Here is a 111,404-nt window from a genome sequence, read left to right as displayed (position 1 = left end):
CCGTCCGGGCCGTGGATGTCGCAGCGCTGGTTTGGCGCTGGGATGTCGTCGGCCAGCAGCACGACGTTGCCCACGCCGGCAAGGGCCATCGGCGGAACGAAGCGGGCGTTCATTGGGCACCGCCTTCCATGTTAGCGAGGAGGAGGCGCGCATCGGTCACCGATTCCTGAACCAACACCGCATTGCGGTAGGCCGCTTTTACCAATGCGTCCAGGCGCAGGATTACATGTGCCACTTTCAGATCGTTGCTCTCAACTGAATCCAGTTGCTCGAAGCAGATTTCGCCAAGCGTTTGCGCGGCCAGCGCCTGCGATTCGATGTCGCCAAGGTGGTGCTTGATTTGCGACAAGTGCAAGGTTGTGTTTACAACATTTACTTGCTCATTTTCGGGACTGGTGTTAACCTTCGTTTTCTGGTTCATATGTGTCTTTCGATAAGGTGTGTTGATCCACGCGGCCTTGGAGCTCTCACCCTCCATGGCAGTCGTTTCTGGTAGCGCCAGTACGGCACTGTTTGTATCGGAAGGCTGGCTCTCACCCCAGTCTTCCGATTAGTTTTCAGCAGAGCGGTAATTCAGCCCTGCGGAGATCTAGCTCAAACGTCTAAGCTTCCTTCACTTCATGCGACGCCTGCTCGCGTTTCATCGCTTCCCGCACAATCTCAACAAGCTCAGCGTTGGCCGTTCTGAAATTGCGTTTTGCCCGCTCTTTCACCCAGTCCATCATCGGCTTCGGGATGCGCATTTCACCGCGCCACATTTCGACATCGAGTCGTTTAGACATTCTTCAATCCTCTAATGATATGGCTAATAGCCACTATTAATATACGCCACCACAGTCCGACCGGCAAGGCGTTTATGGCTCATAGCCAGCATTTATGTTGCTGGCGAATGACGGTATGCTCCATCGCCATGACCACCGAAAAAAAACGCACTCCTCAAGACGCAGACAAATTCATCGTTCGTCTGCCGTCCGGTATGCGCGAACATATCGCTGATGCAGCTGCAAAAAGCCATCGAAGCATGAATGCGGAGGTGATCGCTCGCCTAGAGCGCACCTTTCGATGGGACGAAGTCGATCACCCGCACCCCGCCGAGTTGACGGCCGAGATCCAGTACTCGGCGGCACGTCTGCAGGATTTGATCCGCGAGTTCGCTATGCAGCAGGTAGATCCGGATCGAGGCGCCCGAGCACCAGTCGAGGGCATGGTCGATGACGACGATATCGAGCTCTGGCCGACGGCGATGCCTGAGCGCACCCACAAGCGCAAGGTGTAGCCCAACATCGGCTGTCAGCGGTGACAATGTGCGATATTTCAAGCAGTAAACATATCTATACTTTGTGGAATTGCCGATTCCCGGCTTCAACCTATCGGATTCCAGATGACCACCGACTTGAACCTCATTACCGCTTTTCGAAATGAAGCCGTTTCCGACCGCCAGATTGACGAGCTGATCGGCATCATCAAGGGTGTGCTTGCCGACGGCATGGTTTCGCAAGGGGAGGTCGAGTTTCTCATTTCGTGGATGGAGGCCAACCGTCGCGCCGCGAACCTCTGGCCGGCGAAAGTCCTGTACCCGCGTTTGCTTTCCGTGATGGCTGACGGGAAGCTGGACCTGCAGGAGGAATCGGAGATTCTTGAACTGCTGACCAAAACCGTCGGCGGCAACACCGCTCCCCAATATGGGAACGGTAGCGACAGCACGCGTCTCCCGTTCACTGAGCCTGCCCAACCAATTCAGTTCTCCGGCCAGCTTTTCTGTTTCACCGGAAAATTCAACTCCGGCCTCCGCACCTGGTGCGAGCAGCAGGTCACGGACCGTGGCGGCATTGCCTCGGGCACGATCACTAAAAAGCTGAACTATCTGGTGATCGGCGACATTGGTAACGACAACTGGCTGCATTCGACTCACGGTAGAAAGATTGAAAAAGCCATCGAGTACAACGCTGCCGGCGGCAACATCTTCATCGTTGGCGAGGAGCACTGGCACGGCCACCTATAGGCTCGAGGACTAGCTGCCGATCAGCTGCAACTGGCCGCCTGGTGGCCTCTGCGCCGCTGCGCGCACGACTTCGACGACCGATTCGTACCAGTCGATCTGGTCGCCCACGTGCTTGTTCTTTGCCTGGAACGGATGCACTTCGCCGTGCGCCATCCCGGCCTCGGTGAGCACGTAGCCGCTCTCGCTCTTCCGCTGCAAGCCGAGGTCGATCAGGATCTTGTTCACGCGGATCGGCGACAGCTTCGGCGCCAGGCGCTTGCCTATCTCGGTCGGGTTGAGCTTCACCGATTTGTCCAGCGCCTCGGAGGGCAGGGCAGTGCCGAACTGTGTCGCCGGAAGGCCGGTTTGTTCCTCGATCATGCGCAGCTTGATGGCGGCCACGACGTCGGCCCGCGTGCCCGGTACCTTCGCCACCATGTTGCCGATGAAGTCGATCGCACGGACGTCGGTGAGCGATGATGACAGTAATGGACGGATGCGCTTTGTCGGCGCTCCTGGCACCGAATAGGCGCCGGTGCGCCGGATCGACGGCAGCACGTTATGGGTTACCCAATGCTTAAACCGTTTCGCGACATCCTTGGTTGCTCCCATGGTCAGCGCGTAAAGTCCGGGCTCGTTGATATGGTTCGCCAGCTGCGTGCGGCCCATTGAATCGATGGCGTCCAATTTCTGGACGTCATCCTCTTCTACGTGGGTTTCGAGCGCTTGGCGGGAGTTTGCGAAGCCAAGTGCCGCGCAGACGTCGCCGGCATGGAACTGCAATTCGCCGCCAATTTCGACCACGCGAACTGAATGGCCTTCGAAGTCGAACGGGTTGGGGATTAGGTCACGTGCGCTCATTTTTTCCTCTGTGGTGAGTGTGGTTTTGCTTCGGTGCTACTAGTGCTAATTTTATTGCTCGGCCAGGTGGCTTTTCCAAAAGAGCGTTATTTGAGCTTATTCAGGCGGTATTTGACGGTATTCGACACTTAAGGCTCTCAAGTGCCCGTAACTCGAATTTCCCTGTCTAAAATCAAATACTTAGAAGTTCGGCGGATGCCATATCCGCCTTTGCTTCGTAGGCGTTCTCATCGGCGTTCTTGTCGTGGACTAGACCTTGCCACTCTTCGGTGTTGCCTCGTTTGTCCCGGCGTCTTCGATGCTGGAGTACACCTTGCAGTGGTCGTCGATCGCGGAACCATAGCCATCGGCGAAAATAAAGAAGTCGGCCAAGCTGGAGAAGTCCTTGGTGACCTTGCCGTTGGTGACCGCCAAGCCATACGAAGCAATCTGAATCGTCCAACCGTAGCGGTCTGCAATCTTCAGCGCCGCCATGAGGTTGGCTGCGCCATCTTTTGAGTCCGCCGTCAACAGCAGGTTCTTGTTGATGACGGCGCGCTTTCCTTCATCCTCCCCGTTGGAGTAGCCCCACAAATAAATGTGAATCATGTGCGCCGGCTTATTGTCAAAGATCACTTCGTGACCTTGAATCAAATCCAGATTGGCACTGTTCACACTGCTCTCGTGCACTTCCATGCCGAGCAGGGCGGCGTAGCGCCGGGCCTCGGCATGGTGATCGTTCGCGCGGGCGACCATTTCCTCATAGGTGGGCGGTGCGAATGCGGCGCTGGCGCCGGCCGCGATGTTGCTGGTGCTGGACATACTTTTCTCCTGGTGGTGGTTGGTGGACACGATGGTAGGCTGGGCGGCCAGGCGTGGTTGCAAAATTCCCGGCGCCGCTCACTGGTTCGGCGCGTTCGGGGCGACGCGAATCAACTCGAACATTGCTGCGTCGCCGCCGACTGCGGCGGTTACGTCGATGGCCATGCGCAGCGTGCGCGCGGAAATTCCGACTTGAGCCAGCAGGGTGGTGAACACGTCCGATTGGGCGAAGCCAGCGCGGGCGGCGCCGGCAAGGATCTCATCGGCGCGCTCGCGCAGGCCTGGCGTCGGGCTTTCCTTGGGGTCGTATGCATAGCCGGCCATCATCAAGAATGCGGCGGCAGCAGTCATGTCGTAATGACCGTCTCTTTTGGAGAAGTGCTGCTTGAGCAGTGCTTGGTCGGCGCGGCGGCCGGATGGAGTGTTGGTCGTGCTGCTGGTTGACATGTTTGCCTCAGTTCGGTTGGACTGAGACGGACTATAGCAATATGCTTTTGGATTATCAATAGCAAATTGCGCTAAATTTTGCTTTTTTAGGAAAAGCAAGGGAAAAAAAATCCCCGGAGCCGGGGACTTATGAGGATCAAATGTGGTTTGTTTCTCGTTTCACCACGCGCCCGATGATGATGCATTCACCATCGCGGCAGCCCTTCGGGCGATATTTCTGCTGGTCCCGGTTGTCGGACGTAAGCCACCATTCACCGCGATCGCGCGTCATGCGCTTGATGACGGCCTCACCCTCGTAATTCACCGCATACACGCCGCCGTCCTCGATCTTGGTGTCGCCCGTATTCACAATGACCTGGTCGCCTTCGTACAAGTTTGGCTCCATGCTTTCGCCTTTTACTGAAATTGCGAGGAGCTGGCCCGGCACGTAACGATTGCGGTCTACCCAGTTTTTGGCAACCATCAGGGTGCTGCCGTCGTGAATTTCGGGGATAGTCTGAAACCCGGTGATGCCAGCAGAGAGGCGCAGCTTTACCTTGGGGATCATGTAAAAGTCGGGGTCGTCTGCATCGACTATGCGTACTGGCACCGCGCCTGGGAAGAGGGCGTGTGCGCGCTCCGACGTCATCGGATCGTCCGGCGCGGATGCGTGCTCACGGTCCATCCAGCCCTCCTCTTTTCCGCATCCTGCTTCGAGCTTCCGCGCCAGCGCGTCGCCGACACCTCGTGGGGTGCCGGTGCTCGACTTGGCGCCGTTCAGTATCTGGCTCAGGTACATGGGCGCTGTGCCGGCGCGACGCGACACTTCATCCGCAGTTCTAAATTCGCGGACAAGTGAGCGGAGGTTTGCAATTCGGGTTTCTTTTACGGTAGCCATTCCGGCATTTAATAGCAGATTGCTTTGATTAGCAAGCAAAATTTGCTATTGCGCTTGTAAAAGCAAATTGCTATAGTCGTGGCCATGAAATTACACGACTACCTCACCCAGCAACGCGGTCGCACTGCCGACCTTGCCCGAGCAATCAAGGCCCACTATCCGGACGTTGCGCGTTGGGCGGCCGGTACGCGCGTCATTCCTATCCGGTTCGGCATTCCGATCGAGCGCGCCACCGGCGGCTTGGTCACACGCCAAGAGCTGTTCTCGGCGGATATCTGCCGGGACGTGTGGCCGGAACTGTCCACTACCCCCGCCGAGGAAACCCCATGACCCAATCCTATAAAGCTGCTGGCGACGAATATACTTTTCCGATGTACTCGGTTTCCGCTGGCGTCATCGCCTCGGCGGCTGGCCAAGAGAAGCTGGCCCAGCTGCTGCAGCGCGGCCACGCTGTAATCGGACACATTTTGCACAAGGATGGACAGTACGTGCTGCTCGACGGTTCGTGCCGCTGGCTCACCAAACCGCACTACCAGCGGCTGATGCACGAGCAGGATGGCTCTCTGTTCGGGGGCGCCGACGGCACTGCCGAGGACGCTGCGCAGCTGCGCGCCCGCATGCTCGAGCTTGCCGGCGAAGTGGCAAATGCGCGCGCGAAAGCTACGCGTGACGCTGCCGCCGCAGACCAGCGCCAGGAGGCGGAATTGGCGCTGCATGATCAACTGCACAAAGCCACCGCGCGCAACCGCGCGCTCGAGCATCAGGTGCTGGCATTGTTCGGCCCGGCCGCCACGCCCGCCGACCACGGCGCCAAGGTGCGCGCCGCCATTGCCGAAACCCGCACCGTGTTCGAAGGCGAGCCCATGGCCATCGAAGCGCTGAATTACATCGAGCGGGAGCTGGCCGCCGGCGCGCCGGTTCTCGCGCAAACGGGAATCGTCTCCGGCACCGCGAATGCAAGCATCGCGAAAGAAAGCCATATGCCGCTTGGCTCCGCGCCAGCGCCAGCGCTGGTTGCGGGCAGCGAGTGGCCGGCCTGGGCGCGTCAGCTCGACAAGGTGGCTGCCGAGGTGCGACAGATTGAAGGCGCTACCGGGAAGGTGTTCGGCCAGCTGGCGACCATCCTGGGCGCCGTCGGCGCCAATGTGTTCGACCAGGCCGCCACCGCGATGGCCGCCGAATCTGCCGAGAAGTTGGCCGATGCCGAGCGCAGTGTCGCCGCGCGCGCCAGCGCCCCGACCGTCAGCAAGCTGGTGGTGGATGTGGATACCACCCAGCTCGACGCCGCGCTGGCGAAGGCCGAGCGCCTGCGGGTGCTGCTGGCGGACTTGGCGCTAAAGGGCTGAGGCGCCGCCATGCTGAAACACGAAGCCACGGGGCCGGACGCCGCCGGTGAGTTCCAGGTCACCTACCAGACCCCCGGGTGTGGCGTTCCCACGGTTGCCTGCTGCGGCATGCGCACCCGTGGCGCCGCCGACACCGAGGCCAAGCGACGCAACGATGCGCAGCTGAATCGTGAGCGCGCCGTGCAGGCCGATGCCATTGCGCGCGGCCTGCGCACGATCCACCCGGATCTCGAACAGCAGTAACGATCACAAACGGGGCAGCGGATGCGCATCCGCGATCGGTGAATCCAGCCCGCCGGTCAAGCCCCGACCCTACACAGTATGGCTGGAGGAGGTTGGAAGATGGGCAGTACCAAGCAAATGGAAGTGGCAGGTCGCAAGTGAAGAGGCCGTCATTTCAGTTTTACCCCGCCGACTGGCGGAACAACTCCAAGCTGCGCCGCTGCTCCGAGGCCGCGCGTGGCGCCTGGGTGGACGTCATGTGCGTCCTGCACGATTCCGACGAATACGGCGTTTGCCGCTGGCCGTTGGAAGAGCTCGCGCGCGCCGCCGGAGTGTCGCTGAAACTGGCGCGCGAGCTGGTTGCCAAGGACGTATTGAAGGGCGCCGATAAGAACGCCGCCGATTACATCTTCACACCACGCCATGCTGGCAAAGCTGGTGAGCCTGTGGTGCTGGTCGTTGCAGGGGCGGGACCGTGCTGGTATTGCAGCCGCTTCGTGCGCGACGAATACGTGCGTCTACGTCGGGGCCAAAGCACTCGATTCAGCGAAAACAACCAACCACCCAAGGGTGGCGCGAGCGGTGGGCCCAACCCACAACCAAAGGATGGAGACACGGGGGAACCGAAATACCCACCAAACCAAGCACCGAAGCAGTCACCAAAGCCCCCCATTGGTGGGCGGCATGGTGACGGCCCTACATCTACATCTACATCTAAGAACATAAATACCCCCATACCCCCTGACGGGGGCTCGTCGTCTCGCAAGCGATCTGCGATCTCGTTCCCGGCGTTTGTCGCGGAGTGCAGGGCGGCCGGCGTGAAGCCGATCCCCGATGACGACGGGGTATTCCGCTATGCGGAGCAGGCCGGGATACCGCATGACTTCCTGCGCTTGCAGTGGCTCGAGTTCAAGGACCGCTACTCGCTCCCGGACGCCAAGCGCTACAAGGCTTGGGCGACCGTGTTCGGCAAGTCGGTGCGGGGCAACTGGTTCAAGCTCTGGTACGCCACGAACGAAGGCACGTATGCCTTGACCACCACCGGCATACAGGCCGAAAACGCGCACAAGGAAATCGCATGAACATGTCGGACCAGCAATACCTCGAAGACCACACAGCGGCCGTCCGCGCCGAGCAGGCCGTGCTGGGCGGGCTGCTGCTCGACAACGACGCGCTCGACCGCATCGACCTGGTGTCGGCGAACTTCTACCGCCCGGACCATCGCCTGATCTTCGAGGAGATCGTGCGTCAGGTGGCTAGCCGGCGCGCCGCCGACCCGATCACCGTTTTCGAAGCCCTGGGCAGCAAGGTCGAAGACTGCCTGCCGTACCTGACGAGGCTGCGCGCCTCGGCGGTCAGTTCCGTGAACATCGGGCGCCACGCCGAGATCGTGAGCGACAAGGCCCGCAAGCGGGCGCTGGGCGTGCTGGCCGTGGAAATGCAGGAACTGGCCCACTCGTTTCAGCCGGCGGCCGTGTGCGTGGATTTGGTGGCTTCCAAGCTCGAAGCGCTGGCCCAGCAGAAGACGGATGAGGAGCCGAAGTTGATGTCGGAGACCCTGGGCGAGTACCTGGGCGTGCTGCAAGCGCGGCTGAACGGCGAGATCAAGCCTGTGGCCACCGGCCACCGCGACCTCGACGACCGCCTCGACGGCGGCCTGGAGCGCGGCACGCTCACCGTGGTTGCTGGCCGGCCCGGCATGGGCAAAACCGCTTTCGGCCTTGGCATCGCTCGGAACATCGCCCGCGACGGCGGCGTCGCGCTGTTCCTGAGCATGGAAATGTCGCGCACGCAGGTCACCGACCGCAATGTTTCCGCCATCGCGCGTGTCCCGCTGGGCTGGCTGCGCAAGCCTGGGGAGGGGCGCCTCGACACCCCGCACTGGGATGCGGTTACGCACAGCGTCGCCGTAGCGCGCGACATGCGCCTGTTCATCGACGACAAGACCGGCTTAAACATGCTCGAGATCCGCGCCAAGGCGCGCAGCGTGAAGCGCAAGGCCGGCGGCCAGCTGGACGTGGTGGTGGTGGACCAGTTGAGCTTCATCACCGGCGGGAAGGCCGAAAGGGAATACATGGTGATCGGCGAATACACGCGCGCCCTGGTGGCGCTGTCCAAAGAGCTAGACACCGCGGTGATTTTGCTCTGCCAGCTGAACCGCGACTGTGAAAAGCGCCCGGACAAGCGCCCGCTGCCGTCGGACCTGGGCATGAGCGGCAGCATCGAGCAGGACGCCGCGAACATCATGCTGCTGTACCGGGACGAGGTGTACAACCCCGACTCGAACGATAAGGGAATCTGCGAAGTGAACTCGGCGAAGCAGCGGCAGGGCCAGCCCGGCACAGTCGCCTTGGCTTACATCGGCAGCCAGACGCGGTTCGAGGATTTGCAGTATCCATGGCGCAAGCACGTGCCTGAGGAAAAGCCGGCCCGCAAGAGGAAAGGCTTTGAATGATAACCACCAGAACCAGCACCAGCACCACCAGCACCACCAGCACCACCAGCACCACCAGCACCACCAAACCAAAGCCACAGGGAGCAGTAACAAATGGAACAGCAATCGAAGGATCTTCAGCGGCTGAGCAAGGAAGGCGCGAGCATGCCGTGCCGCGTGCGCGCGGCGCTGGCCGCCGCACCTAACCACCGACTTCAGGGCTACCGTCTGGCGGCAGCTGCAGGCATCAGCACGCGCGACTTCAACAAGCGCGCGGCCGAGATGGTGGCTCGCGAGTACATCAGCCGCGAGAAGGTCCGCGATGCTGGGCACGCGTACTACTGGTACAGCCTCGACGACGCCCAGCTCCACCGCGCGCGCTTGGTGGCCGCGCTGGCCAGCGCCGAAGCGACGGCCACCGGCGCGCTGGTGGTCGAGGAGGTCGATCTGTCCGGGCGCTTGAACTTCCTCCGCAAGCTGAACGAACAAACCGTGTTCAGCGGCCATGCCGTGCTGACTGCCATCATCGGAGATTACGAGCGTACCGCGCGGCTGCGCAAGGCAGCGGCGGCGGGTGCGCAAAAAGAGCGGGCGGCCCGGCGCGCCGGCGCCTGACGCAGCACCAACAACTGAAATACAGGGAAACCATGAGCAGCGTGATTCAGAAATACACCCGAGCGCTCGGCGCATCGAACCTGCGCGACGATGCGCAGCACCACCAGACCGAGGTGCTGGCGGCTGCCGCGCTGTGCCGCGACCTGGGCACGAAATTGTTCCGCGTGAAGTACGCCGGCGACGCCAGCAGCTACTCGGCGCTGCTCGACGCCTGGCGCGAGATCGTGAAGACCAAGGCAGCTCACCGGACGTGGCCGGCTGACGTGAGCCCAGCCAAGGTGGCGCGCCTGTCGCTCGATCACTGGCTGAACGACGTGTGCCCGGCCTGCACCGGGCGCGGCTATGAAGCGGTGCGTGGCCAGCCAACGGTGCTGTCGGACGTTGCATGTCGAGCCTGCGCTGGCGGCGGCACACGCGCTGTGCAGGCCCAGCACAAGCTGCAGCACCTGGTCGAGGATATGGTCGAGGCGCTGAACGCGATGTCGGCGCACGCCGCTGGCCAGACAATGAAGCGGCTAGCTAAGGAGGTTGAATTTTGAGAATTTAGGATCAGTAGGCATTGGGTTAAATTGCTGAGCGCTCACTAAACGCTCAGCGCGCTTCAATTTAATTGAGGCTTTCGCACAATGGTAAGTTCCGAACAAAAAAGCCACAGAAACTGGAGCTAGAGCGAACACGAATTGAATTGAAAGTTGTTTCCATGTCCATCCAAGCAGTGGAAGCACCGCAATAGCGTAGCTTAGGCCGAATCCAATCAGGTATAATTTTTGCAACCTATCTCGTCTGGATGGTTTGGCATACATAGGCCTAAAATCTATCTGATATTTACTATTGCCGGGTGTGTAGATGAGGAGGTCCCGAGCTATAACGTAATCACTGAGTACGCTCTCATGATTTTTGAAAGTTAATAGAAACTCAATTTCCTTATAGGGAATAGAAGTGGTCCCGGCTATAGCGTGGAAACCCTTCTGCCGAGCGTGCGGATGCATATCAGGAGTAGCATCAAGATCCTCAAAGAACGTTTTTGCGAACTTATACTCCTCGCGAAGGCTGTTGCGACTGCCGAAAAAAATTTCTTTGTTAGCCCGCCAAATCAGGACCAATCCACCCACAAAGGATGTTACTGCAGCAGCTATTTTTGCGATTTCATAAAAGTCCAATTTGTTATTCGCCTGAAATGTAGGGTTGCACTGTGTGTAAACACAGGTATATAATCGTTGCACTGCGCGCCTTGTGATTCATCCGGCCGCATAACTTAGCAGCGCGCACTTGCGCAAAGCGGGGCAGCGGCTAACCTTGAGCCGAGACCTTAATCGGGTCGTCACGCCTTGAGATTTTACGTTGCCCACTTCGCAGATAGCCCTGGGGCACATCGAAGCCCGCCCCGAAAGGATCGCGGGCTTCTGTCATTTCTGAGCTTGGATTAGACGAGCGAGACGTTGAGCGATTTGCCCAGCGCCTTCGCTGCCTGCTCGACGAATTCAATTTTTGACGAGTGATCCAGATCAAATAGGCGGTCTACCTGCGGAGTGTGCACGTCAAGCAGTCGCGCCAGGTCGGCCTTGCGCATTTTGCGTGCGTGCATCTCGTTCCACAACAAGACCTTCGCGGTTTCAAGCGCCGGCAAGGCGACGACGGCATCGCCGGCGCTCGCTGGCGATGGCAGCGGAACAGGGCGACGCTCATCGAAATAGATCGACAGTGCGGTTTCCAGCGCATCGACTGCCTGGATCATCGCGTCTTCTTTATCGTCGCCGACCGAGTTCGCTTCGGGGAAATCAGGAAAGCCGACCAGGAACGTGCCGTTCGTGTCGGGGGTAAGGGTAATTGGATAATTCAGCATTTTGATGCTCCTTGGGAGGGATTAAGTAGATAGTGCTACTTACTTAGGTAGTTATTTTATTTGCTTTATTTCAGGGACTCATACAGCAAGATAGAAAACCCCTTTCGGGGCTTTCTTACTTCAGACCAAGGTCTTTCTTAATCTTCTCAACCAGCCCCGTCCCTATCTCTTTCGCTCCATGGTCCGGGAAGACTGTTGATCTGCCATTAAGAAGTACCTTGTGATGGCTTCCTTTGCCCGGGGTGATTACCGCACCCTGTTTGAGCAGCCAACGCCGGAACTCGCTGTACTTCATACATCCCCTTATGTGTGTCAGTGGTTCGATAATACAACACAAGTGTTGTATTATCAAGGGTATTTGAAACATATTTGTTGTTATTTGAAGGCGCGCAATGACTGAGACTACCCGCCCGGCGAAGCAGACCATCCGCGAGTATCTTGAGCGCCGCACGCACGCACCGCTGGAGCCGTCGCCCACGCCCGACGAGATACGCCGGCTGCTCGGCTGACACCTGATACCTGCGCTGCGCCAGCCAGACCGCGACGACCGCGACTGACCTGGCCAGCACCACCGTTCCCTTGTTGGACCCTTTGCCACCGTCTGTGATTCCCGCTGAGCTATACGGCGGTGGCCTTTTTATTCAAGGTAGCTATGCCAAGTGTTGACCTTCGCGGCATCTTCATCCTGGGCGCATTGCTCGGTACCGCGTTCGCGGGCGTCATTGCCGGCGCCTTGGTGCTGGCCTGGCCGCATGTGTGGGGCTGGCTAAAGCCGCTTTTGCACGCGGCGACGACATGAAGCAGCACCACTACCGCGACCTGATCCGCCGCGCCGTGCTGTCCAACGACGGCAAGCAGCTCGATCTGCTGGCCGTGCAGCTTAACGATGCTCAGCGCGCCCGCGAGATTCTACGTGCCAAGGGCTACGGCAACACCGGCACGAGCGCCAGCGCCACAGCTGCGCAAGTGCCGAACGCGCCGCGCAGTTAATTTCAATTCGCAACACAAGCTGGCCGCCCTGAGCGGCCGTTTTTATTTGAGGTACACATGACCGTTCGCCTATTGAAGCCGTACGCCCAGCGCCCAGCCAACGCTATCGTCACCTTTGATGCTGGCGTGGAGGTTGGCCTCATCGCTGCCGGCAAGGCTACGGCCGATTTGACCGGGGGCGTGCGATATTTTATGCCGCGACCAGGTTTGGTCTTGCAGGCCAAGCAGGTTGCGGTGGGGGCGGTTGCCCTGCAAGCGGAGGAGCAGACAACGATCACACTGCCGGAGGGGCAGGTGCTGCTGATCAGCGCGGCTGCTTCGACTGCGGGAGCGGTGTCGCGCGCCGGTAGTTCCGATACCTGGTCGGTCGCTGCTGGCGCGCTGGCGCCGATCGGGCCGTACGCCGGCATGCAGCGCTTTTTGATTACCTGCACCACCGGTGCGATTGCTGCCACCGTCCGCGAAGCTGTGCTTGCCGCAACGGGTGCCGCTGTCGCGACCATTGCCGGTACAGGTGTTGTTGGCCAGCCGCTGACAGCGACGCTGCCAGCTGGCGTTGTCGGCACGCTGCAATTTACCAAAGCGCTCAAAGCATCGCCGTTCACGAAATCGAATATCTCCGGCGCCGTGGCCAACGCCGTCAACAGCTTGAGCTACACGGTCCAGGCGGCTGACGCGCTCTACAACATCGGGTGCGATGCATCGAGCACGGTGGCCTCGTCGAATGTAATTGCTGCGCTGGCCGGGGCTGCCACGGCCCCCGGCCAGCCGGCGAAACCAGTTCTGACTGCTATGGCTGGCGCCGTGAGCGTCGCGTGGACGCCTGGCGCCGCAGGCAGCACAGCTACCACCGGGAATATCTGGACCGACATCAACGGCAACGTCACGCAGCTGACGACGAATCCGCAGACGATCACCGCTCCGGCCGGCACGCCGTACACCGGCACGGTATCGACCGTGAATGCGCAGGGCGCGGGGCCGGCGTCAGCGCAGGCTGATGCCGTCACGCCCACTGCGGTGCCAAGCATCGTGCCGTTCGACAGCACGGCGGCATTTCCCGCTGGCCAGCAGGTCACGTATGCCGGCGGCCTGTACACGTTCACCGCCGCGCATCCTGCCGGGAACTGGACCGGTGCCGACGTGACGTACAACGGCCAGAGCGGCACCCGCGCGCTCAACACCGTGGGCATGAGCAAGCCACTCGGCGTGGTTAGCTCGTTCACGTCCGGCGGCATGGACACCACCACGACGACAGCCCCCAGCGGCTCGCGCGGCGGCAAGTGCCAGATGGAGGCGCCGTTCACGAAATTGCGCGTGATGCGCTACCAGCGCGAGGCGGCGCCTACCCGTGGGTTCGCGATTTCGGTCGCCTCGACCGAGACCGACAGCGCGTCGAGCATTTCGAATGCTGTTGATCCGATCGTCGGCGGCGTGCCGTACAGCGTTCCTCGCGCAAGCTCGCCGTACGGCTTTGCTCGCGCGACCTGGAACGGCCAACCCCGATCACCAGTGCAGCCGCCTGCCGGCGTCAGCTCGCCAGGGCAGGGCTACGTCACTCATATGAGCACGGCGATCTCCGACTGGGTGGACTGCGCCAGCGTGCCGCCGCTCAACAACAAACTGCCGATGGTCGTTTTCCGATACAACGGCTTGGCCAATGCCGGCGACGTGGGCTCAAACGCCAACCAAGGTACCCTGGGCGCCATGTACAACGCCTACATCAACGGCACCGCGACCGGACGCTTCCTCGTCGCGCCAAGCGTAGGCGCTGGCGACCACGTGGCCGATCCCACGCTCTCGCGCGCGGGCGCTACGATGTACGACCCGACGCAGTACAACACCGGCATCTGGCAGAATATCGCATTCTGCGCCGAGCACGGCATCCCTACCAGGGTGGTTGCAGGCTTCGGTGATTCGATCACTGAGGGCTATTCCTGGTGGCAGAACGCGGTCTACACGCTCAGCACGCAGAAAGCACCTTGCTATGTGGTTAATTTTGGCTGCAGCACGAACCGCGCAGCGCAGTACCTGGAGCTGCTGAAGACCCAGCTGCGGGAGGAAAACTACATCACCGACGTGCTGCTGCCATCGTTCTCGCCGAACGAAGTGCAAGCAATGACCAGCGCGCTGGCCGACGGCTTCATCGCCGGCCTGCAAGACGCCATCGAGCTGTGCAGGGTGTACAACAAGCGGTTGTACATCTGGACCAGCTACGCAGCCAAGACGACCCGCTACGCTGGCAACAGCACGGCCGTGAACGCGATCAAGAAGATCAACGACTGGGTGCGCACGGAGGCGGCCAAGCAGGGCGCGCAGTTCAACCTGATCGAGATCGAAAACGGCTGGGACAACGCCAGCATGATCGTCACCGCGAACAGCGACAACACGCACCCGAACGCCACGGCCGGCATCCCATACATGACCTCGCGCTGCCTGCCAGCCATCCAACTCGGAGCCTAAACCATGCCAATCGCAACTATCAGCATCCCGGCATTGGTCGGCAAGGCCACCAGCGTGGCTGGCTCGTTCACCACCGATGCCAACCCAGAGGTGGCGACCACCACCACGGCAGATGCCACCGCAAACCAGACAGCGCTGACGGTGGTCAGTACGGCCGGTTTCGAATCGGCTGCCGATTACCTGACACTGGCCGGCGCCGGCCTGAACGGAGCCGACGCCAACATCCAGGTAACTGCCCTGGGCGTGTCGGGCGTGAACGCTGCCACTCGGCTCACCATTCCCGGGTTCTCCATCAAGACCACTGCACCTTCGGGAGCAGCAGTTAGCAGATGGAACCGGATCGCCCTCACGGCGCGCCCGAAGCATGTGCGCATCACGCGCCGCGACAACGGCGACTGGATGGACTGGACCGATGGCATGGAGCCGTTCAGCGCGAACACCTCGTTCGGCGGCGTGGCCGCGCTGCTTGCGAAGGCGATGCTGTGTCAGCCAGGGGCCATTCACATTGCCCCGGGCATCCTGGTCGCCTCGCAGACATACGACATCGTGATCGACTACTGACCATGGCGCCAAATACTGGAGCGCAGACCCTGGCATGCACTCATTAAAGCTCAAGTCCCTCAAGCCGCAGGTGCAGCAGCTGCGCAGCGCGCTCCCGACTCTCCAGCCCACGTCGTGGCGCTCGGATAAGCAGAGCAGCACCGCGCGCGGCTATGGCTACAAATGGCAGCAAGCCCGTGCCGGCTATCTCGCGAAGCACCCGCTGTGCGTGTATTGCGAACGCGAAGGCCGCGTGACGGTCGCTACCGTAGTCGATCACCGTGTACCGCACCGAGGCGACATGAAACTGTTCTGGGATAGGGCGAACTGGCAGGGACTCTGCGCGGCCCACCACAGCGGCGACAAGCAGCGCGAAGAAGCAATGATGGGTGACGTGATCGATGGTCGCGAACTTGTGCGCGAAGTGCCGGAGCGCGGGCTGCTGCGCAATGATGATAATTAGCAACGTTGCATGATGGAATGGCCGGGGGGGGTAGAAGTTTGCCGCCCCTTGCCGTCTAGACCACTCGGTACCTCACGCGCAAAAAAATTCCCCTCAGGAGGTGGGGTGTTAATGGAATTAACAGGCAAGCACCGGCTGTTCGCGGACGCGGTTCTTGCCGGGATGTCGAACAAGGATGCTGCAATCGCGGCGGGCTACAGCGAGAAAACGGCCGGTCCTGCTGGTTCGCGCCTGGCAAAAAACTCGAACGTTGCAGCATTTATCAAGAAATACAAGAAGGTGGGGGCGCCGACGCCACCGCCGCCGCCGGCGCCAGCGCCGCGCGCGACGTTCGATGTGAAACAGGCGATTACGTTTTCCGACCCGCTGGACTTTTTGAGAGCTGCGATGAACGATCCGGCCGCCAGCGATAAACTGCGCGTCGAAGCCGCGAAAGCTCTGGCGCCGTTCGTTCACGCGCGCAAGGGCGAGTCCAGCAAGAGGGACGAGGCAAAAGATAGGGCGAAGACGGCCGCCAGCGGCAAGTACGTGGCTCGGCAGGGGCCTAAATTGGTATCGAGTCGATGACGCAGCTTGTGGAGTGGACCACCGCGTGCCTGGACTGGGAGCGGAGGATCGTAGCGCGCGAGTCTCTGATTGTGTCGCAGCCGCTTTTTCCTGAAGAGGCCGACGCCGCTTGGGACATTTGCGGCGGGTTTCAGATTGCCGACATTGGCGGTGCAACTGTCGAGGAAGCGTCGAGACCCTGGATCAAGGAATTGGTTCGCGCCATCTTCGGCGCTTACGATGCCGAGCAGAATCGCCGGCACATCAACGAATTCTTCTTGATGGTCAGCAAGAAGAACGCGAAGAGCACCATTGCTGCGGACATCATGCTGGGCGCGTTGATGCTGAACGGTCGCCAGTCGGCCGAATTGCTGATCCTATCGCCGACGAAGGAAATCGCCGACAACAGCTACAAGCCGATCGCGGACATGATCAAGGCGGACGAAGACCTGTCGGCGCTGTTGAAGGTGCAGGACTACTTCCGCCTGATCACGCACCTCGAAACAGGCGCCACGCTAAAAGTTGTGGCTGCCGACAGCGATACGGTCAGCGGCAAAAAGGCCAGCTACGTGTTCGTCGACGAGCTGCACGAGTTTGGTAAGCAGCCCAAGGCCAGCAACATGCTGCTCGAAGCCACCGGAGGCCTTGCATCGAGGCCCGAGGGCTTCGTGATCTACGCTACGACGCAGTCGGCGGAGCCGCCGGCAGGCGTGTTCAAAGCCAAGCTGGACTACGCCCGCAAGGTGCGCGACGGGAAGGTGGTGGACCGCAAGTTCCTGCCGCTGATTTATGAATTCCCCAAGGCTATGCTCGAGAGCGGCGAGTACCGCGATCTGAACAACGCCTACATCACGAATCCGAACTGGGGCGCGTCGGTCGATATCGAGCGCATCACGCAGCTGCACGCCCAGGCGCTCGAACAGGGGGAGAAGGAGTTCAAAGAATTCCTTGCGAAGCACCTGAACGTTGAGATTGGGCTCAATCTGCGGTCTGACCGCTGGGCTGGCGCCGACTTCTGGGAGAAGGCAGCTATCCCGGTGTTCACCCTGGACGAACTGATTTCGCGCTGCGAGGTCGCCACGGTTGGCATCGACGGTGGTGGCCTGGACGATCTGCTCGGCCTGTCGGTGACCGGGCGCGAGCGCGGCAGCGGCCGGTTGCTGGCATGGTTCCATGCGTGGGCACACGAGATCGCGCTGGAGCGTCGCAAGGAAATTGCACCGGCTCTACTCGATTTCGTAAAACAGGGCGATCTCACCATCGTGAAGGTACCGGGCGACGACGTCATCGAGGTTGCCGACTTCGTCTGCCAGGTGAACGACGCCGGCCTGCTGCCGGAAAAGGTCGGTATTGGTGTCGATGCCGCCGGCATCATCGATATCGTGACCGAGTTGGTAAGCGAAGAGCGTGGCATCACGATGGAGCAGATTATCTCCATCCGGCAGGGGTATTCGCTCAACGGCGCCATCAAAACAACTGAGCGCGGCGTGGCGGCGCGCACGCTGGTGCACGCCGGACGGCCGATGATGAATTGGTGCGTGAGCAACGCCCGCATCGAAGACAAAGGCAACGCCATCCTGGTGACGAAAGCTGCTTCCGGCAAAGCGAAGATCGATCCGCTGATGGCACTGTTCAACGCGGTATCGCTGATGGCGCTGAATCCCGCAGGGAAGGGGAACTCGGTCTACGAGACGCGCGGCATTCGAATGATTTAAGGAACTCATGGGTATTTTCGCTTTTTTCCGGGGCAGTTCGGAGCCGGAGGCTTTTGCTCACCCGTCCGAACCGCAACTGGCCCAATCGCCAGTGCCGCCGACCAGTGAAAGCCTGGCGCGCCCCAGCGCGGCGGCCGGCACACTGTTCTCAGGTTTGGACGACCCTGACCTGATGGCGTACATGCGCGCCGGCGCCGAGACCGCATCGGGCGCCTACATCAGCGCTTCGAAGGCGTTGCAAAATATGGCGCTGCTGCGTTGCGTGACGTTGATTTCCGAGTCAATCGGGATGCTGCCGCTCAATCTGCTCGAGCGAGGTGACGAGAAGGCGCACGCGACAGACCACCCGCTCTACAAGGTGCTCAAGCGCCGGCCGAACAGCTGGCAGACGCCATACGAATTCAAGTCGCTGCTCCAGGGGCATGTTCTGCAGCACGGGAACGCCTACGCGAGGATCATCCGGTCGCGCGGCGAGGTCACAGCGCTGATCCCCATGCATCCGACCCGCACGGCGCCGAAGCAGAATGATGACTGGAGCCTCACCTACACCTATACGCGTGAGAACGGCACAACGCTGGATCTTTCAGGCGCCGATGTGCTTCACCTTCGCGACCTGTCGGACGATGGAATTGTCGGCCTCTCCCGGGTCAAGCTGGCCAAGGAAGCACTGGGTATTGCGCAGCAGGCTGAGCGCGCTGCGGCGCGATTGTTTAAAAACGGCGTGATGGCCGGCGGCTCGCTGGCGTCGCCCAATTCGCTGAGCGATCAGGCCTACAAGCGCCTGCAGGATTCTCTCGAAGGCAAGAGCGGCGCAGATCAGGCGCATAAGTGGATGATCCTCGAGGAAGGGCTGAAAGCTGAGAAATGGGCCGCCTCTGCCTCCGATTCGCAGCACCTGGAAAACCGGAATCATCAAATCGAAGAGGTGGCGCGCGCGTTCGGCGTGCCGCGTCCCTTGCTGATGATGGACGACACCTCGTGGGGCAGTGGCATCGAGCAGCTGGCCATCTTCTTCGTCCAGTACGCCCTGCAACACTGGTTCACCGTCTGGGAGGAAGCGGCGGCGCGATCGCTGCTAACGTCGGCCGAGGCCAACACGTATTACGTGAAATTCAATGAGCGAGCGCTGCTACGGGGAACCTTGAAGGACCAGGCGGAGTACTTCGCCAAAGCGCTGGGTTCCGGCGGCCACGCCCCATGGATGGCGCAAAACGAGGTGCGAGATCTGCAGGACATGCCGCGCTCGAGCGACCCCGGCGTCGATACCGTCCGCCCACCAAACACATCAAGCACAAGGACTACCAATGAGCCTGCTAAACCTGCCTGAAATCAGCGCCTCAGCCAAGTTGGGCGCCGTTCAGTTTGACATGCGCCCGGATGCGCTGGAGCGCTGGGAGCCTTCGATTCGCGCCGCGAGCGAGGACGCCGCGTCGATCTCGATCTATGACCGCATCGGTGATTCGTACGACGGTGAGGGCGTCACGGCCAAGCGCATTGCCGCGGTGCTGCGCAACATCGGCGCGCGTGACGTCACCGTCAACGTGAATTCGCCTGGCGGCGACTTTTTCCAAGGCGTGGCGATCTATAACCTGCTCCGTGAGCACAAGGCAAAAGTGACGGTGAAGGTGATGGGCATCGCCGCCTCCGCCGCCTCGGTCATCGCCATGGCTGGCGACGAAATTCTGATGGGCGACGGTGCGTTCCTGATGATCCACAACGCCTGGGCCATGGCGGTCGGCAACAGGCACGACATGGCTGCCGCCGCCGAGAAGCTGGCGCCGTTCGATGCCGCCATGGCGCAGGTCTACGCGGCGCGCTCCGGCCAGTCGGTCGCCGCTGCTGCCGCGATGATGGATAAAGAGACCTGGATCGGCGCCGCGCAGGCCGTCAAGGACGGCTTCGCCAGCGGCGTAATCGATCGCAGCGAAGTGTCCGACGAACCGGGCGCCCACGCCAACGCGAAGTATCTCGCAATTGTTGAAGCATCGATGGCGCGCGCCGGACACTCCAGTACCGTACGCCGCGAGGCCATCCAATCCCTTTTTTCTGGCACGCCGGGCGCTGCCGAAAAAGGTGTCAAACCCAGCGTTGACACCGAAATCGCAGCTTCGCTGCAAACCCTGATCAACCAAATGAAAGGTAATGTATGAACAAAGCAATGATCGCCAGCGTCCTGATCGCGCATGCTGTGGCAGCCCACGCTGGCCATGCCCACCAAGCTGTGCCGCGAGGTATCGTGTCGGTGCAGGCGGAAGCCGGCAGCACCGAGGTCAAGGCCATGGTGGAGGCCGTCAATAAGGCCTTCGCTGACTTCAAGGCCGAACACAACAAGCAGCTCGACGAAGTGAAAAAAGGCCAGGCCGATGCGCTCCAGGCACTTAAGGTTGATCGCATCAATGCCGATATTGAGAAGCTGCAAGCTGCAGTAGACGATGCCAACCTGAAAATCGCAGCCGCGCAGATGAACGGCGGCGCGGCCGGCCTGAAAGACAAGGAATACTCCGAAGCTTTCAGCGCGCATTTCCGCAAGGGTGATGTCCAGGCCGCGTTGAACAAAGGCGCCGCGCAGGAAGGCGGCTACCTGGCGCCCGTGGAATGGGACCGCAGCATCACCGATCGTATGGTGGTGGTCTCGCCGATGCGCGCGCTGTGCGCTGTCCAGAACATCAGCACGAACGGCTTCAGCAAGCTGTTCAACAATCGCGGCACTACGTCGGGCTGGGTGGGCGAGACCGGCGCGCGTAACCAGACGGCTACGCCGACGTTCGGCAGCATGACCTACAACACGGGCGAGCTGTACGCGAATCCTGCTGCGACCCAGCAGATGCTCGACGACGCAGCCATCAATCTCGAGGCGTGGCTCGCCGGCGAAGTGGAAACCGAGTTCTCCCTGCAGGAGGGCGTCGCTTTCCTGACCGGCAACGGCGACAACAAGCCCAACGGCCTGCTGACCTACATCACCGGCGGCTCGAACGCCGCCGCCCACCCATGGGGCGACATCAAGACCGTGAAGAGCGGCGCCGCAGCTGCGCTGACCGCCGACGGCTTGATCGACCTGGTGCACGAATTGCCTGGCGAGTACACCGGCCAGGCGCGCGCGATCATGAACCGCAACACTCAAAAAGCGATCCGCAAACTGAAAGACGGCGAAGGCAACTACCTGTGGCAGCCATCCTTCCAGGCCGGCGCGCCGGCAACCTTGCTCGGTTACGGCATCTCCGAAGTGGCCGGCATGCCTGACGTCGCTGCGAATTCCAAGCCGATCGTCTTCGGCGATTTCAAACGCGGTTACCTGATCGTGGATCGGGTGGGTGTTCGCGTGCTGCGCGATCCGTTCACCAACAAGCCATACATCCACTTCTACACCACCAAGCGCGTCGGCGGCGGCCTGCTCAATCCTGACGTGCTCAAAGCGCTTACGGTGGCCGCATAACTTTTTTATCAATCATCCGCCCGGCCTCGCGCCGGGCTGTCAAGGAGCTATGACCATGGTCTTCGAAAAACCTTTCAAGGGCGTCCCAGACGGCGAAATTTACCCTGTCGATTATGCCCCGGGCGACGAGTGCCCCCCTGAATTGCTGGAAGCGGCCAAGGCGTGCGGAGTCGTCGCCGAAGACAAGCCGACCGAGAAAAAGGCCGCGCAGAAATGAGCCTTCTGTCGCTCGAAGTCGCAAAGGCGCACCTGCGTATCATCGGCGACGATGCCAATTCGGACCTCGAGTTGAAGCTGCAAGCTGCCGAGCAGGCAGCTGCTACTTACCTCAATCGCCGGCTGTACGCGTCACAGGCTGAACTCGACGCTGCCATTGCTGCTGTCCCCGGGCGAACGGCGGCCGCGCGATCCGCTCACACGGCGGCGATCGTCGCTGCGGCTGAGCTGGTCAATGCCGACGACCGGGCTCTGGCCACTGACGCCGCCGACGGCCGCTTGAGCTCGGCCAGCATCGACAGTATTCTCGTTTATCGAGGCATGGTCATCACGAGCGAAATCACCGCGGCAATTCTTCTGACCTTGGGTGATCTCTACGAAAACCGCGAGGATGCTGTTGTCGGTGTCTCGGTCGCGCCGCTCCCGCGCGGCGCGAAGGATCTGCTTCGCCCACACCGTGTGGGCGTGGGGCTGTAATGGGGGCGGGGCAGCGGCGATATCTCATCACCGTGCAAGCAGCGCCGGCGGGTAGCGATGAAAACGGGGATCTGATCAGGGAGTGGCGCGAGGTCTGCAAGGAGTACGCGGACATTCGCCTTCCGAGCGGCCTGGAAGCGATTCGTGCCGATGCGGTGGTGTCGTCGGTCCGGGCGTCTATACGCATTCCCTATCGTAGCGACCTCACAGCCGACATGCGGGTCGTACACGGCACCGCGTTTTACAACGTCAAAGCAGTGCTGCCCGACATGGCGCATCGGAAACACACGGACCTTATTTGCGAGCTGATCAAATGAGCATGATTAGAGTCGACCTTTCAGGCCTGCGTGCCAGGCTTGCTGGCCTGGAGGAGGCGGCCGAGGTGGCGGCGCGGCCTGCGGCCCAGGCAGCGGCCCAGGTCTATTACGACCGCATGGTGCGCAACGTCGAGCGCATCGGCCGCCAAACGGGCAACCTGCGGAGCGCTCTGTACCAAGTCTATTCGCAGGATCACAGCGGCCCCGGGCGCGCCATGTACCACATCAGCTGGAACCACCGCAAAGCGCCGCACGGTCACCTTGTCGAATTCGGCCACATTCAGCGCTACAAGGTTTACGTGGGCAGCGACGGCAATTGGTACACGGCAATTCGGCCAGAAATGCGCGGCAAGCGCGTTCCCAAGCGCGGCGCCAGCCAGGCCGTCAAGGACGCCTATTACGTGCCGCTTGCCACGCCCAAGCACGTAGCGGCACAACCGTTCGTGCGCAGCGCTGCTGCAGCCGCGCCGCTCGCCACTGCGGCAGCAGAGGCCCGGCTACGGGAGCTGATCCGATGACGCTGGAGGTCAAGCTCACGGCGATCCTCAAGGCGATCTCGCCGAGTACCTTCGCCGACTTCGCGCCGACCAGCACGCAGCGCCCCTACATCACCTATCAGCAGGTCGGGGGAGATGTGATTCCGACGCTTGCCGACATCGCCCCCGACAAGGAAAACGCCGAAATGCAAATCAGCGTCTGGGCGGATTCCAGGCGCGATGCAAAGGCTGTCATCACTGCAGTTGAAGCGGCGCTCATCGCTGCGCAGGATCTGTCAGCGCGTCCAATATCTGCGCCGGTGTCCGATTACGACGCGGACATGGAGCGCTACTGCTCCCGCCAAGATTTCAGCATCTGGGCGGACCGGTAAGCGCCCGCCTGAACCGGGCCATCAGGCCCACACAATTTTGCCCGCCAGGGCGCCACCAGCCGCTTTGAGCGGCTTTTTTACGTCCATAGAAAGGGCTACCATGGGTTACTCCCTCCCCGAAGGCTCCAGCCAGCAATATTCCAGCACCTTCGCTGCAGCCAAGGTGATCACCGCCATCAGTAATGCGGACGGCGCGGTCGCCACCTGCGCTGCGCACGGTTACTCGACCGGCGACGAAGTTCTGATCGTGATTGGCTGGGAAGATGCCACCGAAGCGATTTACCGCGTCACCTCGGTGACCGCCGACACGTTCCGCATCGAAGGCTTGGACAGCACCGACACGGATCTGTACCCGGTGGTTGGTGGCAAGGGTACCGCGCAAAAGGTGAGCGGCTGGCAAGCCATTCCCAAGATCGAGAACATCGATACCTCGGGCGGCGATCCGAAATACACGGAAGCCAACCCGCTGGCGCGCAAGCGCGGCATCAAGATCCCAGCTGGCTTCAACCCGATCAGCCTGACCGTCACCATGGGCTACGACCCGAGCGACGCGGTGTACCAGGACATGCTCAAGATCAGCCGTGCCAGCAAGAAGGTGGCCTTCAAGCAGGTCATCAAGGGCGCCGGCACCACGTTCGGCTACAGCTATCTGAGCGTGTCCGATTTCCCGAAGCTGAGCAAGGGCAACGTCAACACCGTTGATGCGTCCGTGTCGCTCATCGGCGGCGCCACCACCTACCCAACTTAAGCCGGCGCAAGCCGCAAACGAGCGCCGACTGGTCGCCGTCGCCTTCGCGGGCGCGGCGGCCGGCACGGGCATTACCTTACCCGCGAAAGAAAATCATGTCGAAAATCGTACTGGGCAGCACCCCGAAAAAAATCACGAAAGACCTGTCGTTCCCCTTGCTGGACGGCACCGTCGGCAAAATCGAGGTCGACTTCATCTACCGCACGCGCAAGGCCTTCGCCGAGTTCATCGACGATCACCTGGTGAAGATGCGTGCCGAGAGCACCGCAGCCATCGAAGCGTTGAAGGCCAAGGTTGCCGATGGCGACGACTCTGCGGCCAGCGTTGTGACCGAGGCTGAGCTGACGCTCACCACGCTGGACGGCCAAGCCGATTTCATCATGGCCTCGGTCAGCGGCTGGAACCTCGATGTGAAGTTTGATCGCGATGCGGTCGAGCAGCTGGTGGACGAAGTGCCTCAGGCGGCCACGGCCATCATCCAGTCGTATCGCGCAGCGATGACCGAGGGCCGGCTGGGAAACTGACCGAAGTGGCGGCGGCGTTCTACCAGCCGGCGCCCAAGCCCGAAGCGGGCAACCCATTCGGCATGCAGATGGCGGCCGCCGAGGAGGCGCGCGAAGTCGCCCTCTGGCCTGAGAATGCGCCCGTCTTCGTGCTCTTTCGCGAGCAGCAGACGCAGTGGCGGACCGGTCCAATGGGCGGCGTGACCGGCCTCGATTACACGTGCGCCCACCGCTCGCTTGATCGCATGGGCCTGACGCCTGAAGAACTCGACGAGTGGGAAAGTGACCTGCGGGTCATGGAGTACGCCGCGCTGCCGGTGCTGAACAAAGTGAAGGAATGAAATGAGCGAATCGCGCGGCGTCCAAATTGAAGCCGAGGTAAATACGACCGGCACGCGCGCTGGCTTCAATGAAATCGGCCAGCAGGCCGATGCAATGGCGCGCACCGTCACGCGCGCCAGCGGCGAGGCCGAGCGCGCGGTGGTCAACGTGGGCACCGGTTCTGGCCGATCGGCCCGCTCTGTCGCCGCGTCACAGCGCAGCATGATCGCTGAGATTCAGCGCACCACTGCGGCCATGGAGGCGGGCAGCCGCACCAGCGCTCAGTATTTCGAAGCGAGAGCGCGCCAGTTGAACGTCAATCCTGAGACGCTGGCGCCGTATCTGACGCAGTTGCGCGCTGTCGAGGGCGCGCAGCGCAACGTCGGCATGTCGGCCGCCGCCACGGCAGCGGCCATGCGCAATGTGCCCGCTCAGTTCACCGACATCGTCACGTCGCTGCAGGGCGGCATGCCGGTATTGACCGTTCTCACGCAGCAGGGCGGCCAGCTGCGCGATATGTTCGGCGGCGCCGGCGCCGCTGCGCGCGCATTGGGCGGCTATATGCTCAGCCTCGTCTCGCCGTTCACCGTGGCCGCTGCTGCTGCAGTCGCGCTGGGCGTGGCGTATTACCAGGGCAGTAAAGAAGCCGACGCCTACAGCCAGGCGATTGCGTCTACTGGCAATGCTGCTGGCGTGACGGCTGGCCAGCTCGGCGACATGGCAAAAGCGGCATCGCAAGCCGCCGGCACGCAGGGCAAAAACGCCGAGGTGCTGGCGCAGCTCGTGGGCACCGGCAAGGTCGCCGCCGACCAGCTCGTCGCTGCCTCGGTCACGGCGGTGCAGTCGCAAAAATACCTGGGCATCGAGGTCGAGAAAACCGTCCAGGCGTTTGCCGAGTTGGGCGGCGATCCGCTGAAAGCGTCGATCAAGCTGGGTGAGCAATACGGCTACCTCACGCTACAGACCTACAAGCAGGTCAAGGCACTGGAAGACCAAGGGCGCAAGAGCGATGCCGCGAAGGTGGCGCAGGCCGCCTACGCCGACGCTATGAAGGAAAAAAGCGGGCAGGTTGAGGCGTCGCTGGGGACGCTGCAGCGCACGTGGGGCGCGGTCGGCAGTGCGGCCAAGTCGGCGTGGGATCGGATGCTCGATATCGGCCGCGAGCCAACCCTCGCCGATAAAATTAAAGCCGCCCGGCAGCGCCTCGAGGACGCGCAGAAAGGGACCGTCACGGCCGCGCCGTTTTCATCGACTGGCATGGCGCCCACGCTGGGATTCGGTACCGGGCAAAAGGACACGAAGGAGCAGGCGCAGAAGGACCTGGACGCGCTTCTTCAACAGGAGGACAAGGAAAAGCGGCTGGCAGCGATCGAGGCCGAGCGCAACCGTCTGGCCGAGGCCGGCATCACCTGGGCGAAGGAAGGTGACCAGTATTTGACCCGCGCCGACCAGTTGCAGAAACAGCTGAACCTGAGCCGTGAGCAGGGCCTGGCCGCCGGCGAGTCGGATGTTGAAATTGCGAAGCGAGCGCTGGCAATCCGCGCCAGCTTTGGTGACGTCAGCAACGCCGGCGTCGAAGCGCAGATTTCGGCAATCACACGGCTGGGTGCGGTCCAAGAAGAAGCGGCCAAGCGCGCCCGCATGCTGCTGGAGGCCGACGAAGCACTGGGCGCCAGCCAGGCGCTCGACCAGCGCATGGAACGGGCTGAGCTTGCCGCCAAGCGGGACGAAGAAGCGCTCCAGCGGGAAAAGGCGCGCCAGGACGAACTCATCGCAGTGGAGTCGCGGCGCACCGTCTCCGAAGACCAGCGCGGCGAGCAGCAACGCAAGCTGGCCGACATGCGCGGGCAGATCGCGGTGATCGACGAGCAAATCCTCACTCGCCGCGCAAAGCTGACGGTCGATCTGAACCAGATGGACGTTGACGCCAGCCGCGCTGCGTTCGAATCCCTCGACCGGCTGCAGGCTGCGCGTGAGGCGGATGTCGCCGCGCTGCGCGGCCAGCTGCAGGCACAGAAAGATGAGAACGCTACGATCGGCATGAACAGCAAACAGCTGCAGGCCTATAACACCGAGCGTGTCGAAGAAGTCGCCAACATCGAGCTCGCCAAAGCGGCAACGCTGGACGGTATTGCCGGCCGCGAGGCCGAGGCAGAGGCCATCCGCGAATCGGTGCGCCTCATGCGCGAACTGAACGTTGAGCGCGGCATCGGGGCTTCGAAGAAAGAGTCGGTCGAGCAATGGAAGGAGGCAGTTAAAAAGTACGACGACATATTCCGTCAAGGTTTTGCCGACATGCTCAACAACGGCAAATCTGGCTGGAAGTCCTTCACGAAATCGCTGACGACCACCTTTAAGACCAGCGTTGCTGACGAGATCTACAAAATGTTCGCCAAGCCGTTTGTGGTGAACATGGTGGGCAACATGATGGGGATGACCGGCGCTGGCGTGCCAGGCATGGCATCTGCCATGAGCATGGCGGGCGCTGGTAGTAGCGCGCTCGACCTGGTGTCGATGGGCCAGAAAATCTACCAGGGATTCACCACCGGGTTTTCCACTGTGGGCGCCACTCTGGGCGGCTACGTCGCCACGCTGGGCAACATGTTCGGCTCCGCATCGGTGTCCGCGTTTGGCGCCGGCATGGGTATGACAGGTGCCCAGGCCGCCAACGCCGCAGCAGCATACAGCGCAGCCGGCATGGCCGGTACCGGCTCGGCGATCTCTGCTGGTAGTTTTGCCGGCGCTACGCTGGGCGAGGCCACCGGCATCCTCGGCGGAGTCTACGGCGGCCGGATCATCTCCGGGGGCTATGGCATCAGCGGATCGGGAAACAGCACCGTCAACGCGGGCACCGCCATCGGCGCAGTCGTCGGGTCGGTCGTCCCGGTGCTCGGAACGGCGCTGGGCGCGCTGGTCGGCGGTTTGTTGGGCGGCGTGGCGAATCGCTTCTTCGGCTACAAGTCGGCCCAGGTGGAAAGCCAAGGCCTGAAAGGCACCATCAGTTCCAGCGGGATCGACGCGCAAGCCTACGCGAACATCCTGCAGAAGGGCGGCTACCTCCGCAGCGATAAACGCCGTACTGAGAACACCTCGCTCGACACGGAAACCGACAATTCCCTCGACACCACGATCAAGACCATGATCGCTTCGGTGAAAGGGTTTGGCAAAGCCCTCGGTATCGAGGCAAACGCTATCGACGGCTACACGAAGGTGTTCGACCTCAAGTTGACCGGCGACGCAGCAAAAGATAACGAGCTGGTAGTGAGCCTGCTCGATACGGTGAGCACTGAGCTGGCCGAACGTCTAGTCCCCGGCCTGTCTCGCTTCGCGGCGCAGGGTGAGGTGTTGAGCGCCACGCTGCAGCGGGTCACCGCGGACTATGTCGCGGTGGACACTGTGCTGGATGCCATCGGTCAGACGGCGCGCGTGACCGGCGTGGCGGGTATCGAAGCGCGAGAGCGCCTGATCGCTGCTGCCGGTGGGCTCCAGGTGCTGGCCAACGGTGTCAGTTCGTTCCAGCAGAACTACCTGACCCAGGCTGAGCAGTTGGCGCCCGTGCAGAAACAGGTGGCCGCGCAGCTGGCGTCGATGGGGCAGTCGAGCCTCAAAACGACCGATCAGTTCAAAGCGGCCGTGCTGGGCATCGATGTCAGCACGGAGGCCGGCGCGAAGTTGTTTGCGCAGATGATTGCGCTGGCACCGGCGTTCAAGCAGGTGGCCGACTACGCGGATGAATTGGCTGGTGCAGTGCGCTTGACGGAAGCGCAAATTCGCGACCAGGCATCCGACCTTCGACAACAGCTCAACGAAATCACGATGAGCCAGGTGCAGCTGCTGGAAATTCAGCGTGCTGCCATCGCCGACGTGAACAAGTCGCTGTTCGACCAGGTGCAGGCCGCCAAGCGGGTAGCATCGGCCAAGGACGTGCTGGCCAGCGCCTACAGCAACGAATCGTCTGCCATGAAAACAGCGATCGATGCGTCGAAATCGTGGGTGAGCACGCTCAAGGGCATGAACGACAGCCTGGCACTGGGCAACCTCTCTATCCTGACGCCAGAGCAGCAGTATGCCGAGGCTCGGCGCCAGTTTGAGCAGACGCTGGCGGCCGCCAATTCAGGGGACGCGGCGGCGCAGGGTCGGCTGTCCGCCGCCGAGCAAGCCTTCCTCACGGCCTCGCAGGCTGTGAACGCGTCGGACGCAAAATATGCGGCCGATTACGCGCGTGTGATTGCAGCCAACCAGGACGCAGCCAAGTGGGCGGCGGAGCAGGTGGACCTGCAGCATGCCAGCTACGACGCGCTCGAGGCGCAGGTCAAGGGGCTGATCACCATCAACGACAGCGTGCTGACGGTGGCGCAGGCCATTGCTCAGCTGCAGGTGGCGATGGGTGTGTCGGACGCTCAAGGTGTGAAATTCACCAACGCCCCAGCGGTGGTGGCCACGGCCGCCAGCGCCGCGCCGGCGATTGATTACAGCCGCTACTCGGCCGCGTCGAATGCTGGATCGGACGCCCTTGTCGCCGAGGTCAAGGCACTGCGCGAGGAGGTGAAAGCGCTGCGCTCCGACCAGGCTGCGCAAACCAGCGCGGTGGTGAAGGCGACCGCCGAATCGAACGCGAAAGCCGCCGGGACAGTGGTAGCGGGCGTGGAGAAATCGGCCAAGGCTTCGGCCTGGGCCTCTACAGTGAAAAAGGATGCGTATGACCGATGAGCAATACCTGGCCTGGCTGAAAAATCCAGCCGCCGTGCGCATGGTGCTGATCGAGGCGCAGGTGAATGTGGCCGGCGCCGAGGTGACGCGCTACATTGCCTCGCGCGAATACGTGACCGGGCCGTCCGACACGCCGGCTAACACCGTGTACCGCGCGGTTGCCAAGGGCGGCCTAGCGTTCACCGAGCAGGTTAGCCTGACCGGTGAGGCGGCGCTGTCCGGCGGCGACATCGAGCTGGACAACGGCGACGGCGCGCTCGACAGCTGGCTGGGCGACGTGTGGCGCAACCGGCGCATCCGCGCCTGGCGCGGCGACCCGGCCTGGCCGCGCGCAGACTTCCGGCTGGTGTTCGACGGCATCGTCGATGATGTGGGCAGTTCGAGCCGCGAAACCGTGAACCTGGTGCTGCGCGACAAAATGCAGCGCCTGAACACCCCGATCAGCGAAGCCAAGTTGGGCGGCACCTCGACGAACAAGGACGCGGTCTTGCCGATCCCTTTCGGTGAATGCCACAACGTGTCGCCACTGCTCACCAATCCGGCGACGTTGGAATACGGATTTCTCGGCGCCGTGGAATCGGTGTTTGAGGTGCGGACCAACGGCAAGCCAGTTCCTGTAGACGCGGGCGCGCCGGGGCGCTTCAAGATGCAGATCAACCCGCTGGCCAGCACCGTCACCTGCAGCGTGCAGGGCGACAACGGCGCCGGCTACGCACCGCGTATCGCGCCGCTGGTGCGCCGCATCGCCACGGCCTACGGCAAACCTGCCGATCGATTCACCGATGCTGACCTGGACCTGGTCAACCTCGCTGCATTCGATGCCGCCCACCAGCAGCCGGTGGGTCTGTACGTCGCCGACCGGACCAACCAGGCGCTGGCGATCCAGCAGCTGGCCGCCAGCGTGGGCGCGCAGGCGATCATGTCGGCCACCGGCAAGCTGCGCCTGGTGCAGATCGCGCTTCCGGCACCTGGCACGCCGGTGGAAATCGGCCCCGACCAGATGCTGGCCAACTCGCTGCGGCCGGCCGAGCGTCTCCCGGTGGTAGCCGCGGTGAAAATCGCGTTCGACCGCAACTACACCGTGCAGGGAGCGCTCACGACCAGCATCCCGCCGGAACACGCTGACCTGTACGCGACCGAGTGGCTGACGGAAACAGTGGTGGACGAGACGGTGCAGGCGAGGTACCGCCTGACAGACGACCCGGTGCAGATCGAAACCTGCCTGAAACGGCGCGTGGATGCCAATGCCGAGGCCAGGCGCCGCCTGGCGCTGCGCAGCGTGCCGCGCACCATCTACGAACTCGACGGCGAGCCGGAGCTGAACGTGCTCGAGCTGGGCGCGCCGGTGGTGCTGCGTGATCAGCGCTGGGGGCTGGCCGCCGGCGCGCCCGGCGTGGTGGTGATGCTACAGCGGCACTGGATGACCGGCCGCGTGACCGTAGGAGGATTGGTATGAGCGCAATCGTAGGGGAACGCGACAACCTGATCATGAACACCGTGCCTCGGTTCGAGCCGGCGCGGGACAAATCGATGTCACTGGCGGCCACGACCCGGGTATTCAAGGTCATCGCGACCGGCACCAACACGGCCGTGCCGGCGGTGGCCGCCTTCACGCCTGCGATGATCAACATGGACGGACAGGTGGCGTTCACCACCAGCGACGGCAGCGCGCTGACGGTGGCAGGGAATACCGCCGTCCTCGCGTATGTCGATATGCGCAGCGAGAGCGTGACGGTCACCGCAAAAATTACCGTCGAGGGGCGCATCTACGAGGCCAGTGAGACCGTCGTGAAAATGTACGACGGTACGATCGGCGAGGACGGCAAGCCGGGAAATTCTCGGCGGGTCTGCTACAGCAATTCCAGTCTGATCGCGCTGGCCAGCTCGCCCGCGCAGATCGTCACCGAGGGCGAAACCTCGTATCCCCCGCTCAATGCCTGGGGCTCCGGCAACGCATGGGAAGGGTCCCCGCAGGAACTGGCGCTAGGCATGTTCCGCCACTGCTCGGACGGAATATTTGACCTGGTCCGTGGTGTCACCGTCTGGTCGGCGCCGTACCTGCAATGGTTCCGCGTCGGCCAGCTGAGCGCAATCGCGGCTGACATCGGCAAGATCACGGCCGGCGACATCTACAGCGCCGTGCTGCATGGCGGTCCTGGTTACGCGCATAGCACCTACGAGTGGCCGAAGAACCTGCAGGGCGGCTTTCACCTCAGTGCGCTGGGCTTCCTGATGGGTAACCCTCTGACTGGTCGATATTTTCAGGTCGATGCAAGCGGCGACGTTTACGCGCCAGGCCTCTCGATCGCTAACGGGTCGGCGATATTCAGCGGCAATCTGGCGGCCGCCACCGGAACATTTGCTGGCGAGCTGCAGGCTGCAACCGGAACCATTGGGCTGCTGCGCAGCAAGGCAACTGGAAAGCGCGCTGAGTTCGACAGCAACGGCCTCCGGGCCTATGGACCAAATTCCGACAACCCAATGGGTGGTCTTGTAGCGCGCGTGGGGGTGTGGTGATGGGGGAAGGTCTTCAAACATTTGATCTTGTCACCGGTGAATTGGTGATGGATGTCTCGACCGTAGTCGGGCGCCAGATCGCCATCATCGACGCCAGCGCGATGACAGGCTCAGCGGTGGTTCCGGGCCTGGACCAAGGTATTCCGTTCGCCGTGCCGGTGATGGACACGCGCACCGGGATCTCGGGGTATGCAGCGACAACGCTGCCGATCGTTACGTTTTCGGGGAATACAGTCTCCTGGCAGCGCAAAGGATACGAATTTGTTTCGTCGGTACCGCCATGTCAGCTCGTCTTGGGGGTGTACTGATGTCCGGTTTTGAATCTCGCAACACTACGTCACGCACCTTCCAGGTTGACGGTGTTTTCAAAAATTACGTCCTCGATCGCGTGGTCGAAGTAGTCGTGGTATCGGAAGCGCTGCAGGGATTTCCAACGTCCGTCCGCGTGGGGCGCACACCAATCAATGCGGGCGAGATCGTGGCAATCCGGTCCGCTTATCCATCTGCGGTTGCGTCGGTTTCGGACGGCAAGCTGGAGGTGCACCAGGGACGCGAGAACGTGCCGAACAACGCCACCGTGATCTGCTATTTCTTCGCGCCGATCAGCACGTCGACCGCCACGTCCGGCGTGCAGGTATTTCACGAGGTGACGGGTGAGCTGCTGTTCTGCGCTTCGAAGAAGCCGATCCGGATTGTAAAAGTGGTCGATGGCCACGGAGATTTCAGCCTCGACATGACCCGGACCTATGCCACGGTGCTGCTGAACCAGTACTACCGGTTGATCACGAGTGGGTTTCAGCAAAACGGTTCGTCGACGAAAACGATCCAGGCTGAACGCAGCTTGGTCAGTCCTCTCAGCACCGGGTTACGCATTGCGGTCGCGGTCGAAATCTTTGGCGCGGCGCTGGGGCCGCCTCAAGATTATCAGCCATCCAGTGCAACGTCTCCCAGCGTAGACGTCGCCAGACACCTCATCATTGACGTCACAGGGTACGCATGAACAATCTCCGCATCATCTACGATAACGCTATCGACCGCGCAGTCCTCACGGCCTCGAGTCAAGCCGGCGGGCTGGGTCCGGCCAACCTGCAGCGCGACGAGCGCTCCGCGGTACTGCGCGCCGAGGGCACCGGCGTGGCGATCTTCGCGACGTGGCCCACGCCTGAACTGATTGCCTGCGTGGCCCCGATCCGCTCAAACATGAACAGCTCGGCGCGCATGCGGGTGCGCGGCTACGACCGGGCGGGCGACTCCACTCCGGTGCTCGACACCGGCGTCATGATGCCGTGTCCGGAGGCGCCGCTGGGTGCTTCGCCGATCGGCTACCTGCCGCCTGGCTGGAACGGTTACCAGTGGGGCGGCGTGAACACCTGGGCGCGCGGCGGCGGCTCCGACGGCGTGGCCTGGTTCGAACCGGTGAGCGTGCGCCAGCTGGTAATCGAGCTGTCCTCGGTCGACAACCCGGACGGCTACATCGAGCTTTCGCGCCTGGTCGCCGGCATGTACTGGTCACCCGAATACAACGCCAGCTACGGCGCCAGCGCCACCTCAGTCGATACCAGCGAGAGCTACCGCACCGCCGCCGGCGCCGCCAAGAATAATGTCGGCACGCGGCACCGGCAGCTGAGCCTCAATCTGGAGTTCCTGACCGGTGCCGACAGCGCGCGGCTCGCGCGCATCGTGGACGAGTGCGGCACAGTCCGCCCTTTGCTGTTCAGCCTGTTCCCCGAAAATGCAGATCCTGTGCTCGAGCAGCAGCACATGCTCTACGGCCGCATCGCAAACATCGAGGCCATCAGCGCCCCAAGTTTCGGCATTTATTCCACACCACTCCAGATCGAAGGGTTCTAAAAAATGGCAAATAAGTTCAAGGCGGGCATGCTCAATTTTATCGAGGTGCTGAACCAGATGTGGGATGCGTTCGCGGCCGGGCCGTACAACGCGCTGCCGCTGACTGGAGGCAGCCTGACCGGGGAGGTAGCCAGCAACGCCGTGATTTACGTAGGCAGACTGGGCCAGCCTTTTACATCGAGCGCGCTTTTTAGCCCTTACGGAGCCGCTGATCCTGTTTCACGGCAACGCAAGCTGGTCGCGAGCCTGGCTGTCCGGGGTATTCCGGGGATTGCGTATGACGGGCAGTGGCAGGTGCTCACGTCCTCCGGTCCAGAAATTTCCCGCCAGGGCTACACGCTTTCGTTTGTCGCTACCGATGAGGTTACCGGGTTTTCCGGTAACACGCCGCTCACCCTGCAGGGTAATGGTGACGCGTCTGTGGATGGCTCTTTTTCTGTGGGTGGCTCGCTGCGCGCCGGGGTAGCCAACACCGAGGCGCAGGGCGTGTTGAAGATGGCCGTGGCCAACAGCGCGAATTTTTTCGTAAGTGCCGGCGCCACCGGATCGAGCACTGGGTGTGCTCTGAACATCACATCGAACACAGTCACTGGTCGTGGTTTGAATTCGTCCGGCACGCTCAACGCCAGCGGCGCCGACTACGCCGAGTACATGGTAAAGGCGGCAGGCTGCGGTACGGTTGCCCCCGGCGCCATCGTCGGCATCGACGCGGAAGGCCGCCTGATCGATAAATGGTCACTGGCTGTATCGTTCGCCGTCAAGTCCAGCAACCCATGCATGGTGGGCGGCGACAACTGGGCTGAACACCTCGGAACACGCCCGGACACCCCGGAGCGCCAGGACGATTTCACAGACGAGCAATGGGCCGATGCGCAGGCTGCCGCCCTGGTTGCGCAGCAGGAATTCGATGCAGCGCTCGAGCAGGCGCGCCAGACGGTAGACCGCGTCGCGTTCGCCGGCCAGGTGCCCGTGAACCTGCAGGGCGCGACGCCAGGCCAGTACATTGTGCCCGTGCAGGTTGACGCCGGAATCGCCGGCCAGGCCGTCGACGAGGCTGACATGACGCTGGTCCAATACATGCGTGCCATCGGCCGGGTGATCGCCGTCGAGAGCGATGGCCGTGCGCGCATCATCGTCAAAGTCGCATAAGTAGAACCCGCAGCACCACGACCCGCTTCGGCGGGTTTTTTTACGCCCACAGAAAGGCAAAACATGCCAGCAGATGAAGTAGTAGAGGCCGACCGCCACGCGGACAACCAGCGTCGAATCAAGGCGCTGGAAGACGAATTGGCAGCGGCAGTCGAGACCATCAATCGTCTCGACGCACGTGCGGAGGAAACGCTGGATGTGCTGGGCGCTATCAAGAGCCTTATCGGCCAGTTAGACGTTCCGGCCCTGCGCGAAATGGCCGACGCGATGAACACGATGAAGGGCGGCGTCCGGGTTCTGGGCTGGCTTGAGCGCCCGGCCAAATGGCTGACGGTAATGGCGGCCCTGGCCGCATCGATTTATGGACTGTGGAAAATCAAATGAAAAAACTCGAACTGATCGAAGACTGGCGCGCTGTATTGACCCGCGCCTGGTCGATGAAATTCAGCATCCTGGCTGCCATACTGGGCGGCCTGGAGGTGGGTGTGCAGTACGTGCAGCCGGCCGGCATTGCGAATGGTCTGTTCGCCGGCATCGCCTCGGCGGTGTCGCTGCTGGCCGGCATGGCGCGCCTGGTAGCACAAACTGAACTGACCGGAGGTGGCAATGAAGCCAGCGCAAAATAAGGCCCGAAGTCTGGTCGCTGCTCTCACGCTCAGCGCCGCCGCCTTCGGCGCATGGCAAGTCAACGAAGGCTGGACCGGCAATGCTGTCATCCCCACCAAGGGCGACGTTCCCACCATCGGCCACGGCTCGACGCGCTATGAGGACGGGTCCCGCGTCAAAATGGGCGATGTAATCACTCGGCAGCGGGCCGCCGTGCTGGCCCGGAACCTGATCAGCGCGGACGAGCGCGCGTTCGCGGCATCGCTTCCGGCCGGTGCAGCGCTTTACCAAGAAGAGTTCGACGTGTACATGGACTTTGTTGGGCAGTACGGGGTCGGCAACTGGCGCAGTTCATCAATGCGCACCAACATTGCGGCTGGTCGCTACGTGGCCGCATGTCAGTCGCTGCTTATGTACCGTAAGGCCGCTGGTTACGACTGTTCGACCCTGGTAGACGGCAAGCCAAACCAACGCTGCTACGGTTCGTGGCTCCGGCAGCTCGAGCGGCACAGGAAGTGCATGGCGGTGCAGTCGTGAGCGCCCTGGATCTTGCCGGCGGCGCAGCGGTCGCCGGCATCTGGCGCGTTGCAGCCGTGCTGCTGGCCTGCCTGCTGCTGGTCGTCGGTACCGGCACCGGCACCGGCTGGTGGCTGGCGGGAGCTGCGCGCGATCGAGCGCTGGCCAGTCTGAAGGCGGAGCAGGGCGCCAACGCCTTGCTCCGCGCCTCGATCGACGTCCAGAACAAGTCTGCGGAATCGATGAAGCGCGCCACCGCTCAAGCCGAAGCGCGCGGCGCTGCCGCCCGTGCGGCTGCTGTCGCCGCCGGCCGCCGGCTCGATGCTGCCCAGGCCAAGCTGGCCGACGCGCGCGCCAGCAGCTGCGATGAGGCCATGCCGTACGTGAACCAGCTACTGAGAGACGTCAAATGAAACAGCTCCAGCACCGCCTGCGGTATTTCGCTGCACCTGCGGTTTTGCTCTGCGCCTATATGTTGCTGGCCGGCTGCAGCACCGTACCGCCGGCGACGCAGATCGTCGAGGTGCCGGTGCACACGCCGTGTGTGAAGGAAGTGCCGGCGCGGCCGGTGTACGAGTTTGACAAGTTGCCGCTCGACGCACCGGATGGCGCTAAGATTCTGGCGCTGGCGCGGGACTGGCCGCGGGGGCGGAAATACGAGGGCGCGCTAGAAGGGGCTCTAGCGGGCTGCCATTAATGGCAGATTGTCCGCTTACGCCCCAAAGGAGACACTTTAATATTTTTCGAAGTAAAAGAAATTGTAAAATATCTCACTAAAATCATTAAATTACAATATTTGCAAAGCCTTAAATAATCCTCTATGTACAACTAACGATTCCTTGTAGTTGATATTTGCATCTTGATTTTTATATCGGAAAACCTGCTGATTTTTTTGTTGTGGTTGATTTCCGATAACGCTAAATAGAAACAATACCTGCAACACAAAATCAGAGTCCTTTTCAGAAAATTTCTTTACCGAGTCTAAGCGAGCGTAAGTAGATTTGAATTCTGCACGCGTAAAGGTTTGCTTTCGAATTTGTGAAATAACATCGAAAACATTAGAGATATCAGGAATGACGGCCTGAATTTCGTCAATAATTTCACTTTTCAAATAATTCGAAAATGCTGTATCGTTATCTTTCACAAGGGCAGGCGATATAATGGATAGAGGGCGTTTTTCAAGGGAGTTTTCGGCGCAATTCCTGATAAAGCTTATGTAATCTCGCGGCCTAAAAAACGTACTGCGGCTTATGTAATCAAAGATCGATATAGCCGAACCCGTACCTCCGCCTGTCACTATGGGGCCTTTAGAAAATATCATTCCCCATGCCTCACTGAAGCTATAAATTTTTGAATTTTTATCGATAGCCCGCGATAAACGGTAAGCAAGCAGGTCCTTTATTTTTTCCGAGCTCCATCCCAATTCGATCTTATAGTCATTCCACTTTGTTTTATCTGGGTCTTGAATAGTACTATATATATCATCACGAAGAAATATTACCGGAAGCACATTGCCTTTACCGTTTCTACTTAGAGTTGCTTTGACATCTTGAACTGCTTTAAATAGTCCATTCAAAAGCGCCGTGTATGATTTGTTCTGAACAACGTTAACCATATCTCTATAGTCTTCATCCAACTCATCAAAAAGAACAAAGTAATTTGACTCGTCTATGTGCTCAATGATTACCCTTTCCAATACCTCTACCCGCTCTATCCAATTTGGCGCGTTAGTAACTAGTTGCCCCTTTGCCCCACCACCAGTGCCGAGGATGCTTAAATTGAAGTCAGTAGCAGTCCACTGCGTAATCCATCGAGCTAAGCTTGATAGAGGATCTGGGGAAAAGACCTTCTCCAATGCACTTCTAACAGCAGAATCGATGGCTTGATTTTTCACCATCAATTTACAGATAATGCTGTATATTAGATATTTCCATAGAGTAATATATTGGTTGGTCGGCGTAAAACCCTCATTTTTTAATTTATATAGGTCATTAAAAGGAAAATTCTTGAAAGATAATTTTTCACAAAATTGATTATAGTCCTGACGTCCGAAGAAAAATTCTGCGATTGCAGTTTTCCCAGTTCCTTTCCTACCAATAACGTAGGATTTTTTCCCAGTTTCAATTGCCTTCACTTCAGATACGTGAAAGAAATATCTTTCGATAGACTCGCTCTTTGCTTCAAGCTTCCAATTATCTCTTATTTCCTCAAATACAGACTTCAATACATCACCACTAAGAGGAGGAGAAGTGGCGTGTTTAGGAAAGTGCCTGCGACGACGAGAGTTGTTACGAACTTCTTGATGCATTTTATCTCCTAGGAATGTTCAAAACCGTAGAAATTTTAAAATTACAAAATAATTCTATTTTCATCACGTGCGATAGTACTGCCCACTTATCATGCATGGGTGTAAATAGTCACGTATTAGCCGATTGCTCCTCATTCTGACGGAGATTTCTCATCTTGCATCAACAAACGGCGTCGCTCTAGATCCAGCCTTAATGTTCGGCCACTGATTTTCCAACGCAAAAAGCAATTAGACAGGGCTAGACGCTGTGCAAAAATATAAATTAATGCTGTGAGTACCACGATCACTCGCGCGGTGCCTTCAAAAAAGTAAGTCTTAAAGGGCAAGCCATGAGTCACTGTCCAATAAATACTTAGTAAGCTTGTACACATCCCAACAACTGCTGCCAGCGCATCACCTTGAATTTTCCTGAGGCGTTTGCGGTGCTCAACATGAGGATCGGATATATCCATAATTCGAGATTAAAGGTTAGTCTGCTTTTGGCTGAATCCATTCAACAATATCAGATTTTCCAATCGGAAAAATCACACATTCTCACATTCTCCCGACACATGGCTTTGGGGCGGCTGCAATCTCAAGTCGATCGGCTGCATCTGGCCGACAGCGAACAATATTATCAAAATTTCCAGTTGGAAATCTCACGCACTATCACTTTCGCACGCCATAATTTGCACATCAGACAGTCGTTTCCCCAAGGCCGCCCATGCCGCGCGCTTTTCCTCCGCATAGTCGTGGTGCATGTAGTGCCGACGCACCTTGCTGCCTGGCAGAACGTGATTCTGGCAGCGGTCGATGATGTCGAGCGCGACACCAAGCTGCTGCATCATGGTGGCGCCGGTGCGGCGCAGGTCGTGCGGCGTCCACTCTCCATTGGCGCCAGCGGCCAGCACCAGGGTGTTGTCGTTACGCCGGTTCTCGAGCACGCGCGGCGATCCGTCCTTGGCCTTCTTGAACATTACCTGGCGATCGCCCAGCTGTTTGCTGATTGACTTCACGTCGAGGTGGCTGGTGGCGCCCCGATTGGGGAAGCACCATTCAGTGTGGCCGGTGATGGCGTGCAACTCGACGAACTGCTCGAGCGCGAAAGGGGAGAGGTAGACCATGAGGTCGGCCACGTTGTCCTTGACGTTTGCCTTCGGCAGAAACCACTCGCCGGCGGCCAGGTCCACGTGCTCCCACCTGGCCATCGTCATCTCGCCGACGCGGCACAGCGTTGACAGCATGATCCAGATCGCGCGCTCGCTGGTCTTCTCCAGCGGCTGGGCGGCCAAGCGCTTATTGGGCGCGGCGTCGTACTGCTCCCGCATGCGCGCCAGCAGGCCGTGCAACTCGCGGATCTCCTCCGGCGCCAGCACCCGGTCGCGGTAGTTGTCCATGTCGTACTCGGGCGCGACGATCTTCTCGATTTCGATCAGCTCCATTGGGTCACCTTCGACCAAGAGCTTGCGCCATGGCTGCCGCTTGCGCGCCCAGGCAAACATCTGTGTCAGGCTGTTGCGCACCATCACCGCCGACCGGTTGACGCCGCGCTCGACCATCGTGCGCAGCACGGCACGCAGGTGGTGCTCGGTCACGTCCTTGACCGCGATGGCGCCGATGGCCGGCAGCACGTCCACCTTGAACATGCGCTTCAACTGCTCGTTGCCGTCCTTGCGGCGCACGCCGTCGGCAATCCAGGCCTCGAACATATTTTGGACGGTCATGTCCAAGGCTTTCGCCGCTTCGATCGCCGCCAGCTTTTGGACCATTTCCTCTTGCTTGTCGTGTCGGATGATCTTCCGCTCGACGCCTGGGTTGATCCCGGCGCTGACCTTATCGCGTGCGGCATCGCGGGCGGCGCGTATCGTCGCCAAGCTGTCTGCCGGCCAGGCGCCACACGACAGATCCTTGAGCTTCTCGCCGAAGCGGTATCGGTAGTAGAACGAGATCGAGATGCCGCCATCTGACCGAGTCCGTACGCGCCCGAACAAGTTTCCCTCATCCCGCACAACTTCGCCGGCCTGCGCGGCCGTGATCGCTTCTAACCCACGCTGCGTTAATTTTGCCATTTTTTTATACAGGGTCGGAGGTCGGTAAAAATTACCCCTACAATTACCCCTACAGTTTTCCGAATTCGCATGGTATCGCCTGAAACGCGGTGATACAAACTATTTTTTCAAGTCTTTGATTTTTATGGGGTAAATGCGGATTTCGGCTGGCAGTGATACAAGGTGAAACGGGTCAAAATTGACATGGGGTGCACGGGGTCGGAGGTTCGAATCCTCTCGCCCCGACCAAGAGAATCAGCAGTGATGGCGCGAGCCATATGGAAACGCGGGGTTGTATAGCCATACAACCCCGCGTTTTGTCTTTTCAGCGCGCGTTTTTCAGGCGCGCTGGCGTCACCTGCCGCGGTACGGGACCTCGACGGTGACATTGACGGGCAGGGTCATCTGCGTGACGTCCCGGAAAAACAGGTCCTCCACCGTCAAGTAGATACGCACCGTCACCGTGGCGGGCTTGGCGGCCGATCCGCACGAGAAGCCGTCGCATTGTATGGTCACCAGCGGCGGGGCGCCGCCGGGGCGTAGATCTGCCAGCATCTCGTCGACAATTTCCGTGGCAATCGCCGCCGCACCTGGCGCCTTGTAGGTGCTGGTGATGTCGCCGAGCGGGATGCGCGACAGATAGTCTGCAGCGCTGGCAGCTGCGGCTTGGGCGGTGCTGTAGTGCAGCATGTAGCGCCCGAGATACAACGGAAAAGCCAGCAGGAGCAGCAGCAGCGGCAGCACCAGGAAGAATTCCATCGCCGCCACACCGTCTGCCCTTTGTTTGGTTTGTCGATGCTTGACCACGCGCACCCCGCAAGTTGATGGCAACAGCGGCCACGATGACAGCTAACCGGCGGGCAACATTGATAGGTGTCGAAGCGCGTGCGCGGCGATACGGCCGGTTCAGCGCCGGATCTTTTTCCGGGCGGCTGCGACCAGGCCGAGCATGCCCAGGCCCAGCGCCATCATCACGCCAGGCGGCAACTCCGGTACTGCTGATGCGGTCGGCGGCTGGTTGACGCCGGCATCGAGGGCGACCGTTTCGGCGGTGAACCGGATGCCGTTGAACTGGATGTGCCCGGAGAAGTAGCTGGGCAGTTGTCCGACCACGATTTCATAGATCAGCACGCGGTTGTACTGGCCCGACGCGACCGAGCTTTCCGTTGCATAGTGGAGCGCGCTGCCGTCGTCGGTGAGCGTGCCGGAATGGCCCGTGCCCACCAGCTCCGAACTGTACGGGCCGCACTGGTCGCAATACGGCACCAGCACGTCGAAGGACAGGTCAACGTAAGCGTTTCCCTCGGTGGCCTCGCCGAGGGAGTAAGTCGCGTCCAGCGTCGCGTTCATCTTGCCCGTCAGCGCAAAACCGGCCGGAGCCTGCATCTCGAACACCATCTTGTCGATCCACATGCCGGAGCCGTCCCACGACGGCGTGTACACCGGCGCGTAGGCGAAATCATAGGTGACGGCGGTCGCTGCGGGGCTGCCGGCTGCGTGGGCCAGTCCGGCCGCTGCCGCGAAGAGCAGGGCGGGCAGGTATTTCGAGAAGATGCGGTTCATGATGGTTGCTTCGATGTCAGTATGTAAATGACGAATATACATGCAAAATCGACCAAACATGCACGGCCTTGGACATTTACAGTGTGCGCGCCACGCTGGCGCCACCGAACGCACCCTGGTTCAGCCAGCCGCGCTATTCATACGCCCCGAGCCGCCGCTGCTCGTCGGCTGAAAACAGTGCATCGGTGATCTGCTGCACCTGGGCCGGGTTCTGGGCTGCGGCGCCAAGCGCAGCTTTCTGCGCGCGCCAGGAGGCGATGCGCTGCTGCCACTGCGACTCCTCGCGATCGAGCTCCGCCAGGCGCGCTGCCGCTTCCGGCGAGAAGGTGGCTGCGCGCAGGCGATAGACCTCGTTATCGCCGCCGCCCTGGGCACGCAAGGCGCGGACCGCCGTGTCTAGCGCGCTCACTTGCAGCGGTGCGTCGCGTTCCCTGCGCAGGGTGGCCGGCAGCGCCGCGTCGAGTGCGGCCAGCTGTTGCTGGCGCTGCGACTCGTCCAGCGTGCGGTCGGCCAGCACCGCCATGCGCGCCACCGTATCGTCGTCGCGGGGGTCTTCGGCGCCGAACAGGCCGGCGCTCTCCTGCGGCGTGAAATAGGCGGGGCGCAGCGCGCGCTTTGCCTGCAGCCTGGCTTGCGCTGCGGTCAGCGCATCGCCCGCTGCCGGCAGCGTCTGTTCGGCGTCGGCGAGCGCCTGCTTATAGGCCAGGTAGGCGCCGAGCAGGCGCTTCGCTTCGCGCGCGGGCGCGGCCGCCAGCCGGCGGTCCAGTTCCAGCTCGATCTGGCTGCGGATGGCGGCCAGCGGCTTTTCGCCGAGGCCCGCCAGGTAGTAGTCGAACAGGTAGCCCAGCTCGGCATCGACCACCAGGACGTCGCCGGCAGCGACACGCACCTTGCCGTCGGCGCGCGTGCCTTCCATCGAGCGCACGAACGCCACCGGGGCAACGTCCGGCGCTTGGACCTGACCTTGGGCCGGCCCAAGGTCAGGCGATTCTCCGCGCGCCAGCGTCCAGCACAACGCCAGGGTGGCCAGCATGGCGACGGTGGCCAGCGCGGCGCGTGCCGAAGTCTTGTTCATGCCCATGGCCGCTTCCTTACAAGCCCAGGCCCTGCAGGCGGTTGGCCTGCTGGCGGAACACGGTTTCGGGCGCAGTTTCGAACAGGTTGACGATGCCGATGAACTGGTTGATTTCATCGAGATGGTTCATCGCATAGTCGTCGCGGATCACCTTGCCCAAATGGCTCGAGCAGCTGCTGACCAGGCCATCGTTCTTGGCGCCGCCGAAGGCGAGACCGATGACAGCCATGGCCGGATCGGCCACGTCGAGCGCATTGGTGTAGGGCTGGGCGCCGCTCCAGGAAAAGTAATAGACGCCGCGCTCCTGGTAGGCGCCTTCGCCGCACTCGGTGGTCGGCACCCCTTGCGGATGGCGGCGGTTGAACGCCAGCGAACCGGCGGTCGAGAGCGAGGCGATGGCTGCGCCGGCGTTCTGCGGCAGCCCCTTGTTGCCGGAGATGATGCCGATCAGCGAAGCGAGGGCGTCGCCCAAGGCTGCGCCCGTGTTGGGAATGGTGCCGGCCAGGATGTCGGCCACTTTCGAGCCCTTGTTGACGCCCGCCACGCTGGTTACCGACGCCACCAGGTCCGGCCGCACCGAGGCGACATAGCGCGCGGTCGGCCCACCATGGCTGTGGCCAATCAAATTGACTTTCGCCGCGCCGGTGACGGCCAGGATCTGCCGCACCTGTGACAGCAGTTGCTCGCCCCGCACTTCGGTGCTGTTGGCGCCCGACACGGTGACGGTGTACACCCTGGCGCCGCCGCTGCTCAGGGCGGCGGGAATGCCGTAGAAATATTCGACCGGGCCGAGCTTGTCGAAGCCGAACAGGCCGTGCACCAGGACGATCGGATACTTGGTCTGGGTGTAGCCGACCGTGGCGGGCGAGGCAGAGGAGGGCAGCCCGATGCAGCAGGCCAGGACGAGGGTGGACAGCACTTGCCAATAGCGACTCTTCATTTTGTCTCCATTATTTTTTGTGGAAATGTCGATGCTGCAGCGATGCCGAGGTGGCCAGCCGTTTGCGATCGTTGTCGCAATTCATAAAGCAAGCGCTCGGTCTTTTAAATGTAGCACTGGCGTGCGCGCATGGCATGGTAAATCGTTATTGCAGTGCAGTAGATTGGCGAGTGTTTGCGGAAGGTCGTACCGGGGAGGGGGCTGCTGGCGATTGCAGGAAGCAGTCGCGTGAGACAGTCGCGTGAAACAGTCGCGCAGCAAGGCAGGGCGCAAGACAGCGGACGAGGCAGAACGAGGGCAGCTGGCGGCTCATTGCTGAACCGCCAGCATGCAACAGACTACTGCGGACCGATCAGCGTCCCAGTTCCATCACCTTGCTCCAAGCCGCCACGAAGTCGCCGACGAACTGCTGTTCGCCGTCGGCGCTGCCGTACACTTCGGCGATCGCGCGCAGGTGGGCGTTGGAACCGAACACCAGGTCCACCCGGCTGGCGCGCCAGGTGATGGCGCCGGTTTTGCGGTCGCGGCCTTCGAAGGCATCGGCTGCGGGCGAGGTGGCCGTCCAGACGGTGCCCATGTCGAGCAGGTTGACGAAGAAGTCGTTGCTCAGCGTGCCGCGGCGGCTGGTGAAGACACCGGTGTCCGACGACGGGCTGTTGGCGCCCAGCACGCGCAGGCCGCCGACCAGCGCGGTCATTTCCGGCGCGGTCAGCGTCAGCAACTGCGCACGGTCCACCAGCAGGGCTTCGGCCGGGACGGCGTAGCGCGCCTTCTGGTAATTGCGGAAGCCGTCGGCGACCGGTTCCAGCACGTCGAACGAAGCGGCGTCGGTCTGCTCGGCGCTGGCGTCGGTGCGGCCCGGGGTGAACGGTACGGTCACCGCGTGCCCGGCCTGCTTGGCGGCCCGTTCGACGGCGGCAGCGCCGGCCAGCACGATCAGGTCGGCCAGCGAGACGCGCTTGCCGCCCGCGGCTGCACCGTTGAACGTGGCCTGCACGGTTTCCAGTGCAGCCAGCACCTTGGCCAGCTGCTCCGGCTGGTTGACGGCCCAGTCCTTTTGCGGCGCCAGGCGCACGCGGGCGCCGTTGCTGCCGCCGCGCAGGTCGGAGCCGCGGTACGTCGATGCCGACGCCCACGCGGTGGCGACCAGCTCCGACACCGTCAGGCCCGTGGCCAGCACGGCTGCCTTGAGCTGGTCGATGTCGGCGCTGTCGATCAGCGGGTGGTCGACGGCCGGCACCGGATCTTGCCAGATGAAGTCTTCGGCCGGCACATCGGCGCCCAGGTAGCGGCTCTTCGGTCCCATGTCGCGGTGGGTCAGCTTGAACCAGGCGCGGGCGAAGGCCTCGGCGAACTGGTCCGGGTTGGCCAGGAAGCGGCGCGAGATCGCCTCGTAGGCCGGGTCGAAGCGCAGCGCCAGGTCGGTGGTCAGCATGGTGGGCACCAGCTTTTTCGACGCGTCGTGCGCGTGCGGGATCACGGCCTGCGCACCCTTGGCGAACCACTGGTGGGCGCCAGCCGGGCTCTTGCCCAGCTCCCATTCGAAGCCGAACAGGTGTTCGAAGAAGTCGTTGCTCCACTGGGCCGGCGTCTTGGTCCATGTCACTTCCAGGCCGCTGGTGATGGTGTCGCCGCCCTTGCCGCTGCCGAACTTGTTATGCCAGCCGAAGCCTTGCGCTGCAATGCCGGCCGCTTCCGGTTCCGGGCCGACATTGTCGGCAGGGCCGGCGCCGTGGGTCTTGCCAAAGCTGTGACCACCGGCGATCAGGGCCACGGTTTCTTCGTCGTCCATGCCCATGCGGCCGAAGGTGTCGCGGATATCGTAGGCGGCCAGCAGCGGGTCGGGATTGCCGTCCGGGCCTTCCGGGTTCACGTAGATCAGTCCCATCTGCACTGCAGCCAGCGGGTTTTCCAGGTTGCGGCTGTGGACGTCGCCGTCGGCGTCGTCGTCCGACACCAGCACGCCGCCGGCCTTTTCGACGCCGTCGCTGCCGTGCGCGTAACGCACGTCACCGCCCAGCCAGGTGGTTTCCCGGCCCCAGTACACGTCCTGGTCCGGTTCCCAGGTATCGACCCGGCCGCCGCCGAAACCGATGGTCTTGAAGCCCATGGTTTCCAGCGCGACGTTGCCGGTCAGAATGATCAGGTCGGCCCACGAGATTTTGCGGCCGTATTTCTGCTTGATCGGCCAGATCAGGCGGCGCGCCTTGTCCAGGCTGACGTTGTCGGGCCAGCTGTTCAGCGGCGCAAAGCGCTGCTGACCCCGGCGGGCGCCGCCGCGGCCGTCGCCGGTGCGGTAGGTGCCGGCGCTGTGCCAGGCCATGCGGATGAACAGGCCGCCATAGTGGCCGAAGTCGGCCGGCCACCAGTCCTGCGAGTCCGTCATCAGGGCGGCCAGGTCGCGCTTGACCGCTTCCAGGTCCAGGCTGGCAAACTCCTTGCGGTAGTCGAACGCGGCGCCCATCGGGTCGGACTTGGCGGAATGCTGGTGCAGCAGATCGATGCGCAGCTGGTCGGGCCACCAGTCGCGGTTGGTGGTGCCGGCGTTGTTGGCCTGGCTGAAAGGGCATTTCGACGTGCTTTGGTCAGTGCTCATGGTTGATCCTCTGGTGAATAGGGGGCGTGCAGGCGGGCGTTGACAACACGCGCTGGCGCGCAGGACGTCATCGTTTCCTGCGGGCTCCGCAGTCTTATCATAGCTTAAGGCTGGCAGCTGCACCTCACCACTGAGCGGGGTTGACCATTTGTCTTCGAGGATGCAACCGCTGGTGTAGGCAAGGCCTGGCGCCGCCGGTGCGTGGACGCGGTCGGCATCGCAGGTGGAATGGCCGGCGCAGTGGCAAGTCGGGCTGCATGAATGCCGCGCGAGCGCCGCGTTTTTTGCGGTTTCGGGCGGCTTTGTCACTATTTCCAGAATTTCAGGCACTAGCGGGTTTGCTGGGTTGATGCCAAGATAGCGTCATGACAAACATCTATCGTAGTCAATTTCGCATGCCTTTTTCGTTGTTCGAAAAGTTGAAGGCAGAAGCCGGCAAAGCTGGCCGCAGCGTCAATGCCGAACTGGTGGGGCGGCTGGAGCGGAGCCTGACCGACAGCTCCAACGACATCGATATGCGCATCATTTTCGAGGCGCTCGAACGGCTGTCGCGGCGCAATCCCGAACTGCGCTACAGCTTCGGCGTCAACCTCGGCGCCCAGCAGGACGTGCGCCCGTCCGAAATCGAGGGCGGTCACTGGACGCTGGCGGCCGACCCGGCCAATCCGCTGCCCGCCAGCGCGACAAAAAAAGACGCGGGCGCGACCGCCAAGTAGGCGCCGCGCCGACCGCTCACACCCCGGCGCGCCTTACAGGAAGCGGTCGAGGATCTTCTTGCTGTGTTTGTCCAGCGTGCGCACATCGCGCACCAGGTAGTGGATGCCGTGGATGTCCGAGATCAGCAGCGTGTCCTGCTTCAGGCGGCGGATGTCTTCTTCGCCGCGCAGCACGAATTCGGTGTCGCCGCGGTCGGTATTGACGGTCCAGGTGCACGGCGTGGCAAAGCTGGTCACGGCCACGATGCGGCTGATCTCGGGCATGAACTCGCGTCCGGCCAGTTCCTCCTGCACCAGCGCGCCCATCGCCTGCGGCAGATCCGCGATGCGGTCGATCCACGCCACTTCCTTGCCATCGTGGTTGACCAGCGCGATGCCGTCCTCGGGCGCCTGCACGGGGAAGGCGCGCACGGCTGCCACGCCTTCGTGGACGATGCCCTCGGCGGTGGTCAGCACCAGCTTGCCGAAGGGGTTGCGCACCAGTTCAAAAGTCGGTTCCATATTCACGCTCATCTTGTTCAGTTCTTGCTGCCAGTGTCGTCGAGGTCGGTGTCCACGTTGCGCGCTTGCGCTTGCACCAGGCGGTAATACGCGCCTTCGCGCGCCATCAGGTCCTGGTGCGCGCCTTCCTCCACCACCACGCCGCGATCGAGCACCACCAGGCGGTCGGCCTTGGCCAGCGTGGACAGGCGGTGGGCGATGGCGATCGTGGTGCGGCCCTTGACCAGGTTTTCCAGCGCGCGCTGGATCTCTTTCTCGGTCTCGGAATCGACCGAGGCGGTCGCTTCGTCGAGGATCAGGATCTTCGGATCGATCAGCAGCGCGCGCGCGATCGAGATGCGCTGGCGCTCGCCGCCCGACAAGCCCTGGCCGCGTTCACCGACCATCGAGTCGTAGCCCTGCGGCAGGCGCAGGATGAACTCGTGGGCGTGGGCGGCGCGCGCGGCAGCGATGATCTCGGCGCGGGTGGCGTCCGGCTTGCCGTAGGCGAGGTTCTCGGCGATGGTGCCGAAGAACAGGAACGGCTCCTGCAGCACCAGGCCGATCTGGCGCCGGTAGTCGGAGACGGCCAGCGCGCGGATATCGACGCCGTCGAGCATGATCGCGCCCTCGGCCACGTCGTAGAAGCGGCAGATCAGGTTGACCAGGGTCGATTTGCCGGAACCGGAGTGGCCGACCAGGCCGACCATTTCGCCCGCCTTGATCTCGAGGTTGATGCCGCGGTTGACGGCGCGGTTACCGTAGCGGAAACCGACTTCGCGCAGCGTGATATGGCCTTCCACCTTGTCCAGCCTGACCGGGTTGACCGGGTCCGGCACCGACGACACGTGGTCGAGGATGTCGAAGATGCGCTTGGCGGCCGACGCCGATTTTTGCGTGACCGAGACGATGCGGCTCATCGAATCGAGACGGCCATAGAAGCGGCTCGAGTAGGCGATGAAGGCCGACAGCACACCGACCGTGATATTGCCCTTCGAGACCTGGTAGATACCGAACACCCAGATCACCAGCAGGCCCAGCTCGGTCAGGAACGATACGGTGGGCGAGAACAGCGACCAGATTTTATTGAGCTTGTCGTTGACCGCGAGATTGTGCCTGTTGGCGGTGCGGAAGCGCGCCGCCTCGCGCGTCTCTTGCGCAAACGCCTTCACCACGCGGATGCCGGGAATGGTATCGGCCAGCACGTTGGTTACTTCGCCCCAGACGCGGTCGATTTTCTCGAAGCCGGTGCGCAGGCGGTCGCGCACCAGGTGGATCAGCCAGGCGATGAACGGCAGCGGCGCCAGCGCGAAAATGGCCAGATAGGGATCGATCGAGAACAGGATCACGCCGGTCATGATGATCATCAGGCAGTCCGACGCGAAGTCGAGCAGGTGCAGCGACAGGAACACGCAGATGCGGTCGCTCTCGCTGCCGATGCGCGACATCAAATCGCCCGTGCGCTTGCCGCCGAAGTACTCGAGCGACAGGCGCAGCAGGTGGTCGTAAGTCTCGGTGCGCAGGTCGGCGCCGATGCGCTCGGAGACCAGCGCCAGCACATAGGTCTTGGCCCAGCCGAAGATCCACGCCAGCACCGCCGCACCCACCAGGCCCGACATGTACAGCGCCACCAGGCCAGGGTCGACCGGCGTGCCGTTCTGGTACGGAATCAGCACCTTGTCCATCAGCGGTATGGTCAGATACGGCGGAATCATGTGGGCGCCGGTGGACAGCAGCATCAGCAGGAAGCCCAGGCCCAGCTGCAGCCGGTACGGACGCGCAAAGCGCCACAGGCGGAACAGGGTCCAGGTGGAGGGCGGCGTGTACACGACCTTGGTGCACACCGGGCATTCCTCCTGCTCCGGTTCCAGCGGCGCCTTGCAGCTGGGGCAGACATTGCCGTCGTCGGCGATGACCGGCAGGCCGGACGCGTGGCTGTCGCGCTGCGCCGCAAACTGTTCGACCAGGCGGATCGCCTGCAGGTTCTGGCCGAGGGTGAAGCGCCAGGCGGCCAGGCGTCCGCGTGCCGACACCAGTTCCAGGTGGCCGACGCCGGCGTGATCGTGGTGCTGCAGCGACAGGTCGGGCGAGAACGGCCACGCCTGCCATTGTTCCTGGCCCGGCGCACGCGCCAGCAGGCGCGTACCGGTGACGACCAGCATGCCCCTGGCGAAACGAAGTTGCTGATCCAGGTCAACCTCCAGGGCACTTACAACGTTTTCCCCTTGGGAAAGTTGTGCCTGTATATCGGAACGCCAGCGGTCGGGCAGCTCGCCGCCGGAGCTCGATAAAGTGGAAAGTTGTTGGCTTGTCATTGTGTGGCGTACTCCGGTGCGGGAAAAAAAGCGCCATGCTGGCCGCGATCGACTTACATGGCTGCGACACGCGCGATTTCAATCGGGCGAAGGCGCTGGTAAAAGTGAGGAATTACGGTATTCTGTCGCATATAAATTGACGCAAGTTAAGTAAATGGCGCCACAAGTGCTGACTTATTTGTTCTAGCGGCAAGTATAACGCACGGAGAAAAACGCCGGTACTGCTTGATGAACCGCGCCAGCCACAGGTTTCAACAGGTTCAAGAGGTTTACAATACGGCCCGGCCACGGCCGGCGCCGCTAACGAAGTGACAAAGTTCGACACATGACCAAGAAGAAAAGCATAGAAATTCTCCGCGTTGCCCATTTGCGCGGCCCCAATATCTGGACCTATCGCCCGGTGATCGAGGCGTGGCTCGATATCGGCGAGCTGGAACAATACCCGTCCAATCTGTTGCCGGGGCTGTACGAGCGCCTGACCGCCATCCTGCCGGGCCTGCTCGAGCACCGCTGCGGCGTGGGCGAAGTGGGCGGCTTCCTCGAGCGCCTGCGCGAGGGCACCTATGCCGGCCACGTGCTCGAGCACGTGGTGCTGGAGCTGCAAAACCTGGCCGGCATGAAGACCGGCTTCGGTAAAACCCGCCAGATCGGCGAAGACACCGGCTATTACAAGATGGCGTTCCGCACCCGCCAGGAACAGGTGGGACGGGCAGCGCTGGCCGCCGGCCGCGATCTGCTGATGGCGATGATCGAGGACCGGCCGTACGACCTGGCCGCCACCGTGGCCGAACTGACCGACCTGGTCGAAACCCTGTGCCTGGGGCCCAGCACCGGCAACATCGTCGATGCCGCCACCGACCGCGCGATTCCGTCGATCCGCCTGACCGACGGCAACCTGGTGCAGCTGGGCCATGGCGCTGCCCAGCGCCGCATCTGGACCGCCGAAACCGAACAGACCAGCGCCATTGCCGAGGGCATCGCCAGCGACAAGGATCTGACCAAGTCGCTGCTGTCGTCGTGCGGCGTGCCGGTGCCCGAGGGCGAACTGGTGACCAGCGCGGCAGACGCCTGGACCGCCGCCCAGGACATCGGCCTGCCGGTCGTGGTCAAGCCGTACAACGGCAACCACGGGCGCGGCGTGTCGCTGAACCTGATGACCGAGGCCGACGTGGTGGCCGCCTATGCGCTGGCGTCCGACGAAGGCGACAGCCACAGCGTGATCGTCGAGCGCTTCATCGTCGGCAACGAACACCGCCTGCTGGTGGTCGGCAGGCGCATGATCGCCGCTGCCGCCGGCGAGGCGCTGTGGATTACCGGCGACGGCATCCATACCATCCAGCAGCTGTGCGACCTGCATATCAATACCGACCCGCGCCGCGGCGAGGAGGAGGACTTCCCCCTCAGCCTGATCAAGCCGCAGGAAGTGGGCGAAACCATCCTCGAACTCAAGCGCCAGGGCATGGACGCCTTCTCGGTGCCGCTGGCCGGCCAGAAGGTGCTGATCCAGGCCAATGGCAACGTGACGACCGACGTCACCGACCAGGTGCACCCGGAAGTGGCGGCCATGGCCGCGCTGGCCGCGCGCGTGGTGGGCTTGGACATCGCCGGCATCGACCTGGTGGCGTCCGACATCACGCGGCCGCTGCACGAGCAGGGCGGCGCCATCATCGAAGTGAACGCCAGCCCCGGCTTGCTGATGCACCTGAAACCCGAGCACGGCGAACCGCGCAACGTCGGCGCCGCCATTGTCGATCAGCTGTTCGCGCCGGAAGAGACGGGCCGCATTCCCGTGGTAGGCATCAGCGGCAGGCATGGCACCACCATGGCTGCGCGCCTGATCGCCTGGCTGCTGCAGGTGGGCGGCAAAAAAGTGGGCGTCAGCTGCGCCGACGGCCTGTTCGTCAACAGCCGCCAGCTGTCGCGCGACGGCCTGTCCGACTGGGCCACCGGCGAGCGCCTGCTGCTCAATAAAAACGTCGAAGCGGCGGTGTTCGAATCGAGCGCGCGCATGATCCTGTCCGAAGGCCTGGCCTACGACAAGTGCACGGTGGGCGTGGTGACCGACGTCAGCGGCGTCGAAGACGTGGCCGAGTTCCACATCGACACCGACGACAAGCTGTACAACGTGCTGCGCACCCAGGTGGACGTGGTGCTGCCGAGCGGCGCGGCCGTGCTCAACGCCGCCGATCCGCAAGTGGTGGAGATGGCGCCGCTGTGCGATGGCGAAGTGATCTTCTATGGTGTGGACGAGCACCTGCCGGCCATCGTCCAGGCCCGCCAGGACAGCGCGCGCGTGGTCTTCCAGCGCACCCGCGGTGACCAGCACACGATCGTGCTGGGGCAGGGGTACGTGGACATGGTCAGCCTGCCGCTGTCGCCGCTGGTGCCGCCCGAGTCGGTCCTGGCCGCGATTGCCGCCGGCTGGGCCCTGGGCCTGACGCCCGAGCTGATCGCCGCCGGTCTGCGCACCTTCGACGCCCGGTCGAAGCGCACCCATCACTGATTACGAAAGAACAAGCAGATTTATGGAAGTCATCCGCACCCGCGCCCTTCGCGGCCCGAATCTCTGGAGCCACCACACCGCCATGGAGGTGGTCGTTTCGTGCCCGCCGGACCAGCGCGCCATCTCCTCGTTGCCCGGTTTCGAGCAGCGCCTGCAGGCGCGCTTCCCGGCCCTGGGCGACCTGCACGCCACCGGCGACACGATCTCGCTGGCCAATGTCCTGGAAGCGGCGGCCCTGAGCCTGCAGGCGCAGGCGGGCTGCCCGGTCACTTTCAGCCGCACCAGCGCCACGTCGGACGACGGCGTGTACCAGACCGTGGTCGAATATTCGGAAGAAGCGGTGGGCCGCCTGGCCGTTACCCTGGCCGAGAACCTGATCAACGCCGCCCTCAACGACACCGCCTTCGACCTGGCGGCAGCGCTGACCGAGCTGCGCGACCTCGATGAAGACGTGCGCCTGGGGCCGAGCACCGGTTCCATCGTCAACGCCGCCCTGGCGCGCAACATCCCGATCCGCCGTCTGACCGAAGGCAGCATGGTGATGTTCGGCTGGGGCTCCAGACAGCGCCGCATCCAGGCTGCCGAAATGGACAGTACCAGCGCCATCGGCGAATCGATCGCCCAGGACAAGGAACTGACCAAGAAACTGCTGCACGCAGCCGGCGTGCCGGTGCCGTATGGCCGCACCGTCGAGAACGAGGCGGACGCCTGGCAGGCGGCGCAGGACATCGGCATGCCGGTGGTGGTCAAGCCGAAGGACGGCAACCAGGGCAAGGGCGTGACCGTCAACGTCACGTCCAGGGAGCAGCTGGAGCAGGCCTTCCGCACCGCCAAGGAATTCCGTGACGACGTGATGGTCGAGCGCTATCTGCCCGGTCACGATTTCCGCCTGCTCGTGATCGGCAACAAGCTGGTCGCCGCCGCCCGCCGCGATCCGCCGCAGGTGGTCGGCGACGGCGTGCACACGGTGCGCCAATTGGTGGACCTGGTCAACGCCGATCCGCGGCGCGGCAGCGGCCATTCGACGTCGCTCACCAAGATCCGCTTCGACGATATCGCCATCGCGCGGCTGGCGCTGCAGGACCTGCAGGCCGACTCGGTGCCGGCCAAGGGCCAGCGCGTGATCCTGCGTAACAACGCCAATCTCTCCACCGGCGGCACCGCCACCGACGTCACCGACGACGTCCATCCCGAAGTGGCGGCGCGCGCGGTGGAAGCGGCGCAGATGATCGGCCTCGATATCTGCGGCGTGGACGTGGTGTGCGAAGGCGTGCTGCAGCCGTTCGACGACCGTCGCGGCGGCGTGGTGGAAGTCAATGCCGCGCCCGGCCTGCGCATGCACATCGCGCCGTCGTACGGCAAGGGCCGCGCCGTGGGCGAGGCCATCGTCAACACCATGTTCGCCGCCGGCGAGGACGGCCGCATCCCGGTCGTCGCCGTCACCGGCACCAACGGCAAGACCACCACCGTGCGCCTGATCGCCCACCTGCTCACGGCCAGCGGCCTGCGCACCGGCATGACCAATACCGACGGCGTCTACATCGAAGGCCGCCAGACCGACAGCGGCGACTGCAGCGGTCCGCGCAGCGCGCGCAACGTGCTGCTGCATCCGGACGTGGATGCCGCCGTGTTCGAGAGCGCCCGCGGCGGCATCCTGCGCGAGGGCCTCGGCTTCGACCGCTGCCAGGTGGCCGTGGTGACCAATATCGGCGCCGGCGACCACCTGGGCATGAACTACATCAACACCGTGGAAGAGCTGGCGGTGCTCAAGCGCGTGATCGTGCAGAACGTCGCGGAAACCGGCTACGCCGTGCTCAATGCGGTCGATCCGATCGTCGCTGGCATGGCCGCCAACTGCAAGGGCAAGATCATCTATTTCGGCGCCGATGCCGGACACCCGGTAATCGCCACCCACCTGGCGCAGGGATGCCGCACCGTGTACGTGGCGGACGGCCACCTGGTCGCCGCCGAGGGCAGGCAGCAGGTGCGCATTCCGCTGGCGGAAGTGCCGATCACCCGCAATGGCGCCATCGGCTTCCAGGTCGAGAACGCGATGGCGTCGGTGGCCGCTGCCTGGGGCGTGGGCATTTCCTGGGACGCGATTCGTCTCGGCCTGAAGACCTTCGCCAACGATTCCGACAACGCGCCCGGCCGCTTCAACGTGTTCGACCACAAGGGTGCGACCGTGATCGCCGACTACGGCCACAACCCGGACGCCATCCTGGCGCTGGTGCAGGCCGTGGAAACCATGCCGGCCAAGCGCCGCGCAGTGGTGATCTCGGGCGCCGGCGACCGCCGCGACCAGGATATCCGCCAGCAGACCGAGATCCTCGGCCGCGCCTTCGACGACGTGCTGCTGTACGAGGATGCCTGCCAGCGCGGCCGCGTCGACGGCGAAGTGGTGGCGTTGCTGCGCTCGGGCCTGCAGAACGCGCCGCGCACGACGCATGTGCAGGAAATCTACGGCGAATTCCTGGCCATCGACACGGCGCTGGACCGCCTGCAGCAAGGCGACCTGTGCCTGATCCTGATCGACCAGGTGGAAGACGCGCTGGCCCACATCCGCCAGCGCATCGCAGCGTCGCAAGCGTAATGGTGCCGCCGGCCGCGCGTCATTGCCGCGCTGGCGCGCAGCGAAACTGCACTACAATCTCCACGTTGCCACCAACGTGGAGGTCTGATTGAACACCCCGGTCCCCGGCTGCGATGCCGATGCCGCCCGCGCCCCCGGCCAGGTTGTCCTGGTCCTGCAGGGCGGCGGCGCCCTGGGCGCCTACCAGCTGGGCGTGTACCAGGCCATGCACGAGGCGGGGCTGGAACCGGACTGGGTGATCGGCACGTCGATCGGCGCCATCAACGGCGCCATCATCGCCGGCAACCCGCCCGGGCAGCGCCTCGAGCGGCTGCGCCAGTTCTGGCAGCGCATGGAGCGCAACGCGCTCGGCGTGACGTCGCTGCCGCGCAGCGTGGCCAACGCGCTCACGATCGGGCAGGGCATTCCCGCCTTTTTCGAACCGAACCCCACCGGCTGGTGGAACCCGGACGCCAAGGTCGGCGTCGAGCACGCGTCGTTCTACGAGACCGGCCCGCTGCGCGCCACGCTCGAACAGCTGATCGACTACGATTACCTGAACCACCAGCAGCCGCGCTTCACGGTCGGCGCGGTCAACGCCCGCAGCGGCGCCATGCGCTACTTCGACAGCAGCCGTGACGTGCTGACCGCCGATCACGTGATGGCGTCCGGCGCGCTGCCGCCGGCGTTTCCGGCCGTGCGCATCGACGGCGAGCCGTACTGGGACGGCGGCATCTATTCCAACACGCCGATCGAGGCGGTGCTCGACGACGAACCGCGCCGCAGCGCGGTGATCTTCTCGGTGCAGGTGTGGAACCCGGACGGGCCCGAACCGCAAAGCATCCTCGATGTGCTCGACAAGCAGAAGGAGATCCAGTACGCCAGCCGCGCCAGCCACATCGAGCAGCAGCGCAAGCTGCACCGGCTGCGCCACGTGATCCGCGAACTGAGCCTGCGCCTGCCGCCCGAGGTGGCCGCGCTGCCCGAGGTGCGCGACCTGGCATCGTGGGGCTGCGGCACGACCATGCACGTGCTGTCGCTGGTGGCGCCGCGCATCGGCGACGAAGACCACACCAAGGACATCGATTTTTCGTCGGCCGGCATCGGCGCGCGCTGGCAGGCCGGGTACGCGCAGGCGCAGCGCATGATCGCGGCGCGGCCCTGGGACTCCGAGGTGGACCTGATCGAGGGCGTGGCGATCCACAGCCTGCCCCCGCCGGCAGCGGCGTAAAGCGGGGTCCGTGCTGGTAAAATGACGCGCTCTGCAACCACGACATTCGGATCGACCATGACCATCAAAATCAGCCAGAATTTCGACTCCGGCGCCATCGACGTGGTGCGCGCGGAGAGCGCCGGCGCCATCGACCTCAAGCTGCGCAAGGACTCCCACGCGGACATTCACCAGTGGTTCCACTTCCGGCTGCAGGGCGCGGCGGGGCAGGCCGTGCGCATGCGCTTCCTGAACGCCGGCGAGGCGACCTACGCCAAGGGCTACGAGAACTACAACGCTGTGGCCAGCTACGACGGCGAGAACTGGTTCCGCGTGCCCACCAGCTTCGACGGCGCGGTCATGACCATCAAGCACACGCCCGATACCGACAGCATCTATTACGCCTACTTCGAGCCGTATTCGTTCGAGCGCCACCTGCGCCTGCTGGGCGAAGTGGGCGAGCACCCGCTGGCCAAGGTGCAGGACCTGGGCAGCACGGTCGATGGCCGCGACATGAACCTGGTGGTGATCGGCCAGCCCGACGCGCCGAAAAAAATCTGGTTCATCGCGCGCCAGCATCCGGGCGAATCGATGGCCGAGTGGTTCATCGAAGGCCTGATCGACGCACTGCTCGACGACGCCAACCCGATTGCGCGCAAGCTGCTGCAGCGCTGCGTGTTCTACATCGTGCCGAACATGAACCCGGACGGCTCGGTGCGCGGCAACCTGCGCACCAATGCGGCCGGCGCCAACCTGAACCGCGAATGGATGACGCCGACGCTGGAACGCAGCCCGGAAGTGCTGTGCGTGAAGCAGAAGATGCACGAAACGGGTATCGACATGTTCTTCGACATCCATGGCGACGAGGCGCTGCCGTACAACTTCGTGGCCGGTAACGAGATGCTGGAAAACTTCAGCGACGAGCGCCGCGCCAAGCAGCAGGCGTTCATCGACCGCTACAAGAACGCCAGCCCGGACTTCCAGGACAAGGTCGGCTACGCGGCCAGCAAGTACAAGGAAGACATGCTGACGCTGGCCTCCAAGTACGTGGGCCACCACTTCGGCTGCCTGGCGCTGACGCTGGAAATGCCGTTCAAGGACAACGACGACCTGCCCGACGCGCGCGTGGGCTGGAACGGCGCCCGCTCGGCCGCCCTCGGTGCGGCCATCCTGCAGCCGATCCTGCTGTCGCTGGACGACTACTGAGCATGGGCGTCGAAATCGAGCGCAAGTTCCTGGTGCGGGGCGACGCCTGGCAGGCGCTGGGCGCGCCGGTGTACTTCCGCCAGGGCTATCTGTCGTCGCACAAGGAGCGCACGGTGCGCGTGCGCATCGAGGGCGAGCGCGCGGTGCTCACCATCAAGGGCCGCAGCGTGGGCGCCACGCGCAGCGAGTGGGAGTATCCGATCCCGCTGGCCGAGGCGGCGCAGCTGCTCGACGGCCTGTGCGAGCAGCCGCTGATCGAAAAGTGCCGGCGCCGGATCGCGGTCGGCCGGCACGTGTGGGAGGTGGACGAATTCCTGGGCGCGAATGCCGGGCTGGTGGTGGCCGAGATCGAACTGGGCGCCGAAGACGAGGCGTTCGACAAGCCGGAGTGGGTGGGCCAGGAAGTCACGGACGATGCGCGCTACTACAACTCCAACCTGATCAGGCACCCGTTTTCGAACTGGTGAGCTGAAAGCAAAAGGCCCCGAACGATCGGGGCCTTTTTTTTAGTGGAAGTGCTCGGTGCCGCTGGGCGTATCTTCGGGCATCTCTGCGTGCGCCAGTTCGCCGACCGGGTCGACGAACAGCGGCGCGCCGCAGTCGTCGCAGAACTCCACCACGTAGCGCTCGGCGTGACGCTTGATCTGCGTGATGCCGGCCTGGTTCAGGTGGTTGACGATGTCGTCCATCGGCGTGACCGGCTTTTGCGCGGCCGGCGAGAGCGCGGCCGGGCCTTCCGGCGGCGTGCCTTCCTCGTCTTCCTGGCCGTACAGCGGCCACACCACGCCGTAGATCACGTCCTGCGACGAGCGGCGCGTAAACGCCACGCGGTATTCGTCGATCTGGCCTTCGCCATTTTCTTCGCCGAAGCCGGCGATTACGGCGCGCAGTTCGGACGGCTCGATCGCCAGCGTATGGGTCAGGTAATGCACGGCTGCGCGGATCGAGACCGGACGGATCTGCTTGTCCGCTTCGCGGCACGCCATGTAATACGCTTCCGGCAGCAGCAGTTCCACGCCGCAGCCGGGCAGCAGGCGGTTGATGGTGGGCGTGGCCTGGGCGCGCCACTGTTCGAGCGTGTTGGCGCGCTCGGTGGCGAAGCTGGCCTGGTGGGCCGGCATCTGCCAGCGGAACAGCGGCGCGCCGGCCGGCGCCACCACGGCCACCAGCAGGTAGCGGGTGTCGGCCAGGAACGGTGCGGTATCGGGCACCTTGCTGTCGGCCTTGAGCAGCGTGCCCTTGATGGCGGCCTGCGCCAGCTTGTGCACCTTGCCCCAGGTTTCCACGTGGCTGCGCGGCAGCTGGTCGATCGAGAACAGCGTCGGCGACATCGCCATCTGCGTGCCGTCGGCCAGCAGGTGGGCCGAGAAGTGGGCCGACAGCGTGGTCAGGATATCGGCCGGGATCGGGCCGGAGGCAATCGCAAAGCGGGTCCAGGCCAGGATGGGCGCGGCAACGAGCAGCACATCGTAGGGCTTGGACACGCCGTCGGCGGTTTCGAGCATGATGGAGCCCGATTCGCTGGCCGCTTCCACGCCGTCCATCAGGACATCGTAGGCGTTCAGGTCTTCGCGGAACAGGGCGTTGAGGGTGGCGTCGATGGTGTCCTGGTGGCCGGTCTTGAGCAGCTTTTGCAGCTGCACGTCGAGGCTGCGCTCCCAGGCGCGCTCTTCGAGGCGGCTGGCAGCCTGCCCGACTGCCTGGGCCTGGCTGACCAGGCGCTGGCTCTCGGCGGACAATTTTTGGGATGAATCTTTAGATGGACGACGCATGGCGCTATAAAGGTCTCAGGTAAAAAACAGCGGGTGAAAAAATGGATCTCATGCAGATGATAACCCTTATGCACCATATTGTAGATGAAACCCGCAAAACAAGGCCACCGGGGCCGCGGACATAAAAAAAGCGCCGGACTGGCCGGCGCTTTCCAATGAAGAGGTTGTTTAAAAATGAGCGCAGCGCCGAAGACAGTGCGCCTGCACGGCAAGGCGATGCAACGACGCTGCGATCTTTTTTAAACGACCGTTACGCAGCGAGCAGCTGGCGCAGCACGAATGGCAGGATGCCGCCGTGCTTGTAGTAATCGACCTCGATCGGGGTGTCGATGCGCAGCAGCACTTTGACTTCGGTGCTCGAGCCGTCGGCGCGGTGGATCACCAGGGTGGCGGTCTGCTGCGGCTTGATCTCGCCTTCCAGGCCTTTCAGGTCGTAGGTTTCCTTGCCGGTGATGCCGAGGCTGTCCACGCTGTCGTTGCCGAGGAATTGCAGCGGCAGTACGCCCATGCCGACCAGGTTGGAGCGGTGGATGCGTTCGAACGAGCGCACGATCACGGCCTTCACGCCCAGCAGCTGGGTGCCCTTGGCGGCCCAGTCGCGCGACGAGCCGGTGCCGTATTCCTCGCCGCCGAAGATCATGGTCGGCGTGCCTTCGGCCACATACTTCATCGCCGCGTCGTAGATCGACAGCTGTTCGCCCGACGGCTGGTGGATCGTGATGCCGCCTTCGACTGCCGAGCCGTCGGCTTTCGGCGGAATCATGCGGTTCTTGATGCGCACGTTGGCGAAGGTGCCGCGCATCATGATCTCGTGGTTGCCGCGACGCGAGCCGTACGAGTTGAAGTCCGCCTTCAGTACGCCGTTGGCCAGCAGCCATTGTCCGGCCGGGCCGTCTTCCTTGATCGAGCCGGCCGGCGAGATGTGGTCGGTGGTGATCGAGTCGCCGAACACGCCCAGTGCGCGCGCACCGGTGATGCCCGCTTCGGCCGCCTGCGGCTCCATCGTGAAGCCGTCGAAGAACGGCGGCTCGGCGATGTAGGTCGATTCCGGCCAGTTGTACACCTGGCCTTCGGTGCTGGACACGTGCTCCCACAGCTTGCCCGGGTTGCCCTTGACGTCGGCGTAGTTGGACTTGAACACTTTCGAGTTCATCGCGAACTTCATCAGCTTGGCGATCTCCTGCGAGGTCGGCCAGATGTCGCCCAGGTACACGTCGCGGCCGTCCTTGCCCTTGCCGACCGGCTGGGTCATCAGGTCCACCGTCATGTTGCCGGCGATGGCGTAGGCGACCACCAGCGGTGGCGAAGCGAGGAAGTTGGAACGGATGTTCGGGTGGATGCGCGCCTCGAAGTTGCGGTTACCGGACAGCACGGCCGAAGCGACGATGTCGTTCTGGGTGATGGCGGCGTTCAGCTCCGGCGTCAGGTCGCCGGCGTTGCCGATGCAGGTGGTGCAGCCGTAGGCGGTCACGCCAAAGCCCAGCTGTTCCAGGTAGGGCAGCAGGCCGGCGGCGGTCAGGTACTCGGTGACCACGCGCGAGCCGGGCGCCAGCGACGACTTGATGTGCGGCGCGACCGTCAGGCCCGCTTCCACCGCCTTTTTCGCCAGCAGGCCGGCAGCCAGCAGCACGCTCGGGTTCGAGGTGTTGGTGCAAGAGGTGATCGCGGCGATCAGCACGTCGCCGTTTTTCACGTGGACGCCGTCGGTCGTGGTGTAGGTCTTTTGCAGGTCTTCCGGCTTCTTGTTGAAGCCGTTTTCGCCGGTCGGCTTGGAGAACAGTTCGGTGAAGTTGTTCTTGACGTTGCCGATCTCGATGCGGTCCTGCGGGCGCTTGGGACCGGCCAGGGAAGGCGTAACGCTCGTGAGGTTCAGTTCGACCACGCGGGTGTAATCGATCTCGCCCGCTTTCGACACGCCGTACATGCCCTGCGCCTTGAAGTAGGCGGCAAAGGCGTCGATCTCGGCCTTGGTGCGGCCGGTGCCTTCGAAGTATTCGATGGTAGCGTCGTCGACCGGGAAGAAGCCCATGGTGGCGCCGTATTCGGGCGCCATGTTGGCGATGGTGGCGCGGTCGGTGACCGACAGCGTCTCGGTGCCTTCGCCGAAGAACTCGACGAACTTGCCAACCACTTTTTCCTTGCGCAGCAGTTCGGTGATGGTCAGCACCAGGTCGGTCGCGGTGCAGCCTTCGCGCAGCACGCCGGTCAGGTTCACGCCGATCACGTCCGGGGTCAGGAAGTACACGGGCTGGCCCAGCATGCCGGCTTCGGCCTCGATGCCGCCCACGCCCCAGCCGACCACGCCGATGCCGTTGATCATGGTGGTGTGCGAGTCGGTGCCGACCAGCGAGTCGGGGTAGTACACGCCTTCGCTGTCCTTGTGCACGCCGCGCGCCAGGTATTCGAGGTTGACCTGGTGGACGATGCCGAAGCCGGGCGGCACCACGCCGAAGGTGTCGAACGCCTGCATGCCCCACTTCATGAACTGGTAGCGCTCGTTATTGCGCGAGAATTCCAGCTTCATGTTCAGGTCCAGCGCGCCCGGTTCGCGGAAGTGGTCGATGGTGACCGAGTGATCGACCACCAGGTCCACCGGCACCAGCGGCTCGATCTTCTTGGCGTTCACGCCCATCTTGTAGGCGACGTTGCGCATCGCGGCCAGGTCGGCCAGCAGCGGCACGCCGGTAAAGTCCTGCAGCACCACGCGCGCCACCACGAACGGGATCTCGTCGGTACGCTCGGCCGTGGCGCCCCAGTTGGCCAGCTGCTTGACGTGTTCTTCGGTGACCTTCTTGCCGTCGCAATTGCGCAGGACCGATTCCAGCACCACGCGGATCGACACCGGCAGGCGCGAGATTTTGGCGCCCAGGCTTTTCTCCAGTGCGGGCAGCGAATAGAACTTCGCCGGCTTGCCCGAAATAGTAAATTCCTTGAGCGTGTTCAGAGTGTTGCGGGACATGACATCTCCTTCAGTGGGTTGCGTCAACCAGTCAAATAATCAAATAGTCAGATGATGAACTAAAACGGCGTCAGCCGGGCGCAAGCGTGCGCGCCCGGCCGGTACTGCTTACTGGACTGCGGTCGCCGGAGCTGCCGGTTCGGCTGGCGCTGCCGGCACGGTTTCGGTGGCGACGGCCGGCAGCAACTGCTCGGGAGTGCGGCACTCGTTGGCCAGCTGGCGATTGAGCTTGGAATCGAGCAGCATGCTCTTGGCGGGAATGCCGATCCAGATCAGGCCGTACAGCTGGTTCTCGAAGCGCTGGGCGCCGGTGGTGGTGCCCACGCGCGTCAGGCGGTGCAGGCGCTTCTTCCAGCGCAGCGCGATGTGGTCGTCGTCGCCGACCTGGCGGTAGATCGACACCTTGTTACCGAGCTCGCAATCGAATTCGGTGACGGTGGAATCGGTGATGGCCGGCTCGTCTTCTTCCGGGTTCGGCTCTTTCGGCACGACCGGTGCCGCGACGGCCTTCTTGGCCTTGGATTTTGCAGCGGACTTCTTGACGGTTTTCTTGGCCGCCGGCTTGCTATCGTCTGCTGCGTGCGCGCTCGACAGGCTCAGCGAGGCCATGGCGATGCTGCAAGCCAGCAGGATTTTGGAGATGGACATCAGTGTGGTTCCAGAGGGTGAACGGGGGAGGGCTGCATCAATGCGGCGGCCGACTCGGGCAGGGTGAGTCCCGCGAGTCTGGCGCGCTGCAAGATGGTCCAATAATATCGGTAGCTGGCGCGGTCGTGCAAGCGCCCATTTTGGGAGATCGGGCCCCACTGGACACTTGCCGCTTCGTGCAGGATGGCGGCCGCCTCGTTCACCTCGGACAGGCGCGGCGTAAACGCCTTGACGATGGGCTTGATCTGGTCCGGGTGGATGCTCCACATCCGCGTGTAGCCGAACTCGGCGGCAGCGCGCTGGGCATCGTTGGCGGCCACTGCCGTATCCTTGATCTCGGTGGTGACATTGTGCGACGACACCTTGCCGTGCGCATGGCAGGCGGCCGCCATCTCGAGCTTGGCGCGCACCACCAGCGGGTGCGTGAACTGGCCCGGCGTGCGCATGGCCGATCCCGGAATGGCGCCGTAATGGGCCGAGACGAAATCCATGATGCCGAACGACAGGCACTGGACCTGGGGCAGGGCGGCGATGGCGTACGCATCGCGCAGGGCGCCGTGGGTTTCGATCAGCACGTGCACCGGCAGATCGCTGCGCCCGGCGCTGGCGGCGTGGCCATTGATGAAGGCGATCGCCTCGGCCACCTCGGCCACGCTGTCCACCTTGGGCAGCACGATGTAGGCCAGGGCCCGGGCGCCGGCGCCGCCGGCAATGGTGGCGATGTCGCGCGCAAAGTGCGGGCTGTGCACATCGTGCACGCGCGCGCCGATGCGCCGGTAATGGTTGTCGCCCGAGGCCAGCAGCGCGCTGACCAGGTGCGCGTGCGCCTCCTCGTTGCCGGCGCTGGCGCCGTCTTCGCAGTCGAGCGTGATGTCGAACACGGGGCCAAGCTCTTGTTGCAGGGACATCGATTTGCGCATCAGCTTTTCAGCGCCGGCGTAGTGGTCGCACGCGGGCAGCAGCAGCGGCTGGCGATTACCCTGGAATAAAACCTCGGATGGATGCATGCAGGAAGTGGTGGAGAGAGAAGAAGGGGGAGCAGAAACGGAAACCGCGCTGCTCGGGGCAGCGCGGCCGGTGCTGCGGATCGGTGGGTCGAGCGGATCGCCACCGGTTCCACGAGCAGTCATGGACAGAGCTTGCCGGTTATGGCAGCAGGTGCTTGACGCCTTCGCGCTCTTCGGTCAGTTCCTTCAGGGTCAGGTCGATGCGCTCTTGCGAGAAGGCGTCGATCTCCAGGCCTTGAACGATCTTGTATTCGCCGTTTTCGGTGGTGACCGGGAAGCCGAACACGGTGCCTTCAGGGATGCCGTACGAACCGTCCGATGGGACGCCCATGGTGGTCCACTTGCCGGCCGTGCCCAGCACCCAGTCGTGGATGTGGTCGATGGCGGCGTTGGCGGCCGAGGCAGCCGACGACAGGCCGCGTGCTTCGATGATGGCGGCGCCGCGCTTGCCCACGGTCGGCAGGAAGGTGTTGGCGTTCCATTCCTGGTCGTTGATCAGGTCCTTGACAGCCTTGCCGCCGGTGGTGGCGAAGCGGTAGTCGGCGTACATGGTCGGCGAGTGGTTGCCCCAGACGCACAGCTTCTCGATGTCCTTGACGGCGGTGCCGGTCTTGGCAGCGATCTGCGACAGCGCGCGGTTGTGGTCCAGGCGCAGCATGGCGGTGAAGTTCTTCGCCGGCAGCGATGGCGCCGATTTCATGGCGATGTAGGCGTTGGTGTTGGCGGGATTGCCGACCACCAGGACCTTGACGTCGCGCGAAGCGACGGCGTCGAGCGCCTTGCCCTGCACGGTGAAGATCTGGGCATTCGCTTCCAGCAGGTCTTTACGCTCCATGCCCGGGCCGCGTGGGCGGGCGCCGACCAGTACGGCCACGTCGACATCCTTGAAGGCGGTCATCGGGTCGGAGTGGGCGGTCATCTCGGTCAGCAGCGGGAAGGCGCAGTCGTCGATTTCCATCATCACGCCCTTCAGCGCCTTCTGGGCTTTTTCGTCGGCGATTTCCAGCAGTTGCAGAATGACTGGCTGGTCCTTGCCGAGCATGTCGCCGTTAGCGATGCGGAACAGCAGGGCGTAACCGATTTGACCGGCAGCACCGGTAACAGCAACACGCATAGGGGTTTTTGCCATGATGAATCTCCAAAGTAGGTGTAGAAAGCCGAGTTAAGCCGAGTAAATAAAGCCGGGTCAGGCGGAAGGGCAGAATCCAATATCATACTGCAAATCCGGGCGCCCGCTACGCGGCGCACGGGCCGTGAGTGTAGGCCGGTGTTTTTTATCTGTCAATTGTATCTTATGTCTTATATAAGACATAGAAGTGAGACAGTGTTTTGCTGGACGCCAAGGGGGTTTTGTGGTGAAATCGCGGTCTATGAATCCCGTCCCGCCCAATTCGAACAGCAATGCCACGGCCGCAGGCGCCGGGGGCGCGGCCGGTTCGTCCACCGCGGCGGCCGGAACAGGCGGGGCAAGCGCGGCGCCGTCGCCGACCTTTTCGCCGCTGTACCAGCAAATCAAGGCGCTGATCACGCAGAGCCTGCAGAGCGGCGAGTGGAAGCCGGGCGAACTGATCCCAAGCGAGGTCGAGTTGGCCAACCGTTTCAAGGTCAGCCAGGGCACGGTGCGCAAGGCCATCGACGAGCTGGCGGCCGAGAACCTGGTCATGCGCAAGCAGGGCAAGGGCACCTTCGTCTCCACCCACCACGAAGCGCGCGCGCACTTCCGCTTCCTGCGGCTGATGCCCGACGAGGGTGTGCCCCATTATCCCGAGAGTAAATTCATCGAGGTCAAGCGCCTGCGCGCGCCGGCCGACGTGGCGCGCCTGCTCGACCTGAAATCGGGCGACGCCGTGGTGTTCATCAAGCGCGTGCAGTCGTTCGACGGCGTGCCCACCATTGTCGAGGAGTTGTGGCTGCCCGGCGCCACCTTCAAGGGACTGACCGCCGAGCGGCTGGTCGAGTACAAGGGGCCGATGTACGGCCTGTTCGAGTCCGAATTCGGCACCCGCATGATCCGGGCCACCGAGAAGATCCGCGCCGTGTGCGCCGACGACGGTGCTGCCGCGCTGTTGCAGATCGCCGCCAACACCCCGCTGCTGGCTTCCGAGCGGGTGTCGTATACCTACGGCGACAAGCCGGTGGAACTGCGCCGCGGCCTGTATCTGACCGGGCAGCATCATTATCACAACGAATTGATTTAACAGGGGAGCGGCAGCGGGAGCGCTGCGGACCCGGGCATTGAACCGCCTTTGAACCGAACTCATGGAGTGGAGCAGGAGAGTCTCGCAGTGCACAAAAACTGGGAGAGGCGCACAATAGCGGAGTTGTCATACGGGCGTCGCATTGTTGTGCTGATAATACGTTGAGCTACGGAAAGTAGCCGTCGGGGTGTGTTGCAAAACACTATTTTGGTTGTATGTAACAATAGAGTTTGGTTGTAAGAGGGGAAATAGGCGAAAATCGTTGTTTCATCCGATTTCACCCAATTTTTGTCAAAGTTTAGGAGGTCTTGTTATGTCAGAAGCCGTACGGGTCGCGCCCAAAAAAGAACGGCCGGAGTTCCGTAATATCCACGTTACCGAACTCATGAATTACCGTCAGCCGCTCGCTGCCATCGTGTCGATCCTGCACCGCATCAGCGGTGTCCTGATCCTCGTGCTGCTGCCGTTCGTGCTTTATCTGCTGCAGGAAAGCCTGCGTTCCGAGATCTCGTTCGCCCACTACCAGGGCTTCGTCACCTATCCGCTGGTCAAGCTGATCATCCTGGCGCTGGTCTGGGCCATCCTGCACCACATGTTCGCTGGCGTGCGCCACCTGGTGATGGACCTGCACGTGGGCCTGGACAAGGATTCGGCCCGCAAATCGTCGGCTGCCGTGCTGGCGCTGAGCCTGACCCTGACCGTGCTGGTGGCACTGAAATTGTTTGGAGTATTCTGAGATGGCAAACAACGTCAACAAAAATATCGGCCCGAAACGCCTGGTCGTCGGCGCCCACTACGGCATGCGCGACTGGCTGGCGCAGCGCGTGACGGCCGTCGTCATGGTCGCCTACACCGCGACCCTCCTGATCACCTTCCTGACCGGCCAGAACTTCACCTACGAAGGCTGGGCCGGCATGTTCTCGCAACAGTGGTTCAAGCTGATTTCGGCTGTCACCCTGTTCGCCCTGTTCTACCACGCCTGGGTGGGCATGCGCGACGTGTGGATGGACTACGTTAAACCGGTCGGCCTGCGCCTGACCCTGCAAGCGGCCACCATCCTGTGGCTGATCGCATGTGCCGCCTGGTCGGTACAGATAATCTGGAGTGTGTAATCGTGGCAGCAATCAAATCTGCAATCCCTACCCGCCGCTTTGACGCGGTAATCGTTGGCGCCGGCGGTTCCGGCATGCGCGCATCGCTGCAGCTGGCTGAAGCCGGCCTGAACGTGGCAGTGCTGTCGAAGGTATTCCCGACCCGTTCCCACACCGTTGCGGCCCAGGGCGGCATCGGCGCGTCGCTCGGCAACATGGCCGAGGACAGCTGGTTCTGGCACATGTTCGACACCGTCAAGGGTGGCGACTACCTGGGCGACCAGGATGCGATCGAATTCATGTGCCGCGAAGCACCGAAGGTCGTGTACGAGCTCGAACACTTCGGCATGCCGTTCGACCGCAACCCCGACGGCACGATCTACCAGCGTCCGTTCGGCGGCCACACCGCCAACTTCGGCGAAAAAGCCGTGCAGCGCGCCTGCGCCGCTGCCGACCGTACCGGCCACGCGCTGCTGCACACGCTGTACCAGCGTAACGTGCGCGCCCGTACCCACTTCTTCGTCGAGTGGATGGCGCTCGACCTGGTGCGCGACGCCGAAGGCGACGTGGTCGGTGTCGTCGCGCTGGAAATGGAAACCGGCGACGTCATGATCCTCGAAGCCAAGACCACCATGTTCGCCACCGGCGGCGCCGGCCGCATCTTCGCTGCGTCCACCAACGCCTTCATCAACACCGGCGACGGCATGGGCATGGCGGCACGCGCCGGCCTGCCGCTGCAGGACATGGAGTTCTGGCAGTTCCACCCGACCGGCGTGGCCGGCGCCGGCGTCTTGATCACCGAAGGTGTGCGCGGCGAGGGCGGTATCCTGATCAACTCCGAAGGCGAGCGCTTCATGGAGCGCTATGCGCCGACCCTGAAGGATCTGGCGCCGCGCGACTTCGTCTCGCGTTCGATGGACCAGGAGATCAAGGAAGGCCGCGGCTGCGGTCCAAACAAGGACCACGTAATGCTGGACCTGCGCCACATCGGCAAGGACACCATCGAGAAGCGCCTGCCATCGATCCTGGAAATCGGCCACAAGTTCGCCAACGTCGATGCGACCAAGGAACCGATTCCTGTCGTGCCGACGATTCACTACCAGATGGGCGGCATCCCGACCAATATCCACGGTCAGGTGGTGGTGCCGGGCGCCGACGGCAGCCAGAAGATCGTCAACGGCCTGTACGCGATCGGCGAATGCGCCTGCGTCTCGGTGCACGGCGCCAACCGCCTGGGCACCAACTCGCTGCTCGACCTGGTGGTGTTCGGCCGCGCGGCCGGTAACCACGTGGTGGCCTCCAATCTCAAGCAGAAAGAGAACAAGCCGCTGCCGAAGGATGCGTCGGACTTCGCCATGGACCGCCTGAACAAGCTGGAAACCTCGACCGGCACCGAAAAAGTGCAGGGCGTGGCCAACGACATCCGCGCCACCATGCAGAAGTACTGCGGCGTGTTCCGTACCGACGAGATGCTCAACAAGGGCGTCGAAGAAATCATGAAGCTCGACGAACGCCGCAAGCACGTGTCGTTCAAGGACAAGTCGAAGGTGTTCAACACCGCGCGCGTCGAAGCGCTCGAGCTGGACAACCTGATTGAAACCGCGAAAGCGACCATCGTCTCGGCAGCAGCGCGCAAGGAATCGCGCGGCGCCCACGCCCAGGACGACTACCCGCACCGCGACGACGACAACTGGATGAAGCACACCCTCTGGTTCTCGGAAGGCAACCGCCTCGAATACAAGGCAGTCGTGACCAAGCCGCTGACGGTCGACACCTTCAAACCGAAACCACGCACTTTCTAAGGCTAGAACATGGCACGCACTATCAAACTGAAAATCTACCGCTACGATCCGGACCAGGATGCGAAGCCGTACATGCAGGACATCACCGTCGAGCTGAAAGACACCGACAAGATGCTGCTCGACGCCCTGCAGCGCATCAAGTCCGACGTCGACGATTCGCTGGCCCTGCGCCGCTCGTGCCGCGAAGGCGTGTGCGGTTCGGACGCGATGAACATCAACGGCAAGAACGGCCTGGCCTGCACCACCAACCTGAACGAGCTGACCGAGCCTATCGTGCTGCGTCCGCTGCCAGGCCTGCCGGTGATCCGCGACCTGATCGTCGACATGACCCAGTTCTTCAAGCAGTACGACTCGGTCAAGCCATACCTGATCAACGACTCGATCCGTCCTGAAAAGGAACGCCTGCAGTCGCCGACCGAACGCGAAGAGCTCGATGGCCTGTACGAATGCATCCTGTGCGCGTGCTGCTCGACCTCGTGCCCGTCGTTCTGGTGGAACCCGGACAAGTTCGTCGGTCCGGCCGGTCTGCTGCAAGCCTACCGCTTCATCGCCGACTCGCGCGACGAAGCCACCGGCGAGCGCCTCGACAACCTGGAAGACCCGTACCGCCTGTTCCGCTGCCACTCGATCATGAACTGCGTGGACGTGTGCCCGAAAGGCCTGAACCCGAACAAGGCGATCGGGAAAATCAAGGAATTGATGGTACGCCGCGCGATCTGACGCGCAGTGGCGGGCGGCGGCGACGCCGCCCGTTTCGTTTAGAAGCAGCGCTCCAGCACGATCGGCGCGCGCAGTGTAAAGTAGTGACCCATGACTGAACCGAAACACTCAGCACATCAGTCGGACCCAGCCAACAGAGCGCGCCTGCGTTGGCGCTCGCGCCGGGGTCTTCTGGAAAACGACATCATCCTCACCCGTTTTCTCGATGCGCATGAAACCGAATTGACCGACGGGGAAGTGGACGCGTTCACGCGGCTCCTCGACCTGTCGGACAATGACCTGATGGATCTGGTATTGGCGCGCAAGGAGCCCGCTGGCGAACTCGATCTGCCGCACGTGCATGCACTGCTGCAGCGCCTGCGCCAGGCCTGAGCTGCGCTCACCAGAACTTTTTTCGTACCATCTCCCTAAAAGAAGGAAGCGTCCATGAACACCTCTGATAACAAAGCCACCCTGTCGTTCTCCGACGGCAGCCCGTCCGTCGATTTCCCGATCTACAAGGGTACCATCGGTCCCGACGTGATCGACATCCGCAAGCTGTACGCCGGCACCGGCAAGTTCACCTACGATCCGGGCTTCATGTCCACCGCAGCGTGCAATTCGTCGATCACCTACATCGACGGCGACAAGGGCGAACTGCTGTACCGTGGCTATCCGATCGAACAGCTGGCCGTCAACGCCGACTTCATGGAATCGTGCTACCTGCTGCTCAACGGCGAACTGCCTAACAACGTGCAGAAGCAGGAATTCGTTGACACCGTCACCAAGCACACGATGGTGCACGAGCAGATGCAATTCTTCTTCCGCGGCTTCCGCCGCGACGCCCACCCGATGTCGGTGCTGGTCGGTACCGTCGGCGCGCTGGCCTCGTTTTACCACGACTCGCTCGACATCAACGACGCCAAGCAGCGTGAAATCTCGGCCATCCGCCTGATCGCCAAGATGCCGACCCTGGTCGCCATGGCCTACAAATATTCGATGGGCCAACCGTTCATGTATCCGCGCAACGACCTGTCGTACAGCGCCAACTTCATGCGCATGATGTTCGGCAATCCATGCGAAGAGTACAAGGTCAACGACGTGCTGGTGCGCGCGCTGGACCGCATCCTGATCCTGCACGCCGACCACGAACAGAATGCTTCGACCTCGACCGTCCGTCTGGCCGGTTCGTCGGGCGCCAACCCGTTCGCCTGTATCGCTGCCGGTATCGCCTGCCTGTGGGGCCCTGCCCACGGCGGCGCCAACGAAGCAGCGCTGAACATGCTCAAGGAAATCGGTTCGGTCGAAAACATCCCGGCCTTCATCGAGCAGGTCAAGGACAAGAACTCGGGCGTCAAGCTGATGGGCTTCGGTCACCGCGTGTACAAGAACTTCGACCCGCGCGCCAAGCTGATGCGTGAAACCTGCTACGAAGTGCTGGAAGAGCTGGGCCTGCAGGACGACCCGCTGTTCAAGCTGGCGATGGAACTGGAAAAGATTGCACTGAACGACGAATACTTCGTCTCGCGCAAGCTGTACCCGAACGTCGACTTCTACTCGGGCATCGTGCAGTCGGCGCTGGGCATTCCGGTGTCGCTGTTTACCGGTATCTTCGCCATGGCCCGCACCATCGGCTGGATCGCCCAGTGGAACGAAATGATCGCCGATCCGGAACAGAAAATCGGCCGTCCACGTCAGCTGTTCGTCGGCTCGACCGTCCGCGACGTCAAGCCGCTGGACCAGCGTTAATCGGGATTTATCCGGATACAAAAAAACGGGCTGCGGCCCGTTTTTTTCGTCCCGGCTGCGGGATAAGTTTCGATCGGGTCGCTAGTGATCCGGACACGAGTCCAACCAATTATTGCGGGGTTCGTATCCCAATGTTGGATCTGACCGTAATGCCGTTACGTTAAGCGGAAAATATTGATTTTGTTAGCATAAAAACGTCGTCCCCGCGTAGGCGGGGACCCAATTTGGCTAACATGTCGACGCATCTGGCGGAACTTGGGTACCCGCCTTCGCGGGTACGACGGAGATGAAGGCCTCAACTTAACGGTTTTCAGGGATCTGACCCGACGTTAAACTTCGACCTCAAGCTTCCTGCAGGAGCTGGTTGATGACGTCCACGCTGCCGGTGTCGATGCGCAGGAACTGGACGCCGGTCTTGTAGCCGAGGTCGGCGTCGGGGTCGCTGTAGACGACCTGGCCCATGGCCAGCACCTTGTGCTGGTCGTCGCCCAGCTGCACCTTGAACGAGACGGCGCAGTACTGGGCCAGGCGCATCTGGCTGGCGGTCTGCAGGCTGATGCCGCCGTGGGACAGGTCCAGCGTGTGGGCCGGGTGCGCGCTCTGGTCCGTCATGGTCAGCGTGGCAGGATGGCGGACTTCGCGGCGGCGCGCGGCACGGGGTTTCTGGGACATGGCGCTTTAGCAAGGAAGTGGCAGTATGGAAAGCCTAACAGAGCCATGGCAAGACTGCCAATAGTGTTTCACTCCGGTCACAAATTGTCTTCCGGGTCCAACACTTCATCGTCGCCATCCGGGTGTGGCGGTGTGCGGCGGTCGGGGCGCATCACCAGTATCCACCAGCCCAGCACGCCAAGCGTCATCTGCGGCAGGTTGAACAGGAATTTGGCAAGCGTGGCGTCGCGCCGCTGCGGCCACAGCGCATCCGCGGTGTCGGCCATGATATTGGTGTGGTAAAAGCAGGCAGCGAGCAGCAGCAGCGCGGCGATCGCCCACAGCAGCATCACATGGGTGACGCGGTGGCGCAGCAGTGCCGCAATCGGGTACACCAGCACGCAGGCGAAGCAGTAGGCGAACAGGTTGGCGCCGAGGTTGGCCAGATCGAAATGCGGCAATACCACCGGCACGGCGCAGATGGCAACGCCGAGCATGACGGCAATGACGGGGTGGGGCAGGGCAGGCCAGGAGTCGAGGCGGACGGTCATCGGTGCGGCGGGAAGTCGGACGGAACGCCATTGTAGCGGCACAGGGGCAGCGAGCATACCGGCACAGCGGCAGGTCGGCCGAGCATTGCCGTTGCGGCAGGGCGTCAGCCTGCATCGCCGCATTCGACGCCATGTCCGGCAACCTGCAACCTGCAACCTGCAACCTGCAGCGTACCGCAATGGGGCCTGACAATGTATGGCGCCGTCCGCTTGTACGCAGACCGTTGGTCGCGCAGTCGCTTGTCAGCGCGGGCGGTCGATCGCGTCCTGTCTCAGCGCGTGCAGGCGGGTAACAACGGTGCCGAACAGCGGCCGCGCGGTCACGTCCGGCGCGACGCAGGCGGCCTGCAGCGCCGCGAGTCCGGCGCGCAGTGCGGCAGGCGGTGCAGATAACGCCAGCAACTCCTCGAGCAGCAGGCCGAAAGCGCGTACTTCCAGCCGTTGCAGCGGGGCGGAAAGCGGGGCGGCCGGGTCGTAGAACGCGGCCGCGCCGAAGTCGCTCAGCACGCAGCGGCCGGCAGCGTCGTGCAGGATGTTGTGGGCGTACAAATCGCCGTGCACGATGCCGCGCTGGTGCAACTGCGCGGCTGCCGCTGCCACACCGTGGGCGATGGCCAGCATGGCCGGCCAGTCGAGGCGCTTGCCATCGTCGTAGACATCGCGCGTGCAGCTGGCGAAACTCGGCGGGCCGGCCAGGTTGACGAAACCGGGATCGAGCAGCGCCATGACCAGTCCGTGCGCCTGCTCGGGGTGACCGGTCACCCGCCCCAGTACCGGGATCAGGTTCGGATGCCGGCCGGCCGCCACGCAGGCCGCCATCTCGTTCAGGGGCGAGCCGTCGCTGGTCATGTCGCTCTTGTAGAGCTTGACCGCGACCGGCGTGCTGCCCTTGTCCTGGCCCGCGCTGTGGCGCCAGTCGGCGCGGAAAATCATGCCCGAGGCGCCTTCGCCCAGCTGTTCGTGCAGCGTCAACTGCTGCCAGCCGATGGCGGCGGCGGGAGCGGCGCGCATCGCCTGCGCGCGGCCGGCGCCCCACGGATTGCCGGCACAGGCCAGCCAGGCCAGGCGCGGCAAGGTGGGCAGCCAGTCCGGCAGCGCCTCGAAGGCGTTGGCCGACAGGCGCAGCAGTTCCAGCTGGTGCAGCTCGGCCATCGTGTCCGGCAGGGCGCGCAGGCGGTTGCCGGCCAACATCAGCTTTTGCAGGGCGGGGCGGCGGCCCAGCGCATCGGGCAGGTGGGCGATCTGGTTATCGGTCAGCACCAGCCAGCGCAAGGCGGGCGGCAGTGCCGTGGCGGGCACCGACGTGATCCGATTGGCCCGGAAGCCGACCATGGTCAGCGCCGGCATGCGGCCCAGCATGGCAGGCAGTTCCGTAAACCGGTTATTCGAACAGAACAGGATGCGCAGCTTGTGCAGGCGCGGCAGGTCGTCGGGCAGGGCGCAGAGGGCGTTGCCGGTGAGGTCGAGAATTTCCAGCGTGTCGGCCAGATCGAAGATCTCGCGCGGAAAGTCGGTAAGGCCGCCGCGCAGCTGCAGGCGCGTGGCGCCCTGCAAAGCGCCGGCGCGCAACTGCTCAAGTGTCTGCATGGAAATTAAAAGGACAAAATCGGCAGTCTAGCACCAACGCCGTTAAAAATAAGAAAACATTCGCTGTCGAGCAGCCAGGTGTGCGGCTTAAGTGAAAATTAACCTTGCTAAATTTCGCGAGAAATACATGACAAACGCGGTGACGGGTGGTTGTTACGCTACAATACCGGTGCTATGCTAAGTAGCTGTTTTTGGATACCGAACAACTGTAAGCGTTTTTAAGCCCTTCCCCACAACTTGATGTGCAATCCGCTAACCGGTCAGGCCGTGTCGCGGAAGGTTAGACCAACCCGCTAATTCCTCGCGAAACGCGAAGAAAGGTGAGCAACAAATGCAACAATCATCGTCCAATTCCTACCTGTTTGGTGGGAACGCGCCGTACGTTGAAGAACTGTACGAAGCGTACCTGAACAACCCTGGCTCCGTACCGGACAACTGGCGCGCCTACTTCGACGCCATGCAGCACGTGCCGGCCGTCGATGGTTCCAACAAGCCCGACGTCGCCCACGCTTCCGTGATCGCCTCGTTTGCCGAGCGCGCCAAGTCCGGCCCGATCCGCACCGTGGTCGCCTCCGCCGATGTCGAAATGGGCCGCAAGCGCGTCGCTGCCACCCAGCTGATCGCTGCTTACCGCTACCTCGGCTCGCGCTGGGCCAACCTGGACCCGCTGCAGCGCCAGGAGCGTCCATCGATCAATGAACTGGAGCCGAGCTTCTACGGCTTCACCGATGCGGACATGGACACCGTGTTCAACATCAGCAACACCTATTTTGGCCCGGAAACGGCGACCCTGCGCGACCTGCTGAACTACCTGCGCGACACCTACACCCGCTCGATCGGCGCAGAGTACATGTACATCTCCGATCCGGCCGAAAAGCGCTGGCTGCAGGAACGCCTGGAATCGATCCGTTCCACCCCGAATTTCAGTGCAGAAAAGAAAAAGCACATCCTCGAACGCCTGACCGCTGCCGAAGGCCTGGAGCGCTATCTGCACACCAAATACGTCGGCCAGAAGCGTTTCTCGCTCGAAGGCGGCGAAACCTTCATCGCATCGATCGATGAAATCATCCAGCGCGCCGGCGAAAAAGGCGTGCAGGAAATCGTCATCGGCATGGCCCACCGTGGCCGCCTGAACGTGCTGGTCAACACCCTGGGCAAGGCGCCGAAAGACCTGTTCGAAGAATTCGAAGGCAAGCACGCCGAAGACCTGCCAGCCGGCGACGTCAAATACCACCAGGGCTTCTCGTCCGACATCTCCACCGCAGGCGGCCCGGTCCACCTGTCGCTGGCGTTCAACCCGTCGCACCTGGAAATCGTCAACCCGGTCGTCGAAGGTTCGGTCAAGGCCCGCATGGACCGCCGCGGCGATCACCTGGGCAAGCAGGTATTGCCGATCCTGGTGCACGGCGACGCCGCATTCGCCGGCCAGGGCGTGGTTATGGAAACGCTGAATCTGGCGCAAACCCGTGGTTACGGCACCGGCGGCACCGTGCACATCGTGATCAACAACCAGATCGGTTTCACCACCTCCGATCCGCGCGACGCCCGTTCCACCATCTACTGCTCGGACGTGGTCAAGATGATCGAAGCGCCGGTGCTGCACGTGAACGCCGACGATCCTGAAGCCGTGGTGCTGGCCTCGCAGATCGCGATGGACTACCGCCTGCAGTTCCAGAAAGACATCGTCGTCGACATCATCTGCTACCGCAAGCTCGGCCACAACGAACAGGACACGCCCGCGCTGACCCAGCCGCTGATGTACAAGAAAATCGGCCAGCATCCGGGCACCCGCAAGCTGTACGCGGACAAGCTGGTCGCGCAGACCGTGATCCCGGCCGATGGCGGCGAACAGATGCAGGCTGCGTTCCGCGACGCGATGGACGCCGGCAAGCACACGGTCGATCCGGTCATCTCGAACTTCAAGAACAAGTTCGCGGTCGACTGGCTGCCGTTCCTGAACAAGAAATGGACCGACTCGGCCGACACCGCCGTGCCGATGACCGAACTCAAACGTCTGGCCTCCCGCATCACCACCGTGCCGGAAGGCTTCAAGGTCCACTCGCTGGTGGAAAAAGTGCTGGGCGACCGCAGCACCATGGGCCGCGGCGAAATGAACCTGGACTGGGGCATGGGCGAACACCTGGCGTTTGCCTCGCTGGTCGCCTCCGGCTACGCCGTGCGCCTGACCGGCCAGGACGCCGGTCGCGGCACCTTCGTGCACCGTCACGCCGTGCTGCACGACCAGAACCGCGAGCGCTGGGATTCGGGCACCTACGTGCCGCTGCAAAACATCGCCGAAGGCCAGGCGCCGTTCACCGTGATCGACTCGGTGCTGTCGGAAGAGGCAGTGCTGGGCTTCGAATACGGCTACTCGACCGCGGAACCGAACACGCTGACGATCTGGGAAGCCCAGTTCGGCGACTTCGTCAACGGCGCGCAAGTGGTGATCGACCAGTTCATCAGCTCCGGCGAAGTGAAGTGGGGCCGCGCCTCGGGCCTGGTCATGATGCTGCCGCACGGTTACGAAGGCCAGGGTCCCGAGCATTCGTCGGCCCGTCCCGAGCGTTTCCTGCAGCTGTGCGCGGACAACAACATGCAAGTGGTACAGCCGACCACGGCATCGCAGATCTTCCACGTGCTGCGTCGCCAGATGGTGCGCCAGTTCCGCAAGCCGCTGGTCATCCTGACGCCGAAATCGCTGCTGCGTAACAAGGACGCCGGCTCGCCGCTGACCGAACTGGCCAAGGGCGCATTCCAGACCGTGATCGGCGAAGTCGATCAGGCCATCGAAGCGGACAAAGTGAAACGCGTGATCGCCTGCTCGGGCAAGGTGTACTACGACCTGATCAACGCACGCAAGACGCGCGGCCAGACCGATACCGCCATCATCCGTGTCGAACAGCTGTATCCGTTCCCGCACAAGGCTTTCGCTGCCGAACTGAAAAAGTTCCCGAAACTGGCCGAAGTGGTATGGGCACAGGACGAGCCGCAGAATCAGGGCCCATGGTTCCAGATTCAGCACAACATCTTCGAGAGCATGGACGCCGGCCAGCGCCTGGCCTACGCCGGTCGTCCGGCATCGGCCTCGCCGGCTGTCGGCTACTACGACAAGCACTACGCCCAGCAGAAAGACTTGCTGGAGACGGCGTTCTCGAAGCTCAAGGGCTTCATCCTGACCAAGTAATTCACTTTACCGACGGACCGCCTCCGCGCACGGGATCGCCCTGCGGTGGCGCCGCAATAACAACTACACGGAGTTTTTCATGGCACAAATCGAAGTTAAAGTACCCCAACTGTCGGAATCGGTCGCAGAAGCCACCATGCTGACCTGGCATAAAAAAGTCGGCGACGCCGTTGCGCGCGACGAAAACCTGATCGACATCGAAACCGACAAGGTCGTGCTGGAACTGCCGGCGCCTGCCGCCGGCGTGCTGGTCAAGATCATCAAGAACGACGGCGCCACCGTGGTGGCCGACGAAGTCATCGCCGTCATCGACACCGACGGCGCTGCTGCTGCGGCCGCCCCTGCCGCCTCGACCGCCGCCGCGCCGGCACCTGCCCCTGCACCAGCAGCAGCTGCGCCGGCCGCTACCGGCGGCAGCAAGGGCGATGTCGCGATGCCGGCCGCTGCAAAAATCCTGTCGGAAAAAGGTCTGAGCGCTGGCGACGTCGCCGGTTCGGGCAAGGACGGCCGCGTGACCAAGGGCGACGCCCTGGCCGCTGCCGCACCAGGTGCCACCCCGGCCATCGCGCCGCTGGCAGCACCTGCTGCCAAGGCATCGCTGCCGCAAGTGTCGGCCTCGCCGGCCAGCCTGGGCGACCGTCCTGAAGAGCGCGTGCCGATGAGCCGCCTGCGCGCCCGTATCGCCGAGCGCCTGCTGCAGTCGCAATCGACCAACGCCATCCTGACCACGTTCAACGAAGTGAACATGGCGCCGGTGATGGACCTGCGCGCCAAGTACAAGGACAAGTTCGAGAAAGAGCACGGCGTCAAGCTGGGCTTCATGTCGTTCTTCGTCAAGGCCGCCGTCGCCGCCCTGAAAAAATACCCGATCCTCAACGCTTCGGTCGATGGCAACGACATCGTCTACCACGGCTACTTCGACATCGGTATCGCCGTCGGTTCGCCACGCGGCCTGGTGGTGCCGATCCTGCGCAACGCCGACCAGATGTCGATCGCCGAGATCGAAAAGAAAATCGGTGAATTCGGCGCCAAGGCCAAGGAAGGCAAGCTGACCCTGGACGACCTGACCGGCGGTACCTTCTCGATCTCGAACGGCGGCACCTTCGGTTCCATGCTGTCGACCCCGATCATCAACCCGCCGCAGTCGGCCATCCTGGGCGTGCACGCGACCAGAGACCGTGCCGTGGTCGAAAACGGCCAGATCGTGATCCGTCCGATGAACTACCTGGCCATGTCCTACGACCACCGCATCATCGACGGCCGCGAAGCCGTGCTGGGTCTGGTTGCCATGAAGGATGCGCTGGAAGATCCGGCCCGCCTGCTGCTGGACCTGTAATTCGGTCATTCGCCAGTCTCACCCCGGCATCGGTATGCCGGGGTCACTCCAAGGGAAACCATGAGCATCGCGGAAGAAATCCAGCGCCTGCACGAGCTGCACCTGGCCGGCGCCCTCACAGCGGACGAGTTCGCTGAAGCCAAGATGCGACTGCTGAGCCAGGAAGCGCACCGACCGCGCGAAGACCACGTCGGCCGCTTCCGCCGCGCGCGCAACGACCGCTGGCTCGGCGGCGTGTGCGGCGGCCTGGCCCGCATCTCCGGCATCGAGTCGTGGATCTGGCGCGTGCTGCTGGTGCTGCTGGTGCTGACCTTCGGCTTCGGCCTGGCGATATACATAGTGTTGTGGATCTTCGTTCCAGAAGAAGAAACTGATTGGACATATAAAAATGAGTAAACAATTTGACGTAGTAGTCATCGGCGCCGGTCCTGGCGGTTATATCGCCGCCATCCGCGCCGCCCAGCTGGGCTTTTCGGTCGCTTGCGTCGATGCCTGGGAAAATGAAAAGGGCGGCCCCGCACCGGGCGGCACCTGCACCAACGTCGGTTGCATCCCGTCGAAAGCGCTGCTGCAATCGTCGGAGCACTTCGAGCACGCCGGTCACGCGTTCAAGGAACACGGCATCGACGTTGCCGGCCTGTCGCTGAACCTGGGCCAGATGCTCAAGCGCAAAGATGGCGTGGTCAAGCAGAACAACGACGGCATCCTGTACCTGTTCAAGAAAAACAAGGTGACCTTCTTCCACGGCCGCGCGGCATTCGCTGGCGCTGCCGGCGCCGACGGCTACCCGCTGACCATCACCGGTCCGGCCGCTGACAGCATCACCGGCAAGCAGGTCATCATCGCTACCGGTTCCAACGCGCGCGCGCTGCCGGGCGCCGAGTTCGACGAGCAACTGATCCTGTCGAACACCGGTGCGCTGGCCATCGAGGGCGTGCCGGCCAAGCTGGGCGTGATCGGCGCCGGCGTGATCGGCCTGGAAATGGGTTCCGTGTGGCGCCGCCTGGGCGCCGACGTGACCGTGCTCGAAGGCTTGCCGGTGTTCCTCGGCGCCGTGGACGAGCAGATCGCCAAGGAAGCCAACAAGCTGTTTACCAAGCAGGGCCTGAAGATCAACCTCGGCTGCAAGATCGGCACCATCACCAAGGGCGACAACAGCGTTACCGTGGCCTACGAAAACGCCAACGGCGAAGCCATTACCGCCGAGTTCGACAAGCTGATCGTCTCGATCGGCCGCACCCCGAACACCAACGGCCTGGGCGCCGACCAGGTGGGCCTGGCGCTCGACGAGCGCGGCTTCATCGCTGTCGACGACGACTGCAAGACCAACCTGCCGGGCGTGTGGGCAGTCGGTGACGTGGTGCGCGGTCCGATGCTGGCGCACAAGGCCGAGGAAGAAGGCGTGGCCGTGGCCGAGCGTATCGCCGGCCAGCACGGTCACACCAACTTCAACACGATTCCATGGGTGATCTACACCTCGCCGGAAATCGCCTGGGTCGGCCGCACCGAGCAGCAGCTCAAAGCCGACGGCGTCGCCTACAAGGCCGGCACCTTCCCGTTCCTGGCCAACGGCCGCGCACGTGCGCTGGGCGATACCTCGGGCATGGTCAAGTTCCTGGCGGACGCAACCACCGACGAAATCCTGGGCGTGCACATCATCGGCCCGATGGCGTCCGAGCTGATTTCGGAAGCCGTGGTGGCGATGGAGTTCAAGGCCTCGGCCGAAGACATCGCCCGCATCTGCCACGCGCACCCGTCGCTGTCGGAAGCGACCAAGGAAGCAGCGCTGGCGATCGACAAGCGTACGCTCAACTTCTAAGCAATCGCAGCAAGTGAAGCGTGGGCGGACTGCGGTCCGCCCATTTTTTTGTGCTGCCGTCACACAAACAGATACCCCATGAACGTCGAAGAGTTTTACCAGAAGGCGCTGCAAGAGCGCGATTTCAAGGCGGATGCCGCCCAGCGCCGCGCCGTGGACCGGCTCCAGCAATGCTATGACGACTGGGTCCGCTACAAGGCCCAGCGCTCGAGCACCTTCAAGCGCCTGATCAACCGGCCGCAGGTGCCGAAAGGCGTCTACATGTGGGGCGGGGTGGGGCGCGGCAAATCCTTCCTGATGGACAGTTTTTACTCGGTCGTGCCCGTGGTGCGCAAGACCCGCCTGCACTTCCACGAATTCATGCGCGGCGTCCATCGCCAGCTGGACGAACTCAAGGGCGTGGCCGATCCGCTCGACGAAGTCGCCAAGCGCGTGGCCAGGAAATACCGGCTGATCTGCTTCGACGAATTCCACATCTCGGACGTGGCGGACGCCATGATCATGTACAACCTGTTGAAGGCCCTGTTCGACAACGGCGTGTCGTTCATCATGACGTCCAACTACGATCCGCAACTGCTGTATCCGGACGGCCTGCACCGTGACCGCATCCTGCCCACCATCGACCTGCTGTACGAAAAGCTCGACGTGATGAATATCGACGCCGGCATCGATTACCGCAGCCGCGCGCTGGAACAGGTGCAGTCGTACTATACGCCGCTCGGCGCTGCTGCCGACAAGGCGCTGCGCGACGCCTATGCGCGCCTGGCAGAATCGGCCGACGACGATCCGGTGGTGCGCATCGAGGCGCGCGAGATCCGCGCGCTGCGCCGCACCGGTTCGCTGATCTGGTTCGATTTTCATACGCTGTGCGGCGGTCCGCGCTCGCAAAACGATTACCTGGAAATCGCCAGCCGCTTCCACACCGTGATATTGTCGGAAATTCCACGCATGTCGGCGTCGATGTCGTCCGAGGCGCGCCGCTTCACGTGGCTGATCGACGTGTTCTACGACCAGGGCGTAAAATTGCTGATGTCGGCCGAGGTCGAGCCGGAAGAGTTGTACACGACCGGCACGCTGGCCAACGAATTCCACCGCACCGTCTCGCGCATCGTGGAAATGCAATCGCAGCACTATATGGACCGCGAACAGCGCACCGCAGCCAGCGCGCTGGCGTAGCAACAGGAAGCCTATGAAACTGACACTGAAATCGATGATGGTTGCCGCGCTGTGCCTGGTGACGATGGCGGCCCGGGCCGCCTCCAGGGACCCGGAACCGGTCGTCACGCCGACCCAGTCGGTGGAGCAGGCCGACGCCACCCTGGCGCGCGTGACCCGCGACCGCGCCACCGTTGCCAGCACCTTCGCAGCCGAAGAAGCGGTCTGCTACGACAAGTTTTTCACCACCAATTGCCTGGACCAGGCCAAGGAAAAGCGGCGCCTGGCGCTGGCCCAGTTGCGCGCCGAGGAAGTCGAAGCCGAGCACTTCAAGCGTGCCGCATCGGTTGCCAAGCGCGACGCCGACCTGGCCGAGCGCGCGCGCAAGGATGGCGAGGAATTCGCGCGCCGTGAAGCGAAGCAGGCGGCGCGCAGCAAGCCGGTGCGCAGCGAGGAGGAACTGGCGCAGCCGGCGCCGCCCAAGGGCGGCAAAAGCCTGGCCGAACGCCAGGCCGCGCACGCCGAGCGCCTGCGCCGCGACGCGGCCAGGACCGCGTCCGCAGCCGACCAGCGCGCCGCCAACGTGGCCGCCTACGAGAAGAAGCAGGCCGATGCCGCGCGCCGCCAGCAGCAGGTTGCCGAGCGCCTGGAAAAGCGCCGCGCCAAGGCCGCTGCGCGCGCTGCCGACGAGCAGAAGAAAGCGGCAGCGGCGGCCGCTGCCGCATCGGCAGCCGCCGCCAAAAACTAGCGCTGCACGGTTTGCCGACAAGCATAAGGTTGTTGGCAGGCGCGCCGTGGATTACACTACGCACCGTGCCGTATTCCGTGAACCTTCCCGCGACTGAGAAACATGACTGATGTACAAGATATCCAGCGTCGTCTGATCGAACTCGACGTCGAACACCGCGACCTGGACGCCGTGATCGACATGCTGACGCTGGATGGTCACCACGACCAGCTGCAATTGCGCCGCCTGAAAAAACGCAAGCTGCAGCTGAAAGACCATATTACTTTGCTGAAAATGCAACTGGTGCCCGATGTTCCGGCCTGAGCCGGCTGACCTCTCGCGCCCCGATTTCGCGTTTTCCCCCCGCGCCCAACGAAGCCCATTTTGACCGAAGCCCTGCCTACGCCCGCTGGCGCGCCCGCGCCGGCCAGCCGTCCCATCCTCAAGCGTCCGGTCGAAGCCGATGCCGGAACGCCGGGCGCGCTCGCGCCGCAGGCGCCTGCGACGCCCGGCGTCCCTGCCGTGATCGGCGCCACGCCCGAGCAGGCGCCCGGCGTCCACGATGCCGAAGTCGAACAGCTGTTCGGCGCCGGCGGCCCGCTGGGGCCGGCGGTGGGCGACTTCCGGCCGCGCCGGTCGCAGACCGAGATGGCCAAGGCGGTGGCGGACGCCATCGCCAACCAGACCACATTGATTGCCGAGGCCGGCACCGGCACCGGTAAAACCTTCGCTTACCTGGTCCCGGCCCTGCTGTGGGGCGGCAAGACCATTGTTTCCACCGGCACCAAGAACCTGCAGGACCAGCTGTTCCTGCGCGATATCCCGAACGTGCGCGCCGCGCTCAAGGCGCCGGTATCGATCGCGCTGCTCAAGGGCCGGTCGAACTACGTGTGCCACTACCACCTGGAGCGCACGCTGCAAAACGGCCGCATGACCTCGCGCGACGACGTCGGCCACCTGCGTGAAATCTCGCGCTTCCTCAAGATGACCAGCTCCGGCGACAAGGCCGAACTGGTCAAGGTGCCCGAGAATGCGCTGGTCTGGAACCTGGTCACGTCCACCCGCGAAAACTGCATGGGCCAGGAGTGCCAGTATTACCAGGACTGCTTCGTGATGAAGGCGCGCAAGGAAGCCCAGCAGGCGGACGTGGTGGTGGTCAACCACCACCTGTTCTTTGCCGACGTGGCACTGAAGGATTCCGGCGTGGCCGAGCTGCTGCCGTCGGCCAACACCATCATCTTCGACGAAGCCCACCAGTTGCCGGATACGGCCACGCTGTTCTTCGGCGATACCTTCTCGACCTCGCAGGTGCTGGAACTGTGCCGCGACGTGCTGGCCGAGGGCCTGTCCAACGCCCGCGACGGCGCCGACTGGGGCAAGACCGTGACGGTCGTGGAAAAGGCGGCGCGCGACCTGCGCCTGACCTTCCCGCAGGATATCGTGCGCCTGTCGCTGCCGCAGATCGCGCCGTCGAGCGAGTTCTTCCCGGCGCTGCAGCACCTGAAGGATGAACTGGACGGCATGCTGGCCGTGCTGGAAACCCAGGCCATGCGCGCAGAAACGCTGGAACAGTGCCGCCAGCGCGGCCTCGAGATCGCCGAAAAGCTGGCGGCGTGGAAGTTCGACCCGAAAGCCAAGGTGAACAAGGGCGAAGAAGCCGTGTACTGGGTGGAAGCGTATGCGTCGTCGCTGCAGCTGCACAAGACGCCGCTGTCGATCGCGCCGATCTTCGCCGGCCAGCGCGAGGGCGCGCCGCGCAGCTGGATCTTCACGTCGGCCACGCTGGCCGTCAAAAACGACTTCAGCCATTTCTCGGAGCAGATGGGGCTGACCAACGAGCCGTCGCGCACCTGGCCCAGCCCGTTCAACTACGCAGAGCAGGGCATTCTGTATGTACCGCAAGGGCTGCCCGACCCCAACGCGATGGGCTACACCGACGCCGTGCTGGACCTGGCGCTGCCGGTGATCGAAGCGGCAGGCGGCAAGACCTTCCTGCTGTGCACCACCTTGCGCGCCGTGAAACGCGCGGCCGAGCGCTTGCGCGACGAGTTCGAAAAGCGCGGGCTGCCGTTCCCGCTGTTCGTCCAGGGCGACCGTGGCCGCACCGAGCTGCTCGACCAGTTCCGCAAGGCCGGCAACGGCGTGCTGATCGGCAGCCAGAGTTTCTGGGAAGGCGTGGACGTGCGCGGCGACGCCTTGTCGCTGGTGATCATCGACAAGCTGCCATTCGCGCCGCCCGACGACCCGGTGCTGGCCGCCCGCATCGAAGTGATGGAAAAGCAGGGCAAGAACGGCTTCATGCACCACACGCTGCCCGAGGCGATCATCAACCTCAAGCAGGGCGCCGGCCGCCTGATCCGCGATGTCGAAGACAAGGGCGTGCTGATGCTGTGCGATCCGCGCGTGATCTCCAAGCCGTACGGCCGTCGCATCTGGCAGAGCCTGCCATCGTTCAAGCGCACGCGCGAGGCGGCCGATGTGCTGGCGTTTTTCAACCAGCTGAACCAGGCGCCCGACCCGGACCAGTAACTACCCCACCCGCACGGCGCCGTCCGGCGCCTGCACTCTCCGCGATGTCCGCTGTCCGTTCCAACCCGCATTTTCTCGCAAAAATCAAGCTCAATCCTGGCGTGTAGATGCCATATTTGGGCGCAATTCCGTTTGTCCGCGCGCAAAGCTGCTGGCGGCCGGATGGCTAGAGTTGGTTGATGCTGCTGCCTTGTGGAGCAGGAACGGAGGATGTCATGACGATCCGCCACGGTTGTTTTTTCAGTTATGCCCACGGCAAACACGCGCACATGAAAAAGTTCAAGGACGACCTGGTCGAGGCCCTGAAGTGCTACCTCGAACCGCACTTCGACAACGAGGAAGAGCTGTTCGTCGACAGCGAACAACTGGGCGGCGGCGACGATCTCGACGGCCGGATTGCGCGCGCGCTGTGCGAGAGCGTGTGCATGATCGTCATCTACTCGCCCAAGTACGAGGCCCATCCCTACACCCGGCGCGAGTTCGCGGCCATGCAGCTGATCGAGGCCGAGCGGCGCCAGTGGTACGACCTGCCCAGCCACCTGATCATCCCGGTGATCATGACCCGCCATCCGCTCAACCTGCCGCCCCAGATCGGCGGGCCTGGCATGTACGTCGATTTTTCCAGCTATACCCTGGCCAGCGGCGACCTGAAAAACAATCCCGACTACCTGCCGCACATCGCCCGCATCGTCGACCGCGTCGCCGCGCATTATCACAAGGTCAAGCACAGCATTCCGCCGGGGCATGATTGCGGTCGATTCGTCATGCCGGACATCCCATCGGAATGGCGCGCCATTCCGCCGCCACATTTCCCTCGATAAAAGGGCTTGCCATGGAAAACGTTTCTTTGTCCCTCACACCGCTCAGCGACAGCGGCGAAGTGGTCACTTTTTATTCGTACAAGGGGGGCACGGGGCGCACCATGGCCCTGTCCAACCTGGCCGTGCTGCTGGCGCGCCAGCACAACTCCACGTCGCCGGTACTGATGATCGACTGGGACATGGAAGCGCCCGGGCTGCACCATTATTTCGAGCTGCACGAGGAGCGGCCCGGCGTGCTCGAACTGTTCGAGGCCTGCCGCGACCAGCTGGCGCAGCGGCGCCGCCCGGCCGCGCGCGACACGGTCGCCGACGGCGCCGCGGACGAGAGCGCAGCGCCCGACGACGAAGCGCTGGCCCGGGAAGTGCTGGCGGCGGTCGGCTGGCAGCAGTATGTGAGCCGGGTGGACCAGAGCAGCCAGCTGTACCTGATGCGCGCCGGACGGTTCGACCAGGGCTACGGCGAACGGCTGGCGGCCATGCACTGGGACCAGCTGTTCGACAGCTGCCCGGCGCTGTTCCGCTGTTTTGCCGACCTCATGGCCCGTCATTTCCGCTATGTGCTGGTCGATTCGCGCACGGGCCGCACCGACAGCGCCGGCATCTGCACCACGCTGTTGCCGCGCAAGCTCGTGGTGGTCTTCACGCCCAACCGCCAGAGCCTGGAAGGGGTGGAAGCGCTGGTCACGCGCGCGGCCGCCTATCGCAGCAGCCACGAAGACGAGCAGCGTCCGCTGCTGGTCTATCCGCTGCCCTCGCGCATCGAAATGGGCGACAGCACCCAGCGCGCGCAGTGGCGGCGCGGCGCTCCCGAACAGCACATCATCGGCTACCAGCCCATCTTCGAGCGCCTGATGCGCGACTGTTACGGCTTGCCGCACGTGTCGCTGGACTCGTACTTCGACGAAGTGCAGCTGCAGCAGACGCGCACCTTCGCCTACGGCGAGCAACTGGCCGTGCGCATGGACCAGGGCGGCGACCGCTTCTCGCTGACCCGGACCTTCGAAGCGTTTCTCGACTGGCTGGGCCCCGGCTACTTCCCCTGGCAGTCCTCGCGTGAAATCCATCTGCTGTCGTCCATCGCCGACACCCGCCACGCGCTCGAGCAGGGCGATGGCGAGGCCGGCATCGGCAGCCGGGCGCTGTCGCAGCCGCTGGCGCGCGACCTCAACCTGCTCGGCGAGTTGTACCTGCAGGAGGGCCGGCTGCGCCAGGCCACCGCCTGTTTCGAGGAAAGCCTGGCGCTGCGCCAGCGCGCCATGGGCGACGAGCACCTCGACACCGTCGCCAGCAAGGGCAACCTGGCCGGCGCGCTGCGCTTGCAGGGCCAGCTCGACGAAGCCCAGTTTCTCGAAGAAAGCGTGATTGCCGCGCGCGAGCGGCTGCTGGGGCCGGAACACCTCGATACGCTGGCGGCGCGTAGCAGCCTGGCCGCCACGCTGGCCCAGCAGCATCGCACCGCCGAAGCGCTCAACGTCCAGGACAGCGTGCTCGACGCCTACCTGCGCCAGCTCGGCGCCGAACATCTGCTGACGCTGGCCTGCCAGGCCGCGCGCGCCGAGCTGCTGTTCCAGCGCGGCGATATCGAGCATGCGCGCCAGGCGCAGGAACAGGTGCTGGCCTCGCGCAAGCGCACGCTGGGCGCCGAACACGCCGACACGCTGCGCAGCAAGACCGCGCTGGCGCGCACGCTGGTGGTGGCACGCGACCTCGATGGTGCACGCCGCCTGCTCGACGAAGTGGCGCGGGCGCAAGCGGGCCGGCTGGGCGCCGAGCACCCGGAAACCCGGCGCACCCAGGCCTTGCTCGAGGGCGTGGCGCAGCAGGCGGCAGCGCTGCCCGGCACCGGCGCGCCGGAAGTGCACCAGGACGCCACCATGGACGATTACGGCGACGCCCTGGCGCGCCCGTCCCACCTGCATGCCCGGGCGCCGCACCGCACGCTGGCGGCCGATGCCGCGTGGCCGCCGTCGCCCGTGCCGGAGGGGCGCGGTTATGCCGCGCACAAGGCGGGCTAGCCGCGCCTGCAGCGCGCATCGGCCGCAGCCGGCAGGCAAAATTTTGTTGCTTGCTCATCTGCAAGTTGCGCAGCACTCGCATTGCTTCAGGTAAAATCTACGCCATGAGAATCCTGATCAGCAATGACGACGGCTACCTGGCGCCCGGGATCAACGCCCTGGCCAAGGCCCTGGCGCCGGTGGCCGACATCGTGGTCGTGGCGCCCGACAGCAACCGCTCCGGGGCGTCCAACTCCCTGTCGCTGGACCGGCCGCTGTCGGTGCAGCGCGCCGACAATGGTTTTTATTTCATCAACGGCACACCGACCGACTGCGTCCACATCGCCCTGACCGGCATCCTCGATTACCGCCCCGACCTGGTGGTGTCCGGCATCAACAACGGTCCCAACATGGGCGACGACACGCTGTATTCCGGCACCGTGGCGGCCGCCACCGAAGGGTATTTGTTTGGCATCCCGGCCATGGCGTTTTCGCAGGGGGCGTGGGGCTGGGAGCATATCGACGATGCGGCGCTGCATGCGCGCGACATCGTGATGCGCCATGCCGAAACGCTGCCGCAGCCGTACCTGCTGAACGTGAATATTCCCAACCTGCCTTATGGCCAGCTCGGCCAGGTTGCGGCGACCCGGCTCGGCCGTCGTCACCAGGCCGAACCGGTGATACGTTCGCAGGATCCGCGCGGCCGCGAAATCTTCTGGATCGGCCCGCCCGGGGCGTGCAAGGACGCGGGCGAGGGCACCGATTTTTACGCGGTTACCCAAGGCAAGACGTCGATCACGCCGCTGCAGGTCGACCTGACCCATAAAACGCAACTCGCCGCACTCGAAAAAGGCCTGGCATGAGCGACAAACCCCGCAGCTTTCCGTTGCCGCTATCGTCCGTGGTCGACAAGGGCGCCAGGAAGGCGCCGGTGTTTGCCCCCGTCGCGACGCCGCAGACGGCCACCCAGAATGCCGCCCGCCACGTGCCGCTGCCCGGTCAGCAGCGCGCTGCCGCCGTGGCCACGCCGTCGAAGTCGCACGCCTACGCCCAGGAGCGGGCGCAGCCGGTTGCCAGCCGCGACCGGCCGCTGGTGTCCGACGCGATCCGCCACGCCATGGTGCAGCGGGTGGCCAGGCAGGGCGTGACCGACCAGGTGGTGCTGAACGCGCTGGCCACCGTGCCGCGCCACCAGTTCATGGACCCGGGCCTGGTGTCGCAGGCGTATATCGACGCCTCGCTGCCGATCGGCCACCAGCAGACCATCTCCCAGCCCTACATCGTGGCGCGCATGATCGAGGTGCTGCGCCATGGCGGAGCACTGAGGCGCGTGCTCGAGATCGGCACCGGCTGCGGCTACCAGGCCGCGGTGCTGGCGTGCGTGGCGCAGGAGGTGTTTTCGGTCGAGCGCATCAAGTCCCTGCACGAATTGGCCAAGCACAACCTGCGGCCGCTGCGCGTGCCGAATCTGCGCTTGCATTACGGAGATGGTATGCTTGGGCTCCCGCAGGCGGCGCCCTTCGATGGCATCATCCTCGCTGCGGCCGGTTTGCAGGTGCCGCAGCCCTTGCTCGACCAGCTCAGCGTCGGCGGCCGGCTGGTCGCGCCGGTGGGCGACAGGACGCAGCAGCTGGTGCTGATCACACGCACCGGTAAAGCGGAGTGGACCAGCGAGACGCTGGAAGACTGCCATTTTGTGCCGCTGCGCGCCGGCACCGCCTGACGGGAGCTTCGAAGATGCTTCCAGGTTCCGGGCGTCGATCCGTCGGCACCGCATGCCCGCACCATGACTGAATTTAAGATGAGAATGATTAATAAAAGCAATTTGCTCGTATTGAGCCTGGCGCTGTCTTTCCTCAGCGCTTGCAGCACCGCCCCCAGCCAGGCACCGGTCATCGATCGCCCCGTGTCCCGGCCTGCCGTCAAGCCGTCCACCCCGAGCCAGACCGCGCAAGTCTCGCGCGATGAGCGCGGCCTGTACACGGTCAAGAAGGGCGATACCCTGATCCGCATCGCCCTCGAAAACGGCCAGAATTACCGCGACCTGGTGACCTGGAACAATCTCAACGACCCGAACGACATCAAGGTGGACCAAGTGCTGCGCGTGCTGCCGCCCGAGGCCGGCGCTGCCGCCAGCAACGGCAGCGGCGTGGAAACGGCTGCCGTGATCATGCCGCCGAGCGACAAGGCGGCCGCACCGGCGGCCGTGGCGCGCAAAACCGGACCGAAGGGCGAGAAACGTCCGTACACCGACGCCACCCTGGCCGAGCTGCAGCGCCCGGACGGCGCCGCACCGGCCCCGGCGGGCGCGGGCACCGCATCGACCGCCGCACCGGCAACTGCACCGGCCGCGCCGGCCACCGCGCCGGCCGCGCGGGCGCCGGCCGCAGCGGCGGCAGCCGGCGCCGGCCTGAGCGCCGAAGACGAAAAACTGAGCTGGATGTGGCCGGCCGAAGGGCGCGTGATCGCCACCTTCGACGAAGGCAAGAACAAGGGCATTGACATCGCCGGCAAGGCCGGCCAGCAGGTCGTGGCGGCCGGGGCCGGAAAAGTCATGTTTGCCGGCAGCGGCATCCGTGGTTATGGTAATCTCGTGATCGTAAAGCACAGTAATACGCTGTTGTCCGCCTATGCGCACAACCGCGCCATCCTGGTCAAGGAAGGGCAAAGCGTGACCAAAGGACAGTTGATCGCTGAAATGGGCGACTCCGATACCGACGCGGTCAAGCTGCACTTCGAGATCCGCCAGCAAGGCAAGCCGGTGGATCCCGCGAAGTTCCTGCCGCCCCGCTGATCTTCGTCCGACGAGCGTTGCAATGATCTGAACCGAGCCATGACAAACACGCCCCCCGATCCGCTCGATGACGACTTCCCGGACGATTTCCGCGACGACGAGGGCGCCGGCGACGAGGGCGCGGGCGACGGGGCAGCCATCGGCGGCAGTGTGCTCGAACCGGTCGACGAACTGAAAAAGGTGCTGGCCGCCGAGCTTTCCACCGACACCACCCAGCACTATCTGAACCAGATCGGCACCCGGCCGCTGCTGACTGCGCCGCAGGAAGTGCACTACGCCACGCTGGCCAAGGCCGGCGATTTCGGCGCCCGCCAGACCATGATCGAGCATAATCTGCGGCTGGTGGTGTCGATCGCCAAGCACTACATCAACCGCGGCGTGGTGCTGCTCGACCTGATCGAGGAAGGTAACATCGGCCTGATGCGCGCGATCGACAAGTTCGAACCCGAACGCGGCTTCCGCTTTTCCACCTACGCCACCTGGTGGATACGCCAGAGCATCGAGCGCGCCATCATGAACCAGGCGCGCACGGTGCGCCTGCCGGTGCACATGGTGCGCGAACTGAACCAGATCCTGCGCGGCAAATACCACCTGGAGGCGCAGCAGCACGACGGCAAGGACGCCACCGCCGAAGACATCGCCGCGCTGGTGGGCCGCCCGGTGGAGGAGGTGCAGGACATCCTGGCCCTGTCCGAACACGCCACCTCGCTCGACGCGCCGCTCGACAACGATCCGCAGTCGTCGCTGATGGACCTGCTGCCGGGCGACAGCGACGACAGTCCCGACGCCCGCGCCGAACACCACGAAATGACGGTGCTGATGCGCGACTGGCTGACCAAGCTGCCGGACAAGCAGCGCATCGTCATCATGCGCCGCTTCGGCCTCGATAACGACGATCCGGCCACGCTGGAAACCCTGGCCGAGGAAATGGGCGTGACGCGCGAACGCGTGCGCCAGATCCAGCAGGAAGCCCTGATCAAGCTGAAACGGGCCATGGCGGCGCGCGGCGTGGTCCGCGATTCGCTGCTCTAGCTCCCCCGTCTGCTATCATATCGGCCCTGCGCGCGCCGTCGCGCCATCGCCCCTGCGTGCCCGCACGGGCCGGCCTCTTTCACTGACAGAATTTTATGCAAGATACCGTACTCGAGATCAAATCGCTCAGCATGGACGCCAACGGCGTCGGCCACCTGGACAATGAAGACGGTTCGCAAGGCAAGGTGGTGTTCGTCGAGGGCGCGTTGCCCGGCGAGCGCGTCAGCTTCACCACCTTCAAGAAAAAGAAGAACTGGGAACTGGCGCGCATGACCACGCTGCACCGCGAGTCGGCGCTGCGCGTGCAGCCCAGGTGCCCGCACTTCAACCAGTGCGGCGGCTGCTCGATGCAGCACCTGGAACCGACCGCGCAGGTGGCGATCAAGCAGCGCGTGCTCGAGGATAACCTCTGGCACATCAGCAAAGTCAGACCGCAGACCATGATGCGCCCGATGTACGGCCCCACCTGGGAATACCGCTACCGCGCGCGCCTGTCGGTGCGCCACGTGGTCAAGAAGGATACGGTGCTGGTGGGCTTCCACGAAAAGCATTCGCCGTTTGTCGCCGACATCCGCAGCTGCGACATCCTGCCGCGCCACGTGTCCGACCTGCTGCTGCCGCTGCGCGCGCTGATCGGATCGCTGAGCCTGTACAACCAGATCCCGCAAATCGAGGTGGCGATCGGCGAAGGCGTCACCGCGCTGGTGCTGCGCATCATGGCGCCGATGACGGCCGACGATGAAGTCAAGGTTAAGGCCTTTGCCGACCTGCACGGCATCCAGTTCTGGCTGCAGACCAAGGGCCCGGAAACGGCCGCGCCGTACTATCCGCTGGGACCGGACCTGCACTACCTGCTGCCGGAGTTCGGCATCACGATGCCGTTCAAGCCGGTCGATTTCACCCAGGTCAATCACTACATCAACCGCATGCTGGTGGCCAAGGCGCTGCGCCTGCTCGACGCGCAGCCGGACGACCGCGTGGCCGACCTGTTCTGCGGACTCGGCAACTTCACCCTGCCGCTGGCCACCCAGGCGCGCGAAGTGGTGGGCATCGAAGGCAGCACCACCTTGTCCGAGCGGGCACTGGACAATGCCCGGGCCAACGGCCTGTCCGGCAAGACCACGTTCTACACCCGCAACCTGTTCGAGGTCACGGCCGAGCACCTGGTGGCACTCGGAAAATTCGACCGCATGCTGATCGATCCGCCGCGCGACGGCGCTGCCGCCCTGTGCGAAGCGCTGGCGGCGCTGAGCCAGACGCGCGCCGATCTGCTGCCGCAGCGCCTGGTGTACGTGTCGTGCAGCCCCTCCACGCTGGCGCGCGACGCCGGCATCCTGGTCGGCGCCGGCTACGTGCTCGACAAGGCCGGCGTGGTCAACATGTTCCCGCATACGTCGCACGTGGAATCGATGGCGGTGTTTAACCTGGCGTCAGAAGCATAAGATGGATGCCTCTTGAATAACTTTTGGCAGCAGGTTTGTCGCAGTTATTCGCGGTCGTAAAAAAAGCCGCCAACCGTGAAGGTTGGCGGCTTTTTTGTCAGCCGGCTGTACTGCTGCGGCACATTACGGCTGCAGCTTAGTCGCGGCTGCCGCCGGCAAAGCCCAGCAGGGCCAGCAGGTTGGTGAAGACGTTGTAGACGTCCAGGTACAGGCGCAGGGTGGCGCTGACGTAGTTGGTTTCACCGCCGTTGACGATCTGCTGCACGTCGTACAGGATGTAGGCCGAGAAGATGGCAATCGCCACGACCGAGATCACGATGCTGAGCGCCGGGATGGCGAAGAAGATGTTCGCCAGCGATGCCAGGATCAGCACGATGACGCCGGCGAACAGCCAGGTACCCATGCCCGAGAAGTCGCGCTTGGTGACGGTGGCCACCGACGCCAGCACCGCGAACACCGAAGCGGTACCGCCGAACGCCATCATGATCAGCGTGCCGCCGTTGGAAAAGCCCATGATGCGGGTGAGCAGCGGCGTCAGCATAATGCCCATGAAGAACGTGAAGCCCAGCAGCAGGGCCACGCCCAGGCCGGAGTTCTTGTTCTTCTCGATCGCCCAGATGAAGCCGAATGCGCCGGCCAGGAACACGATCATCATCAGACCGCCGGTCAGCGGCAGATGCAGGGCCATGCCGAGCGCAGCGCCCAGCACGGTCGGGATCATCGACAGCGCCAACAGCCAGTAGGTGTTGCGCAGCACGTTGTGCTGGACTAACCGGCGACCGCTACTGAGGTCGTAGGTAGATTGTTGCATGTTGTTCATGATGCCTCCAATAGTTGGTGCGGAGCAAATCCGCTTAGATAAAAGGATAGCACGCCCCTGTGCAATTACCCAAAAAACCGCGGCAAATGCACTTAAAGAGGGCTTAAATAACCGTCAAACATACACTTATGTACTTTCTGAGCGGGGAAATGCCCTGCCATGGCGCAGTCTTGGGGCCAATCTGCCAGCTGTTTTCGAAATGCTGCTTGTTCTATGATAAAATCGAAGGTTGATTGAGCTATCAATTCTTGTTTTAAACCTTTATTTTTATTGGAGTTTTTCAAATGGCAATCGAACGCACCCTGTCGATCATCAAACCAGACGCAGTGGCAAAAAACGTCATCGGTCAAATCTACACCCGCTTTGAAAACGCTGGCCTGAAGATCGTTGCTGCACAAATGAAGCAGCTGTCGCGTGAAGAAGCCGAAGGCTTCTACGCTGCACACAAGGAGCGCGGCTTCTTCAAGGATCTGGTCGATTTCATGGTGTCGGGTCCGGTCATGATCCAGGCCCTGGAAGGCGAAAACGCCGTCCTGAAAAACCGCGAACTGATGGGCGCTACCGATCCTAAGAAAGCCGACAAGGGCACGATCCGCGCCGATTTCGCCGACTCGATCGACGCCAACGCCGTGCACGGTTCGGACGCTGTCGAAGCCGCACAAGTCGAAATCGCTTACTTCTTCGGCAAGTAATTGTTGTCAGATTTCCGTTTCCACCGCGGTGGAAACGGAAATTGCCTGTACCGTTTTTTGTATTTTTTTGTATTTTTTTGTACCGTTTTGAATATTGGATAATGCCGTGAACGCACCTCTGACCAACTTGCTGGACTTCGATCCCGCGCAGCTCATCGCTTATTGCGCCGAGTTGGGGGAGAAACCGTTCCGCGCCAAGCAGCTGCAGCGCTGGATCCACCAGTTCGGCGCGTCGGACTTCGACAGCATGACCGACCTGGCCAAGTCGCTGCGCGACAAGCTGAAAAACCGCGCCTTCGTGGCCGCGCCTGCCATCATCAGCGACAACACGTCCGCCGACGGCACCCGCAAGTGGCTGATCGACGTCGGCAACGGCAACGCGGTCGAAACCGTGTTCATTCCGGAAGAAAACCGCGGCACGCTGTGCATCTCGACCCAGGCCGGTTGCGCCGTGAACTGCCGCTTCTGCTCGACGGGCAAGCAGGGCTTTTCGCGCAACCTGTCGGTCGGCGAAATCATCGGCCAGCTGTGGATGGCCGAGTTCGAACTGCGCCGCACCAAGGGCATCGAACCGGGCCCCAAGGGCGAGCGCCAGATCACCAACGTGGTCATGATGGGCATGGGCGAGCCGCTGCTCAATTTCGAGCCGACCGCCACCGCCCTGAAGCTGATGCTCGACGATAACGCCTACGGCCTGTCGCGCCGCCGGGTCACGCTGTCGACGTCCGGCGTGGTGCCGATGATCGACCGCCTTGCCCAGGAAGTACCGGTGGCGCTGGCCGTCTCGCTGCACGCGTCCAACGACGAGCTGCGCAACGGGCTGATCCCGTTGAACAAGAAATACCCGCTCAAGGAGCTGATCGCCGCCTGCAAGCGCTACCTGCAATACGCGCCGCGGGACTTCATCACCTTCGAGTACTGCATGCTCGACGGCGTCAACGACAGCGACGAGCACGCGCGCGAACTGATCGCGCTGGTGCAGGACCCGGTCGACGGCATCAACTGCAAGTTCAACCTGATTCCGTTCAACCCGTTCCCGGAATCGGGCCTGCTGCGCTCCAAGAATCCCCGCATCAAGGCGTTCGCCCAGATCCTGGTCGATGCCGGCCTGGTGACCACCATCCGCAAGACCCGCGGCGACGATATCGATGCCGCCTGCGGCCAGCTGGCCGGCGAAGTCCAGGACCGCACCCGTGTCCAGGAACGCATGGGCAAGATGGCCGAGTACCAGAAAAAGTTCGGCGCCAATTTCGGCAAGATCGTGGAGATCCATTCCTGATGGTGGGTTGGGGCCAGCGCAACCGGCGTCGCGTGATCGAGGTCGGGATGTGCACCATCCTGGCCGGCGCACTCGGCGGTTGCGTCACGACCCCGGATAGTCCACAATCTGCCCGTGGCGCCGACGGCGCACGGGCGCCCGGCAGCGCCGAGCGCAAGGCGGCGATCCGCATGCAGCTGGCAGTCGGCTATTTCGAGCAGGGCCAGTATGCCGTGGCGCTCGGTGAGATCAAGCTGGCGCTGGCAGCCGAACCCGACAACGCCGAGGCGCTGGGCTTGCGCGGCCTGATCGAACAGGCGCTGGGGCAGACGCAGGCAGCCGACGAGAGTTTTCGCCGGGCCCGCAAGCTGGCGCCCGCCAACCCGGACCTGGCCAACAACTACGGCTCTTTTCTGTGCGAGAGCGGCCGCGTGGCCGAGGCGCTGCCGCTGTTCGATGCGGCGCTGGCCAACCGTGCCTATCGTTCGCCGGCCAGCGCCGCCAACAATGCCGGCGTGTGTGCATTGAGGATCAAAGATTACGCCAGCGCGGAGCGTTATCTGCTGCAAGCGTTGCAGTTGACGCCCGATCTGCCGGCCACCAACGCCAACCTGGCGCGGCTCTACGTGGAAAAACGCGATGTCCAGCGTGCCCATTTCTTCGTGAACCGCCTGGGCGACGTGGCAAAGATGGAGAGCCTGACGGCCGATGTGCTGTGGCTCGGGATTAAAGTGCAGCATCAGGTAGGCGATACGGGAAATCAAGCTGGTTGGGTCGCGCAGTTACGGGCCCGCTACCCCGGTTCGGCCGAGTATGCTGCTTATCAACGTGGGGCGTTCGATGAGTGAGACAGCAATGAATTCTGAGCGGGTAGAGCCGCCAAAAGACCAGGCCCGCACTGGCCAGGCCACACCCGGCGCGCAACTGAAGGCTCAGCGCGAAGCACTGGGCATGTCGGTGGAACAGATCGCCGACCAGCTCAAGCTGGCGCCGCGCCAGGTGGTGGCGCTCGAAGACGGCGATTATGCGTCGCTGCCCAATATGGCGGTCACGCGCGGCTTCGTGCGCGCCTATGCCAAGGTGGTGCGCATCGACGCCACGCCGCTGGTGGCCATGATCGAGGTGCGTTCGCCCACCAGCCCCGAGGTCTCGCCCCCGCGCAAGGAAATCGCCGCCACCTTCTCCGATACGCGCATGCCGCTGATGAAGCCGCGCAGCTCGCATACGGGCGCCTGGGTGGCCGGCGCGGCGGCAGTGGTCGTGGTGGTCGGCGGGCTGTTCGCCTACCAGAGCGGCCTGGTCGCGCACACGGTGGCGCTGTTCCAGCACGGCGCCGAGAGCGCGGCGGTCGCGGGCGATCCCGGCAAGGCTGGCGGCACCACGGTGGCGCCGCTGGAGACCACGCTGGTCAAGCCGGGCCAGGAAACCACGACGCTGCAGTCGCCCAATGTGCCGCTGGTGTCGGTGCCGCCCGTCGCTGACGGCAGCGCCGCCGGTCCGGCCACGGCTGCCGGTGCTGCGCCTTCGGCTACCGGCGGCGCCGCCCAGCCGGCGCCTGCTGCGCCAGCCGCCGGCGGTGCAGCGGCAACCGCCACCGCACCGGTCAACCAGCCGGCGCCCACCGTGAGCGGGCAGCCTGCCACCGTGACGACGCCGCCGGCGCCCGCCACGGCTGCCGCCGCAGCACCGGCCGCTGCGGCCAGCGCGACCGGCACGCCGCTGGTGCTCAAGGTGAACGAGGATTCGTGGATCGAGATCCGCCGGCCGGGCGCAGCGCCGCTGATTTCGCGCCTGGTCAAGGCCGGCAGCACCGAAACCTTCGACATCAAGAATCCGTCGCTGCTGATCGTCGGCAAACCGGCCGGTGTCCAGGCCACGCTCGGCGGCGCGCCGCTGGCGCTGCCGCAAAGCGCCGGCGGCACCATCGCCCGCGTCAACATCAAATAAGCGCCGGGCCAGCCGGGCCAGTCATCCAACACAAGTAGCGAGTTAAACGACCATGTCTTCTACGCCAACAGCAATTCCTTCGGGCCCGTCACCGCGCCGCGCCAGCCGCAGCGTGCTGGTGGCGCACGGCCAGCGCAAGATCTGGGTCGGCGGCGACGCGCCCGTGGTGGTGCAGTCGATGACCAATACCGACACCGCCAACGCCATCGAAACCGCGATCCAGATCCGCGACCTGGCGCGCGCCGGCTCCGAGCTGGTGCGCCTGACCGTGGACCGTCCCGAGTCGGCCGAAGCGGTGCCGTATATCCGCGAACAGCTCGACAAGATGGACGTCGATGTGCCGCTGGTCGGCGACTTCCACTACAACGGCCACACGCTGCTCAACGACTATCCCGAGTGCGCCAAGGCGCTGTCGAAGTACCGCATCAATCCCGGCAACGTGGGCAAGGGCGCCAAGCGCGACAGCCAGTTCGCGCAGATGATCGAAGTGGCGGCCCGCTACGACAAGCCGGTGCGCATCGGCGTCAACTGGGGCAGCCTGGACCAGGCGCTGCTGGCGCGCATCATGGATGAAAACGCCGGCCGCGCCGAACCGTGGACGGCGCAGCAGGTGATGTACGAAGCGCTGATCACCTCGGCCATCGAGAACGCCGTGCGCGCCGAAGAACTGGGCCTGGCGCGCGACAAGATCATCCTGTCGTGCAAGGTCTCCGGCGTGCAGGACCTGATCGCCGTGTACCGCGAACTGGGCCAGCGCTGCGACTATCCGCTGCACCTGGGCCTGACCGAGGCAGGCATGGGCAGCAAGGGCATCGTCGCTTCCACGGCCGCGCTGTCGGTGCTGCTGCAGGAAGGCATCGGCGACACCATCCGCATCTCGCTCACGCCCGAGCCGGGCGGCGACCGCACCAAGGAAGTGGTGGTAGGGCAGGAGATCCTGCAGACCATGGGCCTGCGCAAGTTCACGCCGATGGTGATCGCCTGCCCGGGCTGCGGACGCACCACGTCCACCACGTTCCAGGAGCTGGCCGACAACATCCAGACCTTCCTGCGCGACCAGATGCCGGAGTGGAAAAAGACCTACCCGGGCGTGGAGGCGATGAACGTGGCCGTGATGGGCTGCATCGTCAACGGCCCCGGCGAATCGAAACACGCCAACATCGGCATCAGCCTGCCCGGCACCGGCGAATCGCCGGCCGCGCCGGTGTTTGTCGATGGCGTCAAGGTGGCGACCCTGCGCGGCGAGCGCATCGTGGACGAGTTCCACGAGATCGTGTTGAATTATGTGAAGGCGAATTACGGTAAGCCCGGGATGGCCTGACCAGCGTCATTCCCGCGCAGGCGGGAATCCAATGTTGCGTGCCGCTGGAAAAACTGGATTCCCGCCTGCGCGGGAATGACGGTTTGAGGACTGTGGTTGTTAGCAAGATTTAAAAGAAAATTGATATGTCCGAAAATAAAAAAGCCGAAAAAATCACCGCCGTCAAAGGCATGAACGACATCCTGCCGCAGGACTCGCACCTGTGGCAGCTGTTCGAGAACACTGCGCAGTCGGTGGTGCAGAGCTACGGCTTCCAGCAGATCCGCACGCCGATCGTGGAAGATACGGCCTTGTTCAAGCGCGCCATCGGCGCTGTCACCGACATCGTCGAAAAAGAGATGTACTCGTTTACCGATTCGATGAACGGCGACGAGCTGACCTTGCGCCCCGAGGGTACGGCCGGCGCGGTGCGCGCGGTCATCGAACATAACCTGGTGTACGAAGGTCCGAAGCGCCTGTGGTACACGGGCCCGATGTTCCGCCACGAGCGTCCGCAGCGCGGCCGCTACCGCCAGTTCTACCAGTTCGGCTGCGAAGCGGTCGGCTTCACCGGTCCCGACGTCGATGCCGAGATGATCATGCTGTGCCGCCGCCTGTGGGACGACCTGGGCCTGGAAAACATCCGCCTCGAACTGAACTCGATCGGCGACGCCGACGAGCGTGCGCGCCACCGCGTGGACCTGATCGCCTACCTCGAACAGCACGAAGCGCTGCTCGATGCGGAAGCCAAGCGCCGCCTGCACAGCAACCCGCTGCGCATCCTCGACACCAAGAATCCTGCCATGCAGGAGATGGTCAATGCCGCACCGAAGCTGCTCGACTACCTGGGCGAGGCGTCGCTGGCGCACTTCGACGGCGTGCGCAAGATCCTCGACCATAACAACATCCCGTACGTGATCAATCCGCGCCTGGTGCGCGGCCTCGATTACTACAACCGTACCGTGTTCGAATGGGTGACCGATGCGCTCGGCTCGCAGGGCACCGTGTGCGCGGGCGGCCGTTACGATCCGCTCATCGCTTCGTTCGGCGGCAAGCCGACGCCGGCCGTCGGTTTCGCCATGGGCATCGAGCGCCTGCTGGAACTGATGAAGGAAGCGGGCGAGCCGCAGCAGCCGAACCTGTGCGACGTGTACCTGGTGCACCAGGGCGAGGCCGCCCAGCTGCAAGCGTTCGTGCTGGGCGAACGCCTGCGCGATGCCGGCCTGGACGTGATCATGCACGGTTCGACCGCCAGCGGCGCCGGCAGCTTCAAGACGCAGATGAAAAAGGCCGACGGCAGCGGCGCCTCGTTCGCGGTCATCATCGGCGAAGACGAAGTAGCCAACCACACGGCCTCGGTCAAGGCGATGCGTGGCGCCGACGGCGACGCCGGCCAGCCGCAGCAGGCGACCGTGCCGTTCGACGACGTGGTCGATTACGTGGTCGACCAGATTACCGGCAGCGGCGACCATCACCACCACGTGCACGACGAGCACTGCAATCACTGATTGCTGCCGCAGCCGGCAAGCCGAACCCCTCTTTAACCTTTTAGCAGACCAACTGACATGGCATACGATCTCGAAGAACAAGAACAACTCGCTTCTCTCAAAGCATGGTGGGACAAGTACGGCAACCTGACGACCTGGCTCATCATCGCTGCGCTGGCCGCGTACTCGGCCTGGGCCGGCTGGAACTACTACCAGCGCAACCAGACCGCCCAGGCCTCGGCGCTGTACGAAGAACTGCAGCGCGCCGTCGAAGCCAAGGACAATGCCAAGGTGCAGCGCGCGGCCGGCGACATGGAAAGCAAGTTCGGCAGCACCGCCTACGCCCCGATGTCGGCGCTGGTCGCTGCCAAGAGCGCGTTCGACGCCAACGACGCCAAGTCGGCCAAGGCCCAGCTGCAATGGGCGATCGACCATGGCGCCGACGAGTTCAAGGCCATCGCCAAGGTACGCCTGGCCGGCCTGCTGCTCGACGAGAAAGCCTACGACCAGGCGCTGAAGGCGCTCGACGGCAGCGTGGCGCCGGCATTTGCCGGCTCCGTGGCCGACCGCAAGGGCGACATCCTGGTGGCGCAGAACAAGCTGGCCGAAGCGCGCACCGCCTACCAGGCTGCACTGGACGCCACCGACAAGAAAAATCCGGGCCGCCAGCTGATCCAGCTGAAACTGGAAGCGATCGGCGGCGCCGTGCCGGCCGACAAGGCCAAAGCCGACAAGGCGGCTGCGTAAGCAGCAAGCCTGTAACATTACGCACCCGGATAACCCGTAACGAGCAAGGTTGAAAAATTTTATGCGCATCACCGAAAAAGCTATTGCTGCAAGCCTGCTGGCACTGTTGGCCGGTTGCTCCTTGTTTGGCTCCAAAGACACCAAGACCCAGCCGGCAGCGCTGGTCGAACCGGCCGGCAGCATGCAGCCGCCCGTGGCCTGGAAGTACACGGTCGGCAAGGCCGGCAACGGCGTGTTCAGCCCGGTGCTGGCCGGCGACAGCCTGTACGTGGCCGATGGCGACGGCGTGCTGGCGCGCCTGAACGCGGCCACCGGCAAGGAAATCTGGCGCATCAAGACCGGTAGTGACCTGACGGCCGGGGTGGGCAGCGACGGCGAAGTGGTGGCTGTTGGCGACAAGAAAGGTGTTATCCTTGCCTACGACGCCAGCGGCAAGCAGTTGTGGAAAGCCCAGGCGTCGAGCGAGGTGCTGTCCTCGCCGGCGGTCGGCGGCGGGGTGGTGGTGGTGCGCAGTGTCGATAACGTGATTACCGCGTACGAAGCCAAGACCGGCGAAAAGCGCTGGAGCGTCACCCGCAGCACGCCGGCGCTGACCTTGCGCAATGCGCCCGGCATGGTCATCAGCGGCCCCAACGTGTATGTGGCCCAGCCCGGCGGCAAGCTGCTGGCGCTGGCCCTGGTCGGCGGCCTGCCGCGTTTCGAGGTGGCAGTGGGCGAGCCGCGCGGCGCCACCGAGCTGGAACGGGTGACCGACATCGCCGGCGCGCCGGTGATTTACGAAAAGGATATCTGCGCCGTGTCGTACCAGGGCCGCGTGGCCTGCTACGACGCCACCACCGGTGCGCCGTCCTGGAGCAAACCGGCGTCGTCCGATGTGGGCGTGGCGGTGGACCAGCGTTTTGTATTCGTCTCCGACGACAAGGGCGAAGTTGCCGCCTACAGCCGCGAAAGCGGCAGCAACGCCTGGAAGAACGACAAGCTGTCCTATCGCCGCCTCTCGACCCCCGTGTCGTACGGCCGCGCCGTGGCCGTTGGCGACTACCAGGGATATATCCACTTCCTGTCGCGGGAAGATGGCGCTCTGATAGGTCGAGTCGCGACCGATGGCAGCCCGATCCAGTCGGCGCCCGTCATCGCCGGCTCGAATTTGATTTTTCAAACCCAAGCAGGAACTGTGACCGCTTTCGCGGTCGAGTAATTCAATGAAGCCGGTAATCGCACTTGTGGGTCGACCCAATGTAGGGAAATCGACCTTGTTTAATCGTCTGACCCGCTCGCGCGATGCGCTGGTGGCGGACTTGCCTGGGTTGACGCGCGATCGTCACTATGGCGAGGGCCGTGTCGGCGAACGTCCCTTCCTCGTCATCGACACGGGCGGCTTCGAGCCGGTCGCCAAGGAAGGCATCATGCACCAGATGGCCAAGCAGACCAAGCAAGCCGTTGCCGAGGCCGACATCGTCGTGTTCCTCGTCGATGGCCGCCAGGGCCTGACGCCGCATGACAAAACCATTACCGACTTCCTGCGCAAAAGCGGCCGTCCGGTCATGCTGGTCGTGAATAAATCGGAGGGCATGCGCTACACCGCCGTGGTCTCCGACTTCTACGAGCTGGGCCTGGGCGAGCCGTACTCGATCTCGTCCGCGCACGGCGACGGCGTGGCCGACCTGGTCGAGGAAGCGCTGAACCTGGCGTTTGCCCAGCGTCCCGAAGAGCCGGAAGAACTCGATCCGGCCCAGCGCGGCGTCAAGATCGCGCTGGTCGGCCGCCCCAACGTGGGCAAGTCCACGCTGATCAACACCTTGGTCGGCGAAGAGCGCGTGATCGCGTTCGACATGCCGGGCACCACGCGCGACTCGATCGAGATTCCGTTCGAGCGCGAAGGCAAGCAGTACACGCTGATCGATACCGCCGGCATCCGCCGCCGCGGCAAGGTGTTCGAAGCGATCGAGAAATTCTCGGTCGTGAAAACCCTGCAGTCGATCTCGGAAGCGAACGTGGTCGTGCTGATGCTCGACGCCCAGCAGGACATTTCCGAGCAGGATGCCCACATCGCCGGCTTCGTGCTCGAGACGGGCAGGGCGCTGGTGATTGCCGTCAACAAGTGGGACGGCTTGCGCAGCGACGAGCGCGACGAGATCAAGATCGACATCGACCGCAAGCTCGACTTCCTGTCGTTCGCCAAGATGCATTTCATTTCGGCGCTGAAGGCGCAGGGCATCGGTCCATTGATGAAGTCGGTCGATGCGGCGTACGCGGCAGCCATGGCCAACCTGTCCACGCCGAAGCTCACGCGCGCGCTGATCGAAGCGGTGGAAAAGCAGGAGCCGCGCCGCAAGGGCTCGATCCGGCCGAAGCTGCGCTATGCGCACCAGGGCGGCATGAATCCGCCGGTCATCGTCATCCACGGCAATGCCCTGGAAGCGGTCGGTGATCCGTACAAGCGCTACCTGGAAAAGCATTTCCGCGACACGTTCAGCCTGGTCGGTACGCCGCTGCGGATCGAACTGCGCACGGGTAAGAATCCGTTCGACAAGCGGGCCGAGAAGAAGTAACCGGGTGACCGGACCGGGTCACGCTTTTTGTGACCTGGCTTTCACCTTAGTTTTCAATTAAATGCTCTTTTTTTTTGCCGTGTTATCCTGCAAAAAAAGCAAAAACAGGTTACAGTGGCTTGGAAGCACCATTCCCGACGTGGCGAGCGGTGTTTCAGCGAATATCATTTGACATTCGCTGGGCCACGTACTTGAAATCAAGCGTTTCGCCTCCAAATCTAACACAACAACATAAAATGGAGCTGTCATGAGCAACAAAGGGCAACTGTTACAAGACCCATTCCTCAACGCACTGCGCAAAGAGCACGTGCCGGTGTCGATCTACCTGGTCAACGGCATCAAGCTGCAAGGCCATATCGAATCGTTCGATCAATACGTCGTACTGCTGCGTAACACCGTGACCCAGATGGTGTACAAGCATGCCATCTCCACCGTGGTGCCGGCCCGTGCCGTCAACCTCAGCATCGATAACGACGCGGACTAATCGCTTGCCTCATCCCTATCGCGTCTCTTCAACTTCCCAGATCGTCGTATGCGTGCAGCGCTAGTCGGTATTGATTTCGGCCAGGGCGACTTCGCGGCCAGCGTCGAGGAACTGCAATTGCTGGCCCGTTCAGCAGGTGCGGAACCGGTGACGACGATCACCGCCAAGCGCGCCGCCCCCGATCCCGCGTATTTCGTCGGCAGCGGCAAGGCCGACGAAATCGGCCAGGCCGTGCTGGACGAGCGCATCGAGATCGTCATCTTCAATCACGCCCTGTCGCCGGCCCAGCAGCGCAACCTGGAAAAGCGCCTGAACATCCGGGTGCTCGACCGTACCAGCCTGATCCTCGATATCTTCGCCCAGCGCGCCGCCTCCCACGAGGGCAAGCTGCAGGTGGAACTGGCGCAGCTGCAGCACCTGGCCACGCGCCTGATCCGCGGCTGGACCCACCTCGAGCGGCAAAAGGGCGGTATCGGCCTGCGCGGTCCCGGCGAAACCCAGCTCGAGACCGACCGCCGCCTGATCGGCGAGCGGGTCAAGGCCTTGCGCGCGCGCCTGGCCAAGCTGCGCAAGCAGCACGAAACCCAGCGCCGTTCGCGCGGGCGCAGCCAGACCTTTTCCGTGTCGCTGGTCGGCTATACCAATGCCGGCAAGTCCACCCTGTTCAACACCGTGACCAAGGCCGGCGTGTATGTGGCCGACCAGCTGTTCGCCACGCTGGACACCACCTCGCGCCGCGTCTACATGGGGCAGGAAGTGGGCAACGTGGTGATCTCGGACACGGTCGGTTTCGTGCGGGAGCTGCCGCACCAGCTGGTCGCGGCGTTCCGCGCCACGCTGGAGGAGACCATCCACGCCGATCTGCTGCTGCACGTGGTCGATGCCTCGTCGCCGGTGCGCATGGAGCAGATCGAGCAGGTCAACCTGGTGCTCAAGGAGATCGGCGCCGATCATATTCCGCAAATCCTGGTGTGGAACAAGATCGACGCCGCAGGCCTGGAGCCCTCGGTGGAGCGCGACGAATATGCTAAGATTTCCCGCGTTTTCCTCAGCGCCCGCACCGGCGCCGGCGTGGACCTGCTGCGCGAAGCGATCGTGGAGTGGGCCAAGGCGGCACCTGGCGCCAGGCTCAACCAGGCTTACGCGGTCGATGCCGAAGACGATGAGCCGGACGAAGAAGACGAAACGCAGGAACCGGACGCCTCCGGTTCCGACGACGACAGCAGTACCTCGCGCAGTTCCCTTACAACTCACGTTGGATCCCACTAATGCGTGTCCCCTCAATGATGAAACGTCTCGGCATCAAGCTGTCGCTGAACGACCCCCGCTGGGGCTCGGACAAGAAAGACGGCGAGCCGCAGGCGAACGAAGGCAAACGGCCCGGCGAAGGCCCTCCCGACATGGAGCAGTTGTGGCGCGACTTCAATCAGCGCCTGAACAATTTCTTCGGGCAGAAAAAGCGTCCCGACAACAATAACAACGGCAACAACAACGGCGGGGGCGGCGCGCCGCGCCCCGATCCGGCCGGCATGCGCGCCACCGCCGGCGCGATTGCCGGTGTCGCTGCGCTGATCTGGCTCGCGTCGGGCTCGTTCATCGTGCAGGAGGGCCAGGCCGGCATCGTCTACACCTTCGGCAAGTACACGCATACCACCGGCTCCGGTTTCAACTGGCGCTGGCCGTACCCGTTCCAGTCGAACGAAACGGTGCGGGTGTCGCAGATGCGCATGGTCGAGATCGGCTATCGCGGCAACATCAAGAACAAGCAGACCCAGGAATCGCTGATGTTGACCGATGACGAGAACATCATCGACATGCAGCTGGCCGTGCAATTCAAGCTGAAAGATCCGGTGGCCTGGCTGATGAACAACCGCGACGAGGAAGAGACCGTGCGCCAGGTGGCCGAGACCTCGATCCGCGAAATCGTCGGCAAGAACAAGATGGACTTCGTGCTGTACGAAGGCCGCGACAAGGTCGCCTACGAAACCCAGGTGCTGATGCAGACCATCCTCGACCGCTACGCGTCCGGCGTGCTGGTGTCGGGCGTGACGCTGCAGGCGGTGCAGCCGCCGGAGCAGGTGCAAAGCGCGTTCGACGACGCAGTCAAGGCCGGCCAGGACCTGGAGCGCCAGAAGAACGAAGGCCAGGCTTACGCCAACGACGTGATTCCGAAAGCGCGCGGTACCGCGTCGCGCCTGATGCAGGAAGCCGAAGCCTATCGCTCGATGGTCACCGAGAACGCCACCGGTAACGCCAACCGCTTCAAGCAGGTGCTGGTCGAGTACCAGAAGGCGCCGGCCGTCACGCGCGACCGCATGTACCTCGACACCATGCAGCAGATCTTCGCCAATACCAGCAAGGTCATGGTCGATTCCAAGAACGGCAACAACCTGCTGTACCTGCCGCTCGACAAGCTGATCGCCCAGGCGGCAGCCGGCGACGCGGCCCGCAACGCCAACAACAGCACCGGCAGCAGCAATAGCAATAGCAGCGGCAGTGGCTCGCCAGCCACCGCGCCGGCTGCAGCCACGCTGCCGTCCGACCTGATGCCATCGGTGGAAGTGAGCCGCCAGCGCGAACCGCGCCCGCGTGACTCCGGACGTGAACGGGAGAGTCGTTAATGAATCGCATAGTCAGTACCCTCGTCACCGGCTTCGTCCTGCTGCTGGTGTTGTCCTCGATGATCTTCGTGGTCGATCAGCGCAAGTACGCGATCGTGTTCGCGCTCGGGCAGATCAAGGAAGTGGTCCGCGAACCGGGCTTGCACTTCAAGCTGCCGCCGCCGTTCCAGAACGTGCTGCTGCTCGATAACCGCATCATGACCATCGAGTCGCCCGATGCCGAACGCTTCATCACGGCCGAGAAGATGAACATCCTGGTCGACAGCTTCGTCAAGTGGCGCATCGGCCGCAACGAAGGTCAGGCCAAGCTGTACTACGTCACCTTCAACGGCGACGAAACCCGCGCGCGCGACCGCATGTCGGTCATCATCAAGGCGGCGCTGAACGAGGAAATCACCAAGCACACGGTCAGCGAAGTGATCTCGGGCAAGCGCGGCCAGGTGATGGAAGCGATCCGCAACAAGGTGGTGGCGGAAGCGGCCCAGATCGGCGTCGAGATCATCGACGTGCGCCTGAAACGCGTCGAGTACGTCGAGCAGATCAACAACTCGGTGTACGAACGGATGAAGGCCGAGCGCCTGCGCGTGGCCAACGAGCTGCGCTCGACCGGTTCGGCGGCCTCGGAAACCATCCGCGCCGACGCCGACCGCCAGCGCACCGTGATCCTGGCCGAAGCGTTCCGCGACGCCGAGAACATCCGCGGCGAAGGCGACGCCAAGGCTTCGCAGATCTACGCCGAGGCATTCGGCCGCAATCCCGAGTTCTACAAGTTCTACCGCAGCCTGGAAGCGTACCGCACCACGTTCAAGAACCATGGCGACGTGATGGTGGTCGATCCGAGCTCGGACTTCTTCAAGTACTTCAAGAATTCCGGCACGGCCAGCCAGAAGTAACAGGGCAGGGCGCCCCGAGCGGCGCTCGCTCCCCGGGGCCCCGTCATTCCCGCTTGCGCGGGAGTGACGGCTCTGCTGCCACGGTGTATTTTTTACCTCCCCCCAGGCATTTTCGCGTAAAATATCAGGTTCGGCCTGTCACTTGTTGGCATGCAGCGCCTGCGCGCCTTGTTCGCTGGTGTTCACTGTTGTTCGCTTTTGTTCATCCATTAAATCTCCGTTCCCATGCCGAATTGGCTTTTGCCCGAGAATATCGCCGACGTTCTGCCGTCGGAAGCCCGCAAGATTGAAGAACTGCGTCGCCTGATGCTGGATAACTTCCGTCTGTACGGCTACGAAATGGTGATGCCGCCGCTGCTCGAATATCTCGAGTCGCTGCTCACCGGCGCCGGCGCCGACATCGACCTGCGCACCTTCAAACTGGTGGACCCGATCTCGGGCCGCCTGCTGGGCCTGCGCCCGGACATGACCACCCAAGTGGCGCGCATCGACGCCCACCTGCTCAACCGCGCCTCGGTCACGCGCCTGTGCTACGCCGGCAATGTGCTGCACACCCATCCGTCTGGCTTGCACGCCACCCGCGAACCGCTGCAGATCGGCGCCGAGATGTACGGCCACGCCGGCCTCGAAGCGGATGCCGAAATCCAGGAGCTGGCGCTGTCCACCCTGGCGCTGGCCGGCTTCGACCAGGTGCGGCTGGACCTGACCCACGTCGGCGTGCTGCGCGCCATCATCGAACACGATGGCGCCGCCGCCAAGGACGAAGCAGCGCTGTACCTGGCCCTGCGCGCCAAGGACGTGTCCGACCTGAAGGCGCGCACCGCGCGCTATGCCCCGGCCACGCGCGATGCGCTGCTGGCGCTGCCCAACCTGTACGGCGACATCGACGTGCTGAAAAAGGCGCGCGAAGTGCTGCCCGACCTGCCCGGCATTGCCAAGGCACTGGCCGAGCTGGCAGCGCTGGCGGCGTCCGCGCTGGGACGCGCCGAGGTTGCCATCGACCTGGCCGACCTGCGCGGTTATCAATACGAAAGCGGCGCGATGTTTGCGCTGTATGTGCCAGGCTTGCCGAACGCGGTGGCGCGCGGCGGCCGTTACGATCACGTAGGCGAAGCCTTTGGCCGGGCCCGTCCCGCCACCGGCTTCTCGCTCGACCTGCGCGAGCTGGCGCGCCTGTTACCCACTGCGGAACGCAAGCATTCGATCCGCGCACCGTGGGGCAACGCGCCGGAATTGAAAGAAAAAATCGCCGAGCTGCGCAAGTCCGGCGAAGTCGTGATCCAGAGTATGCCGGGTCACAGCAACGAGCTGGACGAGTTCGAGTGCGATCGCGCGCTGGTGCTCGACGATAACAGTAGTCAATGGATTCTTAAAAACTTAGGTTAGTGTGATGTCAAACAAAAACGCAAAGAACGTGGTCGTCATCGGCACCCAGTGGGGCGATGAAGGTAAAGGCAAGATCGTCGATTGGCTGACCGATCATGCACAAGGTGTGGTGCGCTTCCAGGGCGGCCACAACGCCGGCCACACGCTGGTCATCGGCGGCGTCAAAACTGCGCTGCAGCTGATCCCGTCGGGCATCATGCGCCCGGGCGTGGCCTGCTACATCGGTAACGGTGTGGTGGTGTCGGTGCCGGACGTGCTGCGCGAAATCGACAAGCTGGAAAAAGTCGGCGTCGAAGTCGCCTCGCGCCTGAAGGTGTCGGACGCTGCGCCCGTGATCCTGCCTTACCACTCGGCGCTGGACCTGGCCCGCGAAGCCAAGCGTGGCGAAGCGAAGATCGGCACCACCGGCAAGGGCATCGGCCCGGCCTACGAAGACAAGGTGGCCCGTCGCGCGATCCGCGTGGCCGACCTGCTCAACGAATCGCGCCTGGCGGAAAAGCTGGCCGAGAACCTCGACTACCACAACTTCGTGCTCGAACACTATCTGAAAGCACCGAAGGTCGATTACCAGAAAACCCTGGACGACGCGCTGGCCTATGTACCGCGCCTGCGCCCGATGGTGACCGATGTCTCGAGCGCGCTGTACGCCGCCCACAAGGCCGGTTCCAACCTGCTGTTCGAAGGCGCGCAAGGCTCGCTGCTCGACGTCGATCACGGCACCTATCCGTTCGTCACCTCGTCGAACTGCGTGGCCGGCAATGCCGCCGCCGGCGCCGGCGTCGGTCCGAACATGCTGCACTACATCATGGGCATCACCAAGGCCTACACCACCCGCGTCGGTTCCGGTCCGTTCCCGTCGGAACTGCCAACCGATGCCGGCGTCGGCCACCACCTGGCGCAGGTGGGCCACGAGTTCGGCACGGTGACCGGTCGCGCCCGCCGCTGCGGCTGGTTCGACGCTGCGCTGCTGCGCCGCTCGGTGCAAATCAACGGCGTCACCGGCATGTGCCTGACCAAGCTGGACGTGCTCGACGGTATCGAAACGCTGAAGCTGTGCACCGGCTACACCATCGATGGCGTGGCCGTGGACATCTTCCCGTCGGGCGCCGAAGAAGCGGCCCGCTGCGTGCCGGTGTACGAAGAAATGCCGGGCTGGAAAGAGAGCACGGTCGGCGCCAAGTCGATGGAAGCGCTGCCGGCCACGGCCCGCGCCTACATCAAGCGCATCGAAGAGTTGGTCGGCGTGCCGGTTGACATGGTTTCCACCGGCCCGGATCGCGAAGAGACGATCGTGCTGCGCCATCCTTTCGCCTGAGGACACACTATGAATACGCCACAAACCAACGACAAACACCTGTGGGTGAACTGGGATGAATACCACCGCCTGATCGAGCGCCTGGCGCTCAAGGTCTACGAGTCGGGCTGGAAATTCGACATGGTGCTGTGCCTGGCGCGCGGCGGCGTGCGTCCCGGCGACGTGTTCTCGCGCATCTTCGACGTGCCGCTGGCGATCCTGTCGACCAGCTCGTACCGCGAAGACAAGGGCACGACCCAGGGCGATCTCGACATTGCCAAGTACATGACCATGACCAAGGGCCCACTGTCGGGCAAGATCCTGCTGGTCGATGACCTGGCCGACTCGGGCGTCACCCTGACCAAGGTCATCAAGCACCTGCAGGACAACTTCGAAGGCGTGACCGAGGTGCGTTCGGCCGTGATCTGGACCAAGGGCTGCTCGAGCTTCCGGCCCGACTATCAGATGGAAGAACTGCCGCACAACCCGTGG

Annotated in this window: 111 protein-coding genes (2 of these 111 running past the window's edge); 82 read left to right on the top strand and 29 right to left on the bottom strand. The window is 63.2% G+C overall.

Going from position 1 to position 111,404, the window contains the following annotated elements:
- The 3 genes from ASF61_RS21350 to ASF61_RS23020 form a co-directional block, all read right to left on the bottom strand.
- A protein-coding gene (locus ASF61_RS21350; RefSeq protein ID WP_056160678.1) for a hypothetical protein crosses the window boundary here: on the bottom strand, nt 1-113 show its beginning. It extends 400 nt beyond the left edge of the window; the window shows 113 of its 513 coding nt (coding positions 1-113); its start codon is at nt 111-113; its stop codon lies beyond the left edge, outside the window.
- Nucleotides 110-421, bottom strand: a complete 312-nt coding sequence (locus ASF61_RS21345) for a hypothetical protein (protein WP_156369679.1) — start codon at nt 419-421, stop codon at nt 110-112. Before ASF61_RS21345 ends, ASF61_RS21350 begins: the two co-directional genes overlap by 4 nt.
- 181 nt (nt 422-602) lie before the next feature.
- Nucleotides 603-782, bottom strand: a complete 180-nt coding sequence (locus ASF61_RS23020) for an Arc family DNA-binding protein (RefSeq protein ID WP_082491870.1) — start codon at nt 780-782, stop codon at nt 603-605.
- 128 nt (nt 783-910) lie between these two features.
- Between ASF61_RS23020 and ASF61_RS24435 the strand changes: the two genes are divergently transcribed.
- Both ASF61_RS24435 and ASF61_RS21335 read left to right on the top strand, forming a co-directional pair.
- Nucleotides 911-1,276 carry an Arc family DNA-binding protein gene (locus ASF61_RS24435; RefSeq protein WP_082491875.1) on the top strand — a complete coding sequence of 122 codons (366 nt, stop codon included), beginning with the start codon at nt 911-913 and terminating at the stop codon, nt 1,274-1,276.
- Between the two features lie 105 nt (nt 1,277-1,381).
- Nucleotides 1,382-2,002, top strand: coding sequence for a BRCT domain-containing protein (locus ASF61_RS21335; protein ID WP_056160673.1), 621 nt, complete (start codon nt 1,382-1,384; stop codon nt 2,000-2,002).
- A 9-nt stretch (nt 2,003-2,011) separates the two neighbouring features.
- Here ASF61_RS21335 and ASF61_RS21330 read toward each other — a convergent pair whose 3' ends face one another.
- The 4 genes from ASF61_RS21330 to ASF61_RS21315 form a co-directional block, all read right to left on the bottom strand.
- On the bottom strand, nt 2,012-2,842 hold the full coding sequence (locus tag ASF61_RS21330) for a BRO family protein (protein WP_082491869.1): 831 nt from the start codon (nt 2,840-2,842) through the stop codon (nt 2,012-2,014).
- Nucleotides 2,843-3,091: 249 nt separating this feature from the next.
- On the bottom strand, nt 3,092-3,643 hold the full coding sequence (locus ASF61_RS21325) for a hypothetical protein (RefSeq protein WP_056160670.1): 552 nt from the start codon (nt 3,641-3,643) through the stop codon (nt 3,092-3,094).
- Between the two features lie 78 nt (nt 3,644-3,721).
- A complete protein-coding gene (locus ASF61_RS21320; RefSeq protein WP_056160668.1) occupies nt 3,722-4,090 on the bottom strand; it encodes a hypothetical protein in 369 nt (122 codons plus the stop codon).
- Nucleotides 4,091-4,226: 136 nt separating this feature from the next.
- Nucleotides 4,227-4,868, bottom strand: a complete 642-nt coding sequence (locus tag ASF61_RS21315) for a S24 family peptidase (RefSeq protein ID WP_229205961.1) — start codon at nt 4,866-4,868, stop codon at nt 4,227-4,229.
- Between the two features lie 183 nt (nt 4,869-5,051).
- On the opposite strand from ASF61_RS21315, the gene ASF61_RS21310 reads away from it, so the two are divergent.
- From ASF61_RS21310 to ASF61_RS21275, 7 genes are all read left to right on the top strand, one after another.
- The gene (locus ASF61_RS21310; protein WP_056160664.1) at nt 5,052-5,297 is read left to right on the top strand and encodes a YdaS family helix-turn-helix protein; all 246 of its coding nucleotides are present in this window, start codon (nt 5,052-5,054) and stop codon (nt 5,295-5,297) included.
- Entirely contained in the window at nt 5,294-6,313 is a 1,020-nt protein-coding gene (locus ASF61_RS21305; protein WP_056160662.1) for a hypothetical protein, read from the top strand. The genes ASF61_RS21310 and ASF61_RS21305 overlap by 4 nt, the downstream gene beginning before the upstream one ends.
- A gap of 9 nt (nt 6,314-6,322) precedes the next feature.
- On the top strand, nt 6,323-6,556 hold the full coding sequence (locus ASF61_RS21300; protein WP_056160659.1) for a hypothetical protein: 234 nt from the start codon (nt 6,323-6,325) through the stop codon (nt 6,554-6,556).
- A 236-nt stretch (nt 6,557-6,792) separates the two neighbouring features.
- Nucleotides 6,793-7,617 carry a hypothetical protein gene (locus ASF61_RS23530; RefSeq protein WP_156369677.1) on the top strand — a complete coding sequence of 275 codons (825 nt, stop codon included), beginning with the start codon at nt 6,793-6,795 and terminating at the stop codon, nt 7,615-7,617.
- On the top strand, nt 7,614-8,990 hold the full coding sequence (locus ASF61_RS21285) for a replicative DNA helicase (RefSeq protein WP_056160652.1): 1,377 nt from the start codon (nt 7,614-7,616) through the stop codon (nt 8,988-8,990). Before ASF61_RS23530 ends, ASF61_RS21285 begins: the two co-directional genes overlap by 4 nt.
- Before the next feature lie 93 nt (nt 8,991-9,083).
- Nucleotides 9,084-9,584: a hypothetical protein gene (locus tag ASF61_RS21280; RefSeq protein WP_056160650.1), complete on the top strand. Its 501-nt coding sequence runs from the start codon at nt 9,084-9,086 to the stop codon at nt 9,582-9,584.
- A gap of 32 nt (nt 9,585-9,616) precedes the next feature.
- Entirely contained in the window at nt 9,617-10,123 is a 507-nt protein-coding gene (locus ASF61_RS21275) for a hypothetical protein (protein ID WP_056160648.1), read from the top strand.
- Here ASF61_RS21275 and ASF61_RS23525 read toward each other — a convergent pair.
- The 3 genes from ASF61_RS23525 to ASF61_RS23015 all read right to left on the bottom strand — a co-directional run bounded on the left by ASF61_RS23525 (nt 10,100) and on the right by ASF61_RS23015 (nt 11,722).
- Nucleotides 10,100-10,744, bottom strand: coding sequence for a hypothetical protein (locus ASF61_RS23525; RefSeq protein ID WP_156369676.1), 645 nt, complete (start codon nt 10,742-10,744; stop codon nt 10,100-10,102). The genes ASF61_RS21275 and ASF61_RS23525 overlap by 24 nt on opposite strands.
- Nucleotides 10,745-11,007: 263 nt before the next feature.
- Complete coding sequence (locus ASF61_RS21270; protein WP_056160645.1) at nt 11,008-11,427, bottom strand: type II toxin-antitoxin system HicB family antitoxin; 420 nt, start codon at nt 11,425-11,427, stop codon at nt 11,008-11,010.
- Nucleotides 11,428-11,542: 115 nt separating this feature from the next.
- Entirely contained in the window at nt 11,543-11,722 is a 180-nt protein-coding gene (locus ASF61_RS23015; protein ID WP_082491868.1) for a type II toxin-antitoxin system HicA family toxin, read from the bottom strand.
- Between the two features lie 500 nt (nt 11,723-12,222).
- On the opposite strand from ASF61_RS23015, the gene ASF61_RS21265 reads away from it, so the two are divergent.
- The 29 genes from ASF61_RS21265 to ASF61_RS21130 all read left to right on the top strand — a co-directional run bounded on the left by ASF61_RS21265 (nt 12,223) and on the right by ASF61_RS21130 (nt 37,070).
- The gene (locus ASF61_RS21265) at nt 12,223-12,417 is read left to right on the top strand and encodes a hypothetical protein (RefSeq protein WP_056160642.1); all 195 of its coding nucleotides are present in this window, start codon (nt 12,223-12,225) and stop codon (nt 12,415-12,417) included.
- A 57-nt stretch (nt 12,418-12,474) separates the two neighbouring features.
- On the top strand, nt 12,475-14,877 hold the full coding sequence (locus ASF61_RS21260; protein WP_156369675.1) for an SGNH/GDSL hydrolase family protein: 2,403 nt from the start codon (nt 12,475-12,477) through the stop codon (nt 14,875-14,877).
- A gap of 3 nt (nt 14,878-14,880) precedes the next feature.
- Entirely contained in the window at nt 14,881-15,438 is a 558-nt protein-coding gene (locus tag ASF61_RS21255; protein ID WP_156369674.1) for a hypothetical protein, read from the top strand.
- Between the two features lie 34 nt (nt 15,439-15,472).
- Nucleotides 15,473-15,880: an HNH endonuclease signature motif containing protein gene (locus ASF61_RS23010; RefSeq protein WP_229205960.1), complete on the top strand. Its 408-nt coding sequence runs from the start codon at nt 15,473-15,475 to the stop codon at nt 15,878-15,880.
- 111 nt (nt 15,881-15,991) lie between these two features.
- The gene (locus ASF61_RS21245; RefSeq protein ID WP_056160634.1) at nt 15,992-16,447 is read left to right on the top strand and encodes a terminase small subunit; all 456 of its coding nucleotides are present in this window, start codon (nt 15,992-15,994) and stop codon (nt 16,445-16,447) included.
- Complete coding sequence (locus tag ASF61_RS21240; RefSeq protein WP_229205959.1) at nt 16,444-18,141, top strand: terminase large subunit; 1,698 nt, start codon at nt 16,444-16,446, stop codon at nt 18,139-18,141. The genes ASF61_RS21245 and ASF61_RS21240 overlap by 4 nt, the downstream gene beginning before the upstream one ends.
- 7 nt (nt 18,142-18,148) lie before the next feature.
- Entirely contained in the window at nt 18,149-19,468 is a 1,320-nt protein-coding gene (locus ASF61_RS21235; protein ID WP_056160632.1) for a phage portal protein, read from the top strand.
- Nucleotides 19,446-20,291: a head maturation protease, ClpP-related gene (locus tag ASF61_RS21230; protein ID WP_056160631.1), complete on the top strand. Its 846-nt coding sequence runs from the start codon at nt 19,446-19,448 to the stop codon at nt 20,289-20,291. The genes ASF61_RS21235 and ASF61_RS21230 overlap by 23 nt, the downstream gene beginning before the upstream one ends.
- Nucleotides 20,292-20,299: 8 nt before the next feature.
- Entirely contained in the window at nt 20,300-21,574 is a 1,275-nt protein-coding gene (locus tag ASF61_RS21225; protein WP_373994569.1) for a phage major capsid protein, read from the top strand.
- Nucleotides 21,575-21,629: 55 nt separating this feature from the next.
- Nucleotides 21,630-21,791 (top strand): hypothetical protein, encoded by a 162-nt coding sequence (locus tag ASF61_RS23660; RefSeq protein ID WP_162242014.1) that lies wholly within the window; start codon nt 21,630-21,632, stop codon nt 21,789-21,791.
- A complete protein-coding gene (locus ASF61_RS21220; protein WP_056160626.1) occupies nt 21,788-22,267 on the top strand; it encodes a head-tail connector protein in 480 nt (159 codons plus the stop codon). The genes ASF61_RS23660 and ASF61_RS21220 overlap by 4 nt, the downstream gene beginning before the upstream one ends.
- The gene (locus ASF61_RS21215) at nt 22,267-22,584 is read left to right on the top strand and encodes a phage head closure protein (protein ID WP_056160623.1); all 318 of its coding nucleotides are present in this window, start codon (nt 22,267-22,269) and stop codon (nt 22,582-22,584) included. Before ASF61_RS21220 ends, ASF61_RS21215 begins: the two co-directional genes overlap by 1 nt.
- Nucleotides 22,581-23,102, top strand: coding sequence for an HK97 gp10 family phage protein (locus ASF61_RS21210; protein WP_056160622.1), 522 nt, complete (start codon nt 22,581-22,583; stop codon nt 23,100-23,102). Before ASF61_RS21215 ends, ASF61_RS21210 begins: the two co-directional genes overlap by 4 nt.
- Nucleotides 23,099-23,452 (top strand): DUF3168 domain-containing protein, encoded by a 354-nt coding sequence (locus ASF61_RS21205; protein WP_056160620.1) that lies wholly within the window; start codon nt 23,099-23,101, stop codon nt 23,450-23,452. Before ASF61_RS21210 ends, ASF61_RS21205 begins: the two co-directional genes overlap by 4 nt.
- Before the next feature lie 100 nt (nt 23,453-23,552).
- Nucleotides 23,553-24,200: a phage tail tube protein gene (locus ASF61_RS21200; protein ID WP_056160618.1), complete on the top strand. Its 648-nt coding sequence runs from the start codon at nt 23,553-23,555 to the stop codon at nt 24,198-24,200.
- Between the two features lie 95 nt (nt 24,201-24,295).
- Entirely contained in the window at nt 24,296-24,724 is a 429-nt protein-coding gene (locus tag ASF61_RS21195) for a phage tail assembly chaperone (protein ID WP_056160616.1), read from the top strand.
- Between the two features lie 5 nt (nt 24,725-24,729).
- Entirely contained in the window at nt 24,730-25,044 is a 315-nt protein-coding gene (locus ASF61_RS21190; RefSeq protein ID WP_082491866.1) for a DUF1799 domain-containing protein, read from the top strand.
- Nucleotide 25,045: 1 nt separating this feature from the next.
- A complete protein-coding gene (locus ASF61_RS21185) occupies nt 25,046-29,734 on the top strand; it encodes a phage tail length tape measure family protein (RefSeq protein WP_056160614.1) in 4,689 nt (1,562 codons plus the stop codon).
- Entirely contained in the window at nt 29,724-31,190 is a 1,467-nt protein-coding gene (locus tag ASF61_RS21180; protein ID WP_056160612.1) for a hypothetical protein, read from the top strand. The genes ASF61_RS21185 and ASF61_RS21180 overlap by 11 nt, the downstream gene beginning before the upstream one ends.
- Nucleotides 31,187-32,251, top strand: a complete 1,065-nt coding sequence (locus ASF61_RS21175) for a hypothetical protein (protein ID WP_056160610.1) — start codon at nt 31,187-31,189, stop codon at nt 32,249-32,251. Before ASF61_RS21180 ends, ASF61_RS21175 begins: the two co-directional genes overlap by 4 nt.
- Nucleotides 32,251-32,559: a hypothetical protein gene (locus tag ASF61_RS21170; RefSeq protein WP_156369673.1), complete on the top strand. Its 309-nt coding sequence runs from the start codon at nt 32,251-32,253 to the stop codon at nt 32,557-32,559. Before ASF61_RS21175 ends, ASF61_RS21170 begins: the two co-directional genes overlap by 1 nt.
- Nucleotides 32,559-33,251: a hypothetical protein gene (locus ASF61_RS21165; RefSeq protein WP_056160606.1), complete on the top strand. Its 693-nt coding sequence runs from the start codon at nt 32,559-32,561 to the stop codon at nt 33,249-33,251. Before ASF61_RS21170 ends, ASF61_RS21165 begins: the two co-directional genes overlap by 1 nt.
- Entirely contained in the window at nt 33,248-34,102 is an 855-nt protein-coding gene (locus ASF61_RS21160) for a hypothetical protein (RefSeq protein ID WP_056160604.1), read from the top strand. Before ASF61_RS21165 ends, ASF61_RS21160 begins: the two co-directional genes overlap by 4 nt.
- A 3-nt stretch (nt 34,103-34,105) precedes the next feature.
- Nucleotides 34,106-35,251 carry a hypothetical protein gene (locus tag ASF61_RS21155; protein ID WP_056160602.1) on the top strand — a complete coding sequence of 382 codons (1,146 nt, stop codon included), beginning with the start codon at nt 34,106-34,108 and terminating at the stop codon, nt 35,249-35,251.
- Nucleotides 35,252-35,314: 63 nt separating this feature from the next.
- Complete coding sequence (locus ASF61_RS21150; protein ID WP_056160600.1) at nt 35,315-35,635, top strand: hypothetical protein; 321 nt, start codon at nt 35,315-35,317, stop codon at nt 35,633-35,635.
- Nucleotides 35,632-35,877, top strand: coding sequence for a hypothetical protein (locus tag ASF61_RS21145; protein ID WP_056160598.1), 246 nt, complete (start codon nt 35,632-35,634; stop codon nt 35,875-35,877). Before ASF61_RS21150 ends, ASF61_RS21145 begins: the two co-directional genes overlap by 4 nt.
- The gene (locus tag ASF61_RS21140; protein WP_056160595.1) at nt 35,858-36,394 is read left to right on the top strand and encodes a glycoside hydrolase family protein; all 537 of its coding nucleotides are present in this window, start codon (nt 35,858-35,860) and stop codon (nt 36,392-36,394) included. Before ASF61_RS21145 ends, ASF61_RS21140 begins: the two co-directional genes overlap by 20 nt.
- Complete coding sequence (locus tag ASF61_RS21135; protein WP_056160593.1) at nt 36,391-36,786, top strand: hypothetical protein; 396 nt, start codon at nt 36,391-36,393, stop codon at nt 36,784-36,786. The genes ASF61_RS21140 and ASF61_RS21135 overlap by 4 nt, the downstream gene beginning before the upstream one ends.
- A complete protein-coding gene (locus ASF61_RS21130) occupies nt 36,783-37,070 on the top strand; it encodes a hypothetical protein (protein WP_229205958.1) in 288 nt (95 codons plus the stop codon). Before ASF61_RS21135 ends, ASF61_RS21130 begins: the two co-directional genes overlap by 4 nt.
- A gap of 90 nt (nt 37,071-37,160) precedes the next feature.
- Here ASF61_RS21130 and ASF61_RS23005 read toward each other — a convergent pair whose 3' ends face one another.
- From ASF61_RS23005 to katG, 8 genes are all read right to left on the bottom strand, one after another.
- Nucleotides 37,161-38,681 (bottom strand): P-loop ATPase, Sll1717 family, encoded by a 1,521-nt coding sequence (locus ASF61_RS23005; RefSeq protein WP_082491865.1) that lies wholly within the window; start codon nt 38,679-38,681, stop codon nt 37,161-37,163.
- A gap of 131 nt (nt 38,682-38,812) precedes the next feature.
- Nucleotides 38,813-39,133 carry a hypothetical protein gene (locus tag ASF61_RS23520; protein ID WP_156369672.1) on the bottom strand — a complete coding sequence of 107 codons (321 nt, stop codon included), beginning with the start codon at nt 39,131-39,133 and terminating at the stop codon, nt 38,813-38,815.
- Nucleotides 39,134-39,319: 186 nt separating this feature from the next.
- Nucleotides 39,320-40,729 carry a site-specific integrase gene (locus tag ASF61_RS21125; protein ID WP_056160591.1) on the bottom strand — a complete coding sequence of 470 codons (1,410 nt, stop codon included), beginning with the start codon at nt 40,727-40,729 and terminating at the stop codon, nt 39,320-39,322.
- Between the two features lie 333 nt (nt 40,730-41,062).
- Nucleotides 41,063-41,467 (bottom strand): TadE/TadG family type IV pilus assembly protein, encoded by a 405-nt coding sequence (locus ASF61_RS21120; RefSeq protein ID WP_056160589.1) that lies wholly within the window; start codon nt 41,465-41,467, stop codon nt 41,063-41,065.
- Between the two features lie 147 nt (nt 41,468-41,614).
- The gene (locus ASF61_RS21115) at nt 41,615-42,271 is read right to left on the bottom strand and encodes a hypothetical protein (protein ID WP_056160587.1); all 657 of its coding nucleotides are present in this window, start codon (nt 42,269-42,271) and stop codon (nt 41,615-41,617) included.
- Between the two features lie 133 nt (nt 42,272-42,404).
- Nucleotides 42,405-43,346, bottom strand: a complete 942-nt coding sequence (locus tag ASF61_RS21110) for a lipase secretion chaperone (protein WP_056160745.1) — start codon at nt 43,344-43,346, stop codon at nt 42,405-42,407.
- Nucleotides 43,347-43,362: 16 nt separating this feature from the next.
- Nucleotides 43,363-44,286, bottom strand: a complete 924-nt coding sequence (locus tag ASF61_RS21105; protein ID WP_056160585.1) for a triacylglycerol lipase — start codon at nt 44,284-44,286, stop codon at nt 43,363-43,365.
- Nucleotides 44,287-44,638: 352 nt separating this feature from the next.
- Nucleotides 44,639-46,882 (bottom strand): catalase/peroxidase HPI, encoded by a 2,244-nt coding sequence (gene katG, locus ASF61_RS21100; protein WP_056160583.1) that lies wholly within the window; start codon nt 46,880-46,882, stop codon nt 44,639-44,641.
- 395 nt (nt 46,883-47,277) lie between these two features.
- Between katG and ASF61_RS21095 the strand changes: the two genes are divergently transcribed.
- The gene (locus tag ASF61_RS21095; RefSeq protein WP_056160581.1) at nt 47,278-47,598 is read left to right on the top strand and encodes an Arc family DNA-binding protein; all 321 of its coding nucleotides are present in this window, start codon (nt 47,278-47,280) and stop codon (nt 47,596-47,598) included.
- Nucleotides 47,599-47,631: 33 nt separating this feature from the next.
- On the opposite strand, the gene ASF61_RS21090 is transcribed toward ASF61_RS21095, so the two are convergent.
- Nucleotides 47,632-48,099 (bottom strand): DUF1854 domain-containing protein, encoded by a 468-nt coding sequence (locus tag ASF61_RS21090; protein WP_056160744.1) that lies wholly within the window; start codon nt 48,097-48,099, stop codon nt 47,632-47,634.
- Between the two features lie 17 nt (nt 48,100-48,116).
- Entirely contained in the window at nt 48,117-50,240 is a 2,124-nt protein-coding gene (locus tag ASF61_RS21085) for an ABC transporter ATP-binding protein (protein ID WP_056160578.1), read from the bottom strand.
- Between the two features lie 478 nt (nt 50,241-50,718).
- On the opposite strand from ASF61_RS21085, the gene cphA (ASF61_RS21080) reads away from it, so the two are divergent.
- From cphA (ASF61_RS21080) to ASF61_RS21060, 5 genes are all read left to right on the top strand, one after another.
- A complete protein-coding gene (gene cphA, locus ASF61_RS21080; RefSeq protein ID WP_056160577.1) occupies nt 50,719-52,896 on the top strand; it encodes a cyanophycin synthetase in 2,178 nt (725 codons plus the stop codon).
- A gap of 22 nt (nt 52,897-52,918) precedes the next feature.
- Entirely contained in the window at nt 52,919-55,489 is a 2,571-nt protein-coding gene (gene cphA, locus ASF61_RS21075; protein ID WP_056160575.1) for a cyanophycin synthetase, read from the top strand.
- 88 nt (nt 55,490-55,577) lie between these two features.
- The gene (locus ASF61_RS21070; protein WP_056160572.1) at nt 55,578-56,699 is read left to right on the top strand and encodes a patatin-like phospholipase family protein; all 1,122 of its coding nucleotides are present in this window, start codon (nt 55,578-55,580) and stop codon (nt 56,697-56,699) included.
- A 57-nt stretch (nt 56,700-56,756) separates the two neighbouring features.
- The gene (locus tag ASF61_RS21065) at nt 56,757-57,884 is read left to right on the top strand and encodes a M14-type cytosolic carboxypeptidase (protein WP_056160570.1); all 1,128 of its coding nucleotides are present in this window, start codon (nt 56,757-56,759) and stop codon (nt 57,882-57,884) included.
- A gap of 2 nt (nt 57,885-57,886) precedes the next feature.
- A complete protein-coding gene (locus ASF61_RS21060) occupies nt 57,887-58,351 on the top strand; it encodes a CYTH domain-containing protein (RefSeq protein ID WP_056160569.1) in 465 nt (154 codons plus the stop codon).
- Between the two features lie 39 nt (nt 58,352-58,390).
- On the opposite strand, the gene ASF61_RS21055 is transcribed toward ASF61_RS21060, so the two are convergent.
- From ASF61_RS21055 to ASF61_RS21035, 5 genes are all read right to left on the bottom strand, one after another.
- Nucleotides 58,391-59,656, bottom strand: coding sequence for a DUF2863 family protein (locus ASF61_RS21055; RefSeq protein ID WP_056160567.1), 1,266 nt, complete (start codon nt 59,654-59,656; stop codon nt 58,391-58,393).
- A gap of 250 nt (nt 59,657-59,906) precedes the next feature.
- Nucleotides 59,907-62,615, bottom strand: a complete 2,709-nt coding sequence (acnA, locus tag ASF61_RS21050; protein WP_056160565.1) for an aconitate hydratase AcnA — start codon at nt 62,613-62,615, stop codon at nt 59,907-59,909.
- Between the two features lie 108 nt (nt 62,616-62,723).
- Entirely contained in the window at nt 62,724-63,263 is a 540-nt protein-coding gene (locus ASF61_RS21045; protein ID WP_056160563.1) for a hypothetical protein, read from the bottom strand.
- Nucleotides 63,263-64,270 (bottom strand): CoA ester lyase, encoded by a 1,008-nt coding sequence (locus ASF61_RS21040; RefSeq protein WP_056160561.1) that lies wholly within the window; start codon nt 64,268-64,270, stop codon nt 63,263-63,265. The genes ASF61_RS21045 and ASF61_RS21040 overlap by 1 nt, the downstream gene beginning before the upstream one ends.
- Before the next feature lie 139 nt (nt 64,271-64,409).
- Nucleotides 64,410-65,399, bottom strand: a complete 990-nt coding sequence (locus ASF61_RS21035; protein ID WP_056160559.1) for a malate dehydrogenase — start codon at nt 65,397-65,399, stop codon at nt 64,410-64,412.
- Between the two features lie 241 nt (nt 65,400-65,640).
- On the opposite strand from ASF61_RS21035, the gene ASF61_RS21030 reads away from it, so the two are divergent.
- The 7 genes from ASF61_RS21030 to gltA all read left to right on the top strand — a co-directional run bounded on the left by ASF61_RS21030 (nt 65,641) and on the right by gltA (nt 71,809).
- Nucleotides 65,641-66,468, top strand: a complete 828-nt coding sequence (locus tag ASF61_RS21030) for a GntR family transcriptional regulator (RefSeq protein WP_056160557.1) — start codon at nt 65,641-65,643, stop codon at nt 66,466-66,468.
- Between the two features lie 313 nt (nt 66,469-66,781).
- On the top strand, nt 66,782-67,204 hold the full coding sequence (sdhC, locus tag ASF61_RS21025; RefSeq protein ID WP_056160555.1) for a succinate dehydrogenase, cytochrome b556 subunit: 423 nt from the start codon (nt 66,782-66,784) through the stop codon (nt 67,202-67,204).
- 1 nt (nt 67,205) lies between these two features.
- Nucleotides 67,206-67,580 (top strand): succinate dehydrogenase, hydrophobic membrane anchor protein, encoded by a 375-nt coding sequence (sdhD, locus tag ASF61_RS21020; protein ID WP_056160553.1) that lies wholly within the window; start codon nt 67,206-67,208, stop codon nt 67,578-67,580.
- Nucleotides 67,581-67,582: 2 nt separating this feature from the next.
- Nucleotides 67,583-69,361 (top strand): succinate dehydrogenase flavoprotein subunit, encoded by a 1,779-nt coding sequence (sdhA, locus tag ASF61_RS21015; protein ID WP_056160550.1) that lies wholly within the window; start codon nt 67,583-67,585, stop codon nt 69,359-69,361.
- A 9-nt stretch (nt 69,362-69,370) separates the two neighbouring features.
- Nucleotides 69,371-70,081, top strand: a complete 711-nt coding sequence (locus ASF61_RS21010) for a succinate dehydrogenase iron-sulfur subunit (protein ID WP_056160549.1) — start codon at nt 69,371-69,373, stop codon at nt 70,079-70,081.
- Nucleotides 70,082-70,171: 90 nt separating this feature from the next.
- Nucleotides 70,172-70,453 (top strand): succinate dehydrogenase assembly factor 2, encoded by a 282-nt coding sequence (locus tag ASF61_RS21005; protein WP_056160546.1) that lies wholly within the window; start codon nt 70,172-70,174, stop codon nt 70,451-70,453.
- A gap of 54 nt (nt 70,454-70,507) precedes the next feature.
- Nucleotides 70,508-71,809 (top strand): citrate synthase, encoded by a 1,302-nt coding sequence (gene gltA / locus ASF61_RS21000; RefSeq protein ID WP_056160544.1) that lies wholly within the window; start codon nt 70,508-70,510, stop codon nt 71,807-71,809.
- A gap of 342 nt (nt 71,810-72,151) precedes the next feature.
- Here gltA and ASF61_RS20995 read toward each other — a convergent pair whose 3' ends face one another.
- The 3 genes from ASF61_RS20995 to ASF61_RS20985 form a co-directional block, all read right to left on the bottom strand.
- Nucleotides 72,152-72,481, bottom strand: a complete 330-nt coding sequence (locus ASF61_RS20995) for a PilZ domain-containing protein (RefSeq protein WP_056160542.1) — start codon at nt 72,479-72,481, stop codon at nt 72,152-72,154.
- A gap of 77 nt (nt 72,482-72,558) precedes the next feature.
- Nucleotides 72,559-73,011, bottom strand: a complete 453-nt coding sequence (locus tag ASF61_RS20990; protein ID WP_056160540.1) for a hypothetical protein — start codon at nt 73,009-73,011, stop codon at nt 72,559-72,561.
- Between the two features lie 243 nt (nt 73,012-73,254).
- Complete coding sequence (locus ASF61_RS20985) at nt 73,255-74,598, bottom strand: leucine-rich repeat-containing protein kinase family protein (protein ID WP_056160539.1); 1,344 nt, start codon at nt 74,596-74,598, stop codon at nt 73,255-73,257.
- A 331-nt stretch (nt 74,599-74,929) separates the two neighbouring features.
- Between ASF61_RS20985 and ASF61_RS20980 the strand changes: the two genes are divergently transcribed.
- From ASF61_RS20980 to rlmD, 15 genes are all read left to right on the top strand, one after another.
- Nucleotides 74,930-77,782 carry a 2-oxoglutarate dehydrogenase E1 component gene (locus tag ASF61_RS20980; RefSeq protein WP_056160537.1) on the top strand — a complete coding sequence of 951 codons (2,853 nt, stop codon included), beginning with the start codon at nt 74,930-74,932 and terminating at the stop codon, nt 77,780-77,782.
- A gap of 79 nt (nt 77,783-77,861) precedes the next feature.
- A complete protein-coding gene (gene odhB / locus ASF61_RS20975; protein ID WP_056160535.1) occupies nt 77,862-79,118 on the top strand; it encodes a 2-oxoglutarate dehydrogenase complex dihydrolipoyllysine-residue succinyltransferase in 1,257 nt (418 codons plus the stop codon).
- Nucleotides 79,119-79,178: 60 nt separating this feature from the next.
- Nucleotides 79,179-79,514 carry a PspC domain-containing protein gene (locus ASF61_RS20970; RefSeq protein ID WP_056160533.1) on the top strand — a complete coding sequence of 112 codons (336 nt, stop codon included), beginning with the start codon at nt 79,179-79,181 and terminating at the stop codon, nt 79,512-79,514.
- On the top strand, nt 79,507-80,937 hold the full coding sequence (gene lpdA, locus ASF61_RS20965) for a dihydrolipoyl dehydrogenase (RefSeq protein ID WP_056160532.1): 1,431 nt from the start codon (nt 79,507-79,509) through the stop codon (nt 80,935-80,937). The genes ASF61_RS20970 and lpdA overlap by 8 nt, the downstream gene beginning before the upstream one ends.
- Before the next feature lie 78 nt (nt 80,938-81,015).
- The gene (zapE, locus tag ASF61_RS20960) at nt 81,016-82,113 is read left to right on the top strand and encodes a cell division protein ZapE (protein WP_056160529.1); all 1,098 of its coding nucleotides are present in this window, start codon (nt 81,016-81,018) and stop codon (nt 82,111-82,113) included.
- A 13-nt stretch (nt 82,114-82,126) separates the two neighbouring features.
- The gene (locus ASF61_RS20955; protein WP_056160528.1) at nt 82,127-82,840 is read left to right on the top strand and encodes a hypothetical protein; all 714 of its coding nucleotides are present in this window, start codon (nt 82,127-82,129) and stop codon (nt 82,838-82,840) included.
- Nucleotides 82,841-82,942: 102 nt separating this feature from the next.
- Nucleotides 82,943-83,143, top strand: coding sequence for a YdcH family protein (locus ASF61_RS20950; RefSeq protein ID WP_008450659.1), 201 nt, complete (start codon nt 82,943-82,945; stop codon nt 83,141-83,143).
- A 198-nt stretch (nt 83,144-83,341) separates the two neighbouring features.
- A complete protein-coding gene (locus ASF61_RS20945; protein WP_056160742.1) occupies nt 83,342-85,348 on the top strand; it encodes an ATP-dependent DNA helicase in 2,007 nt (668 codons plus the stop codon).
- Between the two features lie 215 nt (nt 85,349-85,563).
- Nucleotides 85,564-86,169, top strand: coding sequence for a toll/interleukin-1 receptor domain-containing protein (locus tag ASF61_RS20940; RefSeq protein ID WP_056160526.1), 606 nt, complete (start codon nt 85,564-85,566; stop codon nt 86,167-86,169).
- 11 nt (nt 86,170-86,180) lie between these two features.
- Complete coding sequence (locus ASF61_RS20935) at nt 86,181-88,184, top strand: KGGVGR-motif variant AAA ATPase (protein WP_229205957.1); 2,004 nt, start codon at nt 86,181-86,183, stop codon at nt 88,182-88,184.
- Between the two features lie 104 nt (nt 88,185-88,288).
- The gene (surE, locus tag ASF61_RS20930; protein WP_056160524.1) at nt 88,289-89,026 is read left to right on the top strand and encodes a 5'/3'-nucleotidase SurE; all 738 of its coding nucleotides are present in this window, start codon (nt 88,289-88,291) and stop codon (nt 89,024-89,026) included.
- Nucleotides 89,023-89,886, top strand: coding sequence for a protein-L-isoaspartate(D-aspartate) O-methyltransferase (locus ASF61_RS20925; RefSeq protein WP_056160522.1), 864 nt, complete (start codon nt 89,023-89,025; stop codon nt 89,884-89,886). The genes surE and ASF61_RS20925 overlap by 4 nt, the downstream gene beginning before the upstream one ends.
- Before the next feature lie 84 nt (nt 89,887-89,970).
- Entirely contained in the window at nt 89,971-90,957 is a 987-nt protein-coding gene (locus ASF61_RS20920; RefSeq protein WP_056160520.1) for a peptidoglycan DD-metalloendopeptidase family protein, read from the top strand.
- 39 nt (nt 90,958-90,996) lie between these two features.
- A complete protein-coding gene (gene rpoS / locus ASF61_RS20915) occupies nt 90,997-91,989 on the top strand; it encodes an RNA polymerase sigma factor RpoS (protein WP_056160518.1) in 993 nt (330 codons plus the stop codon).
- Nucleotides 91,990-92,084: 95 nt separating this feature from the next.
- On the top strand, nt 92,085-93,431 hold the full coding sequence (rlmD, locus tag ASF61_RS20910; RefSeq protein WP_056160516.1) for a 23S rRNA (uracil(1939)-C(5))-methyltransferase RlmD: 1,347 nt from the start codon (nt 92,085-92,087) through the stop codon (nt 93,429-93,431).
- Between the two features lie 136 nt (nt 93,432-93,567).
- On the opposite strand, the gene ASF61_RS20905 is transcribed toward rlmD, so the two are convergent.
- On the bottom strand, nt 93,568-94,251 hold the full coding sequence (locus tag ASF61_RS20905; RefSeq protein WP_056160514.1) for a Bax inhibitor-1/YccA family protein: 684 nt from the start codon (nt 94,249-94,251) through the stop codon (nt 93,568-93,570).
- A gap of 284 nt (nt 94,252-94,535) precedes the next feature.
- Here ASF61_RS20905 and ndk point away from each other — a divergent pair, with 284 nt between their 5' ends.
- The 16 genes from ndk to ASF61_RS20825 form a co-directional block, all read left to right on the top strand.
- Entirely contained in the window at nt 94,536-94,943 is a 408-nt protein-coding gene (gene ndk, locus ASF61_RS20900; protein WP_056160512.1) for a nucleoside-diphosphate kinase, read from the top strand.
- Nucleotides 94,944-95,049: 106 nt separating this feature from the next.
- Nucleotides 95,050-96,222 carry a 23S rRNA (adenine(2503)-C(2))-methyltransferase RlmN gene (rlmN, locus tag ASF61_RS20895; protein ID WP_056160739.1) on the top strand — a complete coding sequence of 391 codons (1,173 nt, stop codon included), beginning with the start codon at nt 95,050-95,052 and terminating at the stop codon, nt 96,220-96,222.
- Nucleotides 96,222-97,049: a type IV pilus biogenesis/stability protein PilW gene (gene pilW / locus ASF61_RS20890; protein WP_056160510.1), complete on the top strand. Its 828-nt coding sequence runs from the start codon at nt 96,222-96,224 to the stop codon at nt 97,047-97,049. The genes rlmN and pilW overlap by 1 nt, the downstream gene beginning before the upstream one ends.
- 7 nt (nt 97,050-97,056) lie before the next feature.
- Nucleotides 97,057-98,148, top strand: a complete 1,092-nt coding sequence (locus ASF61_RS20885) for a helix-turn-helix domain-containing protein (RefSeq protein ID WP_056160508.1) — start codon at nt 97,057-97,059, stop codon at nt 98,146-98,148.
- A 52-nt stretch (nt 98,149-98,200) separates the two neighbouring features.
- Entirely contained in the window at nt 98,201-99,469 is a 1,269-nt protein-coding gene (gene ispG / locus ASF61_RS20880) for a flavodoxin-dependent (E)-4-hydroxy-3-methylbut-2-enyl-diphosphate synthase (protein ID WP_056160506.1), read from the top strand.
- A 125-nt stretch (nt 99,470-99,594) separates the two neighbouring features.
- Entirely contained in the window at nt 99,595-100,956 is a 1,362-nt protein-coding gene (gene hisS / locus ASF61_RS20875) for a histidine--tRNA ligase (RefSeq protein WP_056160504.1), read from the top strand.
- Nucleotides 100,957-101,013: 57 nt separating this feature from the next.
- A complete protein-coding gene (locus tag ASF61_RS20870; protein ID WP_056160502.1) occupies nt 101,014-101,682 on the top strand; it encodes a tetratricopeptide repeat protein in 669 nt (222 codons plus the stop codon).
- 61 nt (nt 101,683-101,743) lie between these two features.
- The gene (bamB, locus tag ASF61_RS20865; RefSeq protein WP_056160499.1) at nt 101,744-102,880 is read left to right on the top strand and encodes an outer membrane protein assembly factor BamB; all 1,137 of its coding nucleotides are present in this window, start codon (nt 101,744-101,746) and stop codon (nt 102,878-102,880) included.
- A 4-nt stretch (nt 102,881-102,884) separates the two neighbouring features.
- Nucleotides 102,885-104,234: a ribosome biogenesis GTPase Der gene (der, locus tag ASF61_RS20860; protein ID WP_056160497.1), complete on the top strand. Its 1,350-nt coding sequence runs from the start codon at nt 102,885-102,887 to the stop codon at nt 104,232-104,234.
- Nucleotides 104,235-104,481: 247 nt separating this feature from the next.
- The gene (gene hfq, locus ASF61_RS20855; protein ID WP_019920453.1) at nt 104,482-104,718 is read left to right on the top strand and encodes an RNA chaperone Hfq; all 237 of its coding nucleotides are present in this window, start codon (nt 104,482-104,484) and stop codon (nt 104,716-104,718) included.
- Nucleotides 104,719-104,766: 48 nt separating this feature from the next.
- Entirely contained in the window at nt 104,767-105,987 is a 1,221-nt protein-coding gene (gene hflX / locus ASF61_RS20850; RefSeq protein WP_056160496.1) for a GTPase HflX, read from the top strand.
- 14 nt (nt 105,988-106,001) lie between these two features.
- A complete protein-coding gene (gene hflK / locus ASF61_RS20845) occupies nt 106,002-107,339 on the top strand; it encodes an FtsH protease activity modulator HflK (protein WP_082491862.1) in 1,338 nt (445 codons plus the stop codon).
- Complete coding sequence (gene hflC / locus ASF61_RS20840; RefSeq protein ID WP_056160492.1) at nt 107,339-108,232, top strand: protease modulator HflC; 894 nt, start codon at nt 107,339-107,341, stop codon at nt 108,230-108,232. Before hflK ends, hflC begins: the two co-directional genes overlap by 1 nt.
- 225 nt (nt 108,233-108,457) lie before the next feature.
- The gene (locus tag ASF61_RS20835; protein ID WP_056160489.1) at nt 108,458-109,618 is read left to right on the top strand and encodes an ATP phosphoribosyltransferase regulatory subunit; all 1,161 of its coding nucleotides are present in this window, start codon (nt 108,458-108,460) and stop codon (nt 109,616-109,618) included.
- Nucleotides 109,619-109,622: 4 nt separating this feature from the next.
- Nucleotides 109,623-110,933 carry an adenylosuccinate synthase gene (locus ASF61_RS20830; protein WP_056160737.1) on the top strand — a complete coding sequence of 437 codons (1,311 nt, stop codon included), beginning with the start codon at nt 109,623-109,625 and terminating at the stop codon, nt 110,931-110,933.
- A 9-nt stretch (nt 110,934-110,942) separates the two neighbouring features.
- Nucleotides 110,943-111,404 carry the 5' portion of a phosphoribosyltransferase gene (locus ASF61_RS20825; protein ID WP_056160488.1) on the top strand. The gene runs 84 nt beyond the window's last position, so 462 of the gene's 546 nt are visible here — the first part of the coding sequence; it begins with the start codon at nt 110,943-110,945; its stop codon lies off the right edge, out of view.

This window comes from Duganella sp. Leaf126, from assembly GCF_001423125.1.
Classification (GTDB): Bacteria; Pseudomonadota; Gammaproteobacteria; order Burkholderiales; family Burkholderiaceae_D; genus Rugamonas.
The sequence above is the reverse complement of the archived record's forward strand: the minus strand, read 5'-3'. Positions and strand labels throughout refer to the sequence as shown.

Excerpts from the sequence above, each read along its gene's own strand:
- ASF61_RS21265 (WP_056160642.1), top strand. The coding sequence starts at position 12,223 with ATGAAGCAGCACCACTACCGCGACCTGATCCGCCGCGCCGTGCTGTCC.
- ASF61_RS20935 (WP_229205957.1), top strand. The coding sequence starts at position 86,181 with ATGGAAAACGTTTCTTTGTCCCTCACACCGCTCAGCGACAGCGGCGAA.
- ASF61_RS21195 (WP_056160616.1), top strand. The coding sequence starts at position 24,296 with ATGTCGAAAATCGTACTGGGCAGCACCCCGAAAAAAATCACGAAAGAC.
- zapE (WP_056160529.1), top strand. The coding sequence starts at position 81,016 with ATGAACGTCGAAGAGTTTTACCAGAAGGCGCTGCAAGAGCGCGATTTC.
- ndk (WP_056160512.1), top strand. The coding sequence starts at position 94,536 with ATGGCAATCGAACGCACCCTGTCGATCATCAAACCAGACGCAGTGGCA.
- ASF61_RS21055 (WP_056160567.1), bottom strand. The coding sequence starts at position 59,656 with ATGCGTCGTCCATCTAAAGATTCATCCCAAAAATTGTCCGCCGAGAGC.
- ASF61_RS21255 (WP_156369674.1), top strand. The coding sequence starts at position 14,881 with ATGCCAATCGCAACTATCAGCATCCCGGCATTGGTCGGCAAGGCCACC.
- ASF61_RS20980 (WP_056160537.1), top strand. The coding sequence starts at position 74,930 with ATGCAACAATCATCGTCCAATTCCTACCTGTTTGGTGGGAACGCGCCG.
- ASF61_RS21095 (WP_056160581.1), top strand. The coding sequence starts at position 47,278 with ATGCCTTTTTCGTTGTTCGAAAAGTTGAAGGCAGAAGCCGGCAAAGCT.
- ASF61_RS20920 (WP_056160520.1), top strand. The coding sequence starts at position 89,971 with ATGATTAATAAAAGCAATTTGCTCGTATTGAGCCTGGCGCTGTCTTTC.
- ASF61_RS23015 (WP_082491868.1), bottom strand. The coding sequence starts at position 11,722 with ATGAAGTACAGCGAGTTCCGGCGTTGGCTGCTCAAACAGGGTGCGGTA.
- ASF61_RS21145 (WP_056160598.1), top strand. The coding sequence starts at position 35,632 with ATGAAAAAACTCGAACTGATCGAAGACTGGCGCGCTGTATTGACCCGC.
- hflK (WP_082491862.1), top strand. The coding sequence starts at position 106,002 with ATGATGAAACGTCTCGGCATCAAGCTGTCGCTGAACGACCCCCGCTGG.
- ASF61_RS20995 (WP_056160542.1), bottom strand. The coding sequence starts at position 72,481 with ATGTCCCAGAAACCCCGTGCCGCGCGCCGCCGCGAAGTCCGCCATCCT.
- ASF61_RS21305 (WP_056160662.1), top strand. The coding sequence starts at position 5,294 with ATGACCCAATCCTATAAAGCTGCTGGCGACGAATATACTTTTCCGATG.
- surE (WP_056160524.1), top strand. The coding sequence starts at position 88,289 with ATGAGAATCCTGATCAGCAATGACGACGGCTACCTGGCGCCCGGGATC.
- ASF61_RS21310 (WP_056160664.1), top strand. The coding sequence starts at position 5,052 with ATGAAATTACACGACTACCTCACCCAGCAACGCGGTCGCACTGCCGAC.
- ASF61_RS20870 (WP_056160502.1), top strand. The coding sequence starts at position 101,014 with ATGGCATACGATCTCGAAGAACAAGAACAACTCGCTTCTCTCAAAGCA.
- sdhD (WP_056160553.1), top strand. The coding sequence starts at position 67,206 with ATGGCAAACAACGTCAACAAAAATATCGGCCCGAAACGCCTGGTCGTC.
- ASF61_RS21345 (WP_156369679.1), bottom strand. The coding sequence starts at position 421 with ATGAACCAGAAAACGAAGGTTAACACCAGTCCCGAAAATGAGCAAGTA.
- sdhC (WP_056160555.1), top strand. The coding sequence starts at position 66,782 with ATGTCAGAAGCCGTACGGGTCGCGCCCAAAAAAGAACGGCCGGAGTTC.
- ASF61_RS21090 (WP_056160744.1), bottom strand. The coding sequence starts at position 48,099 with ATGGAACCGACTTTTGAACTGGTGCGCAACCCCTTCGGCAAGCTGGTG.
- ASF61_RS21275 (WP_056160648.1), top strand. The coding sequence starts at position 9,617 with ATGAGCAGCGTGATTCAGAAATACACCCGAGCGCTCGGCGCATCGAAC.
- ASF61_RS21060 (WP_056160569.1), top strand. The coding sequence starts at position 57,887 with ATGGGCGTCGAAATCGAGCGCAAGTTCCTGGTGCGGGGCGACGCCTGG.
- hisS (WP_056160504.1), top strand. The coding sequence starts at position 99,595 with ATGTCCGAAAATAAAAAAGCCGAAAAAATCACCGCCGTCAAAGGCATG.
- ASF61_RS21245 (WP_056160634.1), top strand. The coding sequence starts at position 15,992 with ATGGAATTAACAGGCAAGCACCGGCTGTTCGCGGACGCGGTTCTTGCC.
- ASF61_RS21155 (WP_056160602.1), top strand. The coding sequence starts at position 34,106 with ATGGCAAATAAGTTCAAGGCGGGCATGCTCAATTTTATCGAGGTGCTG.
- hflC (WP_056160492.1), top strand. The coding sequence starts at position 107,339 with ATGAATCGCATAGTCAGTACCCTCGTCACCGGCTTCGTCCTGCTGCTG.
- lpdA (WP_056160532.1), top strand. The coding sequence starts at position 79,507 with ATGAGTAAACAATTTGACGTAGTAGTCATCGGCGCCGGTCCTGGCGGT.
- cphA (WP_056160575.1), top strand. The coding sequence starts at position 52,919 with ATGGAAGTCATCCGCACCCGCGCCCTTCGCGGCCCGAATCTCTGGAGC.
- ASF61_RS20990 (WP_056160540.1), bottom strand. The coding sequence starts at position 73,011 with ATGACCGTCCGCCTCGACTCCTGGCCTGCCCTGCCCCACCCCGTCATT.
- ASF61_RS21110 (WP_056160745.1), bottom strand. The coding sequence starts at position 43,346 with ATGAACAAGACTTCGGCACGCGCCGCGCTGGCCACCGTCGCCATGCTG.
- ASF61_RS21170 (WP_156369673.1), top strand. The coding sequence starts at position 32,251 with ATGGGGGAAGGTCTTCAAACATTTGATCTTGTCACCGGTGAATTGGTG.
- ASF61_RS21200 (WP_056160618.1), top strand. The coding sequence starts at position 23,553 with ATGGGTTACTCCCTCCCCGAAGGCTCCAGCCAGCAATATTCCAGCACC.
- ASF61_RS21005 (WP_056160546.1), top strand. The coding sequence starts at position 70,172 with ATGACTGAACCGAAACACTCAGCACATCAGTCGGACCCAGCCAACAGA.
- hflX (WP_056160496.1), top strand. The coding sequence starts at position 104,767 with ATGCGTGCAGCGCTAGTCGGTATTGATTTCGGCCAGGGCGACTTCGCG.
- ASF61_RS20830 (WP_056160737.1), top strand. The coding sequence starts at position 109,623 with ATGTCAAACAAAAACGCAAAGAACGTGGTCGTCATCGGCACCCAGTGG.
- ASF61_RS20970 (WP_056160533.1), top strand. The coding sequence starts at position 79,179 with ATGAGCATCGCGGAAGAAATCCAGCGCCTGCACGAGCTGCACCTGGCC.
- ASF61_RS23530 (WP_156369677.1), top strand. The coding sequence starts at position 6,793 with ATGTGCGTCCTGCACGATTCCGACGAATACGGCGTTTGCCGCTGGCCG.
- ASF61_RS21210 (WP_056160622.1), top strand. The coding sequence starts at position 22,581 with ATGAGCATGATTAGAGTCGACCTTTCAGGCCTGCGTGCCAGGCTTGCT.
- ASF61_RS21140 (WP_056160595.1), top strand. The coding sequence starts at position 35,858 with ATGAAGCCAGCGCAAAATAAGGCCCGAAGTCTGGTCGCTGCTCTCACG.
- gltA (WP_056160544.1), top strand. The coding sequence starts at position 70,508 with ATGAACACCTCTGATAACAAAGCCACCCTGTCGTTCTCCGACGGCAGC.
- ASF61_RS21130 (WP_229205958.1), top strand. The coding sequence starts at position 36,783 with ATGAAACAGCTCCAGCACCGCCTGCGGTATTTCGCTGCACCTGCGGTT.
- ASF61_RS21225 (WP_373994569.1), top strand. The coding sequence starts at position 20,300 with ATGATCGCCAGCGTCCTGATCGCGCATGCTGTGGCAGCCCACGCTGGC.
- ASF61_RS21040 (WP_056160561.1), bottom strand. The coding sequence starts at position 64,270 with ATGCATCCATCCGAGGTTTTATTCCAGGGTAATCGCCAGCCGCTGCTG.
- ASF61_RS20940 (WP_056160526.1), top strand. The coding sequence starts at position 85,564 with ATGACGATCCGCCACGGTTGTTTTTTCAGTTATGCCCACGGCAAACAC.
- ASF61_RS21240 (WP_229205959.1), top strand. The coding sequence starts at position 16,444 with ATGACGCAGCTTGTGGAGTGGACCACCGCGTGCCTGGACTGGGAGCGG.
- ASF61_RS21330 (WP_082491869.1), bottom strand. The coding sequence starts at position 2,842 with ATGAGCGCACGTGACCTAATCCCCAACCCGTTCGACTTCGAAGGCCAT.
- ASF61_RS21260 (WP_156369675.1), top strand. The coding sequence starts at position 12,475 with ATGACCGTTCGCCTATTGAAGCCGTACGCCCAGCGCCCAGCCAACGCT.
- ASF61_RS21030 (WP_056160557.1), top strand. The coding sequence starts at position 65,641 with ATGAATCCCGTCCCGCCCAATTCGAACAGCAATGCCACGGCCGCAGGC.
- ASF61_RS20985 (WP_056160539.1), bottom strand. The coding sequence starts at position 74,598 with ATGCAGACACTTGAGCAGTTGCGCGCCGGCGCTTTGCAGGGCGCCACG.
- ASF61_RS21325 (WP_056160670.1), bottom strand. The coding sequence starts at position 3,643 with ATGTCCAGCACCAGCAACATCGCGGCCGGCGCCAGCGCCGCATTCGCA.
- ASF61_RS21035 (WP_056160559.1), bottom strand. The coding sequence starts at position 65,399 with ATGGCAAAAACCCCTATGCGTGTTGCTGTTACCGGTGCTGCCGGTCAA.
- ASF61_RS21300 (WP_056160659.1), top strand. The coding sequence starts at position 6,323 with ATGCTGAAACACGAAGCCACGGGGCCGGACGCCGCCGGTGAGTTCCAG.
- ASF61_RS21175 (WP_056160610.1), top strand. The coding sequence starts at position 31,187 with ATGAGCGCAATCGTAGGGGAACGCGACAACCTGATCATGAACACCGTG.
- ASF61_RS21045 (WP_056160563.1), bottom strand. The coding sequence starts at position 63,263 with ATGTCCATCTCCAAAATCCTGCTGGCTTGCAGCATCGCCATGGCCTCG.
- ASF61_RS23010 (WP_229205960.1), top strand. The coding sequence starts at position 15,473 with ATGCACTCATTAAAGCTCAAGTCCCTCAAGCCGCAGGTGCAGCAGCTG.
- ASF61_RS21230 (WP_056160631.1), top strand. The coding sequence starts at position 19,446 with ATGAGCCTGCTAAACCTGCCTGAAATCAGCGCCTCAGCCAAGTTGGGC.
- ASF61_RS23020 (WP_082491870.1), bottom strand. The coding sequence starts at position 782 with ATGTCTAAACGACTCGATGTCGAAATGTGGCGCGGTGAAATGCGCATC.
- ASF61_RS21180 (WP_056160612.1), top strand. The coding sequence starts at position 29,724 with ATGACCGATGAGCAATACCTGGCCTGGCTGAAAAATCCAGCCGCCGTG.
- ASF61_RS23660 (WP_162242014.1), top strand. The coding sequence starts at position 21,630 with ATGGTCTTCGAAAAACCTTTCAAGGGCGTCCCAGACGGCGAAATTTAC.
- ASF61_RS21165 (WP_056160606.1), top strand. The coding sequence starts at position 32,559 with ATGTCCGGTTTTGAATCTCGCAACACTACGTCACGCACCTTCCAGGTT.
- ASF61_RS21205 (WP_056160620.1), top strand. The coding sequence starts at position 23,099 with ATGACGCTGGAGGTCAAGCTCACGGCGATCCTCAAGGCGATCTCGCCG.
- cphA (WP_056160577.1), top strand. The coding sequence starts at position 50,719 with ATGACCAAGAAGAAAAGCATAGAAATTCTCCGCGTTGCCCATTTGCGC.
- ASF61_RS20885 (WP_056160508.1), top strand. The coding sequence starts at position 97,057 with ATGAATTCTGAGCGGGTAGAGCCGCCAAAAGACCAGGCCCGCACTGGC.
- ASF61_RS21105 (WP_056160585.1), bottom strand. The coding sequence starts at position 44,286 with ATGAAGAGTCGCTATTGGCAAGTGCTGTCCACCCTCGTCCTGGCCTGC.
- ASF61_RS20905 (WP_056160514.1), bottom strand. The coding sequence starts at position 94,251 with ATGAACAACATGCAACAATCTACCTACGACCTCAGTAGCGGTCGCCGG.
- rpoS (WP_056160518.1), top strand. The coding sequence starts at position 90,997 with ATGACAAACACGCCCCCCGATCCGCTCGATGACGACTTCCCGGACGAT.
- ASF61_RS20835 (WP_056160489.1), top strand. The coding sequence starts at position 108,458 with ATGCCGAATTGGCTTTTGCCCGAGAATATCGCCGACGTTCTGCCGTCG.
- acnA (WP_056160565.1), bottom strand. The coding sequence starts at position 62,615 with ATGTCCCGCAACACTCTGAACACGCTCAAGGAATTTACTATTTCGGGC.
- ASF61_RS20925 (WP_056160522.1), top strand. The coding sequence starts at position 89,023 with ATGAGCGACAAACCCCGCAGCTTTCCGTTGCCGCTATCGTCCGTGGTC.
- hfq (WP_019920453.1), top strand. The coding sequence starts at position 104,482 with ATGAGCAACAAAGGGCAACTGTTACAAGACCCATTCCTCAACGCACTG.
- ASF61_RS21085 (WP_056160578.1), bottom strand. The coding sequence starts at position 50,240 with ATGCTGGTCGTCACCGGTACGCGCCTGCTGGCGCGTGCGCCGGGCCAG.
- ASF61_RS21270 (WP_056160645.1), bottom strand. The coding sequence starts at position 11,427 with ATGCTGAATTATCCAATTACCCTTACCCCCGACACGAACGGCACGTTC.
- ASF61_RS21335 (WP_056160673.1), top strand. The coding sequence starts at position 1,382 with ATGACCACCGACTTGAACCTCATTACCGCTTTTCGAAATGAAGCCGTT.
- ASF61_RS23520 (WP_156369672.1), bottom strand. The coding sequence starts at position 39,133 with ATGGATATATCCGATCCTCATGTTGAGCACCGCAAACGCCTCAGGAAA.
- ASF61_RS21280 (WP_056160650.1), top strand. The coding sequence starts at position 9,084 with ATGGAACAGCAATCGAAGGATCTTCAGCGGCTGAGCAAGGAAGGCGCG.
- ASF61_RS21285 (WP_056160652.1), top strand. The coding sequence starts at position 7,614 with ATGAACATGTCGGACCAGCAATACCTCGAAGACCACACAGCGGCCGTC.
- ASF61_RS21120 (WP_056160589.1), bottom strand. The coding sequence starts at position 41,467 with ATGGAATTCTTCCTGGTGCTGCCGCTGCTGCTGCTCCTGCTGGCTTTT.
- ASF61_RS21220 (WP_056160626.1), top strand. The coding sequence starts at position 21,788 with ATGAGCCTTCTGTCGCTCGAAGTCGCAAAGGCGCACCTGCGTATCATC.
- ASF61_RS21315 (WP_229205961.1), bottom strand. The coding sequence starts at position 4,868 with ATGTACCTGAGCCAGATACTGAACGGCGCCAAGTCGAGCACCGGCACC.
- ASF61_RS20955 (WP_056160528.1), top strand. The coding sequence starts at position 82,127 with ATGAAACTGACACTGAAATCGATGATGGTTGCCGCGCTGTGCCTGGTG.
- ASF61_RS20950 (WP_008450659.1), top strand. The coding sequence starts at position 82,943 with ATGACTGATGTACAAGATATCCAGCGTCGTCTGATCGAACTCGACGTC.
- ASF61_RS21150 (WP_056160600.1), top strand. The coding sequence starts at position 35,315 with ATGCCAGCAGATGAAGTAGTAGAGGCCGACCGCCACGCGGACAACCAG.
- ASF61_RS24435 (WP_082491875.1), top strand. The coding sequence starts at position 911 with ATGACCACCGAAAAAAAACGCACTCCTCAAGACGCAGACAAATTCATC.
- ASF61_RS21125 (WP_056160591.1), bottom strand. The coding sequence starts at position 40,729 with ATGGCAAAATTAACGCAGCGTGGGTTAGAAGCGATCACGGCCGCGCAG.
- ASF61_RS21185 (WP_056160614.1), top strand. The coding sequence starts at position 25,046 with ATGAGCGAATCGCGCGGCGTCCAAATTGAAGCCGAGGTAAATACGACC.
- der (WP_056160497.1), top strand. The coding sequence starts at position 102,885 with ATGAAGCCGGTAATCGCACTTGTGGGTCGACCCAATGTAGGGAAATCG.
- pilW (WP_056160510.1), top strand. The coding sequence starts at position 96,222 with ATGGTGGGTTGGGGCCAGCGCAACCGGCGTCGCGTGATCGAGGTCGGG.
- ASF61_RS21115 (WP_056160587.1), bottom strand. The coding sequence starts at position 42,271 with ATGAACCGCATCTTCTCGAAATACCTGCCCGCCCTGCTCTTCGCGGCA.
- ASF61_RS21320 (WP_056160668.1), bottom strand. The coding sequence starts at position 4,090 with ATGTCAACCAGCAGCACGACCAACACTCCATCCGGCCGCCGCGCCGAC.
- katG (WP_056160583.1), bottom strand. The coding sequence starts at position 46,882 with ATGAGCACTGACCAAAGCACGTCGAAATGCCCTTTCAGCCAGGCCAAC.
- rlmD (WP_056160516.1), top strand. The coding sequence starts at position 92,085 with ATGCAAGATACCGTACTCGAGATCAAATCGCTCAGCATGGACGCCAAC.
- ASF61_RS21235 (WP_056160632.1), top strand. The coding sequence starts at position 18,149 with ATGGGTATTTTCGCTTTTTTCCGGGGCAGTTCGGAGCCGGAGGCTTTT.
- ispG (WP_056160506.1), top strand. The coding sequence starts at position 98,201 with ATGTCTTCTACGCCAACAGCAATTCCTTCGGGCCCGTCACCGCGCCGC.
- ASF61_RS23005 (WP_082491865.1), bottom strand. The coding sequence starts at position 38,681 with ATGCATCAAGAAGTTCGTAACAACTCTCGTCGTCGCAGGCACTTTCCT.
- ASF61_RS21065 (WP_056160570.1), top strand. The coding sequence starts at position 56,757 with ATGACCATCAAAATCAGCCAGAATTTCGACTCCGGCGCCATCGACGTG.
- ASF61_RS21010 (WP_056160549.1), top strand. The coding sequence starts at position 69,371 with ATGGCACGCACTATCAAACTGAAAATCTACCGCTACGATCCGGACCAG.
- odhB (WP_056160535.1), top strand. The coding sequence starts at position 77,862 with ATGGCACAAATCGAAGTTAAAGTACCCCAACTGTCGGAATCGGTCGCA.
- bamB (WP_056160499.1), top strand. The coding sequence starts at position 101,744 with ATGCGCATCACCGAAAAAGCTATTGCTGCAAGCCTGCTGGCACTGTTG.
- ASF61_RS21160 (WP_056160604.1), top strand. The coding sequence starts at position 33,248 with ATGAACAATCTCCGCATCATCTACGATAACGCTATCGACCGCGCAGTC.
- ASF61_RS21215 (WP_056160623.1), top strand. The coding sequence starts at position 22,267 with ATGGGGGCGGGGCAGCGGCGATATCTCATCACCGTGCAAGCAGCGCCG.